At 62.1% G+C, this 114,390-nt stretch carries 103 protein-coding genes and 4 pseudogenes (2 of these 107 running past the window's edge); 60 read left to right on the forward strand and 47 right to left on the reverse strand.

Annotation, left to right across the window (positions count from 1 at the left end):
- From ABIE40_RS19785 to ABIE40_RS19795, 3 genes are all read left to right on the forward strand, one after another.
- Positions 1-858 carry the 3' portion of a glycosyltransferase family protein gene (locus ABIE40_RS19785; RefSeq protein WP_199625428.1) on the forward strand. Its footprint begins 276 nt before the window's first position, so the window shows 858 of its 1,134 coding nt (coding positions 277-1,134); its start codon lies beyond the left edge, outside the window; the stop codon is at positions 856-858.
- Between the two features lie 182 nt (positions 859-1,040).
- Positions 1,041-3,755, forward strand: a complete 2,715-nt coding sequence (locus ABIE40_RS19790; protein ID WP_199625429.1) for an ABC transporter transmembrane domain-containing protein — start codon at positions 1,041-1,043, stop codon at positions 3,753-3,755.
- Positions 3,756-3,863: 108 nt separating this feature from the next.
- Entirely contained in the window at positions 3,864-4,331 is a 468-nt protein-coding gene (locus ABIE40_RS19795; RefSeq protein ID WP_112712346.1) for a cyclic nucleotide-binding domain-containing protein, read from the forward strand.
- Between the two features lie 6 nt (positions 4,332-4,337).
- On the opposite strand, the gene ABIE40_RS19800 is transcribed toward ABIE40_RS19795, so the two are convergent.
- The 3 genes from ABIE40_RS19800 to ABIE40_RS19810 form a co-directional block, all read right to left on the reverse strand.
- Positions 4,338-4,631 carry a type II toxin-antitoxin system RelE/ParE family toxin gene (locus tag ABIE40_RS19800; RefSeq protein WP_199625430.1) on the reverse strand — a complete coding sequence of 98 codons (294 nt, stop codon included), beginning with the start codon at positions 4,629-4,631 and terminating at the stop codon, positions 4,338-4,340.
- A complete protein-coding gene (locus tag ABIE40_RS19805; RefSeq protein ID WP_199625431.1) occupies positions 4,628-5,092 on the reverse strand; it encodes a ParC-related protein in 465 nt (154 codons plus the stop codon). Before ABIE40_RS19805 ends, ABIE40_RS19800 begins: the two co-directional genes overlap by 4 nt.
- 116 nt (positions 5,093-5,208) lie before the next feature.
- On the reverse strand, positions 5,209-6,537 hold the full coding sequence (locus ABIE40_RS19810; RefSeq protein WP_112712350.1) for an MFS transporter: 1,329 nt from the start codon (positions 6,535-6,537) through the stop codon (positions 5,209-5,211).
- A gap of 379 nt (positions 6,538-6,916) precedes the next feature.
- Between ABIE40_RS19810 and cyoA the strand changes: the two genes are divergently transcribed.
- The 5 genes from cyoA to ABIE40_RS19835 are packed head-to-tail and all read left to right on the forward strand — an operon-like array spanning position 6,917 to position 11,964.
- On the forward strand, positions 6,917-8,101 hold the full coding sequence (gene cyoA, locus ABIE40_RS19815) for a ubiquinol oxidase subunit II (RefSeq protein ID WP_112712352.1): 1,185 nt from the start codon (positions 6,917-6,919) through the stop codon (positions 8,099-8,101).
- A gap of 45 nt (positions 8,102-8,146) precedes the next feature.
- Positions 8,147-10,153: a cytochrome o ubiquinol oxidase subunit I gene (gene cyoB, locus ABIE40_RS19820; RefSeq protein WP_199625432.1), complete on the forward strand. Its 2,007-nt coding sequence runs from the start codon at positions 8,147-8,149 to the stop codon at positions 10,151-10,153.
- A gap of 5 nt (positions 10,154-10,158) precedes the next feature.
- Positions 10,159-10,779 (forward strand): cytochrome o ubiquinol oxidase subunit III, encoded by a 621-nt coding sequence (cyoC, locus tag ABIE40_RS19825; protein WP_112712657.1) that lies wholly within the window; start codon positions 10,159-10,161, stop codon positions 10,777-10,779.
- Positions 10,776-11,183, forward strand: a complete 408-nt coding sequence (cyoD, locus tag ABIE40_RS19830; protein WP_112712356.1) for a cytochrome o ubiquinol oxidase subunit IV — start codon at positions 10,776-10,778, stop codon at positions 11,181-11,183. The genes cyoC and cyoD overlap by 4 nt, the downstream gene beginning before the upstream one ends.
- Before the next feature lie 40 nt (positions 11,184-11,223).
- On the forward strand, positions 11,224-11,964 hold the full coding sequence (locus ABIE40_RS19835) for an SURF1 family protein (protein ID WP_199625433.1): 741 nt from the start codon (positions 11,224-11,226) through the stop codon (positions 11,962-11,964).
- Here the strand turns inward: ABIE40_RS19835 and ABIE40_RS19840 are convergent.
- A pseudogene (locus tag ABIE40_RS19840) lies at positions 11,965-13,372 on the reverse strand (FAD/NAD(P)-binding protein). It abuts the gene before it with no gap.
- A 395-nt stretch (positions 13,373-13,767) separates the two neighbouring features.
- On the opposite strand from ABIE40_RS19840, the gene ABIE40_RS19845 reads away from it, so the two are divergent.
- The 3 genes from ABIE40_RS19845 to curA all read left to right on the forward strand — a co-directional run bounded on the left by ABIE40_RS19845 (position 13,768) and on the right by curA (position 18,917).
- Entirely contained in the window at positions 13,768-15,732 is a 1,965-nt protein-coding gene (locus tag ABIE40_RS19845; RefSeq protein ID WP_199625435.1) for an ABC transporter ATP-binding protein, read from the forward strand.
- A 212-nt stretch (positions 15,733-15,944) separates the two neighbouring features.
- On the forward strand, positions 15,945-17,843 hold the full coding sequence (locus ABIE40_RS19850; RefSeq protein ID WP_199625436.1) for an ABC transporter ATP-binding protein: 1,899 nt from the start codon (positions 15,945-15,947) through the stop codon (positions 17,841-17,843).
- 51 nt (positions 17,844-17,894) lie between these two features.
- Complete coding sequence (curA, locus tag ABIE40_RS19855; protein ID WP_199625437.1) at positions 17,895-18,917, forward strand: NADPH-dependent curcumin/dihydrocurcumin reductase; 1,023 nt, start codon at positions 17,895-17,897, stop codon at positions 18,915-18,917.
- Positions 18,918-18,924: 7 nt separating this feature from the next.
- Here curA and ABIE40_RS19860 read toward each other — a convergent pair whose 3' ends face one another.
- Positions 18,925-19,734 carry a phosphate/phosphite/phosphonate ABC transporter substrate-binding protein gene (locus ABIE40_RS19860; protein ID WP_199625438.1) on the reverse strand — a complete coding sequence of 270 codons (810 nt, stop codon included), beginning with the start codon at positions 19,732-19,734 and terminating at the stop codon, positions 18,925-18,927.
- Between the two features lie 216 nt (positions 19,735-19,950).
- Between ABIE40_RS19860 and ABIE40_RS19865 the strand changes: the two genes are divergently transcribed.
- Entirely contained in the window at positions 19,951-20,154 is a 204-nt protein-coding gene (locus ABIE40_RS19865) for a cold-shock protein (protein WP_112712366.1), read from the forward strand.
- Between the two features lie 78 nt (positions 20,155-20,232).
- Here ABIE40_RS19865 and ABIE40_RS19870 read toward each other — a convergent pair whose 3' ends face one another.
- Positions 20,233-21,507, reverse strand: coding sequence for a hypothetical protein (locus ABIE40_RS19870; RefSeq protein ID WP_199625439.1), 1,275 nt, complete (start codon positions 21,505-21,507; stop codon positions 20,233-20,235).
- A 232-nt stretch (positions 21,508-21,739) separates the two neighbouring features.
- Here ABIE40_RS19870 and ABIE40_RS19875 point away from each other — a divergent pair, with 232 nt between their 5' ends.
- Positions 21,740-21,964, forward strand: a complete 225-nt coding sequence (locus ABIE40_RS19875; RefSeq protein WP_130280000.1) for a hypothetical protein — start codon at positions 21,740-21,742, stop codon at positions 21,962-21,964.
- Here ABIE40_RS19875 and ABIE40_RS19880 read toward each other — a convergent pair.
- A complete protein-coding gene (locus ABIE40_RS19880; protein ID WP_112712372.1) occupies positions 21,961-22,167 on the reverse strand; it encodes a hypothetical protein in 207 nt (68 codons plus the stop codon). The genes ABIE40_RS19875 and ABIE40_RS19880 overlap by 4 nt on opposite strands.
- Positions 22,168-22,348: 181 nt before the next feature.
- Here ABIE40_RS19880 and ABIE40_RS19885 point away from each other — a divergent pair, with 181 nt between their 5' ends.
- Positions 22,349-22,531 carry a hypothetical protein gene (locus ABIE40_RS19885; protein ID WP_449097664.1) on the forward strand — a complete coding sequence of 61 codons (183 nt, stop codon included), beginning with the start codon at positions 22,349-22,351 and terminating at the stop codon, positions 22,529-22,531.
- A gap of 15 nt (positions 22,532-22,546) precedes the next feature.
- Here ABIE40_RS19885 and ABIE40_RS19890 read toward each other — a convergent pair whose 3' ends face one another.
- Entirely contained in the window at positions 22,547-22,798 is a 252-nt protein-coding gene (locus ABIE40_RS19890) for a hypothetical protein (RefSeq protein WP_112712374.1), read from the reverse strand.
- A 161-nt stretch (positions 22,799-22,959) separates the two neighbouring features.
- Between ABIE40_RS19890 and ABIE40_RS19895 the strand changes: the two genes are divergently transcribed.
- Genes ABIE40_RS19895 through ABIE40_RS19915 form a run of 5 tightly spaced genes read left to right on the forward strand, consistent with a single transcriptional unit; the run spans position 22,960 to position 25,645 of the window.
- Complete coding sequence (locus ABIE40_RS19895) at positions 22,960-23,292, forward strand: DUF6665 family protein (protein WP_199625880.1); 333 nt, start codon at positions 22,960-22,962, stop codon at positions 23,290-23,292.
- A 48-nt stretch (positions 23,293-23,340) separates the two neighbouring features.
- A complete protein-coding gene (locus tag ABIE40_RS19900) occupies positions 23,341-23,898 on the forward strand; it encodes a DsbA family protein (protein WP_199625440.1) in 558 nt (185 codons plus the stop codon).
- A gap of 31 nt (positions 23,899-23,929) precedes the next feature.
- Positions 23,930-24,517: a hypothetical protein gene (locus ABIE40_RS19905; RefSeq protein ID WP_199625441.1), complete on the forward strand. Its 588-nt coding sequence runs from the start codon at positions 23,930-23,932 to the stop codon at positions 24,515-24,517.
- On the forward strand, positions 24,514-25,077 hold the full coding sequence (locus ABIE40_RS19910) for a hypothetical protein (RefSeq protein WP_199625442.1): 564 nt from the start codon (positions 24,514-24,516) through the stop codon (positions 25,075-25,077). The genes ABIE40_RS19905 and ABIE40_RS19910 overlap by 4 nt, the downstream gene beginning before the upstream one ends.
- Positions 25,067-25,645, forward strand: coding sequence for a hypothetical protein (locus ABIE40_RS19915; RefSeq protein WP_199625443.1), 579 nt, complete (start codon positions 25,067-25,069; stop codon positions 25,643-25,645). The genes ABIE40_RS19910 and ABIE40_RS19915 overlap by 11 nt, the downstream gene beginning before the upstream one ends.
- Here the strand turns inward: ABIE40_RS19915 and ABIE40_RS19920 are convergent.
- Together ABIE40_RS19920 and ABIE40_RS19925 are read right to left on the reverse strand one after the other, a co-directional pair.
- A complete protein-coding gene (locus tag ABIE40_RS19920) occupies positions 25,642-26,940 on the reverse strand; it encodes a hypothetical protein (RefSeq protein ID WP_199625444.1) in 1,299 nt (432 codons plus the stop codon). The two genes, ABIE40_RS19915 and ABIE40_RS19920, sit on opposite strands and share 4 nt — an antisense overlap.
- Before the next feature lie 41 nt (positions 26,941-26,981).
- A complete protein-coding gene (locus tag ABIE40_RS19925) occupies positions 26,982-28,034 on the reverse strand; it encodes a LacI family DNA-binding transcriptional regulator (RefSeq protein WP_199625445.1) in 1,053 nt (350 codons plus the stop codon).
- A gap of 159 nt (positions 28,035-28,193) precedes the next feature.
- Here ABIE40_RS19925 and ABIE40_RS19930 point away from each other — a divergent pair, with 159 nt between their 5' ends.
- Both ABIE40_RS19930 and ABIE40_RS19935 read left to right on the forward strand, forming a co-directional pair.
- On the forward strand, positions 28,194-29,462 hold the full coding sequence (locus ABIE40_RS19930) for an ABC transporter substrate-binding protein (RefSeq protein ID WP_199625446.1): 1,269 nt from the start codon (positions 28,194-28,196) through the stop codon (positions 29,460-29,462).
- 17 nt (positions 29,463-29,479) lie between these two features.
- A complete protein-coding gene (locus ABIE40_RS19935) occupies positions 29,480-31,129 on the forward strand; it encodes an acyltransferase (RefSeq protein ID WP_199625447.1) in 1,650 nt (549 codons plus the stop codon).
- Between the two features lie 3 nt (positions 31,130-31,132).
- On the opposite strand, the gene ABIE40_RS19940 is transcribed toward ABIE40_RS19935, so the two are convergent.
- Positions 31,133-32,272 carry a sensor histidine kinase gene (locus tag ABIE40_RS19940; RefSeq protein ID WP_199625448.1) on the reverse strand — a complete coding sequence of 380 codons (1,140 nt, stop codon included), beginning with the start codon at positions 32,270-32,272 and terminating at the stop codon, positions 31,133-31,135.
- 297 nt (positions 32,273-32,569) lie between these two features.
- Here ABIE40_RS19940 and ABIE40_RS19945 point away from each other — a divergent pair, with 297 nt between their 5' ends.
- Entirely contained in the window at positions 32,570-34,471 is a 1,902-nt protein-coding gene (locus tag ABIE40_RS19945; RefSeq protein WP_130280019.1) for a potassium transporter Kup, read from the forward strand.
- 66 nt (positions 34,472-34,537) lie between these two features.
- Here the strand turns inward: ABIE40_RS19945 and ABIE40_RS19950 are convergent, their stop codons facing one another.
- From ABIE40_RS19950 to ABIE40_RS19995, 10 genes are all read right to left on the reverse strand, one after another.
- A complete protein-coding gene (locus ABIE40_RS19950; RefSeq protein ID WP_199625449.1) occupies positions 34,538-35,383 on the reverse strand; it encodes a fumarylacetoacetate hydrolase family protein in 846 nt (281 codons plus the stop codon).
- Positions 35,384-35,412: 29 nt separating this feature from the next.
- Entirely contained in the window at positions 35,413-36,147 is a 735-nt protein-coding gene (locus tag ABIE40_RS19955; RefSeq protein ID WP_199625450.1) for an SDR family oxidoreductase, read from the reverse strand.
- Between the two features lie 4 nt (positions 36,148-36,151).
- On the reverse strand, positions 36,152-36,607 hold the full coding sequence (locus tag ABIE40_RS19960; protein WP_199625451.1) for a MaoC family dehydratase: 456 nt from the start codon (positions 36,605-36,607) through the stop codon (positions 36,152-36,154).
- A gap of 4 nt (positions 36,608-36,611) precedes the next feature.
- Positions 36,612-37,691 (reverse strand): Gfo/Idh/MocA family protein, encoded by a 1,080-nt coding sequence (locus ABIE40_RS19965; RefSeq protein WP_199625452.1) that lies wholly within the window; start codon positions 37,689-37,691, stop codon positions 36,612-36,614.
- Positions 37,684-38,013 carry an L-rhamnose mutarotase gene (locus ABIE40_RS19970; RefSeq protein WP_199625453.1) on the reverse strand — a complete coding sequence of 110 codons (330 nt, stop codon included), beginning with the start codon at positions 38,011-38,013 and terminating at the stop codon, positions 37,684-37,686. Before ABIE40_RS19970 ends, ABIE40_RS19965 begins: the two co-directional genes overlap by 8 nt.
- Positions 38,014-38,024: 11 nt before the next feature.
- The gene (locus ABIE40_RS19975; protein ID WP_199625454.1) at positions 38,025-39,137 is read right to left on the reverse strand and encodes a mandelate racemase/muconate lactonizing enzyme family protein; all 1,113 of its coding nucleotides are present in this window, start codon (positions 39,135-39,137) and stop codon (positions 38,025-38,027) included.
- Positions 39,138-39,153: 16 nt separating this feature from the next.
- Positions 39,154-40,251, reverse strand: coding sequence for an ABC transporter ATP-binding protein (locus ABIE40_RS19980; protein ID WP_199625455.1), 1,098 nt, complete (start codon positions 40,249-40,251; stop codon positions 39,154-39,156).
- A gap of 6 nt (positions 40,252-40,257) precedes the next feature.
- Positions 40,258-41,124: a carbohydrate ABC transporter permease gene (locus tag ABIE40_RS19985; protein WP_199625456.1), complete on the reverse strand. Its 867-nt coding sequence runs from the start codon at positions 41,122-41,124 to the stop codon at positions 40,258-40,260.
- A gap of 3 nt (positions 41,125-41,127) precedes the next feature.
- Positions 41,128-42,021, reverse strand: coding sequence for a carbohydrate ABC transporter permease (locus ABIE40_RS19990; RefSeq protein WP_130280031.1), 894 nt, complete (start codon positions 42,019-42,021; stop codon positions 41,128-41,130).
- A 122-nt stretch (positions 42,022-42,143) separates the two neighbouring features.
- A complete protein-coding gene (locus ABIE40_RS19995; protein WP_199625457.1) occupies positions 42,144-43,454 on the reverse strand; it encodes a type 2 periplasmic-binding domain-containing protein in 1,311 nt (436 codons plus the stop codon).
- A gap of 164 nt (positions 43,455-43,618) precedes the next feature.
- Between ABIE40_RS19995 and ABIE40_RS20000 the strand changes: the two genes are divergently transcribed.
- A complete protein-coding gene (locus ABIE40_RS20000; protein WP_112712426.1) occupies positions 43,619-44,404 on the forward strand; it encodes an IclR family transcriptional regulator in 786 nt (261 codons plus the stop codon).
- Between the two features lie 54 nt (positions 44,405-44,458).
- Positions 44,459-45,298 (forward strand): amidohydrolase family protein, encoded by an 840-nt coding sequence (locus tag ABIE40_RS20005; RefSeq protein ID WP_199625458.1) that lies wholly within the window; start codon positions 44,459-44,461, stop codon positions 45,296-45,298.
- 54 nt (positions 45,299-45,352) lie between these two features.
- On the opposite strand, the gene ABIE40_RS20010 is transcribed toward ABIE40_RS20005, so the two are convergent.
- Genes ABIE40_RS20010 through ABIE40_RS20020 form a run of 3 tightly spaced genes read right to left on the reverse strand, consistent with a single transcriptional unit; the run spans position 45,353 to position 48,201 of the window.
- Positions 45,353-46,483 (reverse strand): extracellular solute-binding protein, encoded by a 1,131-nt coding sequence (locus ABIE40_RS20010; RefSeq protein ID WP_199625459.1) that lies wholly within the window; start codon positions 46,481-46,483, stop codon positions 45,353-45,355.
- On the reverse strand, positions 46,480-47,640 hold the full coding sequence (locus ABIE40_RS20015) for a CaiB/BaiF CoA transferase family protein (protein WP_199625460.1): 1,161 nt from the start codon (positions 47,638-47,640) through the stop codon (positions 46,480-46,482). The genes ABIE40_RS20010 and ABIE40_RS20015 overlap by 4 nt, the downstream gene beginning before the upstream one ends.
- A gap of 6 nt (positions 47,641-47,646) precedes the next feature.
- Positions 47,647-48,201 (reverse strand): MaoC family dehydratase, encoded by a 555-nt coding sequence (locus ABIE40_RS20020; protein ID WP_112712434.1) that lies wholly within the window; start codon positions 48,199-48,201, stop codon positions 47,647-47,649.
- A gap of 321 nt (positions 48,202-48,522) precedes the next feature.
- Between ABIE40_RS20020 and ABIE40_RS20025 the strand changes: the two genes are divergently transcribed.
- Positions 48,523-49,668, forward strand: coding sequence for an alpha-hydroxy acid oxidase (locus tag ABIE40_RS20025; RefSeq protein WP_199625461.1), 1,146 nt, complete (start codon positions 48,523-48,525; stop codon positions 49,666-49,668).
- Between the two features lie 97 nt (positions 49,669-49,765).
- Positions 49,766-50,797, forward strand: coding sequence for an aldo/keto reductase (locus tag ABIE40_RS20030; RefSeq protein ID WP_199625462.1), 1,032 nt, complete (start codon positions 49,766-49,768; stop codon positions 50,795-50,797).
- Between the two features lie 30 nt (positions 50,798-50,827).
- Here the strand turns inward: ABIE40_RS20030 and ABIE40_RS20035 are convergent, their stop codons facing one another.
- The 6 genes from ABIE40_RS20035 to ABIE40_RS20060 all read right to left on the reverse strand — a co-directional run bounded on the left by ABIE40_RS20035 (position 50,828) and on the right by ABIE40_RS20060 (position 57,134).
- Positions 50,828-51,904 carry an ABC transporter ATP-binding protein gene (locus tag ABIE40_RS20035; RefSeq protein ID WP_199625463.1) on the reverse strand — a complete coding sequence of 359 codons (1,077 nt, stop codon included), beginning with the start codon at positions 51,902-51,904 and terminating at the stop codon, positions 50,828-50,830.
- A 61-nt stretch (positions 51,905-51,965) separates the two neighbouring features.
- Entirely contained in the window at positions 51,966-52,853 is an 888-nt protein-coding gene (locus ABIE40_RS20040) for a carbohydrate ABC transporter permease (RefSeq protein ID WP_199625464.1), read from the reverse strand.
- Between the two features lie 2 nt (positions 52,854-52,855).
- Positions 52,856-53,764 (reverse strand): carbohydrate ABC transporter permease, encoded by a 909-nt coding sequence (locus tag ABIE40_RS20045; protein ID WP_199625465.1) that lies wholly within the window; start codon positions 53,762-53,764, stop codon positions 52,856-52,858.
- 64 nt (positions 53,765-53,828) lie between these two features.
- Entirely contained in the window at positions 53,829-55,091 is a 1,263-nt protein-coding gene (locus ABIE40_RS20050) for an ABC transporter substrate-binding protein (RefSeq protein ID WP_199625466.1), read from the reverse strand.
- 94 nt (positions 55,092-55,185) lie between these two features.
- A complete protein-coding gene (locus ABIE40_RS20055; protein WP_199625467.1) occupies positions 55,186-56,088 on the reverse strand; it encodes a sugar phosphate isomerase/epimerase family protein in 903 nt (300 codons plus the stop codon).
- Between the two features lie 11 nt (positions 56,089-56,099).
- A complete protein-coding gene (locus ABIE40_RS20060; protein ID WP_199625468.1) occupies positions 56,100-57,134 on the reverse strand; it encodes a Gfo/Idh/MocA family protein in 1,035 nt (344 codons plus the stop codon).
- Positions 57,135-57,398: 264 nt separating this feature from the next.
- On the opposite strand from ABIE40_RS20060, the gene ABIE40_RS31045 reads away from it, so the two are divergent.
- The 10 genes and pseudogenes from ABIE40_RS31045 to ABIE40_RS20115 all read left to right on the forward strand — a co-directional run.
- Entirely contained in the window at positions 57,399-58,544 is a 1,146-nt protein-coding gene (locus ABIE40_RS31045) for an ABC transporter ATP-binding protein (RefSeq protein WP_502944812.1), read from the forward strand.
- Positions 58,545-58,560: 16 nt separating this feature from the next.
- Positions 58,561-59,694, forward strand: a complete 1,134-nt coding sequence (locus tag ABIE40_RS20075; RefSeq protein ID WP_199625470.1) for an ABC transporter substrate-binding protein — start codon at positions 58,561-58,563, stop codon at positions 59,692-59,694.
- A gap of 179 nt (positions 59,695-59,873) precedes the next feature.
- Positions 59,874-60,698 (forward strand): ABC transporter permease, encoded by an 825-nt coding sequence (locus ABIE40_RS20080; protein ID WP_112712454.1) that lies wholly within the window; start codon positions 59,874-59,876, stop codon positions 60,696-60,698.
- Positions 60,699-60,778: 80 nt separating this feature from the next.
- Positions 60,779-61,537 carry an ABC transporter permease gene (locus ABIE40_RS20085; RefSeq protein ID WP_449097662.1) on the forward strand — a complete coding sequence of 253 codons (759 nt, stop codon included), beginning with the start codon at positions 60,779-60,781 and terminating at the stop codon, positions 61,535-61,537.
- Between the two features lie 9 nt (positions 61,538-61,546).
- Positions 61,547-62,590, forward strand: a complete 1,044-nt coding sequence (locus tag ABIE40_RS20090) for a LacI family DNA-binding transcriptional regulator (protein WP_199625472.1) — start codon at positions 61,547-61,549, stop codon at positions 62,588-62,590.
- A gap of 15 nt (positions 62,591-62,605) precedes the next feature.
- Positions 62,606-63,427, forward strand: a complete 822-nt coding sequence (locus tag ABIE40_RS20095) for an inositol monophosphatase family protein (protein ID WP_199625473.1) — start codon at positions 62,606-62,608, stop codon at positions 63,425-63,427.
- Complete coding sequence (locus tag ABIE40_RS20100; RefSeq protein ID WP_199625474.1) at positions 63,424-64,179, forward strand: phosphodiesterase; 756 nt, start codon at positions 63,424-63,426, stop codon at positions 64,177-64,179. Before ABIE40_RS20095 ends, ABIE40_RS20100 begins: the two co-directional genes overlap by 4 nt.
- Before the next feature lie 81 nt (positions 64,180-64,260).
- Positions 64,261-65,022 (forward strand): annotated as a pseudogene (locus ABIE40_RS20105) (LacI family DNA-binding transcriptional regulator); the annotation flags it as partial.
- A gap of 63 nt (positions 65,023-65,085) precedes the next feature.
- A protein-coding gene (locus ABIE40_RS20110; protein ID WP_199630049.1) for an IS3 family transposase occupies positions 65,086-66,275 on the forward strand; the annotation gives its coding sequence in 2 pieces (ribosomal slippage) (positions 65,086-65,338 and positions 65,338-66,275; 1,191 coding nt in all).
- A gap of 18 nt (positions 66,276-66,293) precedes the next feature.
- Positions 66,294-66,572: pseudogene (locus ABIE40_RS20115) on the forward strand (substrate-binding domain-containing protein); the annotation flags it as partial.
- Here the strand turns inward: ABIE40_RS20115 and ABIE40_RS20120 are convergent.
- From ABIE40_RS20120 to ABIE40_RS20150, 7 genes and pseudogenes are all read right to left on the reverse strand, one after another.
- On the reverse strand, positions 66,562-67,860 hold the full coding sequence (locus ABIE40_RS20120) for an MFS transporter (RefSeq protein ID WP_199625475.1): 1,299 nt from the start codon (positions 67,858-67,860) through the stop codon (positions 66,562-66,564). The pseudogene ABIE40_RS20115 and the gene ABIE40_RS20120 overlap by 11 nt on opposite strands.
- 147 nt (positions 67,861-68,007) lie before the next feature.
- Complete coding sequence (locus ABIE40_RS20125) at positions 68,008-68,412, reverse strand: carboxymuconolactone decarboxylase family protein (protein WP_199625476.1); 405 nt, start codon at positions 68,410-68,412, stop codon at positions 68,008-68,010.
- Between the two features lie 17 nt (positions 68,413-68,429).
- Positions 68,430-69,938 carry a sugar ABC transporter ATP-binding protein gene (locus ABIE40_RS20130; RefSeq protein WP_199625477.1) on the reverse strand — a complete coding sequence of 503 codons (1,509 nt, stop codon included), beginning with the start codon at positions 69,936-69,938 and terminating at the stop codon, positions 68,430-68,432.
- Between the two features lies 1 nt (position 69,939).
- Positions 69,940-70,986: an NHL repeat-containing protein gene (locus ABIE40_RS20135; protein WP_199625478.1), complete on the reverse strand. Its 1,047-nt coding sequence runs from the start codon at positions 70,984-70,986 to the stop codon at positions 69,940-69,942.
- Positions 70,983-73,107, reverse strand: a pseudogene (locus ABIE40_RS20140) (ABC transporter permease). The gene ABIE40_RS20135 and the pseudogene ABIE40_RS20140 overlap by 4 nt, the downstream one beginning before the upstream one ends.
- Before the next feature lie 72 nt (positions 73,108-73,179).
- On the reverse strand, positions 73,180-74,196 hold the full coding sequence (locus ABIE40_RS20145; protein WP_112712474.1) for a sugar ABC transporter substrate-binding protein: 1,017 nt from the start codon (positions 74,194-74,196) through the stop codon (positions 73,180-73,182).
- Between the two features lie 48 nt (positions 74,197-74,244).
- Positions 74,245-75,228 (reverse strand): ABC transporter permease, encoded by a 984-nt coding sequence (locus ABIE40_RS20150; protein WP_199625479.1) that lies wholly within the window; start codon positions 75,226-75,228, stop codon positions 74,245-74,247.
- A gap of 389 nt (positions 75,229-75,617) precedes the next feature.
- Here ABIE40_RS20150 and ABIE40_RS20155 point away from each other — a divergent pair, with 389 nt between their 5' ends.
- The 4 genes from ABIE40_RS20155 to ABIE40_RS20170 are packed head-to-tail and all read left to right on the forward strand — an operon-like array spanning position 75,618 to position 79,240.
- Positions 75,618-76,538: a MurR/RpiR family transcriptional regulator gene (locus tag ABIE40_RS20155; RefSeq protein ID WP_199625480.1), complete on the forward strand. Its 921-nt coding sequence runs from the start codon at positions 75,618-75,620 to the stop codon at positions 76,536-76,538.
- Complete coding sequence (locus ABIE40_RS20160) at positions 76,531-77,175, forward strand: cysteine hydrolase family protein (protein WP_199625481.1); 645 nt, start codon at positions 76,531-76,533, stop codon at positions 77,173-77,175. The genes ABIE40_RS20155 and ABIE40_RS20160 overlap by 8 nt, the downstream gene beginning before the upstream one ends.
- Complete coding sequence (locus ABIE40_RS20165; protein ID WP_199625482.1) at positions 77,172-78,491, forward strand: glutamine synthetase family protein; 1,320 nt, start codon at positions 77,172-77,174, stop codon at positions 78,489-78,491. The genes ABIE40_RS20160 and ABIE40_RS20165 overlap by 4 nt, the downstream gene beginning before the upstream one ends.
- Before the next feature lie 2 nt (positions 78,492-78,493).
- Positions 78,494-79,240 (forward strand): N-formylglutamate amidohydrolase, encoded by a 747-nt coding sequence (locus tag ABIE40_RS20170; RefSeq protein ID WP_199625483.1) that lies wholly within the window; start codon positions 78,494-78,496, stop codon positions 79,238-79,240.
- 28 nt (positions 79,241-79,268) lie between these two features.
- Here ABIE40_RS20170 and ABIE40_RS20175 read toward each other — a convergent pair whose 3' ends face one another.
- Entirely contained in the window at positions 79,269-80,012 is a 744-nt protein-coding gene (locus ABIE40_RS20175) for a metallophosphoesterase (RefSeq protein ID WP_354541087.1), read from the reverse strand.
- A 284-nt stretch (positions 80,013-80,296) separates the two neighbouring features.
- On the opposite strand from ABIE40_RS20175, the gene ABIE40_RS20180 reads away from it, so the two are divergent.
- The 6 genes from ABIE40_RS20180 to ABIE40_RS20205 all read left to right on the forward strand — a co-directional run bounded on the left by ABIE40_RS20180 (position 80,297) and on the right by ABIE40_RS20205 (position 87,022).
- Entirely contained in the window at positions 80,297-81,970 is a 1,674-nt protein-coding gene (locus ABIE40_RS20180; protein WP_199625484.1) for an amidohydrolase, read from the forward strand.
- 100 nt (positions 81,971-82,070) lie between these two features.
- Positions 82,071-83,162, forward strand: a complete 1,092-nt coding sequence (locus ABIE40_RS20185) for an ABC transporter ATP-binding protein (protein ID WP_112712488.1) — start codon at positions 82,071-82,073, stop codon at positions 83,160-83,162.
- 7 nt (positions 83,163-83,169) lie between these two features.
- Entirely contained in the window at positions 83,170-84,084 is a 915-nt protein-coding gene (locus tag ABIE40_RS20190; protein ID WP_199625485.1) for an ABC transporter permease, read from the forward strand.
- On the forward strand, positions 84,077-84,877 hold the full coding sequence (locus tag ABIE40_RS20195) for an ABC transporter permease (RefSeq protein WP_199625486.1): 801 nt from the start codon (positions 84,077-84,079) through the stop codon (positions 84,875-84,877). Before ABIE40_RS20190 ends, ABIE40_RS20195 begins: the two co-directional genes overlap by 8 nt.
- A 16-nt stretch (positions 84,878-84,893) precedes the next feature.
- A complete protein-coding gene (locus ABIE40_RS20200) occupies positions 84,894-85,928 on the forward strand; it encodes an ABC transporter substrate-binding protein (protein WP_199625487.1) in 1,035 nt (344 codons plus the stop codon).
- 62 nt (positions 85,929-85,990) lie between these two features.
- Positions 85,991-87,022 (forward strand): histone deacetylase family protein, encoded by a 1,032-nt coding sequence (locus ABIE40_RS20205; RefSeq protein ID WP_199625488.1) that lies wholly within the window; start codon positions 85,991-85,993, stop codon positions 87,020-87,022.
- 22 nt (positions 87,023-87,044) lie between these two features.
- Here ABIE40_RS20205 and ABIE40_RS20210 read toward each other — a convergent pair whose 3' ends face one another.
- The 3 genes from ABIE40_RS20210 to ABIE40_RS20220 form a co-directional block, all read right to left on the reverse strand.
- A complete protein-coding gene (locus ABIE40_RS20210; RefSeq protein WP_199625489.1) occupies positions 87,045-88,220 on the reverse strand; it encodes an MFS transporter in 1,176 nt (391 codons plus the stop codon).
- A gap of 151 nt (positions 88,221-88,371) precedes the next feature.
- On the reverse strand, positions 88,372-89,007 hold the full coding sequence (locus ABIE40_RS20215) for an NHL repeat-containing protein (RefSeq protein WP_199625490.1): 636 nt from the start codon (positions 89,005-89,007) through the stop codon (positions 88,372-88,374).
- Between the two features lie 29 nt (positions 89,008-89,036).
- Complete coding sequence (locus ABIE40_RS20220) at positions 89,037-90,257, reverse strand: winged helix-turn-helix domain-containing protein (RefSeq protein ID WP_199625491.1); 1,221 nt, start codon at positions 90,255-90,257, stop codon at positions 89,037-89,039.
- Between the two features lie 110 nt (positions 90,258-90,367).
- On the opposite strand from ABIE40_RS20220, the gene ABIE40_RS20225 reads away from it, so the two are divergent.
- Positions 90,368-91,162 carry a DUF899 domain-containing protein gene (locus ABIE40_RS20225; RefSeq protein ID WP_199625492.1) on the forward strand — a complete coding sequence of 265 codons (795 nt, stop codon included), beginning with the start codon at positions 90,368-90,370 and terminating at the stop codon, positions 91,160-91,162.
- 4 nt (positions 91,163-91,166) lie between these two features.
- Entirely contained in the window at positions 91,167-91,442 is a 276-nt protein-coding gene (locus ABIE40_RS20230; protein ID WP_354541088.1) for a hypothetical protein, read from the forward strand.
- A gap of 14 nt (positions 91,443-91,456) precedes the next feature.
- Here ABIE40_RS20230 and ABIE40_RS20235 read toward each other — a convergent pair whose 3' ends face one another.
- Positions 91,457-92,158, reverse strand: coding sequence for a helix-turn-helix transcriptional regulator (locus ABIE40_RS20235; protein WP_199625493.1), 702 nt, complete (start codon positions 92,156-92,158; stop codon positions 91,457-91,459).
- A gap of 96 nt (positions 92,159-92,254) precedes the next feature.
- On the opposite strand from ABIE40_RS20235, the gene ABIE40_RS20240 reads away from it, so the two are divergent.
- From ABIE40_RS20240 to ABIE40_RS20260, 4 genes are all read left to right on the forward strand, one after another.
- Positions 92,255-92,653 (forward strand): VOC family protein, encoded by a 399-nt coding sequence (locus ABIE40_RS20240; RefSeq protein WP_199625494.1) that lies wholly within the window; start codon positions 92,255-92,257, stop codon positions 92,651-92,653.
- 186 nt (positions 92,654-92,839) lie between these two features.
- The gene (locus ABIE40_RS20245) at positions 92,840-93,061 is read left to right on the forward strand and encodes a hypothetical protein (RefSeq protein ID WP_130280113.1); all 222 of its coding nucleotides are present in this window, start codon (positions 92,840-92,842) and stop codon (positions 93,059-93,061) included.
- A gap of 139 nt (positions 93,062-93,200) precedes the next feature.
- Positions 93,201-94,244, forward strand: coding sequence for a catalase family peroxidase (locus ABIE40_RS20250; RefSeq protein ID WP_199625495.1), 1,044 nt, complete (start codon positions 93,201-93,203; stop codon positions 94,242-94,244).
- 237 nt (positions 94,245-94,481) lie between these two features.
- A complete protein-coding gene (locus ABIE40_RS20260) occupies positions 94,482-94,922 on the forward strand; it encodes a cytochrome b (RefSeq protein ID WP_502944813.1) in 441 nt (146 codons plus the stop codon).
- A 125-nt stretch (positions 94,923-95,047) separates the two neighbouring features.
- Here ABIE40_RS20260 and ABIE40_RS20265 read toward each other — a convergent pair whose 3' ends face one another.
- The 3 genes from ABIE40_RS20265 to msrA form a co-directional block, all read right to left on the reverse strand.
- Positions 95,048-97,072: a methyl-accepting chemotaxis protein gene (locus ABIE40_RS20265; RefSeq protein WP_354541089.1), complete on the reverse strand. Its 2,025-nt coding sequence runs from the start codon at positions 97,070-97,072 to the stop codon at positions 95,048-95,050.
- A 648-nt stretch (positions 97,073-97,720) separates the two neighbouring features.
- Positions 97,721-98,161 (reverse strand): response regulator, encoded by a 441-nt coding sequence (locus ABIE40_RS20270; protein ID WP_112712516.1) that lies wholly within the window; start codon positions 98,159-98,161, stop codon positions 97,721-97,723.
- Between the two features lie 230 nt (positions 98,162-98,391).
- Positions 98,392-99,087 carry a peptide-methionine (S)-S-oxide reductase MsrA gene (gene msrA, locus ABIE40_RS20275; protein WP_199625497.1) on the reverse strand — a complete coding sequence of 232 codons (696 nt, stop codon included), beginning with the start codon at positions 99,085-99,087 and terminating at the stop codon, positions 98,392-98,394.
- A gap of 202 nt (positions 99,088-99,289) precedes the next feature.
- Here msrA and ABIE40_RS20280 point away from each other — a divergent pair, with 202 nt between their 5' ends.
- The 6 genes from ABIE40_RS20280 (at position 99,290) to cueR (ending at position 113,056) form a co-directional block, all read left to right on the forward strand.
- A complete protein-coding gene (locus ABIE40_RS20280) occupies positions 99,290-104,764 on the forward strand; it encodes an MG2 domain-containing protein (protein ID WP_199625498.1) in 5,475 nt (1,824 codons plus the stop codon).
- Complete coding sequence (gene pbpC / locus ABIE40_RS20285; protein ID WP_199625499.1) at positions 104,764-106,845, forward strand: penicillin-binding protein 1C; 2,082 nt, start codon at positions 104,764-104,766, stop codon at positions 106,843-106,845. The genes ABIE40_RS20280 and pbpC overlap by 1 nt, the downstream gene beginning before the upstream one ends.
- Positions 106,846-106,935: 90 nt before the next feature.
- Complete coding sequence (locus ABIE40_RS20290; protein ID WP_199625500.1) at positions 106,936-107,499, forward strand: dihydrofolate reductase family protein; 564 nt, start codon at positions 106,936-106,938, stop codon at positions 107,497-107,499.
- A 95-nt stretch (positions 107,500-107,594) separates the two neighbouring features.
- Entirely contained in the window at positions 107,595-110,036 is a 2,442-nt protein-coding gene (gene treY, locus ABIE40_RS20295; RefSeq protein ID WP_199625501.1) for a malto-oligosyltrehalose synthase, read from the forward strand.
- Positions 110,037-110,131: 95 nt separating this feature from the next.
- Complete coding sequence (locus ABIE40_RS20300) at positions 110,132-112,651, forward strand: heavy metal translocating P-type ATPase (protein ID WP_199625502.1); 2,520 nt, start codon at positions 110,132-110,134, stop codon at positions 112,649-112,651.
- Between the two features lie 9 nt (positions 112,652-112,660).
- The gene (gene cueR, locus ABIE40_RS20305; RefSeq protein ID WP_130280131.1) at positions 112,661-113,056 is read left to right on the forward strand and encodes a Cu(I)-responsive transcriptional regulator; all 396 of its coding nucleotides are present in this window, start codon (positions 112,661-112,663) and stop codon (positions 113,054-113,056) included.
- Here the strand turns inward: cueR and ABIE40_RS20310 are convergent.
- Entirely contained in the window at positions 113,053-113,484 is a 432-nt protein-coding gene (locus ABIE40_RS20310; protein ID WP_199625503.1) for a type II toxin-antitoxin system VapC family toxin, read from the reverse strand. The two genes, cueR and ABIE40_RS20310, sit on opposite strands and share 4 nt — an antisense overlap.
- A complete protein-coding gene (locus ABIE40_RS20315; RefSeq protein WP_112712534.1) occupies positions 113,484-113,723 on the reverse strand; it encodes a type II toxin-antitoxin system VapB family antitoxin in 240 nt (79 codons plus the stop codon). Before ABIE40_RS20315 ends, ABIE40_RS20310 begins: the two co-directional genes overlap by 1 nt.
- Positions 113,724-113,839: 116 nt before the next feature.
- Here ABIE40_RS20315 and ABIE40_RS20320 point away from each other — a divergent pair, with 116 nt between their 5' ends.
- Positions 113,840-114,379 carry a sigma-70 family RNA polymerase sigma factor gene (locus tag ABIE40_RS20320; RefSeq protein WP_130280137.1) on the forward strand — a complete coding sequence of 180 codons (540 nt, stop codon included), beginning with the start codon at positions 113,840-113,842 and terminating at the stop codon, positions 114,377-114,379.
- Positions 114,366-114,390: the beginning of an anti-sigma factor family protein gene (locus ABIE40_RS20325; protein WP_130280139.1), read on the forward strand. Its footprint extends 743 nt past the window's final position; 25 of the gene's 768 nt are visible here — the first part of the coding sequence; it begins with the start codon at positions 114,366-114,368; its stop codon lies off the right edge, out of view. The genes ABIE40_RS20320 and ABIE40_RS20325 overlap by 14 nt, the downstream gene beginning before the upstream one ends.

The following is a 114,390-nucleotide window of genomic DNA, read 5'->3' on the forward strand; positions in this document are numbered from 1 at the left end:
GCCGCATTCGCGAACGCCAAGCCCGACGCCGTCATCATCGAAGCCTTCCCCTTCGGTCGCCGCCAGATGCGCTTCGAACTGCTGCCCCTGCTCGATGCCATCGCTGCAGCCAATCCGCGGCCAAAACTCTTCAGCTCGGTGCGTGACATCCTGCAGGAAAATCGCAAGGCTGGCCGCGATGAGGAAACCGTGAAGCTGGTGCAGGAGCATTTCGATGCCGTCCTCGTTCACGGCGATCCCGATTTCGTCCGCCTGGAAGACACGTTTCCGCTGACACCGGAGATCGCCGGCAAGGTCCGCTATACCGGTATGGTCGCGCCGCCACCGGCGGCCGATCCGGCCGAACGCTTCGACATCATCGCCTCAGCAGGCGGCGGAGCCGTCGGGCTGGAGCTGATCCGCGCGGCCAGGGATGCGGCGCGCTCCCTGCCCGCAGAATACCGCTGGCTGCTGATATCGGGACCCAACCTGCCGGAGGCCGATTTTCAGTCTCTGCAGGACGATGCGCCCGCCAATGTCACCCTCGTGCGCTTCCGCAAGGATTTCCCTTCGCTGCTGAAGGGCGCCAAGGTCTCGATCTCGCAGGCGGGCTATAACACCGTCGGCGACCTCCTGCGCACCGATTGCCGGGCGATCCTCATCCCCTTCGTCGCCGGTGGAGAAACCGAACAGACGGTACGGGCCGAGCGGCTGAAGGCGATGGGGCTCGCGGGCATCTTGCCGGAAACCGGATTGACCGCAGCGCATGTCGCCGCAGCCGTTGCAGAAGCGATGGATGCGCCGCCGCGCAAAGCGGCCACGCTGGATTTGGCTGGCGCGGAGACCACAGCTGCGATCATTCGCACGATGCTCGGCTGAATTGCTCGCACTTTATGAAAGTCCTGTGATATAAACGAATTTCCGGCAGAATCGGCTTTTCGACGGCAGTCCGCTTCGCCTTGTTTTCGTTACGATATCCGGCGGTCCGGCGGCATGATCCTGTTTCCCGAATCTCCCTCCTCGAACGTCTCCGGACCCTCCCATCAGGCTGACGGTTAGCAATGGAAAAGAGCCTCGCCCGCTATATCTGGTCGAACACCCGCCTCCAGCAGCTCTGGATTCTGGCGGTCGTTGCGGCGTCGATGATCCCCTACTTCCTGTCCTTCGATCTGCCGAAGCAGATCGTCAACGGACCGATCCAGGGTGACGGCTTCGACAATGCCAATGCGACGCAGACCTTCATGCACCTGTCCTACGACCTGCCGCTGATCGGGCATGTCGAGCTCTTCCAGGGCATCCAGCTGAACCGCCTGCAGATGCTGATGGCGCTGAGCCTGGTATTCCTGGCGCTGGTGGTGCTGAACGGCCTCTTCAAGTTCTACATCAACACGTACAAGGGCCGCCTTGGCGAGCGCATGCTGCGCCGCATCCGCTTCCAGCTGATCGACCGCGTCCTGCGTTTCCCGCCGTCGCACTTCAAGAAGGTGAAGTCGGCCGAAATCGCGACGATGATCAAGGACGAGGTGGAGCCGATGGGCGGCTTTACCGGCGACGCCTTCGTTTCCCCGGCGCTGCTCGGCGGCCAGGCGCTGACGGCGCTCGCCTTCATCATCGTCCAGAATTTCTGGCTCGGCATGATCGCCGCCGGTATCGTCGGTGTGCAGGCCATCGTTATTCCGCGGATGAGAAAGCGGCTTCTGGATCTCGGCCGCCAGCGCCAGCTGACCGCCCGCGAACTCTCCGGCCGCGTCGGCGAAATCGTCGATGGCATCGGCACCATCCATGGCAACGATACGTCGAATCTCGAGCGCGCCGACATCGCGTCGCGCCTCGGGCTGATCTTCAAGATCCGCTACGACCTCTATCAGTGGAAGTTCCTGGTCAAGTTCCTGAACAACTTCCTGGCCCAGGTCACGCCTTTCCTGTTCTACGCGATCGGCGGTTATCTGGCGCTGCAGGGACGGCTCGATATCGGTCAGCTCGTCGCCGTCATCTCGGCCTACAAGGACCTTCCCGGCCCGCTGAAGGAACTGATCGACTGGGACCAGATGCGTCAGGACGTGCAGGTCAAGTACCAGCAGGTCTACGAACAGTTCAACGTCGAGCCGCTGATCGACAGCAAGATCCAGGAAATTCCGGGCGACGTCGTCGGCCCGCTGACCGCGGCTCTCGTCGTCACCAATCTCGCCGTCAGCGACGACAGCGGCGCGCGTCTTGTCGATCACGTCTCGGTCGAGATCAAGCCGAACGAAACGGTCGCAATCGTCGGGCCGAACGGCAGCGGCGCGGAAGCCTTTGCCGAAGCGCTCGGGCGCATCGTCTGGCCGGATTCCGGCCGCATCAGCATCGACGGGCGCGACCTTCTCGACATGCCGGAATCGGTGACGGGCCGGCGCATCTCCTATGCTTCGTCGGACACCTATTTCTTCCACGGCACGCTGCGCGACAACCTGCTTTACGGGCTCAAGCACGCGCCGCTGACCGATCCAGGCTACGACTCGCAGAAGGCGCTCGAACTCAAGTGGCGCAATGCCGAGGCGCTGCGCGCCGGCAATCCGACATTCGACCTGAACAGCGACTGGGTGGATTACAATGCCGCCGGCGCCAACGGGCCCGAAGACCTGCTGAAGGCGATCCGCCCGGTTCTCGACGCGGTGATGATCTCACAGGATATCCTCGACCTCGCCTTGCGCTCCTCGGTCGATACATCCGTGCATGTCGTCCTGGCCGACCGCATCGTCGATCTGCGACTCGCGCTGCGTGACCGCCTCAAGGAAGAGAACCTCGATACGATCGTCGTTCCCTTCGATTTCGACGCCTACAATCCGCAGGCGACGGTCGGCGAAAACCTGCTATTCGGCACGATGAAGCGGCCGATGATGACCAACCGCCGGCTGGCGGCGCATCCCTATTTCCAGCAGCTGTTCCGGGATACCGGGCTCAGCAACGATCTCTACGCCATGGGTCTCGAGATCGCGGAAAACGCCGTCGAACTCTTCCATGACCTGCCGCCGGACCACCCGTTCTTCCAGCAGCTGACCTTCATGACGGCGGATGACATTCCGACCTATCAGGCGCTGCTCCAGAAACTGACAAGCCGGAAATTCGAGGATGCGACGGCGGAAGAACGCTCGAGCATCATCCGGCTAAGCTTCGCCTATATCGAGCCCCGCCACCGTTTTGGTCTGCTGACCGACGAGCTGATGGCGAAGATCGTTTCGGCCCGCAAGCAGTTCCACGAGCATATTCCCGACGACCTCTCGGCCCTGATCGAGCGCTACGATCCCGAGCGCTTCACCGCATCGGCAAGCTTGATGGACAACGTGCTCTTCGGCCGCATCGCCTATCAGCAGGCCGATGCCTCCGACCAGATCCGGTTGATCATGGGCGAGCTCTTCGATCAGCTCGATCTCTACGACGACGTGCTGTCGATCGGCATGGAATTCGACGTCGGTTCCGGCGGCAAGCGCCTGACGATGGTCCAGCGCCAGAAGGTCAATATGGCCCGCACGCTCTTGAAGCGCTCGGACTATTTCATCTTCAACCGGCCGCTGCTGGCACTCGACCAGCGCGTCCAGGACCAGATCATTCGCAACGTCGTGACCGGGCTGCATGAAGTGGGCAAGCGGCCCGCGATCATCTTCGTGCTCTCCAATGCCCGGCTGGCGGAAATCTTCGACCGGATCCTGCTGTTCGAGCGCGGCGGCCTTGCCGAAGCCGGTGGCTATCCGGAACTTTCGGAGAAAAACACTATGTTCAAGGAACTGTTATCGTAATAATCTATTGGGGCGGCTGAGACGGCATTCTTGCGAGGGAATGCCTGGTAGAGTTTTAAAAAGCGCGATCTCCTTTGGCGAGGAGGCGCGGCAGGGGGTAAAACGCTCATGCTGTTGAGAGATGAAGTCGAAATGCTGCGACGGGTGCCGATCTTTTCCAGGATCGCTCCGGCGAAACTCAAGCTTTTGGCGTTCACCTCCGACCGGATGACCTACAAGGCCGGTCAGAACCTCTTCCACCAGGGCGATCCCGGCGACGCAGCCTATGTGATCCTCTCTGGCACGGCCGATATTCTCGTCCACTCGCCCGCCGGCGACATCAAGGTTGCCGATGTCGAGCTCAATTCCATCGTCGGCGAAATCGCCATTCTCTGCGACGTCTCGCGCACGGCAACCGTCCGCGCCACCTCGGGCCTGGAAGTCCTGCGCATCAGCAAGGAACACTTCCTGAAGCTCCTGAGCGACTTCCCTGAAATGGCCGTCGAGATCATGCGCGTGCTGGCAGACCGCCTGAACCACACGACCGCCGAACTGACCGCCGCCCGCGCCAAGCAGCCGGAAGCCGTCGCTCGCTAACCAGCCTCACTCCTCTTCCGGCGGCCATTGCTGGGCGCCGTGAAGCAGGCGTAGAATGTCGATCTGCTGCGCCTTTTCATCGATGCGATAGATGATGACAAATGGCGTGTGGAGGACAACAAGCTCGCGCGTTGCGGGCTCACGTCCCGGCCGCCCCATTTGGGGATGCTCCCGCAGGATAGCGACGTTGCGATAGATAAGATCACCCTGTGTGATTGCCGCGCGAGGGTTCTTGTCGGCGATGTAGAGAAGTTGGCGATTGCGATCCTTGCGAGCCTGTGCGGTCCATTTGACAATCACGCCTTGCCCTCTTGCGCGGCGATCCGGGCTTCAAGCTCGACACGCATCTCCTCCCATTCCTTCTCCATGTCCTCATTGCTGATCCAGACCGTATTCGGATCGTCCGCTTCGCGAAGACCGATCCGGACCTGCTCGCGAAACCACCGGTCATGCTCGGCCGCCTCATGCGCGCGCTTCAGAGCGTCGGCGCGATCGGGACGCTTGGCGGGCTCGGCGGCATAATCGCTGGCATCGACGTCGAACTGCGAGATGCCGACATCCCTGAGATAGGACACCAGCGTCTCCATCTTCTTGAAGAGCCTGACCTGACGGCTGCGCTGCGCCGCAAGCGGATGCTCGCTCTTTCCGTAGCGCACGACGATGGACCAGCCGCCGGTCTGGCCGACGACAAGCGTCTTGTCGATGGCACCGGCCCCCGCCAGCTGCGCGAGCGTCGCATGGTCGATCGTGGAACGGGTCATGGCGGCATCTCCTTCGTAGAGAAGGATATGCAATCAATTATAATTTGCAACGCATCGATCAATAAAAAGCCCGGTTGAAACCGGGCTTTTCGAATCGATCTGGCGCCGTCTCTAACCTATTCCCGCTGCTCCAGCGCCCTGCTGAAGGCGAGCGCTGCCAGCGTGCAGATGGCGCCTGAGAGCAGGTAGTAGCCGACGAAGGTCAGGCCGAAGCTGCTGGAGAGGCTGAGCGCCACCAGCGGCGCAAAGCCGGCGCCGACCAGCCAGGCGAGGTCGGAGGTGAAGGCGGCACCCGTGTAGCGGTAGCCGCGGCCGAAGCGCGAGGAGATCGAGCCGGTCGCCTGGCCGAAGGACAGGCCGAGCACGCCGAAGCCGATGATGACGAAGGCGTCCTGGCCGGCATCGCCCGAAGCGATCAGCATCGGACCGACGAAGGAGAAGATCGCGATTAGCACCGCACAGACGGCAAGCTGGGCACGGCGGCCGATTCGGTCGGCGATCAGGCCCGACGCGATGATCGCGACGATACCGACAAGCGCGCCGATGATCTGTACCACCATGAAAGTGTCGAGCGGCTGCGTGCCGTAGAGGCTCATCCAGCCGAGCGGGAAGATCGTTACGAGGTGGAACATCGCGAAGCTCGCGAGCGGCACGAAGGCACCGATCAGGATATCGCGGCCGTGTATTTTCAGAACCTTGCCGATCGGCGCGGCTTCAAGTTCGTGCTGTTCCAGAAGCGTGCCGAACTCCTGCGTCATGACCAGACGCAGGCGCGCAAAGAGCGCCACGACATTGATCGCGAAGGCCACAAAGAACGGATAGCGCCAGCCCCAGGAGAGGAAATCCTCATTGGAGAGATTGGCGATGAAGAAGCCGAAGATAGTGCTCGCCAGCGCGAAGCCGATCGGCGCACCGAGCTGCGGGATCATCGCGTACCAGCCGCGCTTGTTCTGCGGCGCGTTCAGCGCCAGAAGCGAGGCGAGACCATCCCAGGCGCCACCGAGCGCGAAGCCCTGGCCGAGCCGGAAGAGCGCCAGAAGCGCGATCGCCCAATAGCCGATCTCGTTATAGCCGGGCAGGAACGCGATCGAAGCGGTCGAGCCGCCGAGCAGGAACAGCGCGATCGTCAGCTTCGTGCCGCGGCCATAGAATCGGTCGATCGTCATGAAGACGACGGAGCCGACCGGACGCGCCAGGAAGGCCAGCGAAAAGATCGCGAACGAATAGAGCGTCCCCGTCAGCCTGTCCGGTGCAAAGGGAAAGATCAGCTGCGGGAAGACCAGGACAGAGGCCAGGCCATAAACAAAGAAATCGAAGAATTCGGACATTCGCCCGATGATGACGCCAAGGGCAATACTTCCGGGCGAAACCTTTTCGCCGGCATGAATCTGTCTTGCGTCACGTTCGAGTGTCGTGGACGATGGTCCATAGTGTGCTGCAGTCATTCAACGCCTCCCTCGTCGAGACGCTTGCGGCAAAGCGCCTCAAGACGATCTTGATCAAACCTGCAAGGTTATCAAGTCTGACGGACGTAAATAGTTCATCATCCATTCTCAAAATTAGATGTGGATGAGAAATTGGGCGTGATCGCCCGATTCGCGGCCTTTCAAGTGGCCGTTTTCGTTTTCGCGGATATATTATGCCGCACAAAAGCATGCGCCGGGGCCAAATCCTTCCGAAACTTATCAGGATTTCAACGCCGTAGCGCCTTACATTCTTTGCCGCGCTGCGGCATGTTTGCTGCAGTGCGACCAAACACCTCATGTTGCCATCAGGTTCAGTGCTTTAGTCGCGGTTTGGACGAAACAACAAGAGCTTAGAGACGTGCAAAAACTCGTGAAGTTTTCCCGCCTTCTATCCGTGTTGCCGCTGATGATGCTGGCAGGATGCAATATGGTCGTGATGTCGCCGTCGGGCGATATCGCAAGTCAGCAGGCAGACCTCATTCTGGTCTCCACCTTCCTGATGCTGCTGATCATCGTGCCGGTCCTGTTCCTGACGTTCTTCTTCGCCTGGCGTTACCGGCGTTCGAATACGGCAGCGACCTATGATCCGGAATGGCATCACTCGACACGGCTGGAAGTGGTTATCTGGTCGGCACCGCTGGCCATCATCATCGCCCTTGGCGCCATCACCTGGATTTCGACTCACAAGCTCGATCCTTACCGTCCGCTCGATCGCATCGATGCCGAGCGCAGCATCCCCGAAAACGTCAAGCCGATGACTGTCGAAGTCGTCGCGCTCGATTGGAAGTGGCTGTTCTTCTATCCGGAACTCGGCATTGCGACGGTCAACGAGCTGGCAGCGCCTGTCGATGTGCCGATCAATTTCAGGATCACCGCATCCTCGGTCATGAACTCCTTCTACATTCCCGCACTTGCCGGCCAGATCTACGCGATGCCCGGCATGCAGACGCAGCTTCATGCCGTCATCAACAAGGAAGGCGAGTATGAGGGCTTTTCCGCCAATTACAGCGGCGAAGGCTTCTCGCATATGCGCTTCAAGTTCCATGGCCTGAACCAGCAGGGCTTCGACGATTGGGTCGCCAAGGTGAAGAGCCAGGGCACGGCGCTGAACCGTGACGCCTATCTCAAGCTTGAAAAGCCGTCCGAGCGCGAGCCGGTCCGCTACTACGCGACCGCCGACAAGGACCTCTACCAGGCGATCCTCAACCTCTGCGCCACGCCGGGCAAGATGTGCATGAGCGATATGATGCATATCGACATGATGGGCGGCGGCGGCAAGGAAAGCGCCGAGAACCGCGAAAAGCTGGAATATGACAACCGCCACGTCGGCGAAGGCCATGGCGCAGAAGCCGAAGCAGTCCCCGCGGCCGCGACCCCTGCTTCCGGCGATCAGAAGCCGGCAGATGCTGCAAACGGCAATCAGCAGGACATGCAGAACATGCCCGGTATGGACATGAGCGGCAGCGGCCACGACGGCCATTCGATGCCGGGCATGAACCACGGCAGCGGCGATCCGGCACCGGCCCAGCCGAGCAACAATTAAACCTGGCGCTTTGCGTCGCTAAGACACCAATGAACGGGTTATTCCATGTTTTCCAATCCTGACCTCCTGAAGTTCATCTTCGGCCGGTTGACCCTCGATGCGATCCCCTATCACGAGCCGATCCTGATCTTCACCTTCATCGGCGTTGCGATCGGCGGCATCGCCGTCGTGGGGCTCATCACCTATTTCAAGTTCTGGGGACCGCTCTGGCGCGACTGGATCACCAGCGTCGATCACAAGAAGATCGGCATCATGTATGTGATCCTCGCCGTCATCATGCTGCTGCGCGGCTTTTCCGACGCGATCCTGATGCGTATCCAGCAGGCGATCGCCTTCAATGGGTCGGAAGGCTATCTGCCGCCACATCACTACGACCAGATCTTCACGGCGCATGGCGTCATCATGATCTTCTTCGTGGCGATGCCCTTCGTCACCGGCCTGATGAACTTCGTCGTGCCGCTGCAGATCGGCGCCCGCGACGTCTCGTTCCCGTTCCTCAACAACTTCTCGTTCTGGATGACCACCGCCGGCGCGATCATCATCATGATCTCGCTCTTCATCGGTGAATTCGCACGGACCGGCTGGCTTGCCTATCCGCCGCTTTCGGGCGCGGACTACAGTCCTGGCGTCGGTGTCGACTATTATATCTGGGGCTTGCAGGTTGCCGGTGTCGGCACGACGCTGTCGGGGATCAACCTGATCGCGACGATCGTCAAGATGCGCGCTCCTGGCATGACCTTCATGAAGATGCCGGTCTTCACCTGGACCTCGCTCTGCACCAACGTGCTGATCGTCGCCTCTTTCCCGATCCTGACCGCGACCCTCGTTCTCCTTTCGCTCGACCGCTATGCCGGCACGAACTTCTTCACGAACGATCTCGGCGGCAATCCGATGATGTATGTCAACCTCATCTGGATCTGGGGCCACCCGGAAGTCTACATCCTCGTGCTGCCGGCCTTCGGCATCTTCTCCGAAGTGGTCGCCACGTTCTCCGGCAAGCGCCTCTTCGGCTACGCCTCGATGGTTTACGCCACCTGCGTCATCATGATCCTCTCCTACCTCGTGTGGCTGCACCACTTCTTCACGATGGGTTCGGGCGCCAGCGTCAACTCGTTCTTCGGCATCACCACGATGATCATCTCGATCCCGACAGGGGCGAAGATGTTCAACTGGCTGTTCACGATGTATCGCGGCCGCATCCGCTACGAAGTGCCGATGCTCTGGACCGTCGGCTTCATGGTGACCTTCGTCATCGGTGGTATGACCGGCGTCATGCTCGCCATCCCGCCGGCCGACTTCGTACTGCACAACTCGCTGTTCCTGATCGCCCACTTCCATAATGTGATCATCGGCGGCGTGCTGTTCGGCCTCTTCGCAGGCGTCAACTACTGGTTCCCGAAAGCCTTCGGCTTCAAGCTCGACCCGTTCTGGGGCAAGATGAGCTTCTGGTTCTGGCAGATCGGCTTCTTCTTCGCCTTCATGCCGCTCTACGTGCTCGGCCTAATGGGTGTCACGCGCCGCGTCTCGCAGTTCGAAGATCCGTCGCTGCAGATCTGGTTCATCATCGCCGCCTTCGGCGCCGGCCTGATCGCCATCGGCATCGCCTCGTTCCTCATCCAGATCTTCGTCAGCTTCCGCAAGCGCGAAGCTCTCAAGGACGAGACCGGCGACCCGTGGGATGGCCGTACACTGGAATGGGCGACCTCTTCGCCGCCGCCGGATTACAACTTCGCCTTCACGCCGGTCGTCCACGATCACGACAGCTGGTACGACATGAAGAAGCGCGGCTATGTCCGTCCGCTCGAGGGCTTCAAGCCGATCCACATGCCGAAGAACACCGGCACTGGCGCGATCCTCTCGGCGCTCAGCATCGGCCTCGCCTTCGGCCTGATCTGGTACATGTGGTGGCTGGCGATCCTGTCCTTCGCCGCGATCGTCCTCGTGTCGATCGTCCACACCTTCAACTACAAGCGTGACTTCTACATTCCCGTGGACGAAGTCACCGAGACGGAAGACAAGCGCACGCAGCAGCTTGCCGCGGCGCAGGGATGACGACCATGACCGATCACACCATCGACACGGCCGAGAAGCCCGTTTTCTACCTCACCGAGGAGCATCATCCGGAGAGCAGCACCAATCTCGGTTTCTGGCTCTACCTGATGAGCGACTGCCTGATGTTCGCAGTGCTCTTCGCCACCTATGGCGTGCTCGGCCGCAACTATGCGGCCGGCCCGTCGCCGAAGGATCTGTTCGATCTGCCGCTGGTGGCGATCAACACCTCCATGCTGCTGCTGTCCTCGATCACCTACGGCTTTGCGATGCTGCAGATGATGCGTGGCTACAAGGCCGGCGTGCTGTTTTGGCTGGCCGTCACCGGCCTGTTCGGCGCAGCCTTCATCGGCCTCGAACTCTATGAGTTCGCGCATCTGATCCACGAGGGCGCAGGCCCGACGCGCAGTGCCTTCCTGTCGGCCTTCTTCACGCTGGTCGGCACCCACGGTCTGCACGTCACCTTCGGCATCATCTGGCTGATCACGCTGATGATCCAGGTCTCGATGCACGGACTGATCGAAGCCAACAAGCGCCGCCTGATGTGCCTGTCGATGTTCTGGCACTTCCTCGATGTCGTCTGGATCGGCGTCTTTTCCTTGGTCTATCTGCTGGGAGTTCTCGGATGAGCTCGAACACTCACGCCCACGACGCACATCACGACCATGGCCATGGCGGCCACGGTCACGGCGGTCACGAGGCCGATCACGGCTCGTTCAAGAGCTACATGATCGGGTTCGTCCTGTCGGTCATCCTGACGGCGATCCCCTTCTGGCTCGTCATGGCCGGCGTCTTCGAAAACCCGCTTGTCACGGCAACCGCCGTGATGATCCTCGGCGCGATCCAGATCGTCGTCCACATGATCTACTTCCTGCACATGAACACGCGTTCTGAAGGCGGTTGGACCATCATGGCGCTGATCTTCACGATCGTCATCGTCGCCATCGCGCTCGCCGGTACCTTCTGGGTCATGCATCATCTGAACACCAACATGATGCCGATGAGCCCCGAAATGATGAAGAACATGCCCTGAGCATGACGCGGGCGGCGATGAGCCGCCCGCTCTTTTTGCCATGACCGATCTATCCGACACCAAGCCCGACAGCCGCCGTTCGCCAGTGAAGCTCTTTGCGCTCTGCGGCCTGATCCTCTTTGCCATGGCCGCATTTGTAGCCCTCGGCATCTGGCAGATCGAGCGGCTTTACTGGAAGCTCGACCTGATCGCCCGCGTCGACCAGCGCATCCATGCCGAACCGGTCGCGGCACCAGAAGGGCACAACATCAATCCCGCCGAAGACGAATATCTGCGCGTCAAGGCAACCGGCACGCTGGATAACGGCAAGGAGACCTTCGTCTATACATCGACGGAGCTCGGCCCCGGCTATTGGGTGATGACGCCGCTGATGCTGGCGGATGGCAATGCCATCCTGATCAACCGCGGCTTCGTACCCTCCGAAAAGCGCGATCCCAAGACCCGCGCCGAAGGGCAGCTCTCCGGCACGGTGACGATCACCGGCCTGCTGCGGCCGACCGAACCGAAAGGCTCGCTGCTGCAATCCAACGATCCCGCGACGGGATGGTGGTATTCGCGCGACGTCGCGGTGATCACCGCCGACAAGAGCGTCGCGAAGGCAGAGCCCTATTTCATCGATGCCGATGCGACGCCCAATCCCGGCGGTTCACCGGTCGGCGGGCTGACCCGCGTCGTCTTTCCAAACAGCCACCTGAGCTACGCGATCACCTGGTTCGCCATGGCGATCATGATGGCCGGGCTGCTTGTGGTCGTCATCCGCAGCGAGCTGCGCCGCCGCTAATCACATCGCCCGGCATTGCGGGAAGGCGCGGGCCGCGACCTCTTCCGCCGCGGCATAAGCCTGGCTGACAATCTCCGGCACCAGATCAATATCTGGCAGACTGCCGAGACCGAGCGGACCAATCGCAAAGATGCCATCCACAGCGGAACCATCTTCGAGATAGGGCTCGCCCCTCTGGTTCACGGCAATGCCGAGACCGAGCTCGTCGGGCATCGCCAATCCGGCAGCAAAGAGGCTCTCCAGCAGGGGCGCCTCAAGATCGGCAGCGCGGCAGCGGCAGTCGATGACCCGCTCTGCATGGATCACTTCCTCAGCGGCCGATCCCGCCGGCGTGAAGAAGATGCCGCTCAGTCCCTGCGCGCCCGGCAACGCCGCGGCGAAGGACGGTATTGCCACCGGCGAGCTCGCGCTTCAGACGCAGATACATGGCTTCGGGCAGGCGGTTGCGATGGCTGTCATAGATGGCACGCAGATGCCGGTTGAACTGCTGCTTCTGGCGCGCCGGCAGCGCCCGCCAGAGCGAGCGGGCATGTTTGCGCAAGCCGTTCATCACCGACTGCCAGCTGCGTCCCGCCTCCTCCGCCTCACGGCAGGCATTGCGGATAAAGCGCAGGATGTCAGGCAGGTCCTTCGGCAGTTCTTCTGCAGGGAAAACCGGCTCGGCGGAGTTCGGCGTATGGCTCTGCGGCAGGAATCCGTGCTTTGAGACGATGGTGATCTGACCGCCATAGCCTTCGTCGCGTAGCTGTAGCAACTGGTCGACGACGCGGATGCCGCTGCCGAGAAGAATCGTATGCGGGCGGCCAACGAGACGCTGGGCGCGCACCGGCGCACCTTCGCCGGAGAGCAGATCGGCCTGCGGGAGCCCGTAGCCGGTTGCCAGGAAAACAGTATCGAAGAGTGGATTGGCAGGGCCGGCATGTTCGAGAAGGAAGCGGTGGCCGTGGCTCCTGCGGATCGCCACGACGGGTTCGTGGCTGACCTGGACGGTGATGTCCTTGCGGGTGGCGAGCGCTTCGGAAAAGCGTTGGTAAACGTAATCGCTGAAAATTTCCTTGGGCACGAAGATCTGGCGGAATCCCGGGATCGCCGCGGGCACCGCAGCGCGGAACTCCGCGTTGCTACAGAGCCAGTCGTTGAAATCATCGGCATCCCCGGTCGAGACCGAGAGATCGCGAACGCGGGTGTTGAGGATCGCCGAGCGCCGGGCCGAAGACAGCGCCTGCCCGCCGCTGACGGAGGAATTGGGATCGAAGAGCTGCAGATGGAACGGTGTGCGAACCGTCTTCATCAGCGCAATCGCCGTCATCATTCCGGAAAAGCCGCGCCCGACAATGGCGATGCGCGGAATGGCGGAAGGCTTCGCCGCCGCCGCGGCCTTCGCAGAAAAAAGTCCTTGAACCGTCATCTCAACTCCTCGCGGTCATCGCCGCATCCGTGTCTCGATCAGGGTATCGACGCAGAAAAACGCGCTGCGTCGGCCAGGGTTCGCGCCGCCATACAAGCGGTTGTCCGGCACGCGCCGGAGGAAGAACTAGGGGAGCAACCGCTGCCGTCCATAGTCTATCAAACTGGTCGTGTATGAGAGCGGAAAATGATGCGGCTGGCAACCCCCTCGCCCGCGAAGCCCTCACGCGACATGCTAACCCGTTGATCCCGATGCGGACTTTCCCTTTTTTCGGCACACCGCCAAGGCAACAGTGATTTCCACCAGAAGGCGAACGGGAAGCAGGCTGTCTTTCACGCGCGCCCGCCGCCGGATTTTCCCCTCACGATAAAATAACCAGTTGGTGAATTCTTTACTTGAACGGCCGGATGGAATCGGCAAAAGTAAGCGTACTATCAATCCCTTCATGGAATTGCCGTCTTTTCGGGCCACCGTCCGGACACACACATCTATTTGGAATCATTACCGTGAGCAGCGATGCGTCTATGAGCGTCACGAAGCCTTCGGCTTCGCTGGCGAAAGCGACTGCGGCGGGCTGGGGTAAGGGCCTCTTTACGCTGGTCCGCATTACCGTCATGGCCTTCCGTCATCCCTGGCAGTCAGGTTTTGCGATCGGTGCGACGCTTGTCGCATCGACGTTTCAGCTGCTGATCCCCCGGCTTCTCGGCCAGGCCGTGGACCACACGCAGGTTGCATTGAGCGGCGGCACGGCCGGGCAGATGGCACAGGATGCGCTGTTGACGACCGCACTCATGCTGCTCGGCGCAAGCGTGCTGCGCGGCATCTTCACGATGATCCAGAACTACTATTCCGAGAGCGTCGGCCACCATATGGGCTACGAGCTGCGGCTCGCCTGCTACGAGAAGATCCAGCGCCTCTCCTTCAGCTTTCACGACACCGTCCATTCCGGCGATCTGATCACCGTCGGCCTTCTCGATCTCGAAGGCGTGCGCATGTATTTCTCGACGGCGCTCGTGCGTGTCTTCCTGCTGTCGATGCTGATCGGCATCGGTGCCTATATGCTGATCTCGACGGATGTGGTGCTCGGGCTTCTGGCGCTGTCCTTCGTGCCCTTCGTCGGCTGGCGGTCCTCGGTGACGCAACTGAAGCTGCGTGCCACCTGGCTGGAACTGCAGGAACGGCTCTCGGTCCTGACCCGCATCATGGAAGAAAATCTCGGCGGCATCCGCGTCGTGCGCGCCTTCGCCGCGCAGGATCACGAGATGGCGAAGTTCGAGGCTGCTTCGACCAATGCTGTCGAACTCGCCCATGAGCGCGTCGGCATCCGTGTTGCCAATACCAGCGCCATGACCTTCTCCTTCTTCACCTCGATGGGCTTGGTGCTCTGGGTCGGCGGCAGCAAGGTCATGTCCGGCGAGATCACCGTCGGGACGCTCGCCTCGTTCCTGACCTTCATGACCATCCTGCAGATGCCGGTGCGCCAGCTCGGTCTGATGGTCAATGCCTTCGCCCGCGCCTCCACCTGCGGAACCCGACTGTTCAACCTGCTCGATCTCGAGATCGCGGTGCGCGACGCGCCTGACGCGAAAGAGCTGAAGGTCACCGAGGGCACGCTGCGCTTCGAGCATGTCGAGTTCGCCTATCCGAGCTCCGAGATGCATCAGGTGCTCTACGATATCAGCTTCGAGGCCAAGCGCGGCGAGACTGTCGGCATCGTCGGCCCTCCCGGCAGCGGCAAGTCGACGATCGCGCATCTGATCCCGCGCTTCTATGACGTGACCCGCGGCAAGATCACCATCGATGGACAGGATATCCGCAAGGCGACGTTGCAGTCGCTGCGCCGTTCCGTCGCCGTTGTCCAGCAGGATTCCTTCCTGTTCACCACCTCGATCGAGAACAACATCGCCTATGGCGACCCCTGGGCGAAGGAACAGCGCATCGAGCGCGCCGCCGAAAGCGCCCAGCTGCACAACTACGTGCTGGGCCTACCGACAGGCTACGACACCGTCGTCGGCGAACGCGGCGTGTCGCTCTCCGGCGGCCAGCGCCAGCGCCTGTCGATCGCCCGCGCCCTGATGCTGCGGCCGGCTGTGATGGTCTTCGACGATTCGACCGCGGCAATCGATGCGGCGACCGAGCAGCGCATCCGCGCCGCCATGCGCAAATATGCCGCCGATCGCGTCACCCTCATCGTCGCCCACCGCCTGAGCTCGCTGATGCATGCCGACCAGATCCTCTTCGTCGAGGAAGGCCGGATCGTCGAGCGCGGCACGCATGCGGAACTGCTGGCCCTCGGAGGGCGCTACAAGGCGCTTTACGACCTGCAGATCCGGCCGGGTGATGAGGCGCTGAGTGCTTAACGATTGAGGGCGTGCCGTGGAGCCCCCTCATCCGGCTGCCGCCACCTTCTCCCCGTTGGGGAGAAGGGATGTGCCGTGTGGCCTCCATCTTCCCTTCTCCCCTCGGGGAGAAGGTGGCCCGAAGGGTCGGATGAGGGGGCCACAGGCACCACTGCTTTGGCGGCGGCCAAATAAAACAAATACGGGGCCTAAATGGCCGTGGGAGGAATGACATGGCCGAGGAGATGGAAACCGAGCGTCCGGATCCGCGAGAAGACGGCAGGCGGCCGCCGCGGGCGGTGGTCGGGTCGCATCGTGTCGAGGAGGAGATGTTCGGCAAGGCCTTCGACGGCAATATCGTCAAGCGCATCTGGGCCTTCGTTCATCCCTATCGCGACAAGATCGTCTGGTCTGTCGTCGCCGTGCTCACCTTCACGGCGATGCAGCTGACGATCCCGCTGATTATCCGTTACGCCATCGACCACGGCATGCAGCCGGGCAGCAATTCCTCGGCGCTGACCTGGGCGATCGTCGCTTTCCTCTGCGCCATCCTCGTCAACTATGCCGCAAGCTATGCGCAGGAGACGCTGGTTGGCGGCGTCGCCGAAAACGTGCTCTTCGACATGCGCAAGGCGATGTTCTCGCATCTGCAGCGCGTCTCGCTCTCCTTCATGGACAAGACGGAAGTCGGCCGCCTGATGTCGCGCCTGCAGGGCGACGTCAACTCGATGCAGGAATTCCTGGAAACCTCGGTTCTCTCGGTCGGCGATATCGCCCTGCTCTTCGGCATCGTCTTCGTGATGCTCTACCTCGACTTCAAGCTCGGTCTGCTGACGCTCTCCGTCCTCCCCGTGCTCTTTGTCGTGCGCCTGTTCTGGCTGCCGCTCGCCCGCAAATCCTTCATGGCAGCGCATGAGACTAATTCTGTTGCCGCGGGCGCCTTGGCCGAGGCCATTCATGGTGTCCGCGCCGTCCAGAGCATGGACCGCCAAGGCGTCAACTTCACCCTCTATGACGACAAGGCGCATGCCAACCTGCTGACCCACCTGACGGCGGCGCGTTACGCGCAGGTGATGGTGCCGATCGTCGACAGCCTGACGGGTGTCGCCATGGCGCTGGTCATCGTCGTCGGCGGTGCGCGGGTGCTCAACCAGGCGCTCGATGTTGGCGTGCTCGTCGCCTTCCTCTTCTATATCCAGCGCTTCTTCGACCCGATCCGCTCGCTGACACTGCAATATTCCGTCATGCAGCGCGCCATGGCATCCGGCCAGCGGCTGACCGAAGTGCTTGATGTGCCTGTCGATATCAAAGAAGCGCCGGGCGCCAAGGTGCTGTCGAAGGACATGGACGGTTCAGTCGAGTTCCGCGACGTCGTCTTCGGCTACAATCCGAAGCACCCGGTGCTGAAACACGTCAGCTTCCGGGTAAACCCGGGCGAGACTGTCGCGCTCGTCGGGCCGACGGGCTCCGGCAAATCCAGCTGCATGTCGCTGATCCACCGCTTCTACGATGTGCAGCAAGGCCAGGTCGTCGTCGGCGGCCATGACGTGCGCGAGTTGACGCAGGATTCGCTCGGCGACCAGATCGCCATGGTGCTGCAGGAGCCGTTCCTCTTCACCGGCACCGTCTTCGAAAACATCCGCTATCACAAGACCAAGGCCACCCGCGAGCAAGTGATCGAGGCGGCCAAGGCCGTCGGCGCGCATGATTTCATCATGCGGCTGCCGCAGGGCTATGACAGCATGCTCGGCGAACGCGGCGGCAATCTGTCGCTCGGCCAGCGCCAGCTGCTCTCCTTCGCCCGCGCGCTGGTTGCGGACGCGAAGATCCTGGTGCTCGACGAAGCCACCGCCAATATCGACAGCTACACCGAGATGCTGATCCAGAAGGCGCTGGTAAAGCTTCTCGAAAACCGCACCGGCCTCGTCATCGCCCACCGCCTCGCCACCATCCGCGAGGCCGACCGCATCATCGTGCTGCAAAACGGCGAGTTGATCGAGAGCGGCAATCACAATCAGCTGATGAAGAACGGCAAGCTCTATTCACGGCTCTACAATCTCAATTACGCTTCCTTCGACGATATCCCGGAAGAGGTGCTCGAGGAGACCGCCTCGAATAATTCGGCGACCTAGCGCATTGCCGATCGCCCCGGGTACGCCAGATTCGAATTAAAGAGGGAAGCGATGCCCGAGCCTGTCGAAAACGTGAAGATCACCTTGGCATCGCGGCCGTCGGGCGCGCCGGTGCCTGATAACTTCCGCCTCGAGCGGGCTGCCGCGCCGGAACCCGGCGAAGGCGAACTGCTGCTGCAGATCCTGTACCTGTCGCTCGATCCCTATATGCGCGGGCGGATGGACGACGCCAAATCCTATTCGGCGCCGGTCGCGCTCGGCGGCGTCATGGAGGGTGGCACGGTCGCCCGCGTTGTCAGCAGCCGTAACAGCAATTTCGCACCCGGCGATATCGTGCTCTCCCACTCGGGATGGCAGCTTTATGCCACGTCCAACGGCGACGGCTTGCGGAAGCTCGATCCCACGCAGGCGCCGGTCACGACGGCACTCGGCGTGCTCGGCATGCCGGGCTTCACCGCCTATGCCGGACTTCGCAATATCGGCAAGCCGAAGCCGGGCGAGACCGTCGTCGTCGCGGCTGCGAGCGGTGCCGTTGGATCGGTCGTCGGGCAGATTGCCAAACTGAGAGGCGCCAGAGCTGTCGGCATTGCCGGCGGGCCGGAGAAATGTGCCTTCATCCGCGACGAGCTCGGCTTCGATGTGGCGATCGATCACCACACCAAGGATTTTGGCGTCCAGCTCGCGGCGGCCTGCCCCGATGGGATCGATGTCTATTTCGAGAATGTCGGCGGCGCTGTCGCCGAGACGGTCTTTCCGCTCCTCAACGATTTCGCGCGCATACCGGTCTGCGGCCTGATCGCCCATTACAACAACGAACCGGCTGAAGGCCTCGACCGCCTGCCCGGCTTCATGCGCGCCGTGCTGCGCAAGAGCCTGACGGTGCGCGGCTTCATCCAGCGCGAATTCGTAGACCAGAGGCCCGACTTTCTCGCGGAGGCGTCGGCATGGATCGCAGACGGCCGCCTGAAATTCCGCGAGGACATTGTCGATGGGCTTGAGAATGCGCCCGAGGCTTTCATCGGCCTGCTGCAGGGCAAGAATTTCGGTAAGCTGATCATCCGCGTCAGCGAATAAGGGATCCTCAGCCGAAATCGCGGAAGCCCAACGCCTCTGCCTGGCGGGTAAATTCAAGCAGCGGCTCGTAGGCGGCATCGGACAGGATAGCGATATTCGTAAGCCCCAGCGTTTCGCGAACGGCCGCAAGCGATGGATCGGCGATTGCTGCCGATAATGCGTCTCTGAGGAGCGCGACCTGCTCATCGCTTGCGTCGCCAGCGGTGATGAACGGCAATCCCGGCCCAGCCGGTGTCTCGGCGATGACACGAATCATCTTCAGCCTCGCCGGATCGAACCGCCTGATATTGCCGAAGGTGATGCAATCGATCGAAGCGCAATCGGCCTGCCCGGCTGCAACCGCGTCGATACTGGCGCCGTGGCTGCCGGTCTGGACTACGCGGGCAAAGAACGGCCGCCCTCCGGCGAGCGGTGCGACAGCCGCCCGGAAAAGATTGGCGCCGGAATTGCTGTCTGGGCTGTTGATGGCAGCGATCTTGCCGCGCAGGTCCTCGATACCGCCGAACGGCGAGTCGCGCCGGACAATGATGAAGCTGCGCATCAGCGCACCGGAGCAGCCCGGATGGTTGTATTCCGGCGTGGCGACCAGGCGGACTTTGCCGCGCAGCCGCGTCACATAGGGATATCCGCAGGTCTGAGAAAGCAGGAGATCCGGCCGTAGCCACGCCTCGTCATAGGCGATATCCCGGCTGAGTCTCTCCGGTACGCCGGAGAGACCGGCCTCCAGAAGCTGCTCGCGGAGGAACGACCATAGGGCCTCCGTCGCCTCGGCGAGAGGTGCGGGCGTGACATACATGGCGATACTGGCAAGGCTCATCATTTGTCCAATATTGGCAACGGCGGGGCCATGCAACGGTGGTTCTTGCGCCCATGCCATCCCCCGAAAATGCCCGCAAATCCTGGGTTTTGCCGATAAATTGCGAAAGAAACGCAAAAGAGAGCAATTCAGCGCTGTCTAAGCCATTGATATATCAAGGCTCGGACGATAGGGTCTGCCGTCGATTTCAGACCAGCTGACATAAAAGGAACGTCAATGGCTACGGGTACCGTAAAATTCTTCAACGATGACAAGGGCTTTGGATTCATCACGCCGGAAAACGGCGGCCAGGATGTATTCGTCCACGTCTCCGCTCTGCAGCGCGGCAGCTCGCTGCGTGAAGGCGACAAGGTGAGCTACGAAGTCGGCCAGGATCGCAAGACCGGCAAGTCCAAGGCTGAGAACGTTTCGGTTCTCTAATCCCTTGAAATATCCGGCCCGTACCGATGCGGGCGGGCCGGAGATGATCATAGGCGACGATGGTTCGCCTTAGCGCAGCTAGTTATCCAGCTCCGCAAAATACTTCGCGCCCGCGTCGGTCAGAAGCGGTCGAGCGTCCTTCAGCGGCACACTCAGCATGTCGTAGGTGCAGGCGAAGATCACATGCGGCAGGCCCTGCAGCGTGAAGACCAGGCTATCCTGCGTGAAATAGACGGCGAGGTTCTGCTTGACGAGATCGTCATAGCCGCAATCCTGCTCGCTATCGGCATCCATCTTGTCGCGATGGCTATTCACATAGGCAGCAAGCTCATCATCCGGTCCCCAGGTGATGATCGCATCCTTCGCCGCCGTGGCGGGGTCGATAATGTTGCCGCTATCGTCCTTGGCAACCCAGCCCTTCAACAGCTTTTCCGGCACCAGCGCCTGGCCGGTGCGCGCATCGGCAAGCCGGTGATCGGTGAAATTGTCAGGATGCGCCCCACCGCAATAGAAGCTGCCGCTCTCGGAGATACCGATGAGACGCGGGCTGAGATGCTCGACCGTCACCTGGCCGCCGCCATCGAAGCCGCTCGTCCCCTCGCCATCGAAACCGGACCAGGCAAAGCCGAGATAGGCGCGCGACAGGCAGGTGAAGGCCGGGATTTCGAACTGCAGCCGCTGCTGGGCGAGATAGGCATTGATCGGCCCGATATCCTCGCCGCCAAGCGAGACGACGGTGGGATAGGCGAGCCCGACGCGGCTATCCTCATCCATGCGATAGCTCAGCTGACCGGCATTGGTGACCGGCCCTTCCTTCAACGGGCGTGAGACCTTGAGGAAGTCGTAGGGCAGGTCCTTCTCGGTAAAAACCGGCGGCTCCGGATGTCCGGACGGATAGTAGCCTGGATCCATCGCATCGAAGAGATCATCGGAATCGCGCAAGGTACGGCTGTCCTTCCGCTCCAGCTTTATCGGCAGCACCTTGCCGCTCTCGGCGTCCTTCCAGGTCCCGGCAAGACCGCCGGCGACATCGGCCTTCAGGCTCCAGATGGCGCCGATCGGCGCCTCGTCGACCTGCGTGTCATCCGCCTTCTTGCAGAGCTTCGGCGTGCAGGGCTTTTCCTCCTCAAGGGTCACGCTGCCCTTACCGTTTGCGGAAGCATGCAACGGTATGTCGGCTCCCTTCGCCATGTAGGAGTAACGCCCGGCCTCGTATTGGCCGCTGGCGCCATTGGCGAGCTCGACGATGATCGGCAGCTTGCCGATCGTGCCCGAGAAGGTGACGGCCTCGCCGGCAGCGGCAAGAGGCGCCGTGGCGACGAGGGAAAGGAAAGCCAAAGCCGCAACTCGCATGAAATCTCCTCGAATATCACCCGCTGGAAACGGTCCGATCTAGTCATCCCGCTTCGCCCGGCTCAAGCGAAATCGACGAAACCGCAGCCGAATATCGGCGGCGTCAGCCTCGTCGTCTCCTCCCGGCAACAGCCCCGCGTCGAGGCGCAACACTTTGCTAACCATAGGCTTTCGAAGGACGGAACGTGCGCCGGGTTCGCTCGTTTGCAGACTAGAAGAGGAGCCTTTCACCATGAGCGAGCGGCTGGAAAAGCAATTCATCACCCAGAAAGAACATCAGGACATCGTCGATTTCTACAAGAAGGTCGTGGCCTTTCAGCACCGCACGATTCGCGACCTGCGCGAGTTGATCGCGGTCAGGGATGGTCCGCGGGAGCCCGAGGAAGAATTCGTGGCGCCGCAGATCGAGACGCAGCCTGATAATGTGATCACCGTCGAGTTCAGACGGCAGCGCTAGCTGACCAGGCGGCAACGGAAGGCGGGGCTGCGGGCGATCTCGGCCCGCTCCTTGCCTATCGGCACGATGTCGATGACATCGGCCAACCTGAAGAGGTGGCGAACGCCACCAGCCTCGATGAGGATATCGCCGTGATCAACACGAAGATCGGTAGCAACAAAGTTCCGTTCGTCGCCGTCATCTATAATCGACACAACAAACACGACAGCCTCACCAGAGATCGACTTTGAGATTCTGTCCAATTTCGCGTCAATTCGTAAATATTATATGAGAAATTACTGATTAGACTTTGTAGTCGTCCCAAATCTTCGATGTCCTTGCCTTAGTTTTGCCACCGGCACGACATGCCGCCTTTACAGAGCGGTGGTAATCTCCTTCGCAAAGATGGAGATGATCATGCAAGATTTGACGATGTCCGAAGCCCTGAAGGATCCGCTGATCCGGCTGCTGCTGCGCGCCGACAAGGTGAGCCTGGGCGACTTTGCCAAGGTTCTGGAAACCGCTGCCAACGACCGCAATCGTCAGCTCGGCAGCAAGGGCAAGCAGCGGGAGCCGCTCGCCGCCTGATTGTTGGAAATCATTTCAGTGGTGGCTGTAGAGGCCCGGCTGGAAATCTTCCTCAGCGCGATCGGGAAACAGGGTTCTGCGCACCTGCTTCAGCCGCTGCACCTCATTCTGCTGCCGCAACAGAAGCTCGGCGGTCACATCCTTGAAAGCACCGCCGTCGGATTGGGCGACGCGAACGGTGCCTCCCTTCGACAGGAAGTCACAAAACGACTGCGCCGAGCGCAGATGGGTCGTTATCTCGACATAGCGATCATCAGTGACTGACACGCTTACCTCCTCGCTTTGACGTCAGCATTAACCATCAGTTTGGCGACTTCATGACTGCCGCCTGTGAATGGTCACCTATCTCTCCTTAGCGTCAGTTCAAGGGTTCCGTTTTCGCCTGCCTATGGTGTAAGACCTTGGATAGCGATGACATATTTGATCGGCTGACAATGCGCGCACCCCGCAGCTTGAACCCATCGAACTTGGTCGAAACCGGCTTGGGCGTCCTCGAATATGAGCTGGCGGCTGAACGCGCGAGTTCGCTTGGCCGCCAGGGATTGTCTGTCGAGCAGGCGCTCTTTTCGCTCAAGACAGCTGAAGAGAAGGGCGTGCCGGTAGCCGAGCGCGAGCAGCTCGTCGATACGGCAGCGCAGGCCGTCTGGGCGCTTTTCGTGCAGCGCGACATCTGCGGATTGCGCAACACCCGCGATGTCATCCAGCGTTACGGCATTCCCAACCACGTGCTTGCGCGTCTCGGCGCAGCCCCGCGGCGATAACCTGCCGCCCCACCAATCCCGAAATATCAATCCCGAGGAATATCGACGATGAGCATGACGAACTGGAAAGCCGACCCATTGGAATGGGGCAACGGAAAGCGGATCTTCGAGGTTTTTCTGGAGCCGACCTGCCCCTATTCCGTCAAGGCGTTCCGCAAGCTCGACGGCCTGCTGAAACTTGCCGGAGAGGATCGCATCACCATCAAGATCCGCCTGCAGTCCCAGCCCTGGCACATGTTTTCGGCTGTCATCGTCCGCGCCATTCTGGCGGCATCGACGCTTGAGGGCGGCAAGGAAAGCGCCAGGAAAGTGCTCGCTGCCGTCGGCGATCACCGCGAGGAATTCGAATTCACCCACCACGCCGGCGGCCCCAATATGGACGCGACGCCGAACGACATCCTCAAGCGGATCGCCAATTACAGCGGCCTCCAGCTCGCCGAAGCCTTCGCGATCCCCGATCTCGACCGCGAGATCAAATGGCATGCCAAGTATGCCCGCCAGAACGGCATCCACGTCTCGCCCACCTTCATGATCGATGGATTGGTGCAGCCCGATCTCGGCAGCGGAGACGAGATCGAAGTCTGGGCTAAGAAGCTTGTGGGGTGAGAGCGCCTGACAGGCGCGAACCGATTGACGCATGAAGCAGCCATCGAGAAGTCAGAAAGCGAGAAAGGCGTTCACGGCAAAGCTCATTGCCGGGATCGGCGGCTTTGCGGCCGCAGCGCTTTCGCTCGGCCTGTCGGTCTATCAGGCGCGGACGGCGGGCGAGATTGCGACGGTCGCGCCGGGCACATCGGTCGATAGCGGCCAGTGGAATGTGACGCTCTATTCGGCGCAGATTTCGAGCGAAATGCCTGACGGCTCGCGCATCCCCGACGGCAAGAAGGCGCTTGTCGTTGAGGCGGCGCTGGAGAATATCACAGAGGAAAGCTCGAACCTCTACAGGAAAACGATCAGGCCGGATCTGGCGGATGCGCCGGAGCCGCAATTCTACCTGACGCGTGATCGGGGAACGCTCTGGGATCTGCAGCCGCTGATGCCCGAGAAGATCGCTGTCGTCTGGCAGGTGCCGGCCTCGCAGAAACTGCCGGACAGGCTGAGCCTCACCATTGCCGGAACCACTTACAAGGCGAAGGACAATCTCTATGCGGCGCCCGGCTGGTTTCCGGCGAGCGATGTCGCCAAGGTCGAGCTGCCGCTTTGGCAGCAGGGAGCGGCACAATGATGCGGCTCCTCACATCGCTGTTGCTGGTCGTCGCCGCCTTTGCCGTGCTGGCATTTCTGCATTCGACCACGCCGTCCTATGCCGTGCTGACCGGCCCGCTCGAAACCTTCGGTCCGCAGCGCCAGACAGTCGAAAGCGACATCTTCAGCCTCAAGGCCAAGAAGGTCCTGCGGACAAAAACCCTCGCCTTCAAGCGGTATGGCAGTCCGGTGTCGCTCGATACGCAAGGGATTTTCGTGATCGTCACCGCCGATGCAGAGACGAAGCACGAGACCATGCCGCTTCGCGCCGCGGCGATCGAGGGCGCGTCTGGCCGGCTTTACCGGCAGACCCACCGCGCCGATGGCGCGCCGCAGCTTTTCAGCGACAAGACGCTGCAGCCCGGCCTTCCGGCCAGCGGCCTCTTCATCTTCGAGATGCCGGAAGAGGAAACCGCCGGCATGACCCTCATCGTCTCGCGCCAACCGGGACCGCAGCTCGACGCGGAGATCCACATCCGTCTCGATCAGAACGGCATCGAGACACGCAAGATTGCGGAGATCGGCGAAAATGGGCTCTAGAACCGAACGCCGCTTCCGTCTGCTGTCCATTTGCGCGCTTCCGGTCCTGCTGGTTGCCAGCTACGGCGTGTTTGCCTGGCGCAATATCGAGGACTATGTGCAGCGCAACGAGCTCAGCATTCGCGAGAATAGCGAGCAGAAGGCCTATGCCGGTGCCCTCTGGAGACTTGAAAAGGTCCGGCTGATCGGCGATGGCCGCGATACCAAGGTGACCTTTCCCGGCGAAAGGCGGCTGCTGATCGTTCGCCTCGCTGCAAAGGCGGAAGGCGAGATCGGCGATGGCTGGTTCGATTGCACGATGTCGCTGACCGACGGCAGCGGCCGGCAGTGGGCGCCGCTCGATTTCATCTCCTCCGACACGATCAGCCGCACGCTCGATCCACAGGCAAAGCCGGTCGAGGGATGCGCAGCAGCATCCCGCCAGCCGCCGGCCAGGGATGCCGAGGGCGAGATCGAGGAAAAATTCGTGATCCCTGCCAGCGCGGCGCAGTCGCTTCAGGCAAGGCTGAGTTTTGCATCGACGCGGCCGGAGGCTCTGGCCCTGCCGCTCGGCTTGCGGCAGAACTAACTGGCGCTGCGCCGCCACTCGCGGCCCTGCGCGAAACCGATTTCGAGCGCCGCGGCAAGCAGGCAGATTTTCACCGGGACGACGAGAACGCCGACATCCCCGGGCGCGCTCGGGCTTCCGAGAAACAGCGATATCCCCTGCGAGATGATCTGCCAGGTGTGAAAGTCGCGGGGACCGATCAGATTGGCAGTTCCATACCAGGCCCAGGCAGCCGCCCAATCCAGCACCCTGTAGAGTACGATGACGCTGAGGGCCAAGGCGAGACCGGAGCCGATCGCCAGCCCGATGCCTTCCGCCAGCGCCCTGTAGCGCTTCGCCGTCCCGGCGATGAAATGGGCAATGAAATCGCGGATGAAGGAAGGCAGCCCGTCCCAGCGCGACACGATGCGGGCGATGCGCCCCTCGCTCATCGGCCGCTCGCCATTGATATCATAGCCGTAGATGATTGCGGCGAGCGTCAGCCACACCGCCGGATAGACGGCATAGAAGAACAGGTTGCGGATTTGGTCATAGGTGCTGATCGACGCCGCTTCCGCCGTCGGCGAAAAGACTGTCGCGGCGATCGCGTTTCCGATGGGATCGAGCGTAGCAAATAGCTGGCCGATTGCCTCCGGCAGGTGAGCGACCCAGGCCCTGATCTCGTCTTCCCAGCTTGAAATCACATAGAGACCTATGAACGCCCAGTTGGCGTCGCAGACGACGATCACCAGCGGCCAGACCGGCGACTTCGAGCGCTTGTGCATCGCCTTGGCAAACCGGCGCACCGCCCAGGCGATGGCAACCGAGGCGATGAGCCAGGTGCTTGTCGAAAATTCCAGAATATTTGCGTCCTCGCCGAACATCGTCAGGTCGAAGGAGAGTTTCGAATATTCACGGATCGTATCGCCGAGAAGACCCCAGGCCGTGTAATAGGCGAAGAACGGCAGGAGCGTCAGCGCCAAAGCCGAGGTGAAGCCGGAAGCTCCGGCATCCGAGCCCTTCGCTCTCTCCGGCCGCGCCTCGGCAGCGCGCGAGGCGGCATCGAGCGCGGGGAGACCCGGCCTTACCGTCTGGAACAGGGCAACGATGATCACGAGTTTGAGGAGAACGACGAAGGCGAGCATCGACAGGCCGGCGATGCCGTTCAATCGCCCAAGCATCACGGCCATCTCGTTCAATACAGCGTTGCCGATGACACCGAGCAGCCAGAGCGCCATCAGTTGCGGCCAGAACCGCCACAGAAGACGAAGCGTCAGAGAGGGAAGCCGGAAGAGCGGGCGCACCGGCGAAGTGCTGTCCTGAACGAGCGCGGTCATGCCTGTGATACTAACCGGCACACCGGAAAACGCCACCCCGCCTATCGATTTGGCGAGGAGCGGAGATAGTGGCGCGGCGGGCCGACGGTGGCGCGCTCGATGAGCCTGACGGACATCCCCACGCGCCGCACCCTGGCATCCGGGTTCAGCGCCCTTTCCTTCAGGATTTCCCAGCCAACGCGTCCGAGCTCCTCGCGCTCGATCCTCATCGTCGTCAGCGGCGGGTTGCTGTGCTGGGAAATCGAGATGTCGTCCATGCCGATGACCGAGAAATCGCGCGGGATGCTGTGGCCGCGCCCGCGCAGCGCATCGACCACACCGAGCGCCATGATGTCGTTGCTGCAGACGAAAGCCGTTGCCTTCTCGAAGCGGCCCTTCTGCATGGATTCGATCAGGGCCTTCGAGGTGTCCGGCTCGAGAATGCCGGCGGCCGTCAGGTCGAACAGATGCCGTTCGGGATCGATCGCAATGCCCGCTTCCTGCATGGCATCGCGAAAGCCGTCGAAGCGCTCCTTGAGCGAGGTCCTGAACAGACGGCTGACATGGACGATCTCGGTATGCCCCTCAGACAGGAGCCGCGTCGTCGCCAGCCATCCGGCCGAACGGTTATCCGGCAAGACGCAGGAGATCCGCATCGTCCGGTCGATACCATTGACGATGACAGCCGGTGCCCTGCTTCTGACGACCTGCTCGATGAGGACGGGATGATCGAGCCCGACGAGCAGAAGGGACGCGCCTTCGGCCGCAAGCAGGTTCTCGACATTGACGCTTCCGGTCTCGATATCGGGCGTCAGCAGATTGACCTTGGCATCGATGCCAGCCTCGCGCGCCGCATCGAGCGCGCCCTGAATGACGCCTTCGTAGAATTTCGAATTGAGATAGAGCGCCGCCGTCGTCACCACGGCAAGCCCCGAAGGAAAGGCCTCGGCCAGATCGTTGTTCCTGTGCCGGTAGTCGAGACGCGCGGCCGCTTCGAGGATGCGCTCGCGGCTTTCGTTGCCGACGCCGGAGCGGTTGTTGAGCGCCTTGGAGACCGACGCAATCGAAACGCCGGCGGCTTCGGCAATATCGGCAATTCTCGATCTGCGTGACATCGGACTCTCCTCGCATTCCATCTAGCACGAGAAAAGCGCCCTTCACCAGAGAGGAAGAAATTTTCGTTCTGTACGAAATTTTTCTTTCCTGCATCACATTTTCGTTTATCGTTGCCCTGTCGCCGCATCAAGCGGGCGGCATTGACCTGGGAGGGGAAGATGCTGAGACGAAGGGAATTTATCGCAAGCGCACTCGCGGCAGCGGTCATCGACATTCCACGCGCCATGGCGGCGGAAGAATCGCTGCGGGTCTTCTGGTGGGGAAATCCCGACCGTGCGAAACGGACCGGCGAGGTCATCAAGCAGTTCGAAGCCGCCACCCCCGACGCGAAATTCGTCGGGCAGGTCGCCACGTCGGACTATTGGGTGAAGCTCGCGACGATGGTTGCCGGCCGCAACGTGCCCGATGTCTTCGCTCTGGAACCGGTGACCTTTGCCGATTATTCGCGCCGCGGCGCGACGCTCGATCTTTCACCGTTCCGCGACAGTATCATCGCCTCAAAGGATTTCTCGCCCGGCGCCCTCGATCTCGGAACTGTCGACGGCAAGCTGACGGGCATACCGACATCGCTGAACGCCGCCGCGCTCATCGTCGACAAGACTGCCCTGGAGAAGGCGGGCGTCCCCGCGCCCACGGCGGCCACCACCTGGGAGCAATTCAAGACGATCTGCACCGATTTCAAGAAGGCGGCGGGTTCCGGAAATCTCTTCGCCGTCGGCAACGGCGCGCGCTACAGCTTCGTCTTCGAGGTCTGGCTGCGCCAGCGCGGCAAGACGCTGTTCACGCAGGACGGACATCTCGGCTTCGAAGAAGTCGATGCGATCGAATGGTTCGACTATTGGGACCAGATGGCCAAGGCGGGCGCATGCGTCACCGCCGACATCCAGGCGCTCGACAAGGGCAATATCGAGACGAACCCGATCGCCAGCGGCAATGCCGTCATGGCTTTTGCTTACTCCAACCAGCTTGCCGGCTACGGCGCGCTTGCAAAATCCGAGATGTCGATCGGTTCGCTTCCGGTACAGGATGCCGGCGGCCCGGCGGGGTTGTTCTACCGCCCCTCGACGCTATGGTCGATCTCACCCTGGTCGAAATCGCCGGAGACGGCGGCCAAGTTCATCAACTTCTTCGTCAATGACACCAATGCCGGACATGCGCTCGGAACCGAGCGCGGCGTGCCCGTGAATACCAAGATCCAGGGTGACGTGGCGGCTACCGGCGACAAGATCTCGAAGCAGACGATCGACTATATCGCCTCACTGAAGGACCGGGTCGGGCCCTATCCGCCCGCCATCCCGATCGGAGCTGCGGAATTTTCGCAGCAGGTTTTGACGGCAACGGCCGACAGCCTGGCCTTCGAGCAGATTTCGCCGTCCGACGCCGGCAAGCAGCTGATGTCGGAAGGCAAGCGCATACTGGGCGGCTAGACCGCAACGGGACGATCATGGATCAGCGAAACAATCCCAACCCGGCCGTGGATAAAGAGGATGAAGCACGCCGGCTGCAGTTCCTTCCCTGGGAACATGTGGCCGGTGACCTGCTTCATCCCGCGCATCTGGCACGCAAGGCGGCACTCCAGAGGGCGTGCGGCGCTGAACTGGCGGAGACGGCCTACATTGCCGAGCATGCCGCCGTCTTCACCGAGAGGCTCAAGATGGGCGAGCGGTCCTGGATTGCCGGCCATGCGCTGGTCAGGGGCGACATCACCTTCGGCGATGATTGCACCGTCAACCCCTATGCCTGCATCTCCGGAAAAGTCGCCTGTGGCAACGGTGTCAGGGTCGCATCGCATGCCTCGATCGTCGGCTTCAACCATGGCTTCGATGACACCAGCCTGCCGATCCACCGCCAGAAAGTGACGACCACGGGCATCACGATCGGCGACGATGTGTGGATCGGCGCCAATGCCGTCATTCTTGACGGCGCAATCATCGGCAGCGGCGCGGTGATCGCCGCGGGCGCCGTCGTCGCCGGCGAGATCCCGCCGATGTCGATTGCCGGCGGCGTACCGGCGCGCGTCATCCGCAAGCGCGGCGCCCCCTCCCGCCTCTCCGCTTCCGGCGGCATCGAGGACCGGCTTCAGACGCTCGGCAGCAAGGCGCAGGCGCAATGGCCCGAAATTCTCGGGCGATGGAAAACCGCCGAAGCCTATGAATCTCTGGAAGCCGACGGCATCAGCCGCCCGGCCGCCCGGCATCTCAACGATGCGATCGAGATTGCCGCAGGGTTCGGGGCATTTCCGCCGGGTCTCGATGCGACGGCGACGATCGAGCTTCTGCAGGACCTGCAGGACGAGGAGACCGGTCTCTTCCCTGACAAGAATACACCGCGGGATCGCCCGCTCCGGCAAGACCCAAAGGCGCTTTATAACGTCCTCTCGGTCGGCTACGCGCTCGAAGTGCTCGGATCGCGTCCGCGCCAGCCTATCCAGGCGGTGCAGATCGATGAGACCGAGCTCGACCGGTGGCTTTCAGCTCTGCCTTGGAAAACATCGGCCTGGAGCGCCGGGAGTGTCGTCGATGCCATCGGAACGGCGATGTATTTCAACGCCCGCTATTTCAACGTCGAGCAACCGCGCCAGGCACTCTTCGATTGGCTCACTCGCCATATCAACAAGGCGACCGGCCTTTGGGGCGAGCCCACAACGCTCGAAGGCTGGCTGCAGCCGGTCAACGGCTTCTACCGCCTGACCCGCGGCACCTATGCGCAATTCGGGGTTCCGCTTCCGAACCCGCAGGCATCCTTCGAAACGGTGCTGCTGAACTACCGCAATCACGAGGGTTTCACCGGCGCCAAATATACCGCGTGCAATCTCCTCGACACGATCCACCCGTTGCTGCTGATCGCGCGGCAGACCGATTACCGGCGCGGCGATGGCGAAGAGATTGCGCGCAAGGTTATCGTAAGAGCGCTTGATCGATGGCAGGATGGCGAGGGTTTTGCCTTTGCCGACGGCAGCCCGGCTAGCCTTCAGGGCACCGAGATGTGGCTCTCGGTCGTTCATCTCGCCGCCGACTATCTCGGGCTTGCTGGCGCCTTTGCCTTCGTTCCCAAAGGTGTCCATCGTACCGAAACCGTCGGCCTCGGGCTTTAGGCGCTACTTACCGGCCACCGGGAGGGAAACGCCCACCGGTACGCGCGGGTGCTCGCCCTGCCGGAAGGCAATCCGGCAGCGGACACCCGCGGGATCGAAAATATGCTCCAGCGTGCCGCGAAGCTGGCGCTCGACGAGGCGGGCGAGCAGGCCCGATCCCTCCCCGGTCCGGCCGATATTTCCAACGCGCGGTCCATTCGTCTCGATCCACGAGAGAGAAATGGCCTCGCCATTCCGCGACCATGTGATTTCGACCGTGCCCGATTCGATCGACAGCGCGCCGTGCTTCAGCGCGTTCGTTGCAAGCTCGTTGATAGAGAGCCCCAAGGGCACGGCCCGGGTACTGTCAATCTCCGTCGAGGGACCGCTGAGCACAATCCGTCCGGGCGCTGTGTTTCTGTAAGGCTCGACCTCGATTTCGGTAAGATCGCGGATGTCGATGCTGGCATCCCGCGACATGCGCTCGTCGAGCAGCGAATGGGCGCGCGAAAGCGCCTGGATACGCCCGACGAGATCGTCGGCGGCTTCGCCCTTTATCGAGAGCTTCGCCAGGCTTTGCGCGCCCATATAGGCGTTCTTGACCCGGTGGCGCAGCTCATCGCGGGCGAGTTCCGCTTCCTCCAGCGCGCCTGACAGCGCGACGATCAGCCGGACGTTTTCGATCGCCGTCGCCGCCGCACTTGCCAGCGCTTCGAGAATCTCGATCTCCATCCTCGTCGGCTGATAGGGTGCCGCCCAATAGGCGCCGATCGCACCGATCGGATCCTGTGGACGAACCGGCGTCATGGCGATCGCGCGAACGAACGTGTCCTGATAGAGCTCCCGCGGAACGCGGTCCTCGTGGTCGATATCGGGAATGACGATCGTCTTGCGCTCGGCCATCGCCCACCCGCTGACGCAGGCCGATGCCGGGAATTTCTGTCCCTTCCAGAGCGTGCCGATCGCATCCTCTTCGATATAGTGGCAGAGATCGTCCTCTTTCCGGATCACCGCGATGCCCTGGCAACCGATCATGCTGCGCGCGGTGGAGCGGATGATCTCGACGACATGGCTGGCGTCGCGCGCGCCGGCAAGCTGCGCAATCGCGTGCGTCAGGACTGCGAGCGGCGTCGCTTGCTGATCTGTGTAATCCAGGGGTGTCATAGCGGCCTCCTTCCGGGGCCGGCGGCCGTTTCTCGACCACTCAAGGTGGCATCCTACAGGTTTTGATGGGATACGTCTAACAACCGGATCGATTTATATTTTCAAAGATATCGCCCTCCAAAATTGCCGCAACCGGCGCATGCGACGCAACGAAAGTCCAGCCACGGCGTTGGAAAGCTGATTGTGTATGGACCGTCTCGAAGCTTTGCACATAAGGCGTTTGCCGATATCAATCATATCGCCGCAAGGCAGCAGCCATTGCTTCGCTGACACGAAGCTCGAAACAGGATCCCTTCGTTGACATTCCCGCAATTGCGATCCGAAGATCCCGAACTGGGGCACGAGACCCGAAATGGTCTGCCCGCGCTCGTTCTGGCAGCCTTGGGCGTCGTCTATGGCGATATCGGCACCAGTCCGCTCTACGCTTTCAGAGAGGCGCTGCATGCGACGGCGGGATCAGGATCGCATCGCGATAATGTGCTGGGCATTCTCTCGCTGATCGTCTGGGCGCTGACGATCGTCGTCACCGTCAAATACGTGACCTTCGTTCTGAAGGCGGATAACCGCGGCGAAGGCGGCACGCTGTCCCTGATGACGCTCGCGCGCCAGAGCCTTGTCGGGCGCCCGGTCTGGGTGCTCGTGCTTGGCGTCGCCGGCGCCTCGCTGTTCCTGGGTGACGCGATCATCACGCCGGCGATTTCCGTGTTGTCGGCGGTCGAAGGCATTCAGGTGGTGGCACCGGCGCTGTCCGACTGGATCGTGCCGATCACCCTGACGATCATCGCCGTCCTGTTCTTCGTCCAGCGTTTCGGCACCGGCGGCGTCGCATCCGTTTTCGGCCCGGTCATGGCGCTCTGGTTCGCCGTGCTCGGCATCAGCGGCGGCATTCATATCCTCGACGATCCGGCCGTCCTCGGCGCGATCAACCCCGTTCACGCGGTCACTTATGCCGCAAGCAATGTCGGGCTGACGATTACCGTTCTCGGCGCTGTCTTCCTCGCCGTCACCGGCGCCGAGGCGCTCTATGTCGACCTCGGCCATTTCGGCCGCAGGCCGATCGTCATGGCATGGTTCTGCCTCGTCTTTCCGTGCCTGTTGCTCAACTATTTCGGACAAGGCGCCTTTGTTCTCGCCAATCCTGAGATGGCCGCGCACCCGTTCTTCGGCATGCATCCGCCATGGGCCCGCGTGCCGATGGTCTGCCTTGCGACCGCCGCAACGGTCATTGCCAGCCAGGCGGTGATTTCGGGCGCCTATTCGCTGGTGCGCCAGGCGATGCACCTCAATCTGCTGCCGCGCCTGCAGATCCTGCACACCTCGGAGACTCATTCCGGGCAGATCTTCATGCCGCAGGTGAACTCGTTCCTGTTCATCTTCGTCGTAGCGCTCGTGCTCTATTTCAAGAATTCGAGTGGGCTGTCGGCTGCTTACGGCATTGCCGTGACCGGCGAGATGGTGATCACCAGCGTGCTGCTCTTCGTGGTCATGCGCCGCATCTGGAACTGGAAACCGGTAACCGCCGCTGCCGTCGTTGTGCCCCTGTTCCTGATCGACAGCGGCTTCTTCATCGCCAATGTCGCCAAGTTCGCCGATGGCGGCTGGGTGCCGGTGGCCGTCGCATCGACGATGGGGCTGATCATGTACACCTGGATGGCGGGACGCCGTCTGCTGATTGCCCGCACCAGGGCAGACGAGATCCCGCTCGCTTCGATCATCGACCGTCTCGCGCAGAAGCGGCCACCGACCGTTCCCGGCACTGCGATCTTCCTGACCAGCGATGTCGAGGGCGCGCCGACGGCGCTGCTGCACAGCCTCAAGCACTACAAGGTGATCCACGAACAGAACGTGATTCTCAGCGTCATCACCGCGACAACGCCGTTCGTGCCTGATGACGAGAAGATCTTCCTCGAGAGCTTCAATCCGCTGTTCAGCCGACTGATCATCACCTTCGGCTATATGGAGACGCCGAACATCCCGCGCGCGCTCGTGCTCGTGCGCCAGCTCGGCCTGAAGTTCGACATCATGTCGACCTCCTTCTTCCTGTCGCGGCGGACGCTCCTGCCGTCGAAGAAGGGCGGCATGCCCTTCTGGCAGGACCGCCTCTTCATCGTTCTCGCCCAGAATGCCGGGAATGCGACCGACTATTTCGGCCTGCCATCCGGCCGCGTCGTCGAACTCGGGCTGCAGACGACGATCTGACATCTTCTTAAAATGAAAGAGGCGGAGCTCATGCCCCGCCTCTTGCTCACCGGCAGCCTGGAGCTGTCAGATGTCCGCCCTGACGGCCTGGCGCTGGTTGCCGAGCTTTTCGATGCCGAGTTCGACGACATCGCCTGCCTTGAGATAGCGCGGCGGCTTCATGCCCATGCCGACGCCGGGCGGTGTGCCCGTCGAGATGATGTCGCCCGGGTGCAGCGACATGAACTGGCTGAGGTAGGAGACGAGATAGGCAACGCCATAGACCATGGTCTTGCTGGAGCCGTTCTGCATCGTCTCGCCGTTGACTTTCAGCCACATGCCGAGGTTCTGCGGATCGGGAACCTCGTCCTTGGTGACCAGCCACGGGCCGGTGGGACCGAAGGTGTCGCAGGACTTGCCCTTGGTCCACTGGCCGGAACGCTCGATCTGGAAGGCGCGCTCGGAGACGTCGTGGATCGTGCAATAGCCGGCGACATAATCGAGCGCATCGGCTTCGCTGACATACTTCGCGGTCTTGCCGATGACGATGCCGAGCTCGACTTCCCAGTCGGTCTTTTCGGAACCGCGCGGGATGAGGAGATCGTCATTGGGGCCGACGATGGCGGAGGTCGCCTTCATGAAGATGATCGGCTCCGGCGGCACGGTGGCGCCGGTTTCGGCGGCGTGATCGGAATAGTTGAGACCGATGCAGATGAACTTGCCGGTTCCGGCAACGCAGGCGCCGAGCCGCGGACTACCCTCGACGGCAGGCAGCGTGTTCGCATCGATGCGCGACAGTTCGGCGAGGCGATCGGGGTTCAGGGCTGCGCCGGAGAGATCGGCCAGATGGCCCGAGAGATCGCGAATCGTGCCACCGGCATCGAGAAGGCCGGGCTTTTCCTGGCCGGCTCCACCGTAACGAAGAAATTTCATGATGCTTCCATTCTGTTGTCTTCCGGAAATCAGATCGTCCAGCCGCCATCGATGGCGTAGGCCTGGCCGGACGTGTAGGTGGCTCCGGCGAGATAGACTGCGAGCTCGGCGATCTCCTCCGGTGACCCCAAGCGGCCCATCGGCTGGCGGGAGATGAAGGCGGCGCGTGCCGTCTCGTAGTCACCCTGCGCCTTCATGCGATCCTGCAGCGACGGGCTCTCGACCGTGCCGGGGCAAATGGCGTTGCAGCGGACGCCCTGGGCGACATAATCGGCGGCGACCGACTTGGTCAGCCCGATGACGGCCGCCTTGGTCACGCCATAGGCGAAGCGGTTAGGCACGCCCTTGATGCTGGAGGCGACCGAAGCCATGTTGATGATCGAGCCGTCCTTGCGCTCCAGCATGCCGGGCAGTACCGCACGGATGGTGCGGATCATCGCCTTGACGTTGAGGTCGAGGGCAAATTCCAGATCGCTGTCCTTCATCTCAAGGATCGATCCTGCATGGACGAACCCAGCGCAATTGAAGAGCACGTCGACCCGGCCGATCTCGGAGACCAAAGCGTTGACCGCGCCTTCGTCGAGGACGTTGAGCTTGTGGGTCGCAATCCCTGTCTCGGCGGCAAGCTGGGCCAGCGTCTCGGTATTGATATCGGTCGCGTGCACCGTGGCGCCGGCCTGATGGAAGGCGATTGCCGAGGCCCGGCCGATCCCCTGCCCTGCGGCGGTGATCAGAACGGTCTTGCCGGCCAAATCCTGTGTCATGGTTCTATCCCTGTTTCTGTTTGCGCTCGACGAGCAGGATGTGGTCTGCAGCGAGCACGACTTCATTGCGCTGGTTCAGCACTTCGCAGCGCTCGACGACGCGACCCATATCCGGCCGCTTCGGATCGTCTTCCTTCGACGAGATCGTCACGCGGGTGCGGATCGTATCGCCGATATGGACGGGGCGGACGAAGCGCAGGCGGTCGTAGCCGTAGGAGAAGGCGACCGGGTTGATCAGCGTTGCCGTCAGCCCGACGCCGATCGAGAACACCATCGTGCCATGGGCGATGCGCTGGCCGCCGGGCAGCGTCTTGGCGAATTCGGCATCCATGTGATGCGGAAAGAAATCGCCGGTATGGCCGGCATGGACGACGAAGTCGGTCTCGGTGATCGTGCGTCCCGTCGTCGTGCGAACGGAATTCAGCGCGTAGTCTTCGTAGTGGATGGTCTGTTCGGACACGGAATTACTCCTTCGGCAGCGGGCTCAGCGGCGTCGCCGGGCTCGCGCTCGATTGATAGGCGGCTTCGACAAGCGCCATCGTCTGCCATCCGTCTTCGACGGATCCGATGAGCACATCGTCTTCGCCGGAGGCAAAGCGCTGCAGGTTTGCCATGCGGTTGGCAAAGGCGTCCGGGAACCAGGTTCCCTCGAGCGGTACGGAGACCCAATCAGCGGCGCCATCGGCCTTGATCCAGAGTTCGTCCGGCTCGCCGCGCGGATAGTCGAGATTGACGCCGAGCTTCAGATAGGCGGCACCCTTCGTTCCGCAGATGCGGAATTCGCAAGCCTGGAAGCGGCGGCCGAAATCGTGGTCGTGGTTGATCGAGAGCGCGCAGCGGATCCTGTCGCCATAGTCGAGGATCGCGGCGGTGCGCGTCTGCGCCACTTCATGGCTCGGATGGCCGATAGTCTTGGCATGGATGCCGAGCGGATTGCCGAGCAGGTCCCTGACGACATCGAGATAATGGATCGAGTGCATGGCGATCTCGATACGCGGCAGTCCCTTGAGGAACGGCCAGAGACCCCACGGGGTCGCCAGCGCCAGCCAGGCGTCGAAATCGACGACCTCGCCGAGATGTCCCCCGGCGATCGCATCCTTCAGCGCCAGCATAATCGGCGCGAAGCGCAGCTGGAAATTGACAGCGGCCTTTATCCCACGGGAACGGCAGAGCGACAAGATTTCCGTCGCTTCCTGCAGATTGCTGCCCATCGGCTTCTGCAGCAGCGCAAAGGATCCTTCCGGCAGCTTCGACAGGATTGCGGCATGAGCAGCGGGCGGGGTCGCCAGATCGAAGATCGCGCCTTCGGTTTTGAGCGCGTCGTCCTCGGAGGCGAAGGCGACCGTGCCCCATTGCTCGGCGAGCGCGCTCGCCTTGGCAAAATTGGGATCGAAGATGCCTGCGACGGGAAACCCGGCCTTCCTGTAGGCGGGCAGATGTGCGTCGCCGACGATGCTTCCTGCACCGAAGATCACGATCGGGCGCGGCTTGGCCGGACGCGGCCATGATTGCCGCAGACGGCTTGGATCGAAGGCCTCAGTCATGATGGAAGACCTCCTCCATCATCGCCCACCATTCGCCGGGCTTGCGGGTTTCGAGCGGCTGCTGCTGCGGCATGCAGACCGCCCACCATTCCTTGTTCTTCGGATGCGCCGCCATCTTCGCCATATCGGCGTCGAAATCCTCGCCGGTATATTCCCAGTAGCCGAACAGCAGATTTTCCGGCTCTTTCAGGAAGATGGAATAGTTGGTGATGTTGCATTCGGAGATCAGCGCCAGGATCTCCGGCCAGACGGCCGTATGCAGGGCCTTGTACTCCGCGATCTTCTCAGGCTTCAGCCCGACAACCATTCCCATGCGCCGCATGGCCACTCTCCTCAGCCGCGAAACTCTCGGGTGAATTCCTTGATCGAGCGAGCCTCGATGGCCTGCCAATCCCAGCTGATGCCGAGACCCGGTTCGGACGGCGCGATCGCCCGGCCGTCACGGATCTCCATGCCCTTGGTGGTCAGCTGATCGAGCTGCGGAATGTACTCGACATATTTGCCGTTCTGCACCGCGCAGACCAGGCTGACATGCAGCTCCATCAGGAAGTGCGGGCAGACCGGGATATCAAAGGCCTCGGCGGCGTGCGCCACCTTGAGCCAGGGGGTAATGCCGCCGATACGGGCCACATCGACCTGGACGATCGAGCAGGCGCCCTTCTGCATATATTCGCGGAAGTGGCGGATCGAATAGATCGACTCGCCGACGGCAATCGGGGTTGCGGTCGAGCGCGACAGGCGGATATGCCCATCGAGATCGTCGGCCGGCAGCGGCTCCTCGATCCAGGCAAGGTCGAGCTCCTTGAGGCGCGCGGCGCGGCGGATCACCTCATCGACCATGAAGCCCTGATTGCAATCCGTCATGATCTCGAAGCCATCGCCGACGGCAGCGCGCACGGCTGAAAGGCGCGCATAGTCTTCGGCGCCATGCGGCTTTCCGATCTTCACCTTGGAGCCGGAAAAGCCCTTCGACTTCGCCAGCAGCGCGTCTTCGACCAACGCTTCCTTCTCGATATGCAGCCAGCCGCCCTCGGTGGTGTAGAGCGGGCAGCTATCCTTGGCGCCGCCCGCGAGCTTCCACAGCGGCAGCCCCTGCTTCTTGGCCCGGAGATCCCAGAGAGCGGTATCGACGGCGGCGAGCGCCAGGGCGGTGATCGCGCCGATGGTCGTCGCGTGCGTCGCAAATTCCATCTTGTGCCAGATCGCCTCGATGCAATCGGCATCCTCGCCGATCAGCAGCGGGACGAGGTGATCAGACAGCAGCCGCATGATCGACGAGCCACCGGTGCCGATCGTGTAGCTGTAACCAATGCCCGTCGCGCCGTCGGAATCGGTGATCGTGACGATCGGGGTTTCCTGGCTGACGAAGCTCTGGATGGCATCCGTGCGCTTGACCTTGGGAGCAAGGTCGACCATGCGGATTTCAATCTTCTCGATGCGGGCCATGTCTCTCTCCTCCCCTTCAGATTGCCAGGCTCTTGCCGGTATCGGCTGCAAACAGATGCGCCTGCGACAGGTCGAAGCTCATCTTGATTTGTTCGCCTGTTGCCAGCGCCCGCGGATTGAGCATGCGCGCCACCCATTCCCGGCCGGCGAATTCGACGAAGACGAGCGTCTCGTTGCCGAGCGGCTCGGTGATGCTGACGGGGAGGCTCGCCTCGTGGACCTCCGATGCACTTCCCGTGACCAGGCCGTGACCGGTCGGGAAGAGATCGTCGGGGCGCAGGCCGAAGGTGACCTTCTGGCCCTGCGTCACCGCACTCTTGAATTTCGCCGGCAGCGGCAGGCGATCGCCGTTGGCGAAGACGACGCTGTCGCCATCGACGGTGGCATCGAGAATGTTCATCGGCGGCGAGCCGATGAAGCCCGCGACGAAGCGGGTTGCCGGACGCTTGAACACTTCATCCGGGGTGCCGACCTGCTCGATGTAGCCATCGCGCATGATGACGATGCGGTCGGCGAGCGTCATCGCCTCGACCTGGTCGTGGGTGACGTAGATGACCGTTGCCTGCACCTTGGCGTGCAGCTTCTTGATCTCGGTGCGCATCTGCGTGCGCAGCTTGGCGTCGAGGTTCGACAGCGGCTCGTCGAACAGGAAAACCTCGGGATTGCGCACGATGGCGCGGCCCATGGCGACGCGCTGGCGCTGGCCGCCGGAGAGCTGTGCCGGGCGGCGGTCCATCAGGGCTTCGAGGCTGAGGATCGCCGCGGCCTCATTGACGCGCTGGTCGATCTCGGGCTGCGGCACCTTGGCGATCTTCAGCGAGAAGCCCATGTTCTCGCGCACGCTCATATGCGGATAGAGCGCGTAGGACTGGAAGACCATCGAGATATTGCGGTCGCGCGGCGGCAGATCGTTGACGACACGGCCGCCGATTTCGATGTCACCGCCGGAAATCGGCTCCAGACCGGCGACCATGCGCAGCGTCGTGGACTTGCCGCAGCCGGACGGACCGACGAGCGCGATGAACTCCTTGTCGGCGATATCAAGATCGATGCCGTGGACGATTTCGAGTGCGCCGTAGCGCTTGACGAGTTTCTTGAGGGAGACCTGAGCCATGGGAAATCAACCTTTGACCGCGCCAAATGTCAGGCCGGATACGAGATGCTTTTGAATGATGAAGGTGAGCGCCAGCGCGGGAACGATCATGACGACCGCGAGAGCGCACATACCGCGCCAGTCGATGGTGAACTCCGCGGTATAATCGAGGAGGCCGACCGGCAGGGTCTTCGAGTTGACCGAGCGCGTCAGCTGCGAGGCGAGTGCGTACTCGTTCCAGCAGGTGAGGAAGGCGAAGATGCCTGCCGAGGCGATGCCGGGACCGGCCAGCGGAAACTCGACCTTCCAGAAGGCCTGCCAGCGGGTGCAGCCGTCGATCTGCGCGGCTTCCGCCAGATCTTTCGGCACCTGACGGAAGAAGCCGTCGATCAGCCAGATCGTGAAGGGCACGTTGAGCGCCACATAGGTCAGGATCAGGCCGAAATGCGTATCGATGATGCCGATGCGCGAATAGACGATGAAGAGCGGCAGCGACAGCGCGATCCCCGGCACCGACCGCGTCAGCATCAGGCCGAGAAAAGTCGCGGACTTGCCGGCAAAGCGGAAGCGCGCGAAGGCGTAGCCGCCGGACATGCCGATCGCCAGCGCGATCACCGTCGAGGTGATCGAGATGATCAGCGAGTTGCGGAAGTAGTCCCAGATCGGAATGCCACCCTTGCCGATGCCCGAGAACATCGCGCGGTAGGCATCGAGCGACAGCTCGTTCGGAATCCAGACCGGCGGTTTCGCCATGATTTCGACCGGCGGGCGCAGCGAACTGAGCACGATCCAGAAGCCCGGAAGGCAGATGATGAGCATCGCCAGAAACAGGCCGATCAGATAGAAGACACGGCCGATACGGCGGCGCAGGCGTTGTTGTGCGTTGAGATCCATGGCTTACCACTCCGCGCCGATTTGGGTGCGGGCGAGCGCCAGCTTCCGGAAGAAATAAACGGTGAAGGCGATCGACAGGATGATCGAGACATAGGCCATGGCATTGGCAAGGCCCATTTGCGCATCGGCATAGGCGGTGCGGCCGACCAGCGTCCAGAGCAGCTCGGTGCGCCGCGCCGGGCCGCCATCCGTCATGATCTTGACGATGTCATAGGCGCGCGCGACGTCGAGCGAGCGGATCGTCATGGCGATGAAGGCGAAGGGCATGAGGAACGGCCAGATGACATAGCGGAAGGTCTGCCAGGGTGTGCAGCCATCGACACGGGCGGCCTCGACGGGCTCCTGCGGCATGGCGAGCAGTCCTGACAGGATCAGGATCGCGAAGACCGCCGTTGACGACCAGACCTCGGCGACGACGATCGAGAACAGCGCCAGATTGCCGTCAATCAGCCACGGGATCGCGTTGTCGGTCAGCCCCAGCGCCTGCAGGGCATTGTTGATCAGGCCGACATTGTCGTTGAACATAAACTTGAACTGGAAGCCGACGAGCACCGGCGAAAACATCATCGGGAACATCATCATGGTGCGCAGCACGCGCTGGCCCATGGTCGCCTTGTTGACGAGCAGCGCCAGGCCGAGACCGAGCAGCATTTCGAGATTGAGCGCTATCGTCAGCAGTACGACGGTGCGCACGAAAGCGGCGAGAAACACCGGATCGGTGAGGATGCGCATGTAGTTGCGCAGGCCGACGAAGACATAGAGCGTCTGCGGCCGGGTCAGCCGGAACGGCGTGAAACTGGAATAGAGCGAAAGCAGCAGGGGAACCAAGACGACTGCCGCCAGCACGATGATGGCCGGCAGGAGCAGAAGAATGGGTGTCGGAATTTTTTTGAACATCGAGCGACCTGTCCACGCCATATCCGGCGCCTGGACTGCAGGAGGGAGCCTGCAAGAAGCTCCGGTCTTCCAAAAATGAAGCCCCGCACCCGTTTCCGGATGCGGGACCTGTTATGACAGGATCAGAGAGCGCCAGCGTCCTTGAGGATGTTGGTCGCCTTGTCGGCTGCAGCGTCGAGAGCCTCCTTGGAGGTCTTGTCGCCAAGGATGGCCGACTGCAGTTCCGGATAGACCGCGTTGGAAATCTCGATCCATTCAGGCGTGCGCGGAACCGGGAAGGCATGCTTCATGGCTTCCTGGAAGGCGCCGAGAGCTTCCTTCTTGTAAGGGTCGCTTGCAGCCTGCTGGATATCCCAATCCCAGACCGCCTTGCGGGTCGGCAGGGTGCCGTTCGCAGCTTCGATCTTCTGCGAATCCTCATTGGTGAGGAACCAGACGAGCGAGGCCGCCGCATCCTTGTGCTCGCAGGCTTCGGTGACCGAGAAGCCGTGGTGACCGGACCAGCCGGTCCGCTTGCCGGAAGAACCGGCAGGCTGGACGATCACGCCGACATTGCCGGCAATCTTCGAGTTCTTCGGGTCATTGAAGTAAGCGGCCCAGCCAGGCCAGTCGAGATCGAGCGCCACGGTGCCCGAGGCGAAGCCGGCGCCGAGGTCATCCCAGAGGTAGTTGGTCGTGCCGGCAGGAACGGCCTTCGCCTTGTACATGTTCACGAACCAGTCGAGAGCGCGCACACCGGCATCCGAATTGAAAGCCGGCTTGCCGTCCTTGTCGAGATACTCGCCGCCCTCGGCGACCAGCATTTCGAAGAAGCGGCCGTTGATCGCCTCTTCCTTGCCGGGGAACTGCGTGCCGAAGAAATTCGGCGGGTTGGCGAAGAAGATCGCCTGGTCGGAAACCTGCTTCCAGGTGTCCGGCGGCGCGAGGTCATAACCGTACTTTTCCTTGAACGCCTTCTTCTTGGCTTCGTCGGTGTAGAGGCTCTTCTGGTAATACATGGCCGAAACGTCGAACTGGGCGCGCGGCAGCATGACCAGCTTGTCGTCGATCGTCGAAGCGGAGATCGTCGAGTCGACGAACTTGGCGATTTCATCGGCCGGCAGAAGCGGCTTCAGGTCGGCATAGAGGCCTTCGTAGATCGGCGCGAAGGACGAATGGTTGGAACCGACGCACCACTTGATGTCGCCCGAAGCCAGGTCCGACTTCATTTCCTTGTCGAGTTCGAAATAGTTCTTCTTCGAGAGAACGTTGACCTTGGCGCCGGTCTCCTTCTCCCACTCGGCGATGCGCGCATAGAGCGGCTCGTACTGCTGGCCGCCGATCAGCTTGGCATCGATGGTCACACCTTCGAACTTGCCCGGCAGATCGGCCGCATTGGCCACGGATGCAAATAGCGAAATCCCAGCCGCGAGGCTGGCTATCAATCTTTTCATGTTCCTCTCCTCCACAACGGCGACCTTGTTCAAGTTCGCCGACTCTCACATATGAGTTTTATGTTTATATACAAACGACAAGAAAGTTCCTGCGTCAAGCGGAACTTTCCCTTCTCGAATGGTCCGTCTGCGTATATGCAACTATCATTCATGGGAGATCGCACATGGACATGGATGACGCAGACCGCTACCGCGCCCCGGCGCTCGACAAGGGTCTCGACATTTTGGAACTGCTGGCCAGCGTCGAGGACGGCCTGACGCAGGCGGAAATATCGAAGCGGCTCGACCGCAGCCCGAACGAGTTCTACCGAATGCTCGACCGCCTGGTGCGCCGCGGCTATGTGACGAAGCTCGAAGGCGACCGCTTTGCGCTGACGCTCAAGCTCTTCGGCCTGTCGCAGCTGCACGCGCCGACCCGCCGCCTGGCATCCTTCGCGACGCCGCTGATGCGCGATCTGGCGCAGAAGAGCCGGCAGGCAAACCATCTCGCCGTCTTCGACCGCGGCTATGCCGTTGTCATCGCCCAGCAGGAAGCGCCGGACTATTGGGGCATCTCCATCCGCGTCGGCTCTCATGTGAACCTGTTCGACACCGGCTCCGGCCATGTCCTGCTGGCCTTCCGGGATGCCGAAGAGCGCGAACTGATGATCGCCGAGCATGTGCGCAGCAAGGACGATCCGCGGCTGACGCCGGAATTCTACGAGCGGCTCGACCAGATCCGCGAGCGGGGCTACGAGATGATGGCCAGCGCCCAGACGGCCGGCGTCTACAACCTCTCGGCACCGATCCTGGGACCGGACGGACGCGGCATCGCCGCCCTCACCTGCCCCTATATCGCGCTGGTCAACGCGCCGAGCGCGCCTGACATCACCCGTACGATCACCCACCTACAGAAGACGGCGGAACAGCTGTCTCTGCTCGTCGGATCCGATGTCAACGTGAAGTTCTAGGCCTATTTCCTATCTGAATGATCTCTGCATAAGCCGCAAAACGGGGAGGACGCTTTGCTTATCGACACCCACCTGCACCTGATCAACAAGTCGAAACTGAACTACCCCTGGCTCTCCGGCGTCCCGGCGCTCAATCAGGACTTCCTCTACAGCACCTATGCGACGGAAGCCCGCCGCTGCGGCATCGATGCGGCGCTGCATATGGAAGTGGACGTCTATCCCGGCGAAATCCAGCGGGAGACGGACGTCGTCCGGGAGCTTTCGCAGGGTGACGGCAATCTGATCCGCGGCGTCATCGCCTCCTGCCGCCCGGAAGAGGAAGGCTTTGCAGCCTATCTTGAGCGTCAGGTGGCCGATCCCTTCGTGAAGGGCTTCCGGCGCGTTCTCCACGTCGTTCCGGATGATCTCTCCGAAGGCGCCCTGTTTCGCGAAAACATCAAGCGCATGTCGGGCACCGGCCTGACCTTCGACCTCTGCGTTTTGCCGCATCAGATGACCCGGGCGATGGCGCTCGTCGATCTGGCGCCGGATGTGCAATTCGTCCTCGATCATTGCGGCGTTCCGGCGATCAGCAGCGGCGCGTACGATGTCTGGAACGACGGTATCCGGGACATGGCCAAGCGGCCGAACGTCATCTGCAAGGTCTCGGGCATCGTCGCCTATGCCGATGCCGGGACCTGGGACGTCGAGACGCTGCGGCCCTATGTCGAGCATGTCACGTCAAGCTTTGGCTGGGATCGCCTCGTCTGGGGCAGCGACTGGCCGGTCTGCACGCTGGGCGGCGGCCTCTCGACATGGGTCGCGACGACCCATGCGCTGTTTTCAGCCAATAGCGAGAGCGAGCGGACGAAGGTCTTCTCGGGCAATGCCAGGAAGCTCTGGAATCTCGCTTAACAGGACGTGGCGCTCGCTGCCGGACACGGAAACGGGCGCCACGATAGCAGGGCTTCAGAAGCTCTCTGCAAAGAGCCTGTTCAGATCGGCAACGATCACGGCTGCGCTCTGTTTCCCCTTCAGGCCTTCGTTCAACCTGTCGGATCCCCGCTGCTGGAAGGCCATGTAACCGTCGTGGCGGGGCCGAACCCAGGCGCCCTCGAGGGTGGCGCGGGTACCACGGTAGAAATCCGCCGTCGCCGCATTCGCCGCGTCGTCTTCCCATGCAGCGGCATGCCCTGCCTGACCGCCCGAGCTCGTATAGAGACTGCGCTGGATGTCCGCGCCGGAAATCCAGTAAGCGAAGTCGAGCGCCTGCTGCGGATGGCTTGAGAAGGCCGAAACCGCAATGCCGGTACCACCCAGCGCCGAACCGACCGGACCGAGATTTCCGGCGACCGGAATGTCGGCGAACTTGATCAGGCTCTCGCGGAAACCGTCGATCGAATAATTGATGTAGCCGTAGATCAACGGCACGCAGGCAATCGGGCTATCGGCGAGCGCCATGCGCTCGAAGACCGCGATCGGATCCATCTCGAAACATTCGGGGTCGATGAGGTCAGCAATCTCCCGCATCATTTCGACGGTTTCGGCGCCAGCGGCCGGATCGATCAATTGGCCGGCTTCCGTCTGGCACGGATGCCCGCGATTGGCCGACAGCGTATAGAAGGTCATCAGCGTATGCGGCGGGCGGAGCGGCAGCAGCATCTGCCCTTTTCGGGCGAGATTGAGAACCTCCTGCCAGGTCGCGGCGGGCTTTTCGATCCGGTCCGGACGGTAGGCCTGCACCTGCGTTGCCGCATCGATCGGGAAGCCCCATTGGCGCCCGTCCCAGAGATAACTCGGATAGGAGGCGCCAACGCTGCCTTTCTTCAAGGCTTCGCGCTCGGCCTCGCGGCCGGGTACATCGAGCGGCAACAGGCACTTCTCGCCGGTGATCTGGCCGACATGCGGATGATCGATGACGATCAGGTCATAGGCGCGCGCCAATTCCTCGACCGGATAGGTCTCGAAGTCCTGCAGCGACCGCTTTTCCCAATGGATTGCAGTGCCCGTCTGTTCCTCGAACAGCCGCGAGCAGGCAACCATCGGGTCGTAGCCGCGCGGATGGTTCCAGGTCATTCCCTTCAGCGTGATCCTGCTCATAGCCCGAACTCCTTGCGGATGGCCGCGCTATGTTCGCCGATGCGCGGCGCAGCGCGATGAAAGACCGGCCGGGCGCCATCGACGCGGAGCGGCGAGCGGGTGGTCAGAATGGAGACGTCGTCCTCGCGAGTCACCGTCTGCAGCATGTCGAGCGACTTGAAGCCTTCGCTTTCCATCAACTCGTTCCAGTTTAGAACCTTGGCGCACCAGATATCGGCGGGTTCCAGGATTGCCAGCCACTCGTCGGTGGTCTTCGTGGCGATCCGCCTGGCGATCAGCTCCTTGATCAGATCACGTTGCTGGAACCAGCTTGAGGGATCGTCGCGATAGGGATCGAGCTCCGGCATTTCCAGAAGATCGGCAAGCTTCGGGATCGGCGTCATGGCGATCGCGAGATAGCCGTCCGCAGCAGCGTAGACGCCGTAAGGAGCTGCGAGATAGGCATGGGCGCTGCGGAAATTCGATCGCTTCGGCAGCCGCTTGCCATCGTTCAGATGCGTGGTCAGCACCTCGAACTGGAAGTCGACGAGCGCCTCGAGCAGGCTGGTCTCGACATGCGCGCCCTTGCCGGTGATCCCCCGGCGAACGAGCGCTGCCAGGATACCCTGACAGGCGGCGGCACCGGCGAGCATATCGCCGATCGCCAGACCGAACGGCACAGGTCCCTGGTCCTCATCGCCATTCAGCCACATCACCCCGGAGCGCGATTGCGCCAGCAGATCCTGACCGGGACGCTTCACCCAGGGGCCCTCCTCGCCATAGCCGCTGATCGACGCATAGACGAGGCGCGGATTGATCTCTTTCACCGCATCGTAATGCAGCCCGAGCCGCTCGATGACACCGGGGCGAAAGTTCTGGATGAGCACATCAGCCTTCAGAAGCAGCGTGCGCAGCGCCTTCAGGTCGGCCTCGTTCTTCAGGTCGATCGCCAGGCTTTCCTTGGCGCGGTTGATGGCGTGGAAGATCGTCGAGTCACCGCCGATTTCCGTGTCGCTGAGATAGAGCCGGCGCGAGAGATCGCCGCCGTCGGGCCGCTCGATCTTGATGACCCGCGCACCGAGATCCATCAGGCGCAGCGAACAATAGGGGCCGGAGAGGAACTGGCTCATGTCGACGACGACAAGGCCGCTCAGAGGGAGATCGCTGGATTGCGTCATTGCATCTTACTTTTCTGTCTGGCCGGCAAAATCGGCCGGGTTCCTGTATTTCACGGTTTGCAGGTGCTCGCAGTAGAGCACCAGTTCGCCCTCGCCCTTGAAGACCTCGTAGCTCGCCCTGATCAGGCCGAGCTCCTTGTAGCGGGGGCGTTTGTCGAGGTTGGTGCGGATCGTGTAGATCGTGTCGCCGATAAAGACCGGCTTGATGAAGCGCAGCTTGTCGTAGCCGTAGGAAAAGGCGTTGACGCAGTTGGTGGCGACAAGCCCGAGCCCGGCCGAGAAGACGAAGGCACCGGCAACGAGCCGCCGTCCGAACACGCCTTCCTTTTCCGCAAACATCTGATCCTGCACATAGGGATGGATGTCGGTCACCAGCACATTGAAGAGGTGGCTGTCGCTCTCGCCGATCGTGCGGCGCAGCGAGCGGATCTTCTGGCCCTCCGGCCAGTCCTCATAGAACCAGTTTTCGGCATTCCAGACCGGCAGATCGGCATGCGCCTGCGGCATGTCGGACGGATGCGTGGACGAAATCCCGACTGTCGGCTCCTGGCCCACGATCATGCCTCCTCCCGGCGATGAGTTTTCTTATGTGAAGATCATTTTCACATATGAGTGATCTTTGCAAGTCCCGTAAGTTTGTGCCAAGACAGAAGGCGCGGCGTGAATGCCGCGAGAGCTGGGAGGCAGAGAGAGAGAATGAGAGCCGCAGATTCATCGACCGCGCCGCATCGATGTGTATAAAGGCGCTAGCGGCCTTGATATCTTCAGCCGCGCCGCGCCAAAGTCCTGAAACAGCGCAGCGCGCTCCATCCATAGTGGGATGCGCCGCCGATCAATCCCAAGCAAGCAGAGCCCTGCGACAACGAGATTCTGGTCCAAAACATGCGCCTTACGGATTGCCATAACTTCCACGACTTCCGCCGCCTCGCGAAGCGCCGCCTTCCCGGCCCGATCTTCAACTACATCGATGGCGCGGCAGACGACGAGGTGACCTACCGGCGCAACACGTTCTCCTTCGAAAGCTGCGATCTGCTGCCGAGCGTTCTGCGCGGCGTCAGCAATGTCGACATGTCGGTCACGGTCATGGGCCAGCGGCTGGCGATGCCGGTCTATTGCTCGCCGACGGCGCTGCAGCGGCTGTTCCATCACGAGGGCGAGCGCGCGGTGGCGCGGGCAGCCGGCAAGTTCGGCACGATGTTCGGCGTCTCCTCGCTCGGTACGGTGAGCCTCGAAGAAGCGCGGCGCATCAGCGGCGCGCCGCAGGTCTACCAGTTCTATTTCCACAAGGACCGCGGCCTCAATCGCGAGATGATGGCGCGCGCCAAGGAAGCGGGCGTCCAGGTCATGATGCTGACCGTCGACAGCATCACCGGCGGCAACCGCGAGCGCGACAAGCGCACCGGCTTCTCCATCCCGTTCCGGCTGAACCTCGCGGGCATCGCGCAATTCGCCGTCAAACCGGGCTGGGCGCTCAACTTCTTCACGCATGAGAAATTCAAACTGCCGCAGCTCGACAGCCATGTCGACATGGGCAGCGGCACCATGTCGATCAGCCGCTACTTCACCGAGATGCTCGATCCCGCCATGAACTGGGACGATGTCGCCGAAATGGTGAAGACCTGGGGCGGCCAGTTCTGCCTCAAGGGCATCATGACCGTCGAGGACGCCAAGCGCGCGATCGATATCGGCTGCACGGGCATCGTGCTCTCCAACCACGGCGGCCGCCAGCTCGACGGCTCGCGCAGCGGCTTCGACCAGCTGGCTGAAATCGTCGATGCCGTCGGCGACAAGATCGACGTGATGATCGATGGCGGCGTGCAGCGCGGCACCCATGTGCTGAAGGCGCTGTCGCTCGGCGCAAAAGCCGTCGGCCTCGGCCGCTACTACCTCTTCCCGCTGGCCGGTGCCGGCCAGGCCGGGGTGGAGCGGGCGCTGACGCTGATGCAGGCAGAGCTCGAGCGCGGCATGAAGCTGATGGGCTGCTCGTCAGTCGACCAGCTGACACGCGCGAACGTCCGTTTTCGCTAATCCGGCCCCTCCAGCCGTTCACGATTGAGAGAGCAAGCGTTGTGTGTGACGGCACGGCGCGGTAGCTTGCCATGTCTTTTGAAATGGAGGATTTTCAATGGATTATCGCAAGCTCGGCCCGAGCGGCACGATCGTGACCGCCTATTGCCTCGGGACCATGACATTCGGCGCGGAGTCGGATGAAGCCACTTCGCACAAGCTGCTCGACGACTATTTCGCCTGGGGCGGCAATTTCATCGATACCGCCGACGTCTATAGCGCCGGCGTCTCCGAAGAGATCACCGGCCGCTGGCTGAAGGCCCGGCCGACGGAGGCCAAACAGGCCGTGATCGCCACCAAGGGCCGCTTCCCGATGGGCGACGGACCTAACGATATCGGCCTGTCGCGCAAGCATCTGCATGCCGCGCTTAATGCCTCTCTGAAACGCCTCGGCGTCGATCATATCGATCTCTACCAGATGCATGCCTGGGACGCGCTGACGCCGATCGAGGAGACGTTGCGCTTCCTCGACGACGCCGTTTCGGCCGGCAAGATCGGCTATTACGGCTTCTCGAACTATGTCGGCTGGCACATTGCCAAGGCCTCCGAAATCGCCAAGGCGCAAGGCTATACCCGGCCGGTGACGCTGCAGCCACAGTACAATCTGCTGATGCGCGATATCGAGCTCGAGATCGTCGCCGCCTGCCAGGATGCCGGCATGGGCCTGCTTCCCTGGTCGCCGCTCGGCGGCGGCTGGCTGACGGGCAAATACAAACGCGACCAGATGCCGACCGGTGCCACGCGTCTCGGCGAAAACCCGAAGCGTGGCGGCGAGGCCTATGAAGCCCGCAATGCGCAGGAGCGCACCTGGGATATCATCGCCACCGTCGAGGAAATCGCCAGGGCACGCGGTGTCAGCATGGCGCAGGTGGCACTCGCCTGGGTCGCGGCGCGCCCGGCCGTCACCTCGGTCATCCTCGGCGCCCGCACCACCGAGCAGCTCGCCGACAATCTCGGCGCCGCCAAGCTGACGCTCTCGGATGAGGAAACGCAGCGCCTGACGGACATCAGCGCGCCGACGCCCGGCCAATATCCCTACGGCGTCAACGGCACCAACCAGCGCCACCGCAAGATGGAAGGCGGGCGCTGACGCCTGGTTCACTGAAGATTGAGGGCGGCGTCAGATCCTGACGCCGCTCGTTTCGTCGAAAAGATGAAGATGGGCCGGATCGACGGTGACGCCGATGGTTTCGCCCGCATGCGCGCCGCTGCGGCCGGTCTGGACGATCGTCAGCTCCGGCGTCGTTGCGGTCGCGACGAAGGTCGACGAGCCCGTCGATTCCACGAAGGCGACCGGCACGTCGAAGGTGCCCTGCCCCGGACCGGTAATCGCGAGATGCTCGGGCCGCAGTCCTGCCGTCACCTTGAGACCAGGCTGTAGCTGGTGGCCGGAGGCGATGGTTTGCTTCACTGTCCCGAAATCCAGGATCAGGCTCCGTCCGTCTTCACCGACGATTGCAGGGACGAAATTCATCGCCGGTGAACCGATGAAGCCGCCGACGAACTTGTTGGCCGGCCTGTCATAGAGATCGAGCGGCTTGCCCTGCTGCTCGATGATGCCGTCGCGCATGACGACGACATGGTCGGCCATGGTCATGGCTTCGATCTGGTCATGCGTGACATAGACCGATGTCGCATGCAGCCGGTCGTGCAAGGCGCGGATTTCCTTGCGCATCGAAACGCGCAATGCAGCATCGAGATTGGAGAGTGGCTCGTCGAACAGGAAGGCCTTCGGATTGCGGATGATGGCGCGGCCCATTGCGACGCGCTGGCGCTGGCCGCCCGAAAGCTGGCGCGGATACCGGTCCAGGAGGCCACCCAAACCGGCGATCGCCGCCACTTCTTCAGCCTTGCGCTTCGCCTCGGGCTTCGGCACCTTCCGCATCCGCAGCGAATAGGTAAGGTTCTGCTCCACCGTCATATGCGGATAGAGCGCGTAGGACTGGAACACCATGGCAATATCGCGCATGCGCGGTGGCACGTCGTTCATCACGTCTCCGGCGATCTTCATCGTGCCGCCGGTAATCCTTTCCAGCCCCGCGAGCGAGCGCAGCAGCGTCGACTTTCCGCAGCCGGAAGGGCCGACCAGCGCCACGAATTGCCCCTTCGGGATCGTCAGGTTGATGTTCTTGAGGGCGTGGTAGGCGCCGTAATGCTTCTCGATTCCGGAGAGCTCGATCTGGATATCCTGGTTCATGCGGAAAACCTTGCTGATCCCGGATTGGGGTCGATGATGTGGCTAAAGGTGGAAAACGTCCTCACTTGACCGCTCCTGCTGCAATGCCGCGCGTTAGCGTACGCTGGAAGATCAGGAAGAAGATCACCGTCGGTATGATGCCCAGGAAGGCCGCCGAGGCCTGCAAGACGGGGTCCGACATGTTCTGGCCGCGGGTAAGGCCCATCGCGACGGAGACCGTCTGGTTGTTGTTGGAGACCAGCATGACCAGCGGGATCAGGAACTCATTCCACGTCCAGATGAAGAAGAAGGTGCCCAGGACCATGAGCGTAGGGCGCAGCACCGGGACGATGACGAACCACAATGTCTTCCAATGAGTGGAGCCATCCATTTCGGCTGCCTCAAGTATCTCCTTCGGAAAGGTGCTGAGCACCGTCGACAGCAGGTAGGTCCCGAAAGCGCTTTGCAAGACAGCGAAAATGATGATGACGGACAGCTGCGTATCGTAGAGGCCAGTCGCCTTTGCCATGTAGTAGAGGGGGTAGATCACCGACTCCTGCGGCACCATGATGCCGAGAAGGAAGACCACCAGAATAAGACGCGAGCCCGGCACTTTGCCGACTGCAATGGCATAGGCGTTGAACAGGCTTATCAACACGCCCAACACTGCCACGCTGAGGCTGATCACCACGCTGTTGAGCAGCTTTCGGCTAAAGTCGGACGCCGTCCAGAATTTTTCGATCGCCGTAAGGTCGATCGACTTGGGAATCGAGAGCGGCCCGCCGACCGCATATTCGGCGCTCGTCTTCACGGCATTGAGCAGCGCAAGGAAGAACGGAAAGAGCGTGAAGGCCAGGAGCAGGAACAGGATGGCCAGCACCACCCAGCGCATCGGATCACGACGCGAACGGTGCGCTGTCGCCGTGGTGCCGGCCTTGGCCGTATCGTCGCTGAGAACCAAATCGGCCATATCTAATCCTTCGGCTCTTGACGGCTTTGAAAGCGCAGGAAGATGACTGCCAGGGCGATCGTCAGGATCGTCTGCACGACCGCGATCGCTGCGGCGTAGCCGACACGCTGCGTCGTAAAGAAGTGGTAATAGGTCAGATAGGAAGGCACCAGCGTGGCATTGTCGGGCCCACCGGCGGTGATGACAAAGATTGGCGCGAAGACTTTGAGCGCCGCAATAAGAGTGGTCAGCACGACCACGAAAATCTCGGGCGCCAACAGCGGAATGGTGATGGTGACAAATCGGCTCCACCAGTGCGCACCATCCAGCTCGGCGGCTTCGTAGAGAGAAGGGTCGATACGCGAGAGCCCGGCCATGAACACCACGAGGCAATAGCCGACCTGTATCCAGACGATGACGAGCGAGACGGCGGCGAGCGCGTATGTCGCGTCGCCGATCCAGTTTTGGGCGAGACCATCGAGCCCTATCGCCTTCAAGGTGATGTTGATCACGCCGACCGGATTGAGAATCCATCCCCAGAGAACGCCCGCGACCGTGACGGGGAGAATCTGCGGCAGGTAAAACCCGGCCCTGAAGAAGCTGGAAACCCAGTCGCCGAACTGGTCCCTGACATAGTCGAACAGCACCGCCGCGAGCACCAGACCAATGCACACCGGTATCACCGTCATCGAGACGATAAACAGCAGCGTGTGATACATCGATCCCCAGAACTGGTCGTCCGTCAGCAGACGGCTATAGTTCTGCAGGCCGACCGGCCGCGGCGTTCCAACGCCCTTCCAGGCGGTGAAGCTGAGGCCGAGGTTGGCAAGCTGCGGTATGAGTACGATCAGAACGAAACCGATCAACCCCGGGATCAGGTAGAGGCTATAGCTGCGCCAACTGTCGCCAAATTGCCGGCCGGATACTGCCATTCAGTTCTTCCTTCAGTCTGATAGGGCCGCACCTGAAGGCGCAGCCCAAAACTCAGAGCATCGACTACTGATTTTCCTGCGCGTCGTCGTAGACCTGCTTGATCTGTTCGACGAATTGCTCCGCAGTCAGACTGCCCTGAAACAGGCCCGTGTCTTTCTGATTGAGCACATCGTAGTAGCCGGGGACCGGCCAGTCAGGATAGAAACCAAGGCCGCTTTTGTCAGAGATCTGCTTGAAGACTGTGGCAGCGTTCTTGCCGATGGGGTTGGTGATTGCGGAAGGATCCGCGGCGATCGCTACGCCGCCGGCATTGGCGAGTTCGGCCTGATACTTCGGCGACAGCGTCAGACTGATCCATTCTGCAGCGAGATCAGGATTCTTGCTGCCCTTGGGGACGACCCAGAGATTGCCCGTCGAACCAACCGAGTATTTCGGTGTCGGGATGACGAACTGGCCCCACTTGAAGTCCTTGATGGTCGAAGCGAAAGTGCCGAGATTCCATGTGCCAGAGACATACATCGGCGCCTTGCCGGAAGTGAACAGCAGGGCCGCGTCAGGGTCCTTCATCCCCGTCGAGTCCTTGCTGATGTAACCCTTGCTGACCCAGTCCACGAGCGTCTGAGCGGCGTAGAGATAAGGCGCGCCATCAAGCGGCGCCTTCAAACCCTGATAGTTCTGGATCCAGGTATCATCGGCCTTGGTATAGGCGAGCGAGGCAAGCAGATGCTGGCCGCTGGTGTCGATCGCACCGAGCGCGAGAGGCGTCAGGCCCTTCTGCTTGAAGGCGTCCATGGCGGCGACCCACTCTTCGAGCGTCGACGGCGGCTTGATGCCCGCCTTTTCGAACATATCGATATTGTAGAAGCAGGAGACATATTCGCCGAAAACCGAGACACCCCAGACAGGGCCAGAGCCATAGATGCCCTTCTCGTCATAACGGCTGAGGACGAAGTCGCCTTCGTTGAGGATCTTGTCCCAGCCTTCCTTCTTCACATAGTCGTCAAGATTGGTCAGCAGTCCCTGACTTGCGACTAGGCCGGCCGTCGCATTGCCCTTGTTGTATTCAAGAACGTCAGGCGCCTGATCGGAATTGAGGATCATGCCGCCGGAGGCCTGCAGCTGCTGGAAGGTCTTTTGCTCGAAGCTAACGGTGACGTCGGGGTGCTTGCTCTTGAATTCCTCGAGCGCCTTTTGCCAGACAATACCCTGTGCCGTCGTCGGCTCTTCGAACCACCAGATCTTGAAGGTCTTGTCCTCGGCATGGACGGTGGTGGACAGCAGCATCGAAACGCCGAGCGCCAACGCAAGTTTTGATATCGCTTTCATACTTTCCTCCCAAAAGCGGCCATGCCGCGAAAGCTTTAATGATCGCGTTGCACGCCTGGCCTCCTCCGCCCGCGCACGCCGCACGATAGGTCACTCAGCCGGGATCAGCAACAAAATCGCCGCCCCGGGCATGCTTCAGGTGGTTCAGCGCATGGACCTGGCCGGTCATTTCAAGCGCGTCGCGATAGACCGGGTCGTGCCAGCCTTCGATGTCGATCGAGCCCGACCAGCCGGCGAGGCGAAGCTCGGAAATGATGTCGGTCCAGTTGCTGTCGCCGAAGCCTGGCGTGCGCATGAAGACGAACTTTTCCTTGCCGAAAATGCCGTGTTCCTTGATGACGTCCCAGCGGATCGTCGCGTCCTTGCCGTGGACGTGGAAGATCTTCGAGGCCCATTTGCGGATCTGCGGCAGCGGTTCGATGAGATAGACCATCTGGTGGCAGGGTTCCCATTCGAGGCCGATATTGTCATCCGGCGTCTCGTTGAAGATCAGCTCCCAGGCATCCGGATTATGGGCGATGTTCCAGTCGCCGGCCGCCCAGTTGCCGTCCATGGCGCAGTTCTCGAAGGCGATCCTGACGCCCTTGTCGGCCGCGCGCTTCGCAAGTTCGCTCCAGATCTGCTTGTAGCGCGGCAGGCTGTCGGTCAGCACCTTGCCGCGGATGCGGCCGGTAAAGCCGGCCACGCAGGTGGCGCCGAAATGATGGGCGTTGTCGATGCAATCCTTCCAGCCCTGCAGCGTCTGCAGGTCGATCTCGGTTTCCTCCAGCGGATTGCCGAACATGCCGAGCGTCGAGATCGTGATGTCGCGGTCGCCGATCGCATCCTTGCAGCGCTTGCCGAGCTCGGCGAGATCTTGCCCATTCGTCGTCTGCCAGAAGAAGGGCTCGAAGCTTTCGAAACCCATGCCGGCGATCTGGCTTATGCGCTCGGCGGCGCCGCCACTCGAGGCGCTGATCATGGTGCCGATGCGGATGGATTTTGCGGGGTTGCTCACGTTCTCATTCCTTATGCTGAAATTTCGACGCGCTTGCCCGTCTTCGCGCTCTCGATGGCGCCGAAGACCATGGCAAGGCTTCTGATATTGTCGGAACTGGCCGTCTCCGGCCGCTGGCCCGAGCGGATCGCCTCGATGAAGCTGGCGATCACGCTGGCATGGCCGTGCGTCTCTTCGTCATGCTCAGGACCGGGGACCTCGACGGGCGTGAAGCCATGCAGCAGACCGGGTTCGGCGCCGGAGACGGCGGCGCTGAAATTCTCGGCGCCATCCCAGGTCAGCATCCCCTTCGAGCCGACGAGGCGCCATTCGCTTTCCCAGCTGGTGCGTTCGCCTTCGGCGCACCAGGAGCCGCGATAGGTGAAGACCACGTCATCGGCGAATTCGAAAGTGGCATTGGCCGAGGCGCCGTGGCGGTACCAGGATCCCTTCGGGTTCTTCTCGACGCAGTAGACGGCGAGCGGCTTCTTGCCGGCGACGTAGCGCGCCGCATCGAAGGTGTGGATCGCCATGTCGAGCAGCAGGACATTATCCATCTCCTCGCGGAAGCCGCCGAAATGAGGAGCGATGAAGAAGTCGCAATGGATACCGGTGAGATCGCCGATCGCTCCGCTTTCGACGAAGCGGCGCATGCGGCGCACACCCGAAATGAAGCGGCGGTTCTGGATGATCGCGTGGACCTTGCCGGCCTCGGCAGCGAGGTCGATCAGGGCGGCGCCCTCTGCCAGCGAAGTCGCCATCGGCTTTTCGCTGAGCACATGGCAGCCGGCCTTCAAGGCCGCCGAAACGACGGCAAAGCGCGCGGCGGGAATGACCACGTCGAAGACGACATCGGCCCTGGTCTGCGCGATGACGTCGTTGAGATCTGTGCCGATCACGGCGTCGCCGAGACCGAACTCGGCGGCAAGCGCCTGCGCGACCTCGGGGTTCAAATCCACGAGGCCCCTGATCGCGATCGCATCCGCCAGCGCCGGCGTTTCCTTGATCGCGCGCAGCCAGCCTTTGGACATAGCTCCGCACCCGCAGAGAACGGCATTCAGTTTCACTGATTTCCTCCCGTGGCGCGTCTTCAACCATCCTCCGAAAACGCATCCCGTAAACGTTTACGATAGTATTCAGAAACGTTTCCTGCTGTCAAGACAGGCTTAATTTAGAGAAAATGCTGCGGAAAACATAAGCATAAACGTGGCCTTAGCCGGCTTTGCATTGCGCTGCAGCACAAAAAAATCCGCCATGTCATCTGGCTGTTAAACAAACATTCTACTAAGCTCGGGATCGGGTTGCACAGCCGTGCAATGGGAGGAGACACGATGAACCAGGACGCGTTTCTGGAACTGAATTCTGTTGCCTGCAGATATGGCAACACCAAGGTTCTGAACGATATCAACCTCAGCATCCAGCGCGGCGAATTCGTGGCGCTGCTCGGCTCTTCCGGCTGCGGAAAGACGACGCTGCTGCGCGTTCTGGCAGGCTTCATCGCCCCCTCCTCCGGCACCGTCTCGGTGCGCCAGCGCGACGTGACCTACATGCCGCCGGACAAGCGCGGCATGGCGCTGGTCTTCCAGTCCTATGCGCTGTGGCCGCACATGACGGTGGCGCAGAACATCGGCTACGGTCTGAAGCTCAAGGGTGTCGCCAAGGCAGCGATCGCCGAGCGGGTCAATGCCATGCAGAAACTTCTCGGTCTCGATGGGCTCGGAGCGCGCAAACCGGCAGCGCTCTCTGGCGGCCAGCGCCAGCGTGTCGCCCTTGGCCGCGCGCTGGCGGTCGACCCCGAGATCCTGCTGCTCGACGAACCGCTTTCCAATCTCGACGCCCGCATCCGCCTGACGGTGCGCCATGAATTGCGCGCGCTGCAGAAGCGCCTCGGCATCACCGCCGTCCACGTCACGCACGATCGCGAAGAGGCCATGGTCATGGCCGACCGGATCGTCATCCTGAATGCCGGCGAGATCGCCCAGCAGGGTACGCCCGAGAACGTCTACAATCGTCCGGCCTCGGCCTTCGTCGCCGCCTTCATGGGCGCCGAGAACGTGCTCTTCCTGGAAGGCAGCCCGCAGGGCGACAGTTTCCATATCGCCGCCGGGCCAGCGAATGCCGCGGGCAGTGTGGCGCTTCTCGGCCGCCAGCTGCAGTCAGGCGCGGTCGAAGCCCGCTTCCGGCCGGAAGCGGCGCAGCTCCTGCCGATGGATACGCCGATCGCGGCGCCCGGCATGACCTTTACCGGCGAAGTCACCCGCCGTCAGCTATCCCGGCGGCCACTGGCGCCATTCTGTGCGGCTTGGCGATCGCGAGATCATGGCCGATGCGCCGCGCGCCTTCGAGCCCGGCGACCGCGTGCAGGTCCATGTCGGGCCGGACGCGCTTTTCCTCTTCAATTCGCCGGAGTCCAACCCGGCCATTTCCATTTCCCGGTCCGCGGCCGGGAAAGCCCACGCATGACTTTATTCCTTTGAACCCTGGAGAGCACTCATGAAAAGACTGACCTATGCAGCTTTCGCCGTCGCCCTCGCCGTCCTGCCCGTCAAGGCCGATGAGCTGACCGTCGCAACCGCCGGCGACCAGAACATGGTCGATTACATCAACCAGTATCTCGGACCGCTCTTTGAAAAGACCTATCCGGGCAACACCGTCCGTGCCGTCGGCACCGGTCCCGGCGATGCCGGCTCGCAGAAGATCCTCGAGCGCTTCGACGCCCAGCAGGCTGCCAACACGGCAAACTGGGATATCGACGTCGCCGTCGTCCACGAAAAGTTCGCCGGCCCGATGGTCCAGAAGGGCTATCTCGAAAAGTATCGCAGCGCGATCGACACCGGCAAGCTCGTCTCCCGCGACAACGCCAAGAACGCTCTCGGCTCCGACGTCGACGGCTACGTCATGCCGATGTTCAACAGCCAGACGGCGATCGCCTATAACCCGACGCTCGTTCCGAACCCGCCGAAGAGCTACACCGAGCTCGCCGCATGGGCCAAGGAACATCCGAAGCAGTTCGGTTATAACGGCATCAAGGGCGGCGCTTCCGGCGTCAGCTTCGTCATGGGCTGGATCTACGCCTTCGGCGGCGGCGATGCCAACAACCTGATGACCGGTCCGTTCAAGCAGGACGAAACCGCCAAGTGGGGCGATGCCTTCAAGAGCCTCGCCGACTTCACCAAGAACGCGACGCTGACGCCGGGCAATGCCGGCACGCTCGACCTCCTGTCGCGCGGCGAAATCGCCATGGGCCCGGTCTGGGTCGACATGTTCTACTCCTGGCAGGCCAACGGCCAGCTGCCGCCCGAGCTGAAGCTCGTCCTGCCGGCTCCGGGCATGCCGGGCCAGCCGATGCACTATGTCGTTCCGGCCAAGGCATCGCATAAGGATCTCGCGGAGAAGTTCATCGCGCTCGCCACCAGCCCGGAAGTCCAGGCCGACGGCATCGTCAAGAAGTTCAACTGGTATCCGGGCATCGACGCGCAGTTCGTCAAGCCGAAGCTCGACGACGCCACCTGGAACAAGCTCTTCGTCGACATCACGCCCGATGATCTCGCCACCAAGGGCAAGCCTTTCCCGATCGCCCAGTACAACACGGCGATCCTCGAGGCTTACGAGCAGTCCGTGAAGTAACGCACTGTCTTCTCCCCGGCGGGGAGAAGATGTCCGAAGGAAAGATGAGGGGGTGAGCGACGAAGGAGCGAACGGCCGGCGCAAGCAAGGCCGCTCCCCAGCCGGATCGCCCCCTCATCCGGCCCCTTTGGGCCACCTTCTCCCCGAGGGGAGAAGGGAACAAGAAGCGAGGTCGAACGATGTCCAGACGCCTGCTCGGTCTCCTGCTCGTGCTCCCGGCACTGGCGGTGATCGCCTTCCTCTTCATCCTGCCGCTGGTCATGTCGGCGGTCGGCGCCTTCAGGATCGAAGGCGGCGGGTTCGGCTGGGACAATTTCTACAAGACCTTCGATCTCTACACGAAAGACATCGTCTTCTCGGTGGTGATCATCACCATTTCCACGATCCTCATCGGTCTCGCCTCGATCGCCATCGGCGGCTATCTGACGCTTGGCGAGCACCCGGTCGCGGTCGCGATCCTGCGCTGGCTCTATCGCTGGCCGATGTTCATTCCATTCATCGTCGTCGGCCAGATCCTGCGCACCTTCCTTGCCAAGAGCGGCCTGATGAACAGCACGCTGATCAGTCTCGGCCTTCTGACGCCGCTCGATGCACAGAGCTATCTCGACTGGCGCGGCATCGTCATCGCCTTCGTCTGGAAGCAGACGCCCTTCGTGGCGCTATTGGTCGCAGGAGCCATGGCATCCGTCAACCGCGACACGATCGAGGCCGCCCGCAATCTCGGCGCCTCGAAACTGCGCGTCCTTTTCGAAATCCTCGTTCCGCAGGTGTCGGTAACGCTGACCGTCGGCCTCATCCTCTCCTTCGTGACGATGATGTCGGTCCTGTCTGTACCGCTGATGATCAACGCCCAGTCGCCGACGATGCTGACGGCCGATATCGCCTTCCGCGTCAACGCCTATGGCGATTACGGTGTGGCCAATGCGCTCGGCCTGGTGTCGCTGGTACTCGCCTCGTCGGTCGCCTGGATTTATCTGCGCCAGAGCCTGAAGGAGCGCGCATGAGCACCGCAACGCTATCCGCCACGCAATCACATCCGCTCTCGGCGCTCTGGTGGATCCCGCGCGCCATCATCTTCGGGCTGATGGCCTTCTTCATCTTCGGGCCGCTCGCCAATCTGCTGCTCTGGACCGTCGCGGAGAAATGGTACTTCCCGCACAGCCTGCCGCTGCAATATGGCTTCAGCAGCTGGGCGAAGGTGTTTGCGCCGCGCGGCGGCGCGGTCGAGTCGCTCACCAATTCGCTGATCGTCGCCGTGCTGACCGTCGTCGTTTCGCTGTTGCTGGCGATCCCGGCAGGCTATGCACTGGCGCGGCTGAAGCTGCCGTTCCGGGCGCTGATCCTGCTCGCCTTCCTCATTCCACAGGCCTTTCCAAATCTCACCGTCTACGTGAACGTCGCGCGGATTTTCTACGAAATCCGCCTCAACGGCACGATCCTCGGCGTCGTCCTCGTGCACGCCTCGCATGGTCTCGTATACGCAGTCTGGATCGCGACGGCAGCCTTCTCGGCGATCGACGAGGAGCTGGAGCAGGCGGCGCGCTCGGCCGGCGCGAGCGCCATGCGCGCCTTCATGGACATCACGCTGCCGCTCGCCGCGCCCGGGCTGATGGCGAGCGCCATCTTCGTCTTTCTCGAGAGCCTCGACGAATTTACCGGCAGCTATTTTGTGGGCGCTCCTGACGTGAACATGCTGCCGCTTCTGCTGTATACTGCGGGTTCGGGCGGCAATTATCAGATCGCGTCGATCACCGCCCTCTTGCTGCTCATTCCATCCTTGGTTTTTATGCTTATCGTTGAGCGATTCCTGAAGGCAGACGTCCTATCGCGTGTGGGGCACTGAGAGATTGCCATGAATGACGGCCCAACCAACGACCTCAAGAACCAGCGCAAGGAGCGGATGCGCTTCGTCAGCGCCGAACAGGTGGCGCAGCTTGCTGGCGTCTCGCGCTCGGCGGTGTCGCGCACCTTTACGCCTGGCGCCAGCGTTGCCCCTGCCACCCGCGAGCGGGTGCTGAAGGCGGCAGAAGAGCTCGGCTACCACGTCAACGACCTTGCGCGCGGCGTGCTCGCCAATCAGAGCCGGCTGGTCGGCATCGTCGCGACGCGGCCGGAAGTCGGCTTCCGCGCCCATCTGGCGGCAGCGCTTTCCAAGGCGCTGATCCAGCGCGGCAGCATCCCGATCCTGATCAATACCGGCCAGACCGAAGAGGAAATGCTGGCCGCCCAGAAGATGCTGATCGGCCACCGCGCCGAGGCGACGATCATCCTCTCCGGCTCGCCGCCGGCGAATTTCTTCGAGCTCGCGCATCGCAACGGCCAGCCGCTCGTCGTCATCGGCCGCTCCGAACCCGATGCCGACCATGTCCGCGCCGGCAATTCCGAGGCATCGCGCAAGGCCGCCAACGCCTTTTTCGAGAAGGGCCGCCGCAAGCTTGCCGTCGCCACGTCTTTCTCGGCGACATCGAGCATTGCCGAGCGCGAGACGGCCTTCAAGACCGCAGCCGAGGCGCTCGGCGCCAGCGTCGCAATCGGCCGCGGCAAGGATTCCGACTATGACAGCGGCATTGCTGCGGCAAAGCAGCTCTTCGCCAGCGCCGCCGACTATCCGGATGCCGTCTATTGCGCCAACGACCAGATCGCTTTCGGCCTGATGGACCATGTCCGCACCACGCTCGGCCTCAGTGTGCCCGATGATGTCGCCGTCATCGGTTTCGACGACGTGCCGGAGGCCGCCTGGCTGAGCTACCGGCTCACCACCTTCCGCCAGGACCCGATCGTCATGGCGCAGCGCGCCGTCGAGCTGGTGGAAAAGCGCCTCGCCAATCCCGATCTGCCCCCCGCCTACGAACGGGTCATCCCCGAGTTTGTCGTGCGCGACAGCTTCGTGCCCTGATCCAGAAAGATACCGATGCCCTGCGAATTTCCCGACGATCCGCGCTTCGTGCTGGCGCGCGAGGTGATCCTTGAAGCTGGCGCGAAGGCGCTTGCCTATTTTCGCGACCTCTCCTCTCTGGAAACCAGCCAGAAGCTGAATGGCCAGGACGTGGTCAGCGAGGCCGACAAATCGGTCGAGGCATTGATCCGCGAAAGGATCGCCGCCGCCTTCCCGGAAGACGGCGTGCTCGGCGAAGAAGAGGGTCTCAGCGAAGGTCCTTCCGGCTATCTCTGGGTGGTCGATCCGATCGACGGCACAAGTTGCTTCCTCCACGGCATCGACCAGTGGTGCATCTCGATTGCCGTGATGCGCGGCAGCGAGACGGTGCTCGGGCTGATCTGCCAGCCCTCGACCGGCGATCTCTTCGTTGCCAGGCAGGGTGCCGGGGCACAGCTCAACGGCCGCCCGATGGAAGTCAGCCAAACCGGCCGTATCTCGACCGGGTTGCTCGGCGTCGGCGCCAATTTCCGCATCCCGCTGCGCCAGGTCTCGGCCTTCGTCCAGCTGTTGCTCGAAGCCGGCGGCATGTTCATCCGCAACGGCTCCGGCGCGCTGATGCTGGCGCAGGTCGCCTGCGGGCGGCTTGCCGGCTATTACGAGCCGCATATCAACGCCTGGGATTGCGCAGCGGGACTGCTGATGATCCGCGAAGCCGGCGGCTGGACAGCCGATTTCCCCGGCGAAGACGGCACACTGCTGACCGGCGGCCCGGTCCTCGCCGCCGTGCCGCAGATGCGGGACGAATTACTGGCGCTCGTCGAGCGCTCCCTCCAAGACGCGGAATCCCGGACATGAAGCTCATACATATTTCCGATTTTCACCTCGTTCCGGCTGGTGGGACCCTGCTCGGCCTCGATCCGGCCGCGCGCATGGACGCCTGCCTTACCGACGTCGAGACCCATCATGCCGACGCCGATCTCGTCGTCGTCTCGGGCGATCTCTCCGACACCGGCGGCGAGGATACCTACCGGATTATCCAGGAACGCATCTCCCGGTCGGAGCTGCCGATCCGGCTGATGCTCGGCAACCACGATATCCGCGAAAACTTCGCCACCGTCTTTCCCAGCCAGATGGCGAAGAACGGCTTCGCGCAGGCAGCGATCGATATGCCCGAGGGACGGGTGATCACGCTCGACACGCTGGACGACGGCAAGGTGACAGGCAGGCTCTGCAACAGCAGGCTCGCCTGGCTGAAGGAGAAGCTCGAGGAGGCGAAGGACCGCCCGGTCTATCTCTTCATGCACCACCCGGCAGACAAGGTGCATCTACCGGCCCTCGACGTCTTCGGCCTTCTCGATCCCGAGCCGCTCTTTGCACTCCTGAAGGCGCATGGCGATGTCAGGCATATCTTCGCCGGACATTTGCACCGGCTCGTGACGGGAAACTGGCAGGGCATCCCCTTCACCATCCTGCGCAGCACCAATCACCAGACGGCGCTGGACTTCGTGTCCCCGACGACCACCAACTGCTTCGAGCCGCCGATGTATTCGATCATTCTCGCCGATCGCGACAGCCTGATCGTCCACATCCACCAGTTCGCCGATTGAGACCGCCTCCGCTTTCCGAAAACGTTTTCCTATGGCAAGAAGAAGCCTCACGTTTTCGATCGCGGAGGAAGATCGGCTGACATGAAGGGCATCCGGCAGCTTGCCAAACATCTCGATATCTCGATCGGGACCGTCTCGCGCGCGCTGAACGGCAAGCCCGATGTCAACGAGGAGACCCGCAAGCGGGTTCTCGCCGCCGCCGAGGAACTCGGCTACGTCGCCAACCAGTCCGGCCGCAGCCTGCGCCAGGGGACGACCAACGTCATCGGCCTGATGATCGAGTCCAGCAAGGAGACAGTCGAGAACAGCGACAACTTCTTCCTCGGCCTGACCGGCGGCCTGCAGAGCGTGCTTGCCCGCCACAAGCTCGACCTCGTCATGCTGCCCTGCCCGAATGACGAAGACCCACACGAATATCTGAAACGCATGGTGGCGCGGCGGGTCGTCGACGCGATGATCATCTCGGCGACGCAGCGCATCGACAAGCGCATCGACCTCCTGGTCAAGGCCAAGATCCCTTTCGTGACGCTGGGGCGCAGCTCCTCTGGCGAGAACTATCCGTGGATCGACCTGGACTTCGAGGGCGTGGCGGCATCCGCCGTCGACCGGCTGGTGGCCAAGGGCCATCGCACCATCGCCATTGCGGCACCCTCCAACGATATCAATCTCGGCTATATCTTCGTCGATTCCTATCGCCAGGCGCTGGAGCGGCACGGGATAAAGTATGATCCGAAGCTGGTGATCCGGGTCAAATCCAGCGAACAGGGCGGCTATCAGGCCGGCCACGAGTTGCTGCTGCTCGACGGCAAGCCGACGGCGATCATCCTGATCTACGAGCTGATGGTGACCTGCCACTGAGAATTTCCTCCAGAATGGATTAGAGTTCGGCCCATTGAGGACGGACTTATGAAGAAGCAGCGATTTACGGAAGAGCAGATCATTGCAGTGTTGAAGGAGCAGGAAGCCGGAGCGAAAGCGGCTGATCTTTGCCGTAGGCACGGGATTTCCGAGGCGACCTTTTATAACTGGAAAGCCAAATATGGCGGCATGGAAGTGTCTGAGGCCAAGCGTCTCAAGGCTCTGGAGGACGAGAATGCCAAGCTGAAGAAGCTGCTTGCCGAACAGATGCTGGATACAGCCGCACTCCGCGAGCTTCTTTCAAAAAAATGGTAGGGCCTGCCGCCAAGCGTGACGCTGTCGCGCACCTGAAGGCCATCATGGGTCTTTCGGAACGGCGGGCCTGCCAGATCATATCCGCAGATCGAAAGACGATCCGTTATCGATCCTCTCGGCCGCCTGAGGTCGAGTTGCGAGCGAAGCTGCGCGATCTAGCCAACGAGCGACGACGGTTCGGCTACCGACGGCTGTTCATTCTGCTCCGGCGAGACGGAGAGCCTTCCGGGGTCAATCGCATCTATCGGCTCTATCGCGAGGAAGGTCTTTCCGTGCGCAAACGGAAAGCCAGGCGGCGTGCCGTCGGCACGCGTGCGCCGATCCTCGTCGAAGCAAAGGCCAATGCCCGCTGGTCTCTGGATTTCGTCCACGATCAATTCGCCTGCGGCAGGCGCTTCCGCATCCTCAATGTAGTCGACGATGTCACGCGCGAATGCCTGGCGGCGATCCCGGACACATCGATATCAGGTCGCCGTGTCGCGCGAGAACTGACGACGCTTATCGAGCGACGAGGTAAGCCTGGCATGATTGTCTCAGACAACGGGACCGAACTGACCTCGAATGCCATCCTTGCTTGGTCGAAGGATCACAAGGTCGAGTGGCACTACATCGCGCCGGGAAGACCGATGCAAAATGGCTATGTCGAGAGCTTCAACGGCCGCATGCGCGACGAGCTGCTCAACGAGAGCCTGTTCTTCGGGCTCGATCATGCCCGCAGCGCCATCGCAGAATGGGCCGACGATTATAACAATTTCCGGCCGCACTCATCGCTCGGATACCAAACCCCGGCGGACTATGCCGGGATCATCGCCGCAACCGGCTCCAACGCTACGCAATATGGAAGCTTCGCGTTTCCGCCGGTTGCTAACACACCGCCATTTGGCGTATCAAAAACCGCCGAGGCTCTAATCGCAGCCGGATGAAACTTCAGTGGCAGGTCAATGGCGATCGGGCTTTACCGGCGGCTGGTCGAGGCCGGCGTCATGCCCGGTCGTGACCTTGCCATCATCGGTTTCCGCGAGGAGCCGCGCGGCCGCTTCCTGCAGCCGTCGCTCACCTGCTTCCGCATGTCGCTACGCGATCTCGGCATCGAGCTCGCCGAGACCCTGTTGGCGACCATGCCCGCCTATGCCGAGACCTATCCGCGCGGCGCCCGCAACACGATCTGGCCGCTGGAGCTGGTGCCCGGCGAAAGCGACGCCTTCACGCTTACGTCCTGAGCGCGACGTCCGTATGGGCGTGATCCTTGCGGGCAATCAGCTGCGTCACCACGAAGACCAGCAGGGCACCGGCCGCCAGGCAGACGGCCAGGAAGATCATCGGCGCGATCGTGCTGCCTGTCGTATCCTTGATCCAGGGCACGACATTCTGCGCCACGAAGCCACCGAGATTGCCGACCGAGTTGATCGCGGCGAGACCGGCGGCAGCGCCCGCCCCCTTGAGGAAGCGCGACGGCAGGCTCCAGAACACCGGCTGCGGCGCAAAGATGCCGGCAGCGGCGATGCAGAGGAAGGCGAACTGAAGCGTGTTGTTGGGGATCAGTGCCGACAGCAGCAGGCAGGCCGCCCCGATGAAGGCCGGAATGACGATATAGGGCGTCTTCGACGCCGCCTTGTCGGCAATGGCGGGCACGGCATAGAGCGCGATCGCCACGAGGATCCAGGGGATGATGTTGAGGAAACCGTTGACCGTGTTGGTGACGCCGAAGCCGTGGACGATGGTCGGCAGCCAATAGCTGAGACCATAGGCCGCCAGCGGAAAGGCCACATAGCAGAGCGCCATCAACATCACGCGCGGGTCGACGAGCGCCTTGAACCCGTTCTCGGCATTCTTGTCCATCCCGGCATTTTCGCTCTCCAGCCGGTTATGGAGCCAGCTGCGCTCGTCGGCGGAGAGAAACGAGGCCTTGTCGGGATTATCAGGCAGATAGAAGAAGGTGACGATACCGGCGAGAACCGCCGGAACGCCAGTCGCCAGAAACACCCATTCCCAGCCCGCATAGCCATAGAGCCCGTCGAGATCGAGCAGCATGCCGCCGAGCGGCGCGCCGACGGCATTGGCAAGGGCGCTGAAGATCATGAAGAGGCCGACCATGCGGCCGCGATAATCGGCCGGGAACCACAGTGTCAGCAGGTAGAGGACGCCGGGAAAGAAGCCCGCTTCGCAGACGCCGAGCAGGAAGCGCAGGATGTAGAACATCGTTGCGTTCTGCGTATAGGCGAGCGCGATGGTGACGATGCCCCAGGAGACCAGGATGCGCGCGAACCAGATGCGCGCACCGAGGCGGTTGAGAAACAGGTTGCTTGGAACCTCGAACAGGAAATAGCCAATGAAGAACAGCGAGGCCCCAAGGCCATAGGCATATTCGCTCATCCCGAGGTCGCCAACCATCTGCAACTTGGCGAAGCTGACATTCTGCCTGTCGATGTAAGCGATGAGATAGAGGATGCCGAGAAAGGGCATCAGGCGCCAGGTGATCTTGGAAATCAGTTCCCGTTCGCTGACCATGCTATGTCTCCAAATGCTATGTCTCAGCAGGTAATTATGGCCCGGCCGGGGATTATCAATCGAGCGTTGAACGAATGGAGACATGGCAAGCACTCCGGATAGGAATTCCGGCGGCTTCGAGCGCGATAGCGGCGCTGCGGTCAGCCCTTATGCAAGAAACTGGTCATCGACCGGTATCTGCATCGCCGTCACCAGATGATTGGTCTGGCCGGCCAGTCCGATCACGGCCATCAACTCGGCATGCTGGGCTTGGGTCATTCCCCGCGCCTTGGTCGCGGCAGTGTGAGAATGGACGCAGTAGGAACATCCGTTGGCGGTCGAGACGGCAATGTAGATCATTTCGCGCACCAATGGGTCCAAAGCACCTTCCACCGCCATAACGGCCTTGAGCCCTTCCCAGGTGCGTTTGAGCAGTGGCGGATCATTCGCCAGGCCACGCCAGAAATTGTTTATGAAGTCGGATTTCCTGGTCGCTCTGATGTCATCAAAAACTTCCTTGGCGGCGGGGATATCCGCGACCTCGGCATCCGTGAGAAGCTTGACGGTGGCCATCGTGATCGCCTTTCAGATCAGTGCACAGCGGCATACATTATTTTGGCTTCGGTGGATTCAGCCGGCGAGAACTCCTCGACGATACGCCCTTGGCGGCAGACCAGGATGCGGTCCGAGAGGTTCATGATCTCCGGAAGGTAGGACGAGATGACAACGACCGCCAAACCCCGGTCGGCAAGCTCGTTGATGATCTGATGGATTTCGGCAATCGCGCCGACATCCACGCCACGCGTGGGCTCGTCGAAAATCACGATGCGCGGCTCCTGGACCAGGCCCTTGCCGATCACCACCTTTTGCTGATTGCCGCCGGAGAGCTCGACAACCCGGGCGTTGTCATTGATTGCCCGGATATTAAGCTTGCTCGTCCACTCCGCCGCCAGGTCGTGCATTTCGCGCATGCTGATGACCTTGCTCTTTTCGCGGCCGGCGGACAGAAGCCCGCCGAAGACATTCTCGGCTATCGACATCGTCTCGAAAAAGCCTTCGCTCTTGCGGTCCTCGGTCACATAGACGATCCCGTCTCTGACGGCCTCGCGCGGAACGTAGTAGCGCACCGGCTTGTCATCCAGCTCGACCGAGCCGCCACGCTTGAAGTCGCGTTTGTAGATTCCCGCGATGACTTTGAACGTCTCCGTTCGGCCCGAACCAATCAGGCCGAAGACACCGGTGATCTGGCCTTCGAAGACGGAGAAGGAATTGTTCCGGACGACGTTGCTCATCGAGAGGTCCTGGACGGACAGCACCTTCTTTCCCGCCTTCCTGATGGTCGACGCGTCGCGCTTCTTATAGAGTTCACCGGTGAGCGTTCTGCCCACCATGGCGGCGATGATCTTCTCCCGGTCGAATTCCGAGGTATCGCCGGAAGCAACCAGCTCACCGTCCCGAAGGATCGTGATGCGGTCGGCGATCATCAAGGCTTCCTCGAGCGCGTGGCTGATGAAGACGATCGACACGCCTCTCGCTTTCAGCCGTCTCACCAAGGCGAAGAAATGCCTTTTCTCCTCGGGCGTGAGTGTCGCGGTAGGCTCGTCGAAGATGATCACTTCGGCATTGTGGTGAACCGCGCGCGCGATCTCCACCATCTGCTTCTTGGCCGCCCCGAGCGTCTCGACCATCGCCGTCGGATCGACAGGGAAGTTCAGCGACTGGAGAAACTGCTGGGCGGAGATATAGATCCCCCGGAGGCGATTGAGGAACGCTTCCGTCCCGAGATAGAGATTCTGCGCCACAGTCATGGACGGCACCAGGCTCGTTTCCTGGAACACCATTGCGATACCGGCATCCAACGCGGCGTTCGGCGAACTGTAGCTCACCTCCTTGCCACGATGGATCATGACGCCGGCGGTACGCTCCACCACGCCGGCGATGATCTTGGTCAGCGTCGATTTCCCGGCACCGTTTTCGCCGAGCAAGGCGTGAATTTCACCGCGGCGAAGGTCGAAACTGACATTCCTGACCGCAGGAACGCCGCGATATTCCTTGGTGACGTTTTCAAGATGGACGATGATGTCTTCGGCTGTACTCATCTCATCCGATCTCCGTTGCATCCACGGAGACAAGCACGCCGCCGCCCTTTGACGCGACTAGCAGCCTCCCCTCGTGTTCGACAGCGCTTGTCGTCCCATGCCTTACGCCGTTTGCCCGGCTATGAAAGCTCCCGACGGGGCGAAGAGCGGTGTCGAGTTTGGCGACCAGGCCATACGACCGGCTGGGCGACCACGGCTTGTGGATCCCCATCGTCTTGATGCCACCGCACTGCAGCGGCTCGAGAAAACTCTCGCCGGACGCAAGCGATGGGGCGATCCAGAACTCCGGCGGAACGGTCGCGATCATGTCCTCGCGATACCTCTTCTCTTGCAGAACGAACTCGATCAAGCGATTGCGCGGAGCAAATATCGACAGCCACGCCCCGTCGCGCGCCGCAGACAGCCGCGCCGGATAGCCCGGCAGATTGTCGATGACGGTTGCCGTGTCGCCATGCTTGGAGACGCGAAGGATCCTGTGGTTCCATGCTTCCGAGACGGCGACGCCGCCAGATACCGGCAGCAGGCCAAACGGGAATGCCAGACCGGCCACCAGTTTGCGCGCCTTGTTGTTGCCGGGCTCGATGGTCCAGATGCTTCCCGAACTGCCTTTCGCCATGAGATCCCGAACCCATTCGGTGGGTGCGATCCCTGCGGCTCCATTGGCAATCCAGAGCGAACCGTCGGGCGCAAAGGCGAGTGCCGTGATACAAGAAATCTCGCCCGGCAGCGGCAGCTGCTTGCCGTCGAGGATAAGCTTGCCGGATGCGAGGGCGACGGCGAGACCGGCCTCGGAGGACACGGCGGTGGCGCTGATCTCGGAGTCATACTCGTGAACCCGTTGCGGCTCTCGTCCATGGCCGACCGAGAAGAGTGAGCGCCCGGAAGAGACGATGATCTCTCCATTGTGGACGGCAACATTATCCGCGGAGGGCAAGGTGGCGACCACCTGAGCTTCGTCGAGAACCTGGTTCGGCCGGAAGGCGCCGTCCAGCGGCGGAATTGTCACCGCCTTGCCGCGAAACCAGTCGAGGATGGGATCGAACATCATGGCTCTCTCCCCCAATAGGACGACGGTCCGGTCCAGTCGGAATTGGCCTGGGCAAGCTTGTAGCGGCCGACGCGATTATTGAGGATGCCGCCGACATAGAGGTAGCCCTTGTGCTCCCTCATGGACGTGACCATCGGGTGGGAGACGCCGGAAAGATCCGCCATCGCATCCCGAATCTGACCGGTTTCATCGAACTTGACGATGCCGCCAGTGTTGATGTTCGGAAACAGCCAGTCGTCCTGGGGGAGCCGGCGGGTCATTCGCTTGCGCATGCCGGGGTGGCGAAGCGCAAGATCAAAGCTCGGCGTTCGCATCCCGAGCCAGGCCATCCAGTAGGTACCGTCGGATGCACGGTTGATATTGTCGGGATAGCCGGGCATGTCTGCGATAACGCACTCCGCGGTCCCCGCTTTGGGGCCTTCCAGCCAATAGCGATGAACACGGCAGGCCCAACTTTCGGCAAAGAAGATCGATTTGCCGTCGTGGGCGACGCAAACGCCGTTGGTGTAGCGATACCCATCGAGCAGGGTCTTGGTCGTGCCGTTCTTCGGATCGTAGACAAGCAGGCGCCCCGTGGCGCGGTTCTCGATCGAGTCCAGTGCCCAGTCGTGCGCATCATACCGCTTGGTCGAGTCGGTAAAGTAGATGCGGCCATCCGGAGCAATGTCGCAGTCGTTGGGGTCTCTCAGACGGGCGTCGTCGACGACAGAAGTCCAGGACCGCGATGTCTCCGCGGTCAATTTGCGCACGGTCCGGTCCGGAGCGATGGAGTAAAGACCCATCGCGCCCACGCAGCTGATGAGGTTGCGATCCTTGTCGAAGGCGAGCCCGAGCGGGAAGCCGCCGACGTGAGCGAAGACTTCGGATCGCTCGTAGTCCGGCGCCAGGAAGCGGACGATCTCGCCATGGCGCGTTCCGCAATAGAGGTTGTCGTCGTCGTCTAGGATGACGTCTTCCGGCCCCTCCAGCTCGCCGAGGCCGATATATTGCGTCTGCGCCAGCCGATTATCCATTTCATAGGGCGTGCCTGATCCGGGAACCGCGGATTGAGCCTCGCCCATGCGCAGGTAGACAGGCGCGACATAGACCTCGTTGAGGACCTTGTGACGGTTCTTCAGCCATCGGATATCGATCGTCACCGCAACGGCGAGCATCAGGCCGAGCACCATCTGGTTCGTACCCGTCCCGTATCCGAGGCGGATCAGGCCGTTCGTCATGACGAGCACGATAATCGCGCCCATCAGTCCCTTGATGACGGACCCTCGCCCGCCGCCAAGGCTATTGCCGCCGACGACCGCCGCCGTGAGCGCAAGGATTTCGAGGTTGAGCCCGGTGCCCCGGCCCCGCACCGCTCAGCCGGCAGGCAATCAGGAAGCCGGCCAGCGACGAACATAAGCCGGAGAAGACGTAGGTGAGGAACACCGTCCGCTTGACCTTGATACCGGCATTATGCGCCGAGCGGCGCGAGCCGCCGACAGCCAGGATATGCCATCCCGGCCTGGACCGGGTCAGCGCAATGTGGGTGATCGCGATGAAGATTATCGCCGTCAGCACCGATACGGAAATCCCGAGCACCGTCCCATCGCCGACGAAATCCCAAACGTCGGACATCGCCATCGACATCTGAATCTGGGCTGCGAAATTGACGACGAGGATATCGTAGACCGCTCGACCGATGATGAAGGTGACGAGTGTCGTGAGAAATGCACGCAGTCTCAGGAAGCCGACGAGATATCCGTTGATCGCACCGAAAGCGACGCCGGTTGCGAGCGACGCCAGCAAGGCGACCCAAACGGGCTGCTCGAAGATGAAGAACGCGGAGACCGCGGCGAAGCACGACAGCGCGAAGATCGAGCCCACCGAGAGATCGATGCCGCCCCCGAGCATCACCACCGTCAGGCCGGTAACGACAATCGAGAACTCGCCGAGCTGGCGGGTGGAATCCTGAAGCGAATTAATCTTGAAGAAGCCCGGAATCGCAGAGCCGAAACCTGCGACGACGATAACCAGCGCGATGAAAGGTATCGCATTGTCGGTCCATCGTTTGCTGAGAATTTCGCCGGCGAGATGATCCGGGATCAGGTTGTAGCGCCACGCCTGCAGGCGTTCTCTGAATGTCATGATGTGACCGGGATGTCAGGGAGAGATCATGCGAAGCCCCGGGCCGGGGCCTCGCCGCGTCATTGAGGAAATTTAGTTCGCAGCCGCCTTGAGGGCTTTGAGATCCCAGCAACTGTCGGGCTTCAGATCGGCTTTGGTTGTCGCCTTCTCGAGCGTGTAGATGTAGGCCTTCGAGGTTCCTGCCGGCTGACCGCTCTGCAACAGGAACTTGATGATCGCGTTGATATCGCGCGACTGATTGTGCAGCTCGGTCATGACCACCGCGCCATAGGTGCCGTTTTCGAGGTTGTCGCAATCGGCCGCCTTTTCGCCGCCACCGGTCGTGACGAGGAAGACCTTGTCCTGAAGCTTGGCATCGCGGATCGCCGCTGCAGCACCCGTCGCGTCGCCGTCCCAGAAATCAACGATGCCGCAAATATCCGGATGCTGCTGCAGCATCGTCGTGGTCACGTTGCGCGAAGTCGTCGCGTCCCAATTCGAGTCCGGTTTTGCGACCACCTGGAAGTCGGGGTTCTTTTCCAGAACCTTCATGATGCCTGCGTATTGGTAGAGGCTGGAGGCATTCACCTGATCACCCTGCACCAGACCGATTTTCTTCGATGAATTCGGACCGCAACCCTTGATGACGGCCTCGGCCTCCAGCTGTCCGAGACGATCCCAATCGCTTCCGACGAAGGCATCCGCCGCGAAATTGGCAGGGTTATCGATCAGCACGACATAGGTTCCTGCAGCCTGTGCTTTCTTCAGCAGCCTGGCATAGGAATTGAGATCGGGCGAATGCACGATGAGGACGTCCGGCCGGGTGTCGGAGGAGATGGCCTCGGTGATCGCCTGAGCTCCGGCTTCGACGCTCCAGTTGGGATCGCGTGTCTCGAACACGCCGCCGAAGGCTTCAACTTCCTTCTGGATGTAGTGCGACCATCCTTGTGCAAGATCGAAACCCATTGCCATCGGGACCAGCATGACGCGCTTGCCTTTGAGCGCCTGCGAATAGGCGGCTGGGCCTGGATCTTCCTGCGCAGGTGCTGCCGTGGCGAAAACGGATAGCGAGATGGTCGCCGCCGCAAAAAGTGCCTTCATGTACCTCATGGGTGTCCCCCGATGTGTTGACGGAAAAATCGAAATTTCCTCGAGACGTCAGATATCTCCCTGTTGAGCGGTCTGTTCGTCTCTCGGATTGAGGAGCCCGTCGATAAGGATGGCGACGAGCAGGATCGTGGACTTGATCAGATTCTGGTAGATCAGCGGGATGTCGATGATGGTCATCGCGTTCAACATGATGCCGATAAGGGCTGCCCCGAACAGCACGTTGCGGACACTTCCCTTCCCTCCCGACAGTCCGATGCCGCCGATCACGGCGACCAGGACGATGTCGTAGAGCAGGGTCGAGTTGACGACGCGCGTATTGATCGAATGGAGGCTCGCGGCTGTCAGCAGCCCTGCGACAAAGGCGATGAGGGCCGAAAGCACATATCGGAAGACCAGCATTGGCCTGACCGGCATGCCGGCGTTACGCGCGGCAATCGGGTTGTCGCCGGCGTAGTAAACGTACCGTCCCCACTTGGTGTAGCGCAGAATAAGAAAGATAAGGAAAGCCAGCGCCGCAAAAATGAAAACCTCGATCGGCACATCGAAGAAGCGAAGGCCGCCGAAAAGCTGCAGCCAGTTCTCCGCCGGCACCGGAACCGCATCCTGGGCGATCAACTGCGAGCGCACGAAGCCGAAGACGAACGAGCCGCTGGCCAGCGTCACGAAAATTGCGGGAACATCCGCATAGGCGACCAGAAAACCGTTGATCAAGCCGATGCCGATCACGCCACCCAAGACGATGACGAAGGCCAGCCACCCGGAGGTTCCGTCGTTGAGCATCTGCAGATACCACGCCACCGACATCGCCATGACCGCGACGGCCGACAGATCGATCCCGCGGCCGATGATGACAACGGCCATGCCGAGCGCCAATATGCCAAGGACGGAGATCGAGCGGATGATCGAAACGACGTTCTCGGTCGTGAAGAAACCCGGGAGAGCGACGGAAGCGACAGCGAAGATTACCACGGCAATAGCCGCCACGATAATCTCTTGGCTCAAGGCCCATTTCCGCGATGCGCGCTGCTTCATATGCAATCCCTCAGAACGCCATTAGCCTGCAGAAGCGAGGGAACTTCGTCAAAACGCGCTATCGCTAAATCAGCCGGAAGCTGAGAAGGATTTTCGGCGGCAACATCTGCCGTGCGAAATCTAATTCCCGACGAAAGACCCGCAATCGACGCGGACCTACAGCTGGCAAGCGATTGAAGTACGATGCGTTCCCATGCAGTCTTTGCTGCGTTGCGAGAACGTTAGGCCGCGGCGGGCGGCCATGTCAATACGCTTTCATTGACCAAAGAAGGGATGAACCGTGAAAGGCATCCTACACCCTCTCCAGCTGTGGGATTGATGCAATTTATCTTTCACATATAAAGATATTGGTGTATTTCGCAGAATGAAATGCATAGGGGGAAGGTCACGTGACGGACGTCAGGACATTATTGCTCGATCAAAAACTGACCCTCACGCCGTCGGAAGAGAAGATCGTCCAAATCCTGCTTGCGGACTATCCGACGTCAGGACTGAGCAACGCAAGCAATCTGGCGAAAAAGGCGGGCGTCAGCGATGCGACCGTCGTTCGGCTCGCTGTCAAACTTGGGTTCGAAGGCTTTCCCGACCTCCAGAAACGGCTCCTGTCGGAAGTAGAGGCAAGACTTCACTCGCCTCTTCTGATGATGGAGACGAAGCGATCGAGTGACGCGGCCCAGGGAATTGCGGAAGCCTATCTACACGCAGTCTCGGAAACGATAGACAAGACCGTCGGCGCAACGCCGGCCAACACCTATGACAAAGTCGCCAAGCTGATCATGGAATCCAAAGGCCGCGTCGGCCTCGTTGGCGGCCGCTTCAGCCGCCATATCGCTGGCATGCTGGCGGGGTACCTGTCGCAGCTCCGCCCCGGTGTCCACGACATCGGCACGCTCGCAGCGCCGTCGTTCGACATACTGGTCGATTACGGCAAGCGCGATGTGCTGATTGCCTTCGACTACAGACGCTACCAGAACGACGTCGTGGCCTTTGCCTCGCAGGCCGCCGATCGCGGCGCGACAGTCGTCCTGTTCACCGATCAGTGGCTCTCGCCGATCGCGGAGCACGCCGAGGTGACGATCATCTGCCCGCTGGACGTTCCATCCCCCTACGACACGCTCGCTCCGGCAGTCGCGCAGATCGAAGCGCTCGTGGCCCAGATCCTGTCGACGCTCGACGATTCCACACGCCGCCGCATCGAGAATCTCGAAGCTGTCCGGGCGCGCAATGGCGTGACTGTCGACGGCGATGAAAGCGAAACCAAGTCACAACCCGGCCCCAAGCGCACGAAAGGGACAACCAGAAATGTCTAGCAAACTCCTGAGCCGCGACGCACCCTATGTTGCCGGTGAAACGGCCCTGTTGCTGGTCGATATGCAGCGCATCTGGCTGGAGCCCGGGCTGGACCCCGATCACCCCGAGCGCGGTCCCGAGCACTATTTCTACCGCCAGACCGCCTCGGTCACGGTCCCCAACAATGAAAGGCTGCTCGCCGCAGCAAGAGCGAACGGGATCGAAGTCCTCCACACGATCATCCAAAGCCTGACGGAAGATGGCCGCGATCGCTCGCTGGACCACAAACTCACGCCGATCCACATTCCGCCGAGCAGCCCCGAAGGCTTTCCGCCGGAAAATCTCGGCCCGAAGAATGACGAGATTCTGATCCCGAAGACGTCCTCCGGCGTCTTCAACTCGACCAATATCGACTACGTCCTGAAGAACCTCGGCATCCGCTACCTGATCATCACCGGCATCATGACCGACCAATGCGTTGACATGGCGGTGCGGGATGCAGCCGACCGCGGATATTACGTCACCTGCGTTTCCGACGCATGCGCCGCCGCCTCGCAGGAGCGCCACGACACCGCGCTCAAGGCTTTCGGCGGCTACTGCTGGGTTGCGGACACCGATACCGTGGTCAAGCGCCTGTCAGTGAGGGCGGCGGCATGAGCACCGATGTCGACCTGACCGGGATCGTCACGACAGACATTGCCGCAGTTACGCGTGGGCGGTTTATCGCGACTAACACGTTCGAGAAGACAATCGCCACCGGTGTCGGCTGGCTGCAGGCCAACCTTTCCCTCACGCCTTTCAACGTGATCGCGCATCCGAACCCGTGGGGTTCATCCGGTGACTTGCGATTGCTGCCTGATCCGAATGCAAGATACCGGACCTCCAAGACTGGGTCCCAAACACCGTTCGATATGGTGCCGGGAAATCTCGTGGAGCTGGACGGTTCCCCGTGGTCCTGCTGCACAAGAACTATGCTTGCAGATGCTCTCGCCGAGTTGAAGGCCAAGACCGGCCTTACGCTGGCGGCGGCATTCGAGCACGAGTTCAAACTGCTGGACGCGGGACTGCCCAAAGAACATGTCATGTCATTCGCGGGATTGCGCCGCGCCGACGGCTTCGCTTCGCAGGTGATGGCTGCTCTCGAGGAAGCAGGGCTGAACCCGGAGGTTATTATCTCCGAGTATGGCGAGGATCAGTTCGAAGTAACGAACGCGCCGTCCGACGGGCTTGCCGCTGCGGACCGGGCAGTGGTCCTCAGGGAAATTGTACGCGAAATTGCGCGCACGCGCGGCTGGAAGGCATCCTTCTCACCGAAGACATCACCGTCGTCGGTGGGCAACGGTGTGCATATCCATTTCAGCCTCGTCGGGACCGATGGTCAGCCGGCGACTTACGACCCGTCCGGCCCCGCCGGTCTCTCCCGGGCCGCAGGATCCTTCTGTGCAGGCGTGCTGCGCCATCTGCCGGCGATCACCGCACTGACTGCCTCCAGTGTGTCATCATACTATCGCCTGAAGCCGCACAACTGGAGCTCGTCCTACACCTGGCTCGGCGACAAGGATCGCGAGGCTACCTTGCGGATCTGCCCTATCGTGACTTTTGGCGGAAAGGACCCTGCGAAGAGCTTCAACATCGAATATCGGGCGGCCGATGCGACCTCGAATCCGTACCTCGCACTCGCCGCCATCGTGCGCGCCGGCCTTGAGGGATTGATCGCCGGCCTTCCATGTCCTCAGGTCCATTCAGGCGACCCGGAGGAACTCTCGGAAGAACAGCGCGCCGAGAAAGGTCTGCGCCGGCTGCCGGAGACGCTTGCCGGTGCATTGGACGCTCTCAAGTCCGATCCGGTGGTGACATCGTGGTTCTCCGAGGTCTTCCTGGAGACCTTCGTCGGGATGAAGGCGTTTGAAATGGCATCGCTCAACGGGCTCGACGAGGAGGCGATCTGCGCAAGCTACCGGGCGGCCTATTGACGATGGGAACCGCAGACCAATCCGGCTGGCCCGATCCTGTTGAAATCCTGAATATCGACGGGACGTCAGAAATCGTCCTGATCTGCGAGCATGCCTCGAACTTTATTCCGGAAGCTTTCAACGATCTCGGACTGCCATCCGAAGAGCTGGTTCGACATATCGCCTGGGACATTGGCGCTGAAGGCGTGAGCCGCGCGCTTTCGCAGCTATTGGACGCGCCATGCTTTCTCGGAAAATACTCCCGTCTTCTCATCGACCTGAACCGGCCAACCGACAGCCCTACGAGCATCCCGGAACTTTCGGAGGCGACTGCCATTCCCGGAAATATCGGCCTTGGTGTCGAAGCGCGCCAGGAAAGGATCGACAGGATATTTACGCCTTTCCAACAGGCTGTTTCCGCGCACCTGGACGCGCGGCAGAAGCGGGGGCTGCCAACGAAGATCGTCGCGATCCATTCGTTCACTCCGGTTTTCCTCGGTGAGGAACGCCCCTGGCACGCAGGCATCCTGTTCAACAAGTCATTCAGGTTCGGCCGGCAGATCATCGATCATCTGAGCCGGTCGACGGCGTTGAAGATCGGCGCAAATGTGCCCTACGTCATCGAACGAGCAAGCGATTACGCCATCCCGGTACACGGTGAAGACCGGAGGCTCGACGCGGTATTGATCGAAATCAGGCATGACCTGATCGGATCCGCCGACGGGCAGGCCCGCTGGGCAAATTATCTGGCAGATTCTTTGAGGGCCTGAGGGCTCCTCTCGACGCTATGCCGTAAGGCTACAGCCTTTGGCCCAGCGAATCCCATTCCTCCACGCCGATACCGCCATCGGCAGCGAGGCCCGTGCATACGAAATGGGAAAGCTCGTCATTGCGGATAACTGCCGCGGTCAACCGTCCGGTCCGGTAGGCCGCCGTGTCCAGCGCGATGCGATTTTGATATATTTCGGGCCGCAGAGAGCCGGTAACAGTGTGACCGTGCACGACGATATGCTCGAACTGTTCGCCATGATCGAGAAATCCGGCCCGTATCCATCGCAAGTCGTATTCGGTCTGTTCGGCGAGCGGAACGCCGGGTCGCAGGCCGGCATGGACAAAGCAGAAGCGGCCGGCAACGTAATGCGTCACGGCATCGTTCAAGAGCTCGACATGATGCGGAAAGGCCTCGCGTATGTCCGCAGCGATCCCAGTGAAGTTCGGCACCGGGTGGCGTGAATAAGCGCTGACGGTCGCAACGCCACCCCAGTCCATCCAGTTCACCGCATCTTCGTCAGCGAGCTCTTCGCGCAGAAGTGAGCGGAGGTAGTGATCATGATTTCCCAAGACGAGGCGCGAACCCGGATAGCGCTTGAGAGTGGCAGCCACGATATCAAGCACTTCAGGGCTATGCGGCCCCCGGTCGATCAGATCGCCGAGGAAAATGATGACAGGCTGTAAGCCTTCGCGAGCGGCGATATGGCCGAGGAGCGCCTTGAGAAGATCGGCACGTCCGTGGATGTCGGCAATTGCATAGATGTCGGACAATGAAGGCTGGCTCCTGACTGCGATTTTCTCGCGGCGCTCTGCAGCCGATTGTGCTGGAAACGTATGTCTGCGCCGGAGGGACTTGATCCCGGTTACCTCGCAAGCAGGCATCAGCGCAAGAGGTTCTTGAGTCGGGAGATTATACGTAAGCAAAAACTTACATTATAATCAGATGCGATGGGTGCGTTCAGATTCGGGGTGGTCTTAAGCAGTCGTTGTGGCTAGCTTGCATTGCCTATCTCGCCTTCGCCACCGCCCGCCATCCGCCAAATCGCGAGTTCCCTATGACCCCGACAGCAGATCTTCTGATTCTCAATGCGCGCGTACTGACACTCGATCCCGGGCGGCCCAAGGCCACGGAAATTGCGATCATTGATGGCAAGATTGCCGCGGTCGGTGCTAAGGGCGAGCTTGCTTCGCTGCGCGGCCCCGGTACCGAGGTTATCGATGCGGGCGGCGGGTCGGTCGTGCCCGGCTTTTCTGAAAATCACATGCATCTGTTCTCCGGTTCGGCCGAACTCGTGCATCTGCAGCTCAGTGGTGTCCACGGTCTTGCGGCACTGACGGAAGCGATCCGGAATTATGGAAAGGATCGCCGCGAGCAGGTGATGCTTTTTGCCCAGGGCGCCGATTACACGATCCTCGGTGGCGAAGAGCGGCTGACGCGGCACCATCTCGATGCGATCTGGCCGGACCAGCCGCTGGCCCTCTTCGCGCCCGACCATCATACCGCATGGGCGAACACCAAGGCCTTGGAGCTCGCCAATCTTCTCCATGGCGCCGAATTGCGCCCGGGCAACGAGATCGTCATGGGCGACGACGGGCTGGCGACCGGGGAGCTTCGCGAGATGGAAGCGTTCAGCCCTGTGCAGGCTGCCGGCGGCTTTGCGCGCTACCGACTTGGCCTTGCGACCGGTGGCGAACCCGATCCGCGGCCAACCGATGTCGAGTGGCGCACCGACATGGAAGTCATGCGCCGCGGGCTCGAATATTGTGCCCGCCACGGCATCACCACGATCCAGAACATGGATGGCAATCTCTATCAGCTGGAGCTCTTGGCTGCGATCGAGAAGGAGGACGGCGGGCTGCCCTGCCGGGTCGCCATCCCCTTCCATTTCAAGAACTTCATGTCGCTCGACATGCTGGAGAGGGCCTCCGCCATGTCGAAGGCCTATGACAGCGATTTCCTGCGCTCGGGCATGGTGAAGGTCTTCTACGACGGCGTGCTGGACAGCTGGACAGCCGTCATGGTCGAACCCTATGCCGACCGGCCTGACTATGTTGGCGAGGGCCTGTTCACGCCGGAGCGTTTCCGCGAGATCGCCATCGAAGCGGATAGACGCGGCCTGCAGATCGCCGTCCACGCGATCGGCGACGGCGCGGTCAGGGCCGTGCTCGATGGCTACGAAGCGGCCCGCAAGGAGAACGGCGCCCGCGACAGCCGCCATCGCATCGAGCATATCGAGGTCGTCCATCAGGACGACCTGCCGCGGTTTGCCGAGCTCGGCGTCATCGCCTCGATGCAGCCCCCTCACCCGCCAGGCTGCATGGGCGTGCCGCTCGAGCCGACCGTATCGCGCATCGGACGTTCGCGCTGGCCGCTGAGCTATGCCTGGCGCACCATCAAAAATGCGGGTGCAAGGATCTGCTTCGCGTCGGATTGGCCGGTCTCGCCGATCAGCCCCATTCGCGGCATCCAGGCAGCGATGATCCGCGAGCCCTGGCAGGCGACCGATCCGGATCAGAGCTTCACCTTGATGGAAGCGCTGGAAGGCTACACGACGGAAGGCGCCTACGCCGAGTTTCGTGAGGACCGCAAGGGCCGCATCAAGCCCGGCTTTCTCGCCGACATCACCATTCTCAACGCTGATATCGAGAGCGTTGCGGCTGATAAGCTCGGGGAGGTCGAGCCCGCGATAACAATCTGCGGCGGAAAAATCACCTACAAGGCGAACTAGATTGGGCGCTTGAGCGAATCCGGGTTGTCAATCGTCCGGCGCTGTGCTCACCTGACGGCCGTGGGAACTACATAATAATAGCGCGGTAAATGGCCTTTGCATGGCTCAGACGAATGCTGTCGAGATTAAGGGTGTATCCAAAATTTTCGGCTTCGGCGAATACGCCGTAGCCGCCGTCAACGAAACCTCATTATCGATCAGGCAGAACGAATTCTTCACGCTGCTTGGCCCTTCCGGTTGCGGCAAGACGACTTTGCTCCGGCTGATCGCCGGCTTCGAATTCCCGACGCATGGAGCGATCCTGCTCAACGGCGAGAACATCGCCGCGATGCCGCCCTTCAAGCGGCCGATCAATACCGTCTTCCAGAATTACGCGCTCTTTCCGCACATGACGGTGAGCGAGAACATCGCCTTCGGGCTGCAGATGCTCGGCCGTCCGAAGGCAGAGATCAGCGCCCGGGTTTCGGCCATGCTGAAACTGGTGCGGATGGAAGCGCTCGCCAACCGCCGGACCAGCCAGATTTCAGGCGGACAGCAGCAGCGCGTTGCGCTCGCCAGAGCCCTTGCCCCGCAGCCGAAAGTCCTGCTTCTCGACGAGCCGCTGTCTGCCCTCGACTACAAGCTCCGCAAGGAAATGCAGATCGAGCTGAAGCGACTCCAGGCGGAAACCGGCATCACCTTCATTTTCGTCACCCACGACCAGGAAGAAGCGCTGACCATGTCGGACCGGATCGCGGTCATGTCGGCGGGCAAGGTCCTTCAGGTCGGAAACCCGCGCGAGATCTATGATGCGCCGACCGATCGCTTCGTCGCCGATTTCATCGGCGAGACGAATTTCCTGCAGGGACGCGTCTCCGCGCTGAACGCCGGGCGGGCGGAGGTCGAGCTTGCGGTCGCTGCGCGCATCTCGGCGAGCGTGCCTGATGGTTTCGTCCCCGATGGCGACGTCACCGTCGTCTTGCGCCCCGAACACGCCATGCTCTGCACGCCGGCGGAGGGCCAGATCGGCGGGACGCTGACCGACATCATCTACTGCGGCACTGATACCCATTATCACGTGCGCCTCTCCGATGGCGACACGCGCTTCATGGTGCGCCAGCAAAACCGGCCGAACCACGTTGCCGGCTTTTCCCAGGGCGACGCGGTCGGCATTTCGATCGTCGCCGACGCAGCCCGCGTACTCAGGAGCTAGCCCGGAGATGACAGCGGAGATCGTCAGCGCGGAAAGGAAACGGGCCGTCCGGAACCGCTGGCTGCTCTCCCTCCCCGCGCTGCTGATCATCCTGTTTGCCGCCTGCGGCCCGCTGCTGATCGTCCTCGTTTACTCTTTCCTGACGCCCGGACCCTACGGCGACGTGCAGTGGCAGCCTTCCAGCGACGGCTGGATCAGCGTCTTTCTGCAGAGGGATATCTTCGACGATACGCTGTCGCTCGCCGACGCCCATATCTCGATCTTGCTGCGGTCGCTGTCGCTCTCCTTCTTCACGACCATGCTGACGCTGATCGTCGGCTTCCCAACCGCCTATTTCATTGCGACCCGGCCTGAACGCACCCGTGAGCTCTGGCTGTTCCTGATCACCATCCCCTTCTGGACGAACCTGCTGATCCGCACTTTTGCCGTGCTCGAGATCATCCGCAACGAAGGGCTGATCAATACCGTGCTCATGCGCCTCGGGCTGATTGAGCGCCCCGTCCAGATTCTCTTCACCGACACGGCGATCCTGATCGGCATGGTCTATGTCTACCTGCCGCTGATGGTGCTTCCGATCTATGCGAGCCTCGAAAAGCTCGACTTCCGGCTGCTTGAAGCCGCCTATGACCTCTATGCGACGCCGGCAAAGGTCCTTCGCCGGATCATCCTTCCCCTGTCGACCCCCGGCATCGTGGCCGGTTCCATCCTGGTCTTCATCCCGTCGCTCGGCGCCTATGTGACGCCCACCATCCTGGGCGGCGGCAAGAACCTGATGATCGGCAACCTGATCGAACTGCAGTTCGGACAGGGGCGTAACTGGCCGCTCGGCTCGGCGCTTTCGATAACCCTGATGATCTTCGTGATGGCAGCGCTTCTGGTCTATGTCCGCAATGCCGGCTCAAAGGGGACGCAGCATGGCTAGACGCTTCTCGGTGCAGCGCCAGACCGGCTTCACAACAATCGCGATCATCTCGCTCTTCCTTCTCTATCTCCCGATCGCTGTTCTCGTCGTCTACGCGTTCAATGCGGGGGAATCGCTTGCATCCTGGCAGGGTTTCTCGCTGCGCTGGTTTGCGCAGGCCTACCAGAACCAGCAGGTGATCGACGCCTCGTTGCGTTCGCTGCAGATCGCCCTCGTCGCCGCCGTCATTGCCACCATCGCCGCAACCATGGCGGCGATCGCCACGACGCGAACCGAGGCCTATCGCGGCCTGACGATGAAATATGCCTTCATCAACACCCCGCTGATGGTGCCGGAAATCGTCACCGCGGTGGCGCTTCTGATCCTGTTTTCGCGGATCAAGATCTGGACCGGCTATACCGGGCTTGGCTATCTCATCGCCGCCCATACCGCCTTCTGCGTGCCCTTCGCCTATCTGCCCATTCGCGCTCGGCTGGAGAACATGGACCTGACGCTGGAACGCGCCGCCGCCGATCTCTACGCCACGCCGCTCAAGACCTTCCGCTATATCACTCTGCCGCTTCTGTGGCCGGGCGTCCTTGCCGGTTTCATGCTGGCTTTCGTCATCTCGCTCGATGATGTCGTCATCACCGAGTTCGTCAAGTCAGCCGGCCAGGACACGCTGCCGACCTACATGCTCGGCCAGATCCGCCGTGTCATTACCCCTGAAATGAATGCGATTTCGACGGTCTTCCTCGTTCTTTCGATCGCGGCGGTCACCGTCTTCTTTTTCGTCAGCAAGAAACGCGAATAACAAGAAAGGGAACAGCATGAAGATCATCAATTGCGGCCTCGTCGCCTTGGCCACGCTTTTTGCAACGACCTCGCTCGCTTCGGCGGAAGGGGTGCTGAACATCTACAACTGGGGCAACTATACGAGCCCCGACATGATCAAGAAGTTCGAAGACAAGTACAAGGTGAAGGTCACCATCACCGATTACGATTCGAACGACACGGCGCTCGCCAAGGTTCGCCAGGGCGGATCCGGCTTCGACATGGCCGTGCCCTCGCAGAACTACCTGCCGATCTGGATCCAGGAAGGGCTACTGCTCGAAACCGATCCGGGCAAGATGGAGAACTTCAAGAATGTCGCCCCGGAATGGGCAAACCCCGACTTCGATCCCGGCCGCAAATATTCGGTCCCGTGGGCGATGGGCATCGTCGGAACTGTCGTCAATACCGATGTCTATAACGGCGACATCAACACCTGGGCGATCATCTTCAATCCGCCGGAGGAGCTGAAGGGCAAGATCAACGTCGTGCCCGAGATGACCGACGTCATGGACGCCGCCATTCTCTATAACGGCGGCAAGAAGTGCACCGGCGACCTGACCGTGCTGAAAAAGGTGCGCGATACGCTGCTCGCCGCCAAACCCTACTGGGTGGCGATGGAATACGGCACGATCCAGAAGATGGGCTCGGGCGACTTTGCCGCCTCGAGCGACTGGAACGGCTCGGCCTTCCGCCAGCGGCTCGCCAATCCGAAGATCCATTTCGGCTACCCGAAGGAAGGCTTCGTCAACTGGAGCGACAATCTGGTCGTGCTGAAGGAAGCCAAGAATGTCGAGAACGCCAAGCTCTTCCAGAATTTCATGATGGATCCGGAAAATGCCGGCCTGAACTCGGGCTTCCACCGTTACGCCAACGGCATTGCCGGCTCGGAGAAATTCATGCCCGCCGACATGAAGGACGCGCCTGAAATCAAGGTACCGGACGAGTTCAAGTCGGTCGGCGTGCCCTCGCAGACCTGCCCGCCGGATGTTCAGGCGCTTTACACCAAGATCTGGACGGAACTGCAGAAGTAAGATCGCCGGCAGCGCCATTCCCGCCGGAATGGCGCTGCATTTTTGTTCTCGCAGGTGTTTTCATGAAGACCGTCTTTTCTCCCCGCCATCTCGGCCATTCGAGCCAGCTGGAGCTTGTCGCCGGTGCGATCGTGCCGGGATTCGAACTGCCGTCACGGCCAAAGTTCGTCGCCGAACGGATCGCGGCCGTCGGACTGGGGCCGATCCTTGGGCCTGATGACCATGACCTGTCGACGGCGGCCAAGATCCATCGTCGGGACTATCTCGATTTCCTGCCGACCGTCTGGGATCGCTGGACGGCGGAGGGACGCAGCGGAACCGCCCTCCCCTTCACCTGGCCGACGCGCGGCCTGCGCGGCGATGTCCCGCCGCGCTTTATCGACGGCTTGCTCGGCTACTATTCCTTCGATGCCGGCGCCGGTTTCGTCGAAGGCAGCTGGGATGCGATCAAGTCTTCGCATGACGTGGCGCTGAGCGCGGCCGCGATCGTGCAGGGTGGCGAGCGCGCCGCCTTCGCGCTCTGCCGCCCGCCCGGCCATCACGCCGGATCGGCTTTCGCCGGTGGCTATTGCTACATCAACAACGCCGCGGTCGCCGCCCAATGGCTGCGCGACAACGGCGCCAAGCGCGTTTCGATCCTCGATGTCGATTACCATCACGGCAACGGCACCCAGGAAATCTTCTATGCGCGTGCCGACGTTCAGGTACTGAACCTCCACGCCGATCCGATGCAGGAATATCCCTACTTCCTCGGCCATGCCGACGAAAAAGGCGCAGGCGATGGCGAAGGCTTCAATCTCAATTATCCCATGCCCTTCGGAACCAGCTGGACCGAATGGAACGCCTCGCTCGACGATGCCTGCGGCCGCCTCGCGGCATATAAGCCGGATGTGGTGGTCGTCTCTCTCGGCGTCGATACCTTCGAGCGGGATCCGATCAGCAAGTTCAAGCTGAAGACAGAGGACTTTCCGAAGATCGGTGCACGCATCGCCGCCTTGGGATTGCCGACGCTGTTCGTCATGGAAGGCGGCTATGCCGTCGAAGAGATCGGCGTCAATGCCGTTGGTGTCTTGACGGGCTTCGAGGGCGCGTAGGGCACCTGCGGCATGCCAAAAGCTAGGGCCTCAGCGTTCCCAGTTTGCGGCGGCTTGCGACCGCGACCAGCAGCGTCGCGCAGATCATCAGTCCGGTCGTCGCAACAAGAGCCGTCGTGATCGAACCCATCGTCATCATCGCGCTCGCAAAGATGACGCCCATGGCGTTTGCAGTTCGCAGCAGCGCAAATATCTCCGCCCTCTTCGAGGGTGGAGCGAGCTTGTCGAGCTCGAGAGAATAATGCGTGCTGAGGGGCGCCAGCACGAAGCCCATGAGGACGGCGCCGCCGATCGTCGTCGCGACCGAGATGGATGTCGCGACAAGGGCGGAGCCAGCAGACATCAGCAGCAGCTTGAGAATGACCTCGGCGCGCGAGGCGCCCCGGTTTCGCACGCTTACCCAGACCCCGCCCGCGACCGAAGCCAGGCATAGCGGCACGGTGAACATGATCGCCAGGGCGGGCGCATGGCCGAATTCGAGTGCCAGCGCGACGGCACCGATCTCGATGGCAGCGACGGCAGCGCCACCCGCCGTGGAACAAAGGAGCCAGATCATGATCTCAGGCGTGATCGTCGGCTCCGAGGATCGTACGCCGGCTTTCTGGACCTTCGCCCCAACCGAGGGGACGAGCAGCGCCGGCAACGTGCCAAGCACCGCCATCGCGCAGACTGCAAAGAGCGGCGAGACGCTGCCGAGCGCGGAGGCAAGCACCGGTGAAAGAACGAACGTGGCTTCGCCGAGCGTCGCGGCGATCCCAAGCGCGCGCGGCAGCTTGGCGGCGGGCGTGAGCTCATTCAGGACCGTGCGCAGATAGCCGAAGGCCGCACCGTTCACCAGGCCCGCAGCCGCCGCAAGACCAACCAGGACTTCCAGCGGCATCTTCCAAAACGCCGACAGCGTCATCAGCGCCAGCGCGATCGCCCGGAAGATCAGCAGGAAACGCAGTGCGGTTGCCGGCGTCACCGAAGACCCAAGCCGCGTCAGCGGAACGGCACCGGCCACCTGTGCAATGGTCATAGCCAGGATCATCGCCGCCCCGCCGCTTGTCGCGCCTTCAAGCTGCAGCGCAAGCAGCGAAAAAGCCACCGGCCCTGCCGCCTGCGGGACGGACAGCGTTGCCGACGATATGAACCAGCGAAGCAAGCGCCCGCGAGCCGCTACCGGTGTGACGGCCTGGACGTCCAGATGATCTGTCATTCTCGTTCCGATTTCGATCGCCCAAGGTGGAGCGCCGCGGATCCTGGTGGAGGTGGGGAAATGAACCTGCCCTCCTCTAGAGCAAAGCTAGCGGAAGGTCCATCGGGCGCTTGGGCGATCGGAAAAATAGCGGAGCGGCAAAACGATCTGCCTAAGACCGCGGCCTTCTCACCGCGCGCACCACAGAGCGCGTGCCGCCGCCGGCAAAGAAGCGGTCCTTGCCATCGGATTCCAGGCCGGAGACGCCGACGCCCTCGGGCATGTCGAGGCGCACCAGAACCTCGCCGGTTGCCGGATCGATGCGGCGGACGTCGCTTTCGTCGCCTTCCCATGTGCCATGCCAGAGTTCGCCATCGACCCAGGTCACGCCTGTTACGACGCGGTCGGATTCGATCGTGCGCCGGATCGCGCCGGTTTCCGGATCGATCTCGTGGATCTTGCGGCCGCGATGCTGGCCGACCCAGAGGCTGCCTTCGCACCAGGCAAGGCCGGAATCGCCGCCGTTTCCGGGCGCCGGAATGGTCGAGAGAACAGTGCCGTTCTGAGGGTCGATCTTCATGATCCGGTCCTCGGCGATCTGGTAGAGGTAGCGGCCGTCGAAGGCGGTTCCCGCGTGCGAGGCGACATCGATCGTGCACAGCTCGCTGCCGGTTTCCGGATCCAGCGCGTGCAGCTTCTCGCCGGAGGCAAACCAGACATGCTGCCCGTCGAAGGTGACGCCGTTGACCCGCGGGGCGGTCTCGAAGGGGCCGTATTCGCGAATGATCTCAGCTGCGGATCGCTTCATGCTTCTTCCTCCATCGTCATTTCCTGACGCTAGTCGCTCGGGAGCGGTCCCGGGAGTAACAATGTTGTCGGGAAGCCGATTGCCGGGGTGATTATCCAGCGTTTGGCCCGGCCGTTGCCGACGCTCTCGACCTTGCCCGATGCCAAGAGTGTTTCGAGCGCCCGCTGCACCGTTCGTGCGCTGATGCCGAGCGCGATCGACAGAGCCGAGCTCGACCAGCTTTCGCCATCGGCGAGGAGAGCGAGCACGGCACCGTTCTCATCCTCGATCGGTGGCGCCAGCACCGCGACAGCGGCGCCATTGGCGGGCACGAGAACGAAACCCTCCTTCGTAGCCTCGATGGCCGCAAGCCCTTCGAGTTCGGCGCGCAGCCGGCCGATCTCGACCCGCAGCCGGGCGCGGTGGGATTCGTCAGCATGGCGCGCGCCGAAGGCGCGGGCGAGCAGCAGGCCGCGCGGCACGTCATCGGGCGCGGCCTCGGCAAGCGCCCGGGCAAGCGAAAACAAGACCGGCCGGTTTGCCAGACGCACGATCCGCGACCCGCGCCGGACAGCAAAACGGCAGGCATCGACAATGAATGCGTCGGAGGACAGGAGCGCCTCGACATCCTCAAGGTGAAGCGCGCGTTCCCGGCCCCGGACAACCTCCCTCCCCGCTGGAGCGTCGAGAACGCCGGCTGCGTTGCGCACCTCTGCAACCAGAGCCGGGATACCCGCATCGTCCGCCGCTTTTGCCGCACGCGCCAAAGCCTCGCGAGCGGGCTTCGTCTTCAATCGGCGGATCGCGATCCCGGCCACTGTCAGCTCCAGGCTTGCGCGTGTGGCGGGCGGCAATGGCGATAGGTCGAGCATGGCAAGCAGCGTCTCCGCCTCATCAAGCCGGCCGACCAGTAGCAGGCGACGGATTTGGAGATTGCGGGCGTGGGCGGCGTTCAGCCCGTCCCCATGCCGCTTGAGCGTCTGGCGCGCCATCTCCAGAGCTCTCTCGGGCCAACCGAGATCGCGGCTGACAAGGGCGATCTCGGCTTCCGCCAAGGTACAGCGGGCGCGAGCCAGCGTTTCGCGGGATGTGAAGGCGCGGTGAGCGCTTTTCAGAAGCGCCTTGGCGCGTTCGAAGTCGCCGAGCTGGGCAAGCGCGATGCCTCTGAGGGCAAGGGCCGGAGCGTCGTCGCGCAGCGCGACACGCTTCATGGCGCCGAGCACATCACCGGCGGCAAGCGCCTGTGCGGCAGCCGTGATCATCGAGTCCATCGAAATCCCGTCACACTTGTAACTCCCACCCTCCGCTCAATCACACCTAGGGTAATGCCAACAGGTCGGCAACGTGAAGCGCCTGTTGAATGTCGATGAGGAGATGGATGATGACAACCCCGATGACAGGTACGCGTGAAGACTGGCTTTCGGCCCGGCTTGCCCTTCTGGAAGAAGAAAAGGAGCTGACGCGGCGCAGCGACGAAATCGCCGAGCACCGCCGCCAGCTTCCCTGGGTAAAGATCAGCAAACAGTACCAGCTGCAGACGGATCAAGGTACGGTGCCGCTTTCGGCGCTCTTTCGCGGGCGCTCGCAGCTCCTGGTCTATCATTTCATGTTCGGCACGGATTATACCGCAGGCTGCCCCTCCTGCTCGTCGATCGCCGACGGCTTCAACGGCATTTTCGTCCATCTAGAAAACCACGACGTCGCCTTCTGGGCGGTGTCGCGCGGACCGCTCGCCAAGCTGCAGCAGTTCAAGAAGCGGATGGGATGGAGCTTCGACTGGGCGTCCTCGGCGGAGAGCGATTTCAACCACGACTTCAATGTCTGGTTCACGCCCGAAGAGCAGGTCAATGGCGGCATCGAGTACAACTATCGCCGTGAGCCGCCGATGCCCGAACCGCTCGCCGGCAAGACGGTGCAGCAATGGGAGCTGAAGGGCAGCGAGGGGCCCGTCGCGCAGATCGCCTCGATGACCGGCACCGATGTGGCGACCTACACCCGCGACCGCCCGGGCGTCAGCGCCTTTGCGATGCGGGATGGCGAGATCTACCACACCTACTCCTCCTACGCCCGCGGGCTCGATGGTCTCTGGGGCATGTACCAGTGGCTGGACCGCGCACCGCTGGGGCGCAACGAGGAAGGGGTCTGGTGGCGCCATCACGACCGCTACGGGGTCTAGCGCCATGCGTGGACGCTCCACCCCCAACGGCATGGCCGGCGTTTTCGCCGGCCATTACAGGGCCACTGTGATCAGCCGCCTTCTGCACCTGGCCGCCGCGCCTGCCTTCGGCATCATGGCTTTCCTGAATGCTGGCGATCAATCGGCGATGATGATCTGCGCCGGCGACGGCGGCTCGATGCTGAGCGGGATGCCGGTGATGTATCTGCTGATGGCGATTGTCCATCTCGGGCCATGGCTGGATCTGCTCGGCGGGCGGAGCCAGCCGGTCACTCGATGACACCTGGTCCGTTGTTACCTTGAAGCTGCGGGCTCCCGGGCATTTCGCCAGCTCTCACAGCGGCGGCGCAGCTCGCCTTTCCGCAGGCCGATACGCTCGTCAAGCACCTCGGCAGCGATCATCCTGTCGGTGCGAAAATGGCGGAAATCGCTCCGTGTCTCGCACCATGCGATCAGCATGCGATAGGCCTCTGCATAGCCGAGAATGATCGGCCAAACGATCCGCTCGGTCTCCTCGCCATGTTCGCTGCGATAGCGGAGCCTGATCTTCATGCCGGTGCGGATGGCGTTGCGAAGCTGCAATGCGTCGATGGTCTCCTTGGGATCGCCGGCGACCGGCTTGGTGCCAATGCTCGGTTCGGCAATATAGGGCCGCAGCCTCTCCGGTATGGCGACGGCGATCTTGGCAATCAGATCGCGGGCCGCACCGGCAAGCGATGGGTCGGAATGCTGGGCAACCCATTGGGCGCCAAGCACGGCGGCCTCGATCTCATCGGGCGTGAGCATCAGCGGCGGCATGTCGTAGTCTGAATCGAGAATATAGCCCAGGCCCGCCTCGCCGGCGATCGGCACGCGCTGGCCGATCAGATCGGCCATGTCCCGATAAACCGTGCGGATCGAGATCTCCAGCTCGCCGGCGAGCATCGCTGCCGTCACCGGACGGGAAGACCGGCGCAGGATCTGGATGATCTGGAAAAGACGGTCGGCACGGCGCATGGGGTCACTCCTGCTGCCACCATGCTGTCAGGAGCCTCCGTTTACAAGGCCCGGATACCGCACAAGCGGCCAAGCACTTTGAACGGAGACGACATCATGAAACTTGCATCCACCCGCCTGATCGTCCGCGACATCAAGGCCACTGTCGCATTCTACGAACTGGCGACCGGCACCTCAGCCGACTGGCTGGCGCCGGTCTTCGCCGAGATCGTCACGCCCGGCGCGACGCTGGCGATCGGCACGGCCGAAACCGTTGCGCTCTTCAAAGAGGGAACCGCCGAACCGGGCACCAACCGCTCGGCCATACTTGAATTCATGGTCGAGGATATCGACGCCGAATTCTCCCGCCTGAAGGACAAGGCCGACGTGGTCCACGAGCCAAAACTGCTGCCCTGGGGCAACCGCACCTTCCAGCTTCGGGATCCTGAAGGCACGCTCGTGTCGCTCTTCATGCCTGAGACGGAGGCCGCGAGAGTACGGTTTGGTGGCCGGTGACGCCTTGGCCCAACCAAGAAACCATGTGAACATCAGACACAGAGAGCATCGCTTGTGCATAGAAACGCCCTGTGCACTCGACGTCTCGCCCCGGATCGACTAGCGACATCGACAGGTTCGCGGGCCGCAACAGGCAATGTTCGGCAGCTGGCAAGCCACGTTCGAGTTTTGCGATGGGAAGATCAGATGGGCAGATTTGAGGACACCGAAGCTGCGATTGCGCAGCGGCTTCGTGCGATGAAAGCCAAGCCCGAGATGACCATCAACCTTGTTGAGTTCAGCACGCCCTTGACCGCATCAGGATACACACAGGATGAGATCACCACTGTGCTCAACGCTTTGGCGCAGGATCGCATCGTTGAGATCGCGCCCGGCAACAGGCTTCGCTTGATCAAGCCTTTGCCGTGACCGGGTTTGACCACGCCCGGCAACAATGCCATCTTCCGTGACCAGAGAGCGGATAAAGCAATCCGCCGCATCACTTGCCGCCGCACTGTCATTGATTTCCTAGCATCGCAGAGAAACTGATAACGACGGAGTGCCTTGTATGCCGGGCTCGCAGCGTTCCGCCCTCGGATCCCTCGTGCTGATTGCCGCCGTGGTCGGCTTCAGCGTCGGAGCTTTCGCCTATACGGCCGGATGGCTCACGCCTGGCCGCCTGACCTCCGCCGAACTTGTCAGCGCTCTCGCGCCTCCTGGCGGAGCCGCCCTTGGGCATCGGCGTAATCATGCGAAGGGCGTGTGCTTTACGGGCAGCTTCGAAGCCAATGGAAACGCTGTGGCGCTTTCGAAGGCGCCGTTGTTCATCGCGGGGCAATATCCGGTTCTCGGGCGCTTCAACCTGGCAACGCCCGATCCTGATGCCGCCGATCCGACGGTCAGGGTGCGGGGCATCGGCGTGCAGATCACAGCGCCCGGCGGCGTCTGGCGCATGGCGCTGATCGACCCGCCCGTCTTCGCGGTCTCGACGCCGCAAGGGTTTTACGAATTGCTCGAAGCTTCGAAGAGCAAGAACCCCGACGCGATGAAGGGCTTCGTCAGCGCACATCCGGAATTCGCGGCGTTCGGCGAATGGGCGACCAAGGCCCCCTGGACGGCGAGCTATGCCGAAGTGACCTTCAACAGTCTCAATGCCTTCATCTTCACCGACGCCGCCGGCAGCAGGAATGCGGTGCGATGGTCGCTCCGCCCGGAGGCGCAGGCCGTGACGATCCCAGCCGAGGATTTCGCGAAACTCGGCCCCAATCATCTCGAAGAGGACATAACGGAGCGCGTCTCCAAGGCGCCGCAGCGCTGGACGCTGGTGCTGACGGTCGCCGATCCCTCCGATCCGACATCCGATCCGACAAAGGCCTGGCCGGCCGAGCGCCGCACGGTCGAGGCCGGAACGCTTGTGGTGGAGAAGATCGAGCCGGAGGCCGACGGCCCCTGCCGGGATATCAATTTCGACCCGACGATCCTGCCTGATGGCATCGCGGTATCCGACGATCCGTTCCCGGCAGCCCGCTCGGCGGCCTATGCCAAGTCCTACGATCTCAGAACCAGCGAGGCGAGCCACTATCCTCGAACAGCAGCGAGCGCAAAGCCATGACAGAGATGAAAACACGCTTCTCCGCCGCCCAGCGTCTGTTGCACTGGCTGATGGCGATCGGGATTATCGCCATGCTGTTCATCGGCGTCGGGATGGTCTCGACCATCGGCAGGCAGTACGTGCCATTGCTGGTGACCCACAAGACGCTGGGTATCGCCATTCTGGCACTTGCCCTGGTTCGTCTCGTAGCTCGCTTCATCTCGGGCGCACCGGCGCTGCCGCCGGCTCGGCGTCGGGATGGTCTCGACCATCGGCAGGCAGTACGTGCCATTGCTGGTGACCCACAAGACGCTGGGTATCGCCATTCTGGCACTTGCCCTGGTTCGTCTCGTAGCTCGCTTCATCTCGGGCGCACCGGCGCTGCCGCCGGATCTTCCGGTGCCGATGAAACTCGCCGCGCATCTGTCGCATGTCGCGCTCTACGCGCTGATGATCGGCATGCCGCTCATCGGCTGGGCGATGATGTCCGCGGCCGCCTATCCGATCGTGCTTTATGGCGGGATCCATCTTCCGCCGATCCTGCCGCAGAGCGCGAGCCTGCACGCTCTCCTCTGGAGCGCGCATTTCTATCTCGCCTTCGCGTTCTTTGGGCTGGTGGTGATGCATCTCGCGGCGGCGCTGTTTCATGGGCTCGTTCGCCGCGACGGCGTGCTCCAGACGATGCTGCCGGGCAAGTAACGTTCCGGCGCGCTTCATCCTGATCTTCGCCGGCTCCTCGCTGAGGAGCCATGTGAAGACCCGCCGGCTGCGACAGCATTGCGTGTAGCATTGATGCCGAAACCGACGGGCTTTGAGGCGTGTGACTAGAACTCGCTCCACTGGGCGCTTCGGGTATCCACTGCCGCATTGCCGAAGGACGCCGCGACCTTGCGGCCGATGGCACGCGCCGGAGAAGCGTGTGCGACATCCGTGGATTGGGCAGGACGCAGCGTTCTCGACGCGGCCGATGGGGTCTCGGCAAGGCTGAAGCGGTTGACCAGTTCGCGCAGGCGCACGGCCTCGTTCGCGAGCGTGTTGGATGCCGCGTTCGATTGCTCGACCATTGCAGCATTCTGCTGCGTCGTCTGGTCCATCGCATTGACGGCGGTGTTGACCTCGGCAAGGCCGACCGACTGTTCTTTTGCCGATGTCGCAATCGATTCCATATGCGTGTTGATCTCGACGATGAAGCCGCTGATCGTCTTCAAGGCAGAGCCGGTATCACGCACCAGCTTGACGCCGTTCTCGACCTCGCTCGAGGAATTCTGGATCAGCCCCTTGATCTCCTTGGCGGCCTGGGCAGAGCGCTGCGCCAGTTCGCGGACTTCCTGGGCAACGACCGCAAATCCCTTACCTGCCTCTCCGGCACGCGCCGCTTCGACACCGGCATTGAGCGCCAGCAGATTGGTCTGGAACGCAATCTCGTCGATGACGCCGATGATGTTGGAGATCTGCTGCGAGCTCTCCTCGATCTTGCGCATTGCCTCTTCGGCATGGGAGACGACCTGGGCCGATTCCGCAGCCGACTGATTGGCCTGCCCGGCAACGCTTCTGGCTTCTTCCGTCCGCTTCGAGGAGTTCGTGACGTTGACGGTGATCTCGTCGAGTGCTGCTGCGGTCTGCTCGAGGGAGGCCGCCTGCTGCTCGGTCCGTCTCGAAAGATCGTCGGTTCCTGCGGCGATTTCGCGAGTGCCGGTGTCGACGGTCGAAATCGAATTCGAAATCTCCGAAAGTGTCGCGCCGAGTTTGCTGACGGAGCCGTTGAAATCGTGGCGCAGGGCCTCAAAGTCGGGTGCGAAGACCTCATTGATCTGGAAGGCGAGATCGCCACCGGCCAGGCGTTTCAGGCCTGCTGCCAGACCTGACGTTGCGAGACGCAACCGCTCTGCAGCATCCCGCTCGGCGCGTTCCTGAACGGTGAGACGCTCGGCTTCTGCGCGTTTGCGGTTGTCGTCGGCTTCCTGTTCGAGGCGCCGGTTCGAAATTGCCGCCTGACGGAAGACTTCGAGGGCCTTTGCCATCTCGCCGATCTCGTCGTCGTTGCGGGCGAGGCTGATGTCTGTATCGAGGCGGCCATCGGCGACTTGCGCCATGGAACTGCTCAGCTTGTACATCCCGCCGATGATGCGCTTGAAGGTGACAAACCCGACGAGAGCCAGCATCAGGACCAGCACCGACAGGGCGCTCAACGTCAGCGTCCAGTAGAAGCTCGCCCGTGCGGCTGCTCCGTCGATGGCGCTTTGCGTGCGCTGCTCGAGTTTCACGAAGAACGCATCGACCGGCTTCATGATCTCGGCCTTGGCCTTGTGATATTCCGGCGAATTCAACATCGCCGCCGCTTTCTGCCGCGCCTGCGGGCCAAGCGTTGCGGCATTGTCGACGAGATCCATGGCCTCGGTCTCGAGCTTGACGAGCGCATCCGAGCGCTTGGCAGCTTCGTCCAGAAGCGCAAACTCCTCATCGGTAAAGCCGGCAGCCTTCATCTCGTCGCGCGAAGAGATGGCCGGGCCGTCCGGGCGAGGTTTGGCATCGCCGCCGGCCACGAAATCCCAGTAAATTCGCTGGTATTCCTCGGGGCGAGGACGCGTGCCGTTGCGGATCTCGATGACGGCGTTGTACTGGTCCTTGAAGGACTTGTCGCCGGTCTCTGCATAGGTGCGGACCATGCGCGTCAGATCATCGGACGACTGCCGGAAATTGTCGGCAAGAATGTAGGATTTATACTTTTGATTATAGGCGCCGCTGATGTCCTCGGCGGCCTTGTCATAACTCCAGAGACTGGCCATCAGGCCAGCCATGGCGAGGCCGGTGACGGCGGCCAGGCCAATAAATTGCGTCTTGATTTTCATGATGACGATTTCCTGGCGTAGATGTGCCTTTGCGCCGCAATCATCGCGGACGCGGGAAGTCATTCTGCGCTGACGTTGTGTCTCGACCTCATTGTCGGGGGCAGCGAAAACGTAAGTTAATGATGGTTAGCGAATGGATAATTACGAATATAAGAAATGATCTTCTATTAATGCTAACGACACCGGCAATAGTATTACTGATTGAACTTTAAATATATATCCAAGCTAATTCAGCTGTTATTAATACGCAAAGAAATACTTCTGAATAATCAATCTGAAGTAGAATTTGCGCAGAATTTTCCGAACAAGAAACTCTCTGCGATAACTTTTCCGAACCTTCAGCCTTGGCCCACCGGGTGCTGGTCGCAGTCAGAGAGGACTCGTCGCGGATCGCGCTCTAGCCATAGCGCTCCGTCTTCCAGACGGTTCACCGGATGCGGCTCAGCAAACGGCGGGTGTAGCTTCTCGCGATCGGTGTCACAGCGCGCGGGAGAGCGCACACCACCTTTGAATCGCAAACAGATTATGGGATGCTTGCTCTCTTCACCGAGAGCATTTCAGCGCGCGCGCCTGCTTCATTTCTGGGGCGCACCCAATCCACCTCACAACCGCACAAGGCCGCAGCTCGCGGCCCGCGGCTATGTCAGCTCACGCAAACACCATCATCTGCGGCGGAACAGCCGCGAGCATGCCGGCGCGGCGCGCGACGGCGTATTTGAGGGACTGCTCGACGACGGCGGGCATGACGGGTTTGCTGACGACGCCGAGGGCGCCCTTGACGCCGTCGGCGACGGTTTCGGGGTTGCCGGTCATGAAGACCACGGTGATGCCGTGCTCTTCAGCAAGGCGGCGGCCGATCTCGGGGCCGGTTGCGCCATCGGACAGGTTGACATCGACGAAGGCAACATCGGCAAGCGGCGCAAGCTGCAGCGCCTGCTCCTTGTTGGTCGCGAGGCCCGCGACTTCCATACCCATGTTTTCGACCGTCGCTTCCAGATCGAGCGCGATCAGGAACTCGTCTTCTACAATCAATACTCTCTGGTTCATAACGTTATCCCGCAGCCATTTACGCACAACATTGATGGCCATGACGCCCTCTTCCGTTAACCCAAGCACGCGAAAGAACTTCGTTTCGAAGGGTTGTGGCCCGCGAAACTTGACGAGATAACGAGGTGGAAAAGGATATGTTCCGGGCCGGGACGTATTTTTTTGAACTTAACCCATTGTTAACGTTGATAAAACACTAACATCGCTTAAGTCTTTGAAATAAAAGGCGGCTCGAGCGGCCGCCTCTATGCTTATCCACAGGCCGGCGTTACTCAACCCTTGGCCTTCAGCACCAGAACGGGATCTTCCCTGTATGCTGCCGGGAAGACCTGCTTCAGATTTTCGATCTTCGGCAGATCGTTATAGACGATATAGGGATAGGTCGGGTTCAGCGTCAGGAAATCCTGGTGATAGCGCTCGGCCGGGTAGAAGCCGTTGAATTCCGAAACCTTGGTGACGATCAGGTGCGGGAAGACCTTCGCCTGATTGAGCTGCGAGATATAGCTCTCGGCGACCTTGCGCTGTTCCGGGCTCTCGACGAAAAGCGCCGAGCGGTATTGCGTACCGCGATCCGGCCCCTGGAAATTCAGCTGCGTCGGGTTGTGCGCCACGGAGAAAAAGATTTGCAGCAGCTGGCCGTAGCTGACCTGCTTGGGATCGAAGGTGACCTCGACGGATTCGGCATGGCCGGTCGAGCCGGTGCTGACGGTCTCATAGTCGGCCGTCGCCTTTTCGCCGCCGGAATAGCCCGAGACCGCGCTCTTCACGCCCTTCACATGCTGGAAGACACCCTGCACACCCCAGAAGCAGCCGCCGGCAAAGACCGCCTTCTCGGTGGCGGGTGCGGCCGTCTCGTCGACGGTCGGTTTTGGAATGACGACGGCATCTTCCGCGGCGATTGCCGAGCCACAGGCAAAGAGCGAAATGGCCGCCAGTGCGGCGAGCCTTCCTGTCGAAAATACGCTCATGAGAACACCTCTACGAATGGGCTGTTCCCATCGTGTCGAAAGCTGCAAAAAGGCGCAATTCAAAAGGACTTATCTCACGCGGAAGTGACAATGGGATGGCGGCCTCTGTACGAAAGCGGGACACCGCATAAGTTGTGTTGACAATGGCGGCGGCCCGGCCAAAAGTGCACGCCGATCAGCGCCAGCCGACCGGGGGGACTTGATGTCTGTACGCTCGTTTTTCGCCTTCGCCGCCATCGCCTTGTCTGCATTTGCAATCAGCCTTCCGGCCGCTGCCGCAGACAAGAAGCGCGATATCCAGACGATCAAGGACGCCGATTTCTTCGGCTTCGATCTCAGGACCGAGCAGAATGTCTCGCTCGACCAGTGCAAGGCTTCCTGCATCGGCGACAGGAGCTGCAAGGCCTTCACCTATAATCCGAAGGTCCAGTGGTGCTTTCTGAAATCCGACTTCAAGACGATGAACGCCTTCCCGGGTGCGATCGCCGGGCGCATCGTCGAGACGACGGCCGCAGCCATTCCGCAGGAGCCGGATCTGGGCGCTGCCCCGCGCCTCAATTTCCTCTCTGCTGACGTCATCCAGCAGGCCCGCGACTACAAGACGAACAACGAGCTGACCGAGGCCCAGGAGGGCCAGTCGGTCGACAACCTGACGGCTACCGCCCGGCTCGACCTGACCGCCAACAATCTCGCGGCCGCGCTGGAATCCTTCCACGGCGCGCTGGCGCTCACCCCTGACGATGGCGATCTCTGGCTGGAGACGGCACGCGCTGCGAATTCGCTCGGCGGCACGGACAGCCAGGTCTTCGGCCAGGCGCAGCTCGATGCGCTGAACGCCTATAATCTGACGCGCACCGCGACCAAGCGCGCCGATGCGCTGGCCGTGCTCGCGACCTCGCTCGCCAAGAATTCCAATTATCGCGCCGCCCTCAATGCCTACAAGGCGAGCCTGGCGCTTGTCAGCTCCAAGGAAGTCAGCGACGCCTATCTGAAGCTGAAGGCCGAGCAGGGTTTCCGCATCACCGAGCACAATGTCGATGCCGACAGCGCCACGCCGCGCGCCTGCGTCACCTTCTCGGAATCGCTGGTGAAGACAACCGACTATACGCCCTTCGTGACGCTGAACGGCCAGGCGCCGAAGGCGCTCGAAGCCAAGGACAAGCAGATCTGCGTCGAAGGCCTCGTCCACGGCGAGAATTACAAACTGGTGTTCCGCTCCGGCCTGCCGTCCTCGGTCGACGAGGTGCTGGAAGCGCCTGTCAGCCTCGACATCTATGTCAAGGATCGCAGCCAGACCGTGCGCTTCACCGGCGACAGCTTCGTGCTGCCGTCGACGGCGCGCCGCGGTATTCCGCTGGTCTCCGTCAACATCCAGTCGGCGGCCCTGAAGCTTTACCGCATCGGCGATCGCGGCATCGCACCGCTGCTGACCAGCTCGCAGTTCCTGACCCAGCTCGACGGCTACAGCGCCCAGCGCATCGAGGACGAAAGCGGCGAACTCGTCTGGCAGGGTTCGATTGATATCGCCAACGACCTCAACAAGGATGTGGTGACGAGCTTCCCGGTCGATGAAGCGCTGCCGCAGCGCAAGCCCGGCGTCTACGTGCTGATCGCCTCGCCGGCCAATGCGCCTGCGAATGAATGGGACAGCAAGGCGACGCAGTGGTTCGTCGTCTCCGATGTCGGCATCACCACCTATGCCGGAACCGACGGCCTCAACGTCTTCACCCGCTCGCTGGCATCGGCCAAGCCGATCGCGGGCGTCGAGCTGACGCTGCTTGCCAAGAACAACGAGGTGCTTGGCACCGCGAAGACCGACGATAACGGCCGCGCCACCTTCACCGCCGGCCTGATGCGCGGCACGGCGGCGCTGACGCCCGCCGTCATCACCGCCAAGAACGGCGATTCCGATTACGTCTTCCTCGACATGACGCGCGCAGGCTTCGACCTCTCGGATCGCGGCGTCACCGGCCGCGCCTCGCCGGGCGCAATCGACATCATGACCTTCACCGAGCGCGGCATCTATCGCGCCGGCGAAACCGTGCATGCCTCTGCGCTGGCCCGCGACACGGACGGCAAGGCGATCGAGAACCTGCCGCTCACCTTCGTCTTCCTGCGCCCCGACGGCGTCGAGGATCGCCGCATCATCAAGGAGACCAGCGATCTCGGCGGCTATACCGTCGACCTGCCGGTGCAGCAGAACGCCATGCGCGGCACCTGGACGATGAACATCTATACCGATCCCAAGGGCGAGGCGATCGGCACCAAGAGCTTCCTGGTCGACGATTTCGTGCCTGATCGCACCGACATGGAGCTGAAGACCGAGGCCAAGGAGATCGGCCCGGACACGCCGGCGACGATCGAGATCAACGGCAAGTATCTCTACGGCGCGCCGGCCGCAGGCCTGACGCTCGAAGGCGATGTCGTCATCAAGCCGACCCGCGAGAGCGCCGCCTTCCCCGGCTATTTCTTCGGCCTTGCCGATGAGGAAGCCTCGGAAGAGAACCGTCAGACGATCGAGGGCCTGCCGGAGCTGGACGAGAATGGCCAGGCCTCGACGGATCTGACCGTCGGCGATCTGCCGGCCACGACGCAGCTTTTGAATGCCACCGTCTATATCCGCATGCAGGAACAGGGCGGCAGGGCGCTGGAGCGCTCGCTGGTCATCCCGGTCAAGAACCAGGGGCCGATGATCGGTATCAAGCCGGAATTCTCCGGTGACGTTGCCGAGAATTCGACCGCCTCCTTCAACATCATCGGCACCACCGCCGAAGGCCAGAAACAGGACATGAAGGGCCTGCGCTGGAAATTCTACAATCTCGAGCGCGAATACCAGTGGTACCGCGACGGCACTGCCTGGAAATACGAACCCGCCTATAATGCCCGCCAGGTCGCCGACGGCGTCATCGATGCGGGATCGGATGGCGGCAAGATTTCCGTGCCTGTCGGCTGGGGCCGCTATCGCCTCGAAGTCGAAAGCCCGGATGCCGACGGCCCGACCTCGAGCTTCGAATTCGACGCCGGCTGGTTCGTCGAGACGACCTCGACGGAAACGCCGGATGGCCTCGAAATCGCCCTCGACAAGGACAGTTACAAGGTCGGCGAAACAGCCAAGCTGAAGGTCACGTCGCGCTATGGCGGCGAGCTGATGGTCGCTGCCGGCACCGAAAATCTCGTCGCCGTGCAGAATGCCACGATGGGCGAGACCGGCGGCGAAGTCGATATTCCCGTCACTGCCGAATGGGGTGCGGGCGCCTATGTCACCGCCACGCTCTTCCGGCCCGGCGACAGCCAGGACAATCACATGCCGATGCGCTCCATCGGCATCAAATGGCTGAAGGTCGATCCCGAGCAGCGGGCACTGCAGGTCAAGGTCGATGCGCCCGAAAAGATGCTGCCGCGCGGACCGCTGAATATCAGCCTCGCAGTCGCCGGAGCAGGCGCCAACGAGGATGCCTATGTGACGGTTGCCGCCGTCGATGTCGGTATTCTCAACCTGACACGCTATGAGGCACCGAACTCCGAGGACTGGTATTTCGGCCAGCGCCAGCTCGGCCTAGAAATCCGCGACCTCTACGGCCGCCTGATCGACGGCTCGCTCGGCGCGACCGGCAAGTTGCGCACCGGCGGCGATGGCGGCGCGGTGGCGCTCTCGGCCAGCCCGCCGACGCAGAAGCTCGTCGCCTTCTTCTCCGGACCCGTGAAGCTCGATGCCGAGGGCAAGGCGAATGTCAGCTTCGACATTCCGCAATTCAACGGCACGGCCCGCGTGATGGCGGTTGCCTGGTCGAAGGACGGTGTGGGTCACGGCGTCAAGGACGTCATCATCCGCGACCCCGTCGTCGTCACCGCCAGCCTGCCGAAATTCCTGGCACCGGGAGACAAGGCGGAACTGCGCCTCGACATCGCCAATACCGATGCGCCGGCCGGCGATTTCAAGATCGCCGTGACCGGCAACGACGCTGTCGGCGTCGATGCGGCTTCTGCCTCCAAGACCATCCATCTCGATGCCGGTGGAAAATCCGACCTGACCCTTGCCGTCGTCGGCAAGCAGCCGGGCCAGGGCACCGTTTCGATCAACCTCTCCGATGCATCCGGCCTGTCACTCGACCAGACGGCGGACGTGCCGGTGCGCCCTGCAGCACTGCCGGTAACCGAACGCCGCGTCATCGCGCTGAAGCCCGGCGCATCGCTGACCATCGACAAGGAACTGCTGGCCGACAGCGTTCTGCCGGGCGCTTCCGTCAGCGTCAATGTCACCCGCTCCGCCGCCTTCGACATTCCGGCGATGCTGATGACGCTCGACCGCTACCCGTTCGGCTGCGCCGAGCAGACGACGAGCCGCGCCATGCCGCTCCTCTATCTCGGCGAACTCGCAAAGCAGAACGGGCTGGAAGACGATGCCGACATCAAGAAGCGCGTACAGGACGCGATCTACCGCGTGCTCTCCTACCAGGCATCGGCCGGCAGCTTCGGCCTCTGGGGACCGGATTCCGGCGATCTCTGGCTCGATTCCTACGTCACCGACTTCCTGACACGGGCGCGCGAAGAGAAGTACGACGTGCCAGATCGTGCCCTCGTGCAGGCGCTCGAAAACCTGCAGAACGCGCTCAGCTACGACGTCAACGTCAAGACGCAGGGCGACCAGATCGCCTACGCTCTCTACGTTCTCGCCCGCAACAAGAAGGCGGCGATCAGCGATCTGCGCTACTACGCGGACACGATGATCAACGACTTCCCGACGCCGCTCGCCAAGGCTCATATCGCCGCCGCGCTGGCGCTCTATGGCGATGCGACGCGCTCGAAGAATATCTTCGTCGATGCACTGCAGATGACCGAGACATCGATGGTTCAGCGCGTCAATCTCTCGCGCACCGACTATGGTTCGATTCTGCGCGACGGTGCCGCCATTCTGGCGCTCGCCGCCGAAAGCCGCCCCGTGCCTCCGGTCATTCCGGAGCTCGCCAAGGCTGTCGCCAAGGAGTTCAACCGCTCGAAATGGACGAGCACGCAGGAACAGGCCTGGATGCTGCTTGCCGCCCGCGCGATCCAGAGCGGCGACGACGCGCTGAAGGTCGATGTCAACGGCGCCGAGCATAGCGGTGCATATATGGCGACGATGACCGGCGATGCGCTGATGACCAATCCGCTGACGCTGAAGAGCGCCACCAGCGATGCGGTCTCCGCCGTCGTCACCACGGTTGCCGCGCCGGTTTCGCCGCTGCCTGCCGGCGGTGACGGTTTTGCCATCGAGCGCAGCTACTACACGCTCGACGGCGAGCAGGCGAATGTCAGCGAGGCCAAGCAGAACGAGCGCTATGTCGTCGTGCTGCATGTCACCGAAAGCAACGACTGGCCGTCGCGCATCGTCATCACCGATCTCCTGCCCGCCGGTTTCCAGATCGACAATCCGAGCCTGGTCGATAGCGCCCAGCTGACGAATTTCGACTGGATCGGCGAGCAGACGGCTGCCCATACCGAATTCCGCGACGACCGCTTCGTGGCGGCCTTCAACCGTTCGGAAGGCGACAACCGCGAGATCAACGTCGCCTATGTCGTGCGCGCCGTGACACCCGGCACCTACGATCATCCGGCGGCCGTCGTCGAGGACATGTACCGTCCGCAGCTCTCGGCACGCACGGCGATGGGCAAGATGGAGGTTGTCGCAGCACAATAATGCGGCTCTGGCACAAGCTCACGATCACATCTGCGGCCGGCATTCTTGTTGCCGGCGCAGTGCTGCTCGGTCTCGACGCCGCCGACAAGGCCTACCCACCGCCGATCGACAGGGCCGGGCAGGTCTCCGCCGAAGTGCTCGACGCCGACGGCCAGCTGCTGCGCGCCTTCGCGACACCTGAGGGGCGCTGGCGGCTGAAGACCGATGTCTCCGATGTCGATCCGCAATTCCTGCGCATGCTGGTCGCCTACGAGGACCGGCGCTTCTACGATCACCACGGCATCGACGCGCTGGCGATCGGGCGCGCAGCGCTGCAGCTCGTCACCAATGGCCGCATCGTCTCGGGCGCCTCGACGCTTTCGATGCAGGTGGCGCGGCTGATCGAGCCGCGCAGCGGCCGCTCGCTGTCGGCCAAGCTGCTGCAGGTGGCCCGCGCCATCCAGATCGAACGGCGGCTCTCGAAGGAACAGATACTCGACATCTACCTGACCCACGCCCCCTATGGTGGCAATCTGGAAGGTGTCCGGGCCGCAAGCCTTGCCTATTTCGGCAAGGAGCCGAAGCGGCTGACCGTGGCGCAGGCCGCCCTTCTCGTGGCTCTGCCGCAGCTTCCGGAAAAGCGCCGGCCGGACCGCAATCTCGCCGCTGCCGAAGCTGCCCGCAAGCGCGTGCTGGAACGCGTCGCGGTTATCGACGCCGTCGGTGATGGCGAGGCCGAGCGCGCCGAGGCGACGCTGGTCCCAGCGCGGCGCATGCAGCTGCCGGCGCTTGCCGCCCATGTCGCGGAAGCCGCGCTGCGCAAGGCGCCACAGGAGCGCGAGCACAAGACGACGCTGAAGAAGCAGGTGCAGGAAGGGCTGGAACTCGCCGCGAAGAACGCCGCGATGCGGCTCGGCCCGAAACTCTCCGTCGCCATGGTGATGGCCGATGCCCGCAGCGGCGAAATCGTCGGCGAAGTCGGCTCGGCCGATTATTTCGACGCCGGCCGCTCCGGCTGGATCGACATGACCCGGATCAGCCGCTCGCCGGGCTCGACGCTGAAGCCCTTCATCTATGGTCTCGCCTTCGAACAGGGCCTCGTCAGCCAGGAAACCATCATCGAGGATCGCCCCTCGGATTTCTTCGGCTACCGGCCCCGCAATTTCGACATGAGCTATCAGGGCGACGTGACGATCCGGGAAGCCTTGCAACTTTCGCTGAACGTTCCCGCCGTCAAGCTGCTCGATGCCGTCAATCCGACGCGGCTGATGGTGCGCTTCCGCCGCGCCGAGGTGCGCCCCAGCCTGCCGCCGAACGAAACGCCTGGTCTGGCAATCGGCCTCGGCGGCGTCGGCGTGACATTGAAAGATCTGGTCCAGCTCTACACGGCGCTTGCCAACAAGGGGCAGCCGGTGCGTATCGGCGACGGCGTGACCGGCATGCCAGGCAAGATCGACGGCGAACCGCTGCTGGAGCCGGTCGCCGTCTGGAACATCGCCGATATTCTCTCGGGCGTGATACCGCCGGCCGGCGCACCGCAGCGCGGCATCGCTTACAAGACCGGCACGAGCTACGGCTACCGCGACGCCTGGTCGGTCGGCTATGACGGCCGCTATGTGCTCGGCGTCTGGGTCGGGCGGCCTGACAATGGTGCCGTTCCGGGCCTGACGGGCTACGGCACCGCGGCGCCGATCCTCTTCGAGGCCTTCACCAAGTCGGGCATCGCCACCACGCCCCTGCCACGTCCGCCTTCAGGCGCGGTGCGCATCGCCAAGGCCGACCTGCCGGTGAGCCAGCGCCGTTTCGCGCTGAATGCCAGCGGCCTCCTCGTCAATTCCACCCGTGAATCCGCCCCGCAGATCGTCTATCCGCCCGAAGGCGCGCATGTCGATCTCGGCGCCAAAAGCGGACAACTCGCGCCGCTGATGCTGAAACTGCAGGGCGGCCGGGCACCGTTCCGCTGGCTCGCCAACGGCAAGCCGCTACCCGATCTTTCCCGCCGCCGCACGAACCAGTGGCTGCCCGATGGCGCCGGGTATTCGAAGCTGACGGTGATCGATGCCATGGGCCGCGCCGCCAGCGTCGGCATCTTCGTCGATTGAGGCAACGCCGTTTCACGAATTTTCGGCCGCGCCTGTCGGAACCTCCGTCCTCGCTGCGTCCTTGGATCAGAACAGCGCAAGGAGAGAGCAATGCGAGACCTGATCCTCACCATGGCCATGTCGCTCGACGGTTTCGTCTGCGGCCCCAACGGCGAACTCGACTGGATCTTCAACGGCGATCAGGAGGCGATTGCCTGGAAGGTGGAGACCGTCTCAAGCGCCGGACTGCACATCATGGGCAGCCGCACCTTCAAGAGCATGGTCGGTTTCTGGCCGACGGCCGCGGGCCCCTTCGCCGCGCCGATGAACGAGATCCCGAAGGCGGTCTTTTCGAAGCAGGGAGCTTCCATTCTCGAAGCTGCAAAAACCGGGAACTGGCAGGACGCTTATGTCGCGAGCGGTGATCTGCGCGAGGAAGTCGCCCAGCTGAAGGCCACCGGTGGCAAGCCGATCATCGCCCATGGCGGCGCGGCTTTCGCCCGCAACCTGATCGCCGACGATCTGGTCGACGAGTACCGGCTGATGGTCTACCCGATTGCGCTCGGCAGCGGCCTGCCGATCTTCTCCGGTGTCACGCCGCTGCGCCGCCTCGAATTGGCGGGGTCGAAGACCTTTCCGAAGGGCACGCAGGCGCAGGTCTACCGCCGCGCTTGACGACCTCGTCCTGAAGCCTGTCAGAACCGAAATGGCGGGAACAAAAGCCCGCCACCGCCGTTCCGGATCGTTGCAATCCCGAACAAAGGCGGCTCATGACGCTTCCCACATCCACCTACAGGCTGCAGTTCCGCGACGGCATGACCTTCGATCGGGCGGCCGAACTCGTGCCCTATCTCAAGGCGCTCGGCATCAGCCATCTCTATGCCTCGCCGATCTTCACGGCGGCCTCAGGCTCGACCCATGGCTACGACGTCACCGACACCAATGAAATCGACCCTGCGATCGGCGGGCGCGAAGGGTTCGAGCGGCTCTGCGCCGAGCTCAAGGCGGCCGGTCTCGGCTTGATCCTCGATATCGTGCCGAACCATATGGCGGCTTCCGTGGAAAATGCCTGGTGGCGGGATCTGCTGAGATACGGGAAGGAAAGCCGCTACGCCGGCTATTTCGACATCGACTGGTCTGAGCCGCTGACACTGCCCATTCTCGGCAAGCCCTTCCAGGAGGCGCTGGCCGACGGCGAACTGCAGATCATCACTGATCAGAACACCGGCGAGCGCTCGCTCGCCTATTTCGAGACGCATCTGCCGTTGCATCCCGGTAGCCTCGCCGAAGCCAGCGACATCGCCCGTCTCCACGAAGCCCAGCATTGGCGCCTGACACACTGGAAAACAGCCGCCGCTCACCTGAGCTACCGTCGCTTCTTCGAGGTCACTGGGCTTGTCGGCCTGCGCGTCGAGGACGAAGCGGTCTTCGAAGACAGCCATCGCGTCGTCCTCGATCTCGTCCGCTCCGGCCAGGTCCAGGGTCTGCGGCTCGACCATATCGACGGCCTTGCCGACCCGAAAGCCTATCTCGCCCGGTTGCGGCAGGCGACCGGACCGGAGGCCTATATCATCGTCGAAAAGATCCTCGGCCATGGCGAGGCCCTGCCCGCCGATTGGCCGATTTCCGGCACGACGGGCTACGAATTTATCTCAGCCCTAGCAGGTCTCTTCATCGACCCCAAAGGCATGGCCGAGCTGCAGAAGTCCTATGCCACCATCGCCCCCGGTACTGTGGATTTTCAGGAAGGGCTGCGGGCAGCCAAGACACTGATGGTCGAACGCAATTTTGCAGGCGAAGTCAGCCGCCTGACCAGGCTCGCGAGCGCGACGCTTCCCGATACATCCGAGGCGGAAATCAAGAAGGCCATCCGTGAGCTGCTGATCGCCTTTCCCGTCTATCGCACCTACGGCCAGGGTGGCGCCACGGACGCGCGCGAAACCGTGATGCTGGATAAGGTCAAGGAAGAGGCTGCCAGGCATCTCAAAGACCGCAGGGCACTCGACGCCGTCTGCGAACTCCTGACCAATGGACGTGCGGAGGAATTCCAGCGGCGCTTCCAGCAATTGAGCGGCCCCGTCATGGCGAAGGCGATGGAGGACACGCTCTTTTATCGCCACAACCGGCTTCTGGCGGCCAACGAAGTCGGCGGCGAGCCGGATGCCACGCCCGGCGGTATCGAGGCCTTTCACCGCTTCATGCAAGACCGCGCCGCAGAACAACCGCACGGGCTGTCGGCCACCTCGACCCACGACACCAAACGCGGCGAAGACGCCCGCGCCCGCCTCTATGCCCTCAGCGAAGAGCCGGATCTCTGGCGGCGCGGTGTCGAGCGCTGGCGGCAGATGAACCGCGAGCATCTGACGGAACTGCCCGGCGGCCTGACACCCGAAGGCAACGTCGAATGGATGCTCTATCAGGCGCTCGCCGGCATCTGGCCGGAGGATTTCAGCGAGGGACGCGCGGAAAAGCTGACGGAGCGATTTGCGGCCTATGCCGAGAAGGCAATCCGCGAGGCCAAGCTTGGCACCAGTTGGGACGAGCCGCACGCGGGCTATGAGGCTGCCGTCCGCACATACGCATCGGCGCTGACTGCCTCTTCCAGCCTCACTTTCCACGAGGATTTCGCCGAGACGCTGCGGCCGGTTCTCTCCGCCGGCTATCTCAACAGCCTGTCGCAAACGCTGATCAAGCTGACCGCCCCCGGCATTCCCGATGTCTATCAGGGCGCCGAAGGCTTCGACTTCAGCCTTGTCGACCCTGACAATCGCCGCCCGGTGGATTTCAAGGCATTGCGCAAGACGCTCTCGGCCCACGGCGAGATCGGTGAGCTGACGGTGCCGGTGCTGAAACAGCGGATCGTCGAGATCGGCCTGCATCTTCGCCGCCGCCAGCCGAAGCTGTTTGCCGAGGGCCGCTATCTGCCGCTCAGCATCACCGGAAGCCGCAGGGATCATGCCGTCGCCTTCGCCCGCGCGCTCGACGGCGACTATGCGATCACGGTCGTGCCCCGGCTGATGCTCGGCTGGCTGGATCCCGGTGTGTTGTTTTCAGGGCCCGAATTCTGGGCGGATACGGCGATCGAAATCCCGCCAGGTCTACAGGGCATCAAATGCGATCTGCTGACAGGACGCCATCTCGATCCCGGGCCGAAGCTGCCGCTTGGCGATATTCTCGGCGTCCAGCCGGTCGCCCTGATCGAGCCGGATTGATGATTTTCAGACGGGATGAAGATTCCCGCTTGACCTTCCAGTTGCTGGAAGGTTCATAAGCTTATCCACTGCCCGCTTGGGCAAAGGAGAAGCCTATGGATAATCACGACCATTCCCACCATCGCGGCCACGGAGCGCATGATTGCTGCTCCGGCCATAGCCACGGCACTGGTGCCGAGGCTCCGGTCACGCGCGATCCCGTCTGCGGCATGACGGTCGATCCGAACGCCGGCAAGCCGAGCCTCGTTCACGAAGGACACAGCTACCATTTCTGCTGCGACGGCTGCCGCACGAAGTTTGAAGCGGCGCCGCAGGATTATCTGACCGCCAAGGATCCTGTCTGCGGCATGTCGGTCGACCGCTCGACGGCAAAGCACTTCCTGAAGCATGAGGGCGCGAAGTTCTATTTCTGCTCCGCGGGCTGCAAGGCAAAATTCGAGGCGAACCCGGTGGATTACCGCGACGGCAACCGCCCGGCGCCGAAGCCCATGCCGAAAGGCACGCAATATACCTGCCCCATGCATCCCGAGGTGATCAGCGATCATCCCGGCGACTGCCCGAAATGCGGCATGGCGCTAGAACCAATGGGCATCCCGCCGGCGGACGAAGGCCCGAACCCGGAGCTTGTCGATTTCACCCGCCGCTTCTGGGTGAGCGCAGTGCTCGCCGTGCCGCTGCTGGCGCTGACCATGGGGCCGATGATCGGCCTGCCGCTGCGCGACATGATCGGCGAGGCGCGCGCCGTCTGGCTGGAGCTTGCGCTGGCGACGCCCGTCGTGCTCTGGGCCGCCATTCCCTTCTTCCGCCGCGCCTGGGCATCCCTCGTCAACCGCAGCCCGAACATGTGGACGCTGATCGGCCTCGGCGTCGGCACCGCCTATCTCTACAGCGTCGTCGCGACATTGGCGCCCGGCCTGTTCCCGATGAGTATTCGCGGCCACGGCGATACGGTTCCGGTCTATTTCGAGGCCGCTGCCGTCATCGTGGCGCTGGTCTTCGTCGGCCAGCTGCTTGAGCTGAAGGCACGCGAGCGTACCGGTTCGGCGATCCGCGCCCTGCTCGACCTTGCCCCGAAGACCGCGCGGCGGATCAATGCCGATGGCAGCGAGATCGATATCGAGGTCGACGACATCGCCAAGGGCGACCGCTTGCGGGTGCGCCCCGGCGAGCGCGTGCCGGTCGATGGACTGGTGAGCGAAGGACAGTCGACTGTCGATGAATCGATGATATCAGGCGAGCCGCTGCCGGTCGAAAAGACCAGGGGCGATGCCGTCACCGGCGGCACGATGAACCGCAACGGCAGCTTCATCATGACCGCCGAGCGCGTCGGCGCCGAGACGACCCTGTCGCAGATCGTCGATATGGTCGCCAAGGCGCAGCGCTCGCGCGCGCCGATCCAGGGGGCGGTCGATCGCGTCTCGGCCGTCTTCGTTCCCGCCGTCGTCGCCGTCGCGATCATCGCCTTCGGCGCCTGGATGGCCTTCGGACCCGAGCCGCGCCTCGCGCATGCGCTGATCGCCGCCGTCGCCGTGCTGATCATTGCGTGCCCCTGTGCCCTCGGTCTTGCAACGCCGATGTCGATCATGATCGCCACGGGACGTGGCGCCCAGGAAGGCGTGCTCATCAAGGATGCGGAAGCGCTGGAGCGCTTCTCGAAGGTCGATACGCTGATCGTCGACAAGACCGGCACCCTGACCGAAGGCAAACCGCGCCTCACCGACGCCGTCGCTCTCGGCGGCATCGGCGAAAGCCGGCTGCTCGCCGCTGCGGCCAGCCTTGAACGCGGCTCGGAACATCCGCTCGCCGAGGCAATTGTTGCCGGTGCCGAAGAGCGCGGCATTGCAACCGCCGACGTCACGTCATTTGAAGCAGTCACAGGCAAGGGCGTCTCCGGCCTCGTCGGCGGCGCGAAGGTCGCCCTCGGAAATGCCGCGATGATGCAGGATCTCGGCATCGATACCTCGGCGCTCTATCAACAGATCATCGCGCTGCGCGATGAGGGCAAGACCGTGATGTTCGTCACCATCGACGGCAGCCTCGCAGGCTTCGTCGCCGTCGCCGACCGGATCAAGCCGACGACGGCAGCCGCAATCCGGGCGCTGCACGAAAGCGGCCTGCGGATCATCATGGCAACCGGTGACAACGAGCGAACCGCCAAGGCCGTGGCAAGGCAACTCGGTATCGACGAAGTGCGCGCCGACGTCCTGCCTGAGGGCAAGAAGGCGCTGATCGACGAACTGCATGCCAAGGGCGCCGTCGTCGCCATGGCCGGTGACGGCGTCAACGACGCTCCCGCGCTTGCCGCGGCCGATGTCGGCATTGCCATGGGCACCGGCGCCGATGTGGCGATGGAAAGCGCCGGGATTACCTTGGTGAAGGGCGATCTCAACGGCATCGTTCGCGCCCGCCGTCTGGCGGAAGCGACGATGCGCAACATCCGCCAGAACCTCGGCTTCGCCTTCGGCTATAATGCGCTCGGCGTTCCCGTTGCCGCCGGCATCCTCTATCCGGTGCTCGGCCTGCTGCTCTCGCCGATGATCGCGGCGGCGGCGATGAGCCTGTCCTCGGTCTCGGTCATCGCCAATGCGCTGCGGCTGCGCGTGCAGAAACTTTAGGAGACTTCGATGAATATCGGCGAAGCATCCGATCGCTCCGGCCTTCCGGCAAAGACGATCCGCTATTACGAGGATATCGGCCTGATCCGCCCCGAAAGGGGCGGAAACGGCTATCGCGACTACGATATCTCTGACGTCCACAAGCTGCGCTTCCTGCAGCGCTCCCGCGGCCTCGGCTTTTCCGTCGAGGAATGCCGCCAGCTGCTTGCGCTCTATGAAGACAAGAGCCGCGCCAGCGCTGACGTCAAGGACATCGCCCAGACCAAGCTTACCGAGATCGACCAGAAGATCCGCGAGATGATGGAACTGCGCCGTACGCTGGAACATCTCGTCCACGCCTGCCACGGCAACGACCGGCCGGATTGCCCGATACTGGAGGAGCTTTCGGAGGGGGCGAAGGTCTAGAAATCCACGCCGATCACCCTGATATCCGTCAAGGCGAAGCCGGCATCCTTGGTGAGGATCGGCACGTTCCGGCTTTTCGCGACGGCATAATGAAAGCAATCCGCAAGATTGAGCGCATCGTTGCGCTTGTCATCGACATGACGGTGCCTGCCATGGAGGTCGAAGGCTCTCAGCGCGAGGTCGTTGTCATCAGGCGTGACAGGCAGCACGACGATATCCGCCAGCCGGATAAAGGCACCCAGTCTTTCTTGAGCTTCAGCCATCGAGCCTTGGGATTTCTTGCGATAGAGCGCCGCGGCGGCTTCCCAGACCGCGATAACGGATGTGCAAAGCGATCCCGGGGCGGCTTCTTCGAGCGCAGTGATGAAGCGATCTGACTGCGGCTCCTGCAACAAGATAGCCAGCATTACCGATGCATCGACGAACATCAGTAACCGCCGCTCAGTTCGTCGAAGAAGGCCTTGTCCAGCACCACGTCATTATCAGGCAGAGCAGCAATCTGCGCCTGCAGCGGCTTTAGCCGCGCGGCAAGAGGCAGTTTCTCATCGTGACGGCGAAGTTCACCTTCCAGCGCAAGGAGAACAGCCTCGGTTTTATTGACGTGCATCTTGGCCGCCAGCTCTTCAGCCAGCTGATTGACGCGCTCATTTCTGATATTCAGCGGCATGTCAGCATCCTTGTGTAGACATACACAATATAGCGTCTACACAGGCTCGCGCCAAGAACTCGAAAAATTTGATGAGGCCGTGGAATAAATCCCGGCCAGCATCCGTATACTCAATCATGGAACGGAAAGAACGCCCATTCGATGTCATCGGACAGCTCGCAGCCCTCAGGCGCTATGCGCGTGCCCTGGTGCGCAATTCGGATGAGGCCGAGGATCTGGTGCATGATGCGCTGGTGCGCGCCTACGAGAAGCGTCAGAGCTTCCGCGGCGGCGGCAATCTTCGGACGTGGCTGCTTTCCATCGTTCACAACGCTCATATCGATCGCGTTCGCCAGAACCGGTCGCTGACACGCAGGCATGACGAAGCGGCCCTCGAGGCGGACCAGTCGCTGCCGGCAGGACAGGAACACGCCGTGCGTCTCCAGCAGGTTCGCGACGCCTTCTTCAACCTGCCGGAGGAACAGCGAGAGGCGCTGCATCTCGTCGCCATCGAAGACCTGTCCTATCAGGAAGCCGCGGCATCGCTCGGCATTCCCGTGGGTACGCTGATGTCGCGCATCTCGCGTGCCCGCGCTCAGCTTCGGGAATTCGAGGAGAAGACGCCGCGCGTTTCGCACCTGCGCTTAATCGGAGGGAACGGCAATGAAAGCAGTTGATCCGATCATCG

It is taken from the genome of Rhizobium sp. OAE497 (genome assembly GCF_040546565.1).
In the GTDB taxonomy this organism is placed as follows: domain Bacteria; phylum Pseudomonadota; class Alphaproteobacteria; order Rhizobiales; family Rhizobiaceae; genus Rhizobium.

Coding starts and splice junctions, on each gene's coding strand:
- ABIE40_RS20215 (WP_199625490.1), bottom strand. CDS start 89,007: ATGAAGCGATCCGCAGCTGAGATCATTCGCGAATACGGCCCCTTCGAG.
- ABIE40_RS20220 (WP_199625491.1), bottom strand. CDS start 90,257: ATGGACTCGATGATCACGGCTGCCGCACAGGCGCTTGCCGCCGGTGAT.
- ABIE40_RS20145 (WP_112712474.1), bottom strand. CDS start 74,196: ATGAGGTACATGAAGGCACTTTTTGCGGCGGCGACCATCTCGCTATCC.
- ABIE40_RS20195 (WP_199625486.1), top strand. CDS start 84,077: ATGGCTAGACGCTTCTCGGTGCAGCGCCAGACCGGCTTCACAACAATC.
- ABIE40_RS20290 (WP_199625500.1), top strand. CDS start 106,936: ATGCGAGACCTGATCCTCACCATGGCCATGTCGCTCGACGGTTTCGTC.
- ABIE40_RS20150 (WP_199625479.1), bottom strand. CDS start 75,228: ATGAAGCAGCGCGCATCGCGGAAATGGGCCTTGAGCCAAGAGATTATC.
- msrA (WP_199625497.1), bottom strand. CDS start 99,087: ATGAGCGTATTTTCGACAGGAAGGCTCGCCGCACTGGCGGCCATTTCG.
- ABIE40_RS19995 (WP_199625457.1), bottom strand. CDS start 43,454: ATGAAAAGATTGATAGCCAGCCTCGCGGCTGGGATTTCGCTATTTGCA.
- ABIE40_RS20260 (WP_502944813.1), top strand. CDS start 94,482: ATGGTCTCGACCATCGGCAGGCAGTACGTGCCATTGCTGGTGACCCAC.
- ABIE40_RS20315 (WP_112712534.1), bottom strand. CDS start 113,723: ATGCCGCTGAATATCAGAAATGAGCGCGTCAATCAGCTGGCTGAAGAG.
- ABIE40_RS20280 (WP_199625498.1), top strand. CDS start 99,290: ATGTCTGTACGCTCGTTTTTCGCCTTCGCCGCCATCGCCTTGTCTGCA.
- ABIE40_RS20080 (WP_112712454.1), top strand. CDS start 59,874: ATGTCCAGACGCCTGCTCGGTCTCCTGCTCGTGCTCCCGGCACTGGCG.
- ABIE40_RS19970 (WP_199625453.1), bottom strand. CDS start 38,013: ATGCGGCGCATGGGAATGGTTGTCGGGCTGAAGCCTGAGAAGATCGCG.
- ABIE40_RS19975 (WP_199625454.1), bottom strand. CDS start 39,137: ATGGCCCGCATCGAGAAGATTGAAATCCGCATGGTCGACCTTGCTCCC.
- ABIE40_RS20270 (WP_112712516.1), bottom strand. CDS start 98,161: ATGGCCATCAATGTTGTGCGTAAATGGCTGCGGGATAACGTTATGAAC.
- cyoD (WP_112712356.1), top strand. CDS start 10,776: ATGAGCTCGAACACTCACGCCCACGACGCACATCACGACCATGGCCAT.
- ABIE40_RS20095 (WP_199625473.1), top strand. CDS start 62,606: ATGCCCTGCGAATTTCCCGACGATCCGCGCTTCGTGCTGGCGCGCGAG.
- ABIE40_RS20125 (WP_199625476.1), bottom strand. CDS start 68,412: ATGGCCACCGTCAAGCTTCTCACGGATGCCGAGGTCGCGGATATCCCC.
- ABIE40_RS20010 (WP_199625459.1), bottom strand. CDS start 46,483: ATGAGCAGGATCACGCTGAAGGGAATGACCTGGAACCATCCGCGCGGC.
- ABIE40_RS19990 (WP_130280031.1), bottom strand. CDS start 42,021: ATGTTCAAAAAAATTCCGACACCCATTCTTCTGCTCCTGCCGGCCATC.
- ABIE40_RS20200 (WP_199625487.1), top strand. CDS start 84,894: ATGAAGATCATCAATTGCGGCCTCGTCGCCTTGGCCACGCTTTTTGCA.
- ABIE40_RS20310 (WP_199625503.1), bottom strand. CDS start 113,484: ATGTTCGTCGATGCATCGGTAATGCTGGCTATCTTGTTGCAGGAGCCG.
- ABIE40_RS19835 (WP_199625433.1), top strand. CDS start 11,224: ATGACCGATCTATCCGACACCAAGCCCGACAGCCGCCGTTCGCCAGTG.
- ABIE40_RS19865 (WP_112712366.1), top strand. CDS start 19,951: ATGGCTACGGGTACCGTAAAATTCTTCAACGATGACAAGGGCTTTGGA.
- ABIE40_RS20040 (WP_199625464.1), bottom strand. CDS start 52,853: ATGGCCGATTTGGTTCTCAGCGACGATACGGCCAAGGCCGGCACCACG.
- ABIE40_RS20120 (WP_199625475.1), bottom strand. CDS start 67,860: ATGGTCAGCGAACGGGAACTGATTTCCAAGATCACCTGGCGCCTGATG.
- pbpC (WP_199625499.1), top strand. CDS start 104,764: ATGCGGCTCTGGCACAAGCTCACGATCACATCTGCGGCCGGCATTCTT.
- ABIE40_RS19965 (WP_199625452.1), bottom strand. CDS start 37,691: ATGACTGAGGCCTTCGATCCAAGCCGTCTGCGGCAATCATGGCCGCGT.
- ABIE40_RS20085 (WP_449097662.1), top strand. CDS start 60,779: ATGGCCTTCTTCATCTTCGGGCCGCTCGCCAATCTGCTGCTCTGGACC.
- ABIE40_RS20015 (WP_199625460.1), bottom strand. CDS start 47,640: ATGACGCAATCCAGCGATCTCCCTCTGAGCGGCCTTGTCGTCGTCGAC.
- ABIE40_RS19885 (WP_449097664.1), top strand. CDS start 22,349: ATGGAGATGATCATGCAAGATTTGACGATGTCCGAAGCCCTGAAGGAT.
- ABIE40_RS20170 (WP_199625483.1), top strand. CDS start 78,494: ATGGGAACCGCAGACCAATCCGGCTGGCCCGATCCTGTTGAAATCCTG.
- treY (WP_199625501.1), top strand. CDS start 107,595: ATGACGCTTCCCACATCCACCTACAGGCTGCAGTTCCGCGACGGCATG.
- ABIE40_RS20265 (WP_354541089.1), bottom strand. CDS start 97,072: ATGAAAATCAAGACGCAATTTATTGGCCTGGCCGCCGTCACCGGCCTC.
- ABIE40_RS20210 (WP_199625489.1), bottom strand. CDS start 88,220: ATGACAGATCATCTGGACGTCCAGGCCGTCACACCGGTAGCGGCTCGC.
- ABIE40_RS20185 (WP_112712488.1), top strand. CDS start 82,071: ATGGCTCAGACGAATGCTGTCGAGATTAAGGGTGTATCCAAAATTTTC.
- ABIE40_RS20020 (WP_112712434.1), bottom strand. CDS start 48,201: ATGATCGTGGGCCAGGAGCCGACAGTCGGGATTTCGTCCACGCATCCG.
- ABIE40_RS20245 (WP_130280113.1), top strand. CDS start 92,840: ATGGGCAGATTTGAGGACACCGAAGCTGCGATTGCGCAGCGGCTTCGT.
- ABIE40_RS19910 (WP_199625442.1), top strand. CDS start 24,514: ATGATGCGGCTCCTCACATCGCTGTTGCTGGTCGTCGCCGCCTTTGCC.
- ABIE40_RS20240 (WP_199625494.1), top strand. CDS start 92,255: ATGAAACTTGCATCCACCCGCCTGATCGTCCGCGACATCAAGGCCACT.
- ABIE40_RS20100 (WP_199625474.1), top strand. CDS start 63,424: ATGAAGCTCATACATATTTCCGATTTTCACCTCGTTCCGGCTGGTGGG.
- ABIE40_RS19870 (WP_199625439.1), bottom strand. CDS start 21,507: ATGCGAGTTGCGGCTTTGGCTTTCCTTTCCCTCGTCGCCACGGCGCCT.
- ABIE40_RS20045 (WP_199625465.1), bottom strand. CDS start 53,764: ATGGCAGTATCCGGCCGGCAATTTGGCGACAGTTGGCGCAGCTATAGC.
- ABIE40_RS20090 (WP_199625472.1), top strand. CDS start 61,547: ATGAATGACGGCCCAACCAACGACCTCAAGAACCAGCGCAAGGAGCGG.
- ABIE40_RS20030 (WP_199625462.1), top strand. CDS start 49,766: ATGGATTATCGCAAGCTCGGCCCGAGCGGCACGATCGTGACCGCCTAT.
- ABIE40_RS19920 (WP_199625444.1), bottom strand. CDS start 26,940: ATGACCGCGCTCGTTCAGGACAGCACTTCGCCGGTGCGCCCGCTCTTC.
- ABIE40_RS20000 (WP_112712426.1), top strand. CDS start 43,619: ATGGACATGGATGACGCAGACCGCTACCGCGCCCCGGCGCTCGACAAG.
- ABIE40_RS20225 (WP_199625492.1), top strand. CDS start 90,368: ATGACAACCCCGATGACAGGTACGCGTGAAGACTGGCTTTCGGCCCGG.
- ABIE40_RS19850 (WP_199625436.1), top strand. CDS start 15,945: ATGGCCGAGGAGATGGAAACCGAGCGTCCGGATCCGCGAGAAGACGGC.
- ABIE40_RS19795 (WP_112712346.1), top strand. CDS start 3,864: ATGCTGTTGAGAGATGAAGTCGAAATGCTGCGACGGGTGCCGATCTTT.
- ABIE40_RS20035 (WP_199625463.1), bottom strand. CDS start 51,904: ATGAACCAGGATATCCAGATCGAGCTCTCCGGAATCGAGAAGCATTAC.
- ABIE40_RS19950 (WP_199625449.1), bottom strand. CDS start 35,383: ATGAAATTTCTTCGTTACGGTGGAGCCGGCCAGGAAAAGCCCGGCCTT.
- ABIE40_RS19940 (WP_199625448.1), bottom strand. CDS start 32,272: ATGACACCCCTGGATTACACAGATCAGCAAGCGACGCCGCTCGCAGTC.
- ABIE40_RS31045 (WP_502944812.1), top strand. CDS start 57,399: ATGAACCAGGACGCGTTTCTGGAACTGAATTCTGTTGCCTGCAGATAT.
- ABIE40_RS20250 (WP_199625495.1), top strand. CDS start 93,201: ATGCCGGGCTCGCAGCGTTCCGCCCTCGGATCCCTCGTGCTGATTGCC.
- cueR (WP_130280131.1), top strand. CDS start 112,661: ATGAATATCGGCGAAGCATCCGATCGCTCCGGCCTTCCGGCAAAGACG.
- ABIE40_RS20205 (WP_199625488.1), top strand. CDS start 85,991: ATGAAGACCGTCTTTTCTCCCCGCCATCTCGGCCATTCGAGCCAGCTG.
- ABIE40_RS20235 (WP_199625493.1), bottom strand. CDS start 92,158: ATGCGCCGTGCCGACCGTCTTTTCCAGATCATCCAGATCCTGCGCCGG.
- ABIE40_RS20180 (WP_199625484.1), top strand. CDS start 80,297: ATGACCCCGACAGCAGATCTTCTGATTCTCAATGCGCGCGTACTGACA.
- curA (WP_199625437.1), top strand. CDS start 17,895: ATGCCCGAGCCTGTCGAAAACGTGAAGATCACCTTGGCATCGCGGCCG.
- ABIE40_RS19790 (WP_199625429.1), top strand. CDS start 1,041: ATGGAAAAGAGCCTCGCCCGCTATATCTGGTCGAACACCCGCCTCCAG.
- ABIE40_RS19980 (WP_199625455.1), bottom strand. CDS start 40,251: ATGGCTCAGGTCTCCCTCAAGAAACTCGTCAAGCGCTACGGCGCACTC.
- ABIE40_RS19955 (WP_199625450.1), bottom strand. CDS start 36,147: ATGACACAGGATTTGGCCGGCAAGACCGTTCTGATCACCGCCGCAGGG.
- ABIE40_RS20160 (WP_199625481.1), top strand. CDS start 76,531: ATGTCTAGCAAACTCCTGAGCCGCGACGCACCCTATGTTGCCGGTGAA.
- ABIE40_RS20135 (WP_199625478.1), bottom strand. CDS start 70,986: ATGATGTTCGATCCCATCCTCGACTGGTTTCGCGGCAAGGCGGTGACA.
- ABIE40_RS20130 (WP_199625477.1), bottom strand. CDS start 69,938: ATGAGTACAGCCGAAGACATCATCGTCCATCTTGAAAACGTCACCAAG.
- ABIE40_RS20230 (WP_354541088.1), top strand. CDS start 91,167: ATGCGTGGACGCTCCACCCCCAACGGCATGGCCGGCGTTTTCGCCGGC.
- ABIE40_RS19915 (WP_199625443.1), top strand. CDS start 25,067: ATGGGCTCTAGAACCGAACGCCGCTTCCGTCTGCTGTCCATTTGCGCG.
- ABIE40_RS19875 (WP_130280000.1), top strand. CDS start 21,740: ATGAGCGAGCGGCTGGAAAAGCAATTCATCACCCAGAAAGAACATCAG.
- ABIE40_RS19905 (WP_199625441.1), top strand. CDS start 23,930: ATGAAGCAGCCATCGAGAAGTCAGAAAGCGAGAAAGGCGTTCACGGCA.
- ABIE40_RS20025 (WP_199625461.1), top strand. CDS start 48,523: ATGCGCCTTACGGATTGCCATAACTTCCACGACTTCCGCCGCCTCGCG.
- cyoC (WP_112712657.1), top strand. CDS start 10,159: ATGACCGATCACACCATCGACACGGCCGAGAAGCCCGTTTTCTACCTC.
- cyoB (WP_199625432.1), top strand. CDS start 8,147: ATGTTTTCCAATCCTGACCTCCTGAAGTTCATCTTCGGCCGGTTGACC.
- ABIE40_RS19805 (WP_199625431.1), bottom strand. CDS start 5,092: ATGACCCGTTCCACGATCGACCATGCGACGCTCGCGCAGCTGGCGGGG.
- ABIE40_RS19900 (WP_199625440.1), top strand. CDS start 23,341: ATGAGCATGACGAACTGGAAAGCCGACCCATTGGAATGGGGCAACGGA.
- ABIE40_RS20320 (WP_130280137.1), top strand. CDS start 113,840: ATGGAACGGAAAGAACGCCCATTCGATGTCATCGGACAGCTCGCAGCC.
- ABIE40_RS19935 (WP_199625447.1), top strand. CDS start 29,480: ATGGATCAGCGAAACAATCCCAACCCGGCCGTGGATAAAGAGGATGAA.
- ABIE40_RS19930 (WP_199625446.1), top strand. CDS start 28,194: ATGCTGAGACGAAGGGAATTTATCGCAAGCGCACTCGCGGCAGCGGTC.
- ABIE40_RS20165 (WP_199625482.1), top strand. CDS start 77,172: ATGAGCACCGATGTCGACCTGACCGGGATCGTCACGACAGACATTGCC.
- ABIE40_RS20075 (WP_199625470.1), top strand. CDS start 58,561: ATGAAAAGACTGACCTATGCAGCTTTCGCCGTCGCCCTCGCCGTCCTG.
- ABIE40_RS19810 (WP_112712350.1), bottom strand. CDS start 6,537: ATGACTGCAGCACACTATGGACCATCGTCCACGACACTCGAACGTGAC.
- ABIE40_RS19985 (WP_199625456.1), bottom strand. CDS start 41,124: ATGGATCTCAACGCACAACAACGCCTGCGCCGCCGTATCGGCCGTGTC.
- ABIE40_RS20190 (WP_199625485.1), top strand. CDS start 83,170: ATGACAGCGGAGATCGTCAGCGCGGAAAGGAAACGGGCCGTCCGGAAC.
- ABIE40_RS19925 (WP_199625445.1), bottom strand. CDS start 28,034: ATGTCACGCAGATCGAGAATTGCCGATATTGCCGAAGCCGCCGGCGTT.
- ABIE40_RS19860 (WP_199625438.1), bottom strand. CDS start 19,734: ATGAGCCTTGCCAGTATCGCCATGTATGTCACGCCCGCACCTCTCGCC.
- ABIE40_RS20300 (WP_199625502.1), top strand. CDS start 110,132: ATGGATAATCACGACCATTCCCACCATCGCGGCCACGGAGCGCATGAT.
- ABIE40_RS20050 (WP_199625466.1), bottom strand. CDS start 55,091: ATGAAAGCGATATCAAAACTTGCGTTGGCGCTCGGCGTTTCGATGCTG.